This is a genomic window from Xanthomonas theicola (genome assembly GCF_014236795.1).
Lineage (GTDB): Bacteria > Pseudomonadota > Gammaproteobacteria > Xanthomonadales > Xanthomonadaceae > Xanthomonas_A > Xanthomonas_A theicola.
Genome location: NZ_CP049017.1, coordinates 2,993,362 through 3,108,233, shown reverse-complemented (window position 1 = coordinate 3,108,233; position 114,872 = coordinate 2,993,362). Strand labels below are relative to the sequence as shown.

Sequence of the window (114,872 nt, the reverse complement as noted above, 5' to 3'; positions counted from 1 at the left end):
CGGGCTGGACGTGACCCCGGGCATGATCGTCAAGCTGCGTGCGCTCGGCGACGACGCCACCGTCGCGATCCTGGAACTGATCCTGCGCGAGGAGGTGGCGCATGTCGCCGCCGGCTCGCGCTGGTACCGCTGGTATTGCGAACGCGCCGGCATCGAGCCGCGCGCCCGTTTCGCCGAACTGCTGCGCGACTACGCCAGCGGCTATCTGCACGGCCCGTTCAATTTGCAGGCGCGGCTGTTGGCCGGCTTCGACGAGGACGAACTGATGGCATTGCGGCGCCAGGCCGGTTGAGGCGCCGCGCTACGGTGCGCATGCGATCCTGCTGCGCGAGCCGGCATCGGCTAATCCTGTATTTCTGATCCCGGATCCGGCGCCGCTGCTCGATGGAAAGGCGTCCACGCCTTGGTCGCGCATGCGATGTGACCACGGAAACATGGATGAGTATCACAGCACATAATGGAATGGCCATCTCTGAGTTGCAGCGCGGTGGATTTCGTCGCTTGTGCTGAACCCCGACTGAGCGGCTAATCGGAGTTCCATGCGCTGCGCCCGACGCCTTCTGCGTGAGGACGACGCTGCGTCTCTTCTCACCACGCCGGGCGTACGACATGAAGTCGATGTGCTGCCTTAGCGCGATGCTTGCTCTGTGTGTCGCCGGTTCAGCCTCCGCGGCCGGAAAACCCCTGTTCCAGAGCAGTCAGTACATTTCCAAGGTCATACCCGGCGAACCCGCGTTGAGTCGCGTGCTGGCCAATCCGTCCACCGGCGCGGTGCAGAGCGTGCGCGTGGACGCCGCCGCGGTGGATGCCACGCAGGCGCAGCTGGAACTGGACCTGCTGGGCCAGCACGTCACCGCCACGCAGACGAAGACCGAACAGTTGGAAGGCGGCAACAGTATCTGGTACGGCAACCTGGGCAACGCCGCCGCGCCCAAGGCGCGCGCGCTCCGGCCTGGATCCGCTGAACTCGGCGATCCTGGTGCGCAGCGGCGACACCATTACCTGCAGCATCCGCAGCAACGGTACGCTGTTCCACCTGCGCCCGATCGCCGGCGGCGGCCACGTGCTGGTCGAGGTCGACGAGAGCCGCATGCCGGCCGAGCATCCGGCCGACTACGCGCTGCTGCCGACCATCCAGATGCCGCAGGCCGTGGTCGACGACCGCGCCACCACCGCGGCTGCCTCTGCCGCTCCGACCGCGACCATCCGCGTGCTGGTGGTGACCACCAACCAGGCGGTGACCAGCTACGGTGGCAGCATGCAGTCGCTGGTGCAACTGGCGGTGGCCGAGTCCAACCAGGGCTATACCAACAGCAACGTCGGCATCAACATGGTGCTGGCCGGCTACCAGACCACCAACTATCCCGAGTCGGGCGATTTCAGCACCGACCTGGGCCGCTTCCGCGGCACCAGCGACGGCTACATGGACAGCATTCACACCACGCGCAACAACGTGGCCGCCGACGTCGGTGTGTTGATCATCGACAATTCCAGCTATTGCGGCCTGGCCTCGGGCATCGGTTCGACCGCGGCCACCGCGTTCGCCGCAGTGTACTGGAGCTGCGTTACCGGCTACTACACCTTCGCCCCCGAGATCGGCCACCTGCAGAGCGCGCGCCACGACCCGGCCAGCGATCCGAGCACCTGGCCGTACGCATACGGCCATGGCTACCGCTACGGCAACAACTGGCGCACGATCATGGCCTACGATTGCAGCAGCTGCCCGCGGCTGAACTACTGGTCCAATCCCAACATCTCCTACGCCAGGGTGCCGATGGGCATTGCCAGCACCGCCACAACCAGCGCGTGCTGGTCAACACCAAGGCCACGGTCGCTGGGTTCCGCTGAGCGGTGCAGCGCCGTTCGCTGTGGCTATGCTGGACCGCAAAACCGGCGATGCCGGTGACCTGTGGTCCACTTCCGGGAATTGGCGATTTTGAAGAGCATCGGGATGCCGGCCGCGCTGGCGCTGGCAGCGCTGGGCATGGGCTGCAGTCCGGCGGCGGATCCAGCGGCGACGCCGCGCTCGGCGCCTGCGCCCGCTGCGGCACCTACCGCGACCATGCAAGCGCGGGCGGTGCCATTGGACGCCACCCGCGCGCTGGCGATGCTGGAAACACGCCTGCAATCGGACCGGACCTATCCCGATCCGCAATGCCTGAGCTACGAAAACGAGGGCAATGCCTGGACCGACATGGCGGCATCGGCGGCGCCTGCCGCCACGCCCGAGGCGGTCGACGTGGCCGTGCGCGAGATTCACGGCGGCGCCTGTCAGGGCGATCCGCAGACCGCGCCGGTGAGGGACCGCTACCGGGTCGAGCGCTCCGGCACCATCCTGTGCTACGACGTGGTCAACGGCGACTACGTCGGCTATGCGCAACGCACCCGCGATCGCGCCGGTGGCATGCTGTAGCCGATCCAGGGCCGCCGCGTCGCGGCGGCGTTACAACTGCTGCAGCGTGCAGCCCTGCGCGTCCACGTGCAGCACCGAGCCCTGTTCATACCAGTCGCCGAGCACGATGCGGCTGCAGGCGCGCCCATCCACGTCCAGGGTATGCAGCGCCGGCCGATGGGTGTGGCCGTGGACCATCCGGCTCACCCCGTAGCGCGCGAAGGTGGCCTGTACCTCGGCCGGCGCCACGTCGGTGACGGTCTCGAACTGTGCGTTGTCGCCCTGCTTCATTGCCGCCTGGCGCGTCTGGCTGGCCGCGCGCGCCTGTTGCGCAAAGGCGATGCGCGCGGCCAGCGGCTGCGCCAGAAACTGCTGCTGGAACGCCGGGTCGCGGGTCCGCGCGCGGAACGTCTGGTAGGCGGTGTCGTCGGTGCATAGCAGGTCGCCGTGCAGCAGCAGCGCCGGCTCGCCGTAAAGGTCGATCACGCACGGATCGGGCAGCAGGCGCATGCCGGCGCGGCGCGCGTAGTCGGCGCCGAGCAGGAAGTCGCGGTTGCCGTGCATGAACGATACCGGCACGCCGGCATCGCCCAGCGCATGCAGCGCGAGCGCTACCGCGTCGGCCGCCGTGGACGGCGTGTCGTCGCCGATCCACGCCTCGAACAGGTCGCCGAGGATGTACAGCGCCTCGGCGCGGCGCGCTTCGCCGCGCAGGAAACCGAGGAACAGCTCGGTGATCGCCGGCCGGGCCGGATCCAGGTGCAGGTCGGAGATGAACAGCGTGGTCATGGGGCATTGTACGGCCGGGACCCGGGGACTCGGGATTTTCGCGATTGCGCCGCATTTCCGCTTTTCTGTAGGAGGGGCTGCAGCCCCTCCTACAGAAAAGCGGTTGGTGTGAAGTTGCAAAAAAGCCGCTTTCCCCTTCGAACCCGAGTCCCGAGTCCCGGCCTTCACCCAAGCAAGGCCGGCATCGGTAGCAGCCACAGCGACACGCCGGCTAGCAGCGCGCCGATGCCGGTGGCGGCGAGCACGTCGCTGGGGTAGTGCAGGCCCAGCACCACGCGCGACAGCGCCACGCAGGCGACGAACGGGATCAGCAACGGGGCCAGCCACGGGTAATAGGCCAGCGCGACGATGCCGAACGACACCGCATGCAGGGTGTGTCCGGACGGAAAACTGAACTCGTCCAGCGGCGCCACCCAGGCGCGGATGCGCAAGTCCGCCGCATAGGGGCGGGGGCGCCGGGTCCAGCGCTTGAGTGCCTTGTACAGGCTCAGTGCGACCACGCCGGTGGCGGCCATGTGTGCGGACGCGAACACCCCGTCCATGCCATCGCAGACCACCAGCAGGGTCATCAACGCGTACCAGAACATGCCGTCGCCGAGCCGGCTGACCATCGCGAAGAAGCGGCGCACCGAGCGTCGCCGGCACCAGTGGTTCGCGCGCCGGCACCAGCGCGCTTCGTGCCCGCGCAGGATCTCAAGCCGCGTCGACGGTGGCATGCGCCCTCCTGCAGGAAGCCAGCTCGCCGAGCAGCGCGTCGAAATCCGCCACCACCCGTTCCGGGCGCAACTGCTGCATCGCCGCGCAGGCGGCAACGCCCAGGCGCCGGCGCAGGGCATCGTCGCCGGCCAGGCGCAGTGCCGCGGCGAGGAAGCCGGCGTCGTCGGCCACCGCCGCACCGTTGAGGCCGTCGCGCAGGTATTCGCGCGCCGCGCCGTAGTCGAAAGCCACCGTGGCCACGCCGCTGGCCATCGCTTCCAGGGTCACGTTGCCGAAGGTCTCGCTGCGGCTGGGGAACAGGAACAGGTCGCCGCTGGCGAAGTGGCGCGCCAGCGCATCGCCGCGCTGCACGCCGCAGAAGACGAAGTCGGGATTTTCCTGCGCCAGACGCCCGCGCATCGGGCCGTCGCCGACCCAGACGAAGCGCGCGTGCGGCCGCACCTGTTGCAACTGACGGAACGCGCGCACCGCCAGCGGCAGGTTCTTTTCCGAGGCGATGCGGCCGACGTACAGCACGGCGCAGCCGTCCGCATCCAGGCCCCATTCGCGGCGCAGTTGCGCATCGCGGCGCTGCGGTTCGAACTGGCGGCTGTCCACCGCACGCGCCAGCAGGCGCACGCGCTCGAAACCCTGCCCGGCGAGGAAGTCCTGCAGCTCGCGGGTCGGCACCAGGGTCGCGTCGGACCGGTTGTGGAAGCGCCGCATCCAGCGCAGCGCGGTCGACTGCAGCCAGGCCGCACCGTACTGCGGCAGGTACTCGTCGAAGCGGGTATGGAAACCGGACGCGATCGGGATGCCCAGGCGCCGCGCGGTGCGCAGCGCGGACCAGCCGAGCGGGCCTTCGGTGGCGATGTAGACCGCGTCCGGCGGCGTGGCCTGCCACAGGCGCGCCAGACGCCGCGGCGCGGGCAAGCCGAACTTCAGGCCGGGATAGCGCGGCAGCGCCGCACCGCGCACCAGATGCGCATCTTCCACGTGCAGATCGCCGGCCTGGCGCGGGCGCACCACATCGACCCGATGGCCACGCGCGCGCAAGCCCAACTCCAGCCCCTGCACGGTCAGCGCGACGCCGTTGACCTCAGGAGGGTACGTCTCGGTGACGATCGCGTAGCGCATGCCGGGGCTCCAGTTTGCCAAAGCTTCGCGCGAGGCGGTGAAGCGGACATGTCCGGCGCATGTAGAAACGATGACGCCGGCCCAGGGCGTCTAGCCGGGCTGCAGCCGAGCGCTCGCCGCGTCCACGATGGCCGGACTTCTCGCCGTGCCGCCGCCGATCCGAAGCGCTTCGCAACGGCCGCAGGCCGGTCATCCCCCATCCCGATCCCGGCCGTCAGGCCACGAACGGCCGGAAACTGATGCCCAGCCCGGCCATGCCTTCGATCTCGCCGATCAGGTCGGCGCGTTGCAGCGGCCGCGATTCGATCCACGGCTGCGACAGGATCAGGTTCAGGTTGTTGCCATCGGCCTTCAGCTCCAGCGACGGGATCGAATCGGACTCGTGCGCGCGATGCAGCAGCACCGCCAGCCGCAGCAGCGCGGCCTTGCGCTTGGCGCCGAGCAGCAGGCGGTCGGGCAGGGCGTCGAACGCGGTCTTGGGCACGTTGCGGCGATGGGTGCGCACCAGCGCCGCCAGCACCTGCTGCTCCTGCCGCGAGAAGCCGGCGATGTCGGAGTGCTCGAGCACGTAGGCGCCGTGCACGTGGTATTGGCTGTGGGCGATGACCTGGCCGAGCTCGTGCAGGCGCGCGGCCCAGCCGAGCATGCGGCCGTCGTCGGCATCCAGCGCCCAATCGGTGGCGACCTGCTCGAACAGCGCCATCGCCGTGCCTTCCACGCGCGCGGCCTGGGCCTCGTCGATGCCGTAGCGCTGGGTGAGCGCGGCGATCGCGGTCTGGCGCGGATCGTTTTCGCCGCCGCGGCCGAGCATGTCGTACAGGATGCCTTCGCGCATCGCCGCCTTGCTGACCATCAGGCGCTGCAGGCCCAGGGCCTGGAACGCGGCTTCCAGCACCAGCACGCCGCCGGCGATGATCTGCCGGCGGTCGGCGGACAGGCCGGGCAGGTCGATGTCCTCGATGCGCTTGGCCAGCAGCAGGCGTTCGCGCAGCTGCGGCAGCGCTTCGGCGGTGATCGCGCCCTTGGTCAGCTTCATCGCCGCGCAGATCTCGCCGATCGCCTTGTGCGTGCCCGACGAGCCCAGCGCTTCGTGCCAGCCCAGCGCGCGGTACAGCCCGGCGAACTGCTGGAACTCGGCGCCGATCTCGGTCAGCGCGTCCTTCCACTTCTTCTTCGACAGCTTGCCGCCGGGGAAGAAGCGCCGCGTGCTGGCGATGCAGCCGGCCTGCAGGCTTTCGCGTTCCAGGGTCTGGAAGCCGCGGCCGATGATGAATTCGGTGGAACCGCCGCCGATGTCGATCACCAGCCGGCGCTGGTCGGGCTTGGGCGGCTGCGCATGCGCCACGCCCAGGTAGATCAGGCGCGCTTCCTCGCGTCCGCTGACCACTTCGATCGGATGGCCGAGCGCGGTCTCGCCGGGGATCAGGAACGCCTGCGGCGAGCGCAGCTGGCGCACGGTGTTGGTGGCCAGCGCGCGCACCCGCAGCGACGGCACGTCGCGAATGCGCTGGCCGAAGCGCGCCAGGCACTCCAATGCGCGTTGCCGTGCGTCGGCCGACAGCCGGCCCTTGCTGTCCAGGCCGTCGGCCATGCGCACTGTCTCGCGCAGGCGATCCACCACCCGCAACTGTTCGAGTTGATACCGCGCCACCACCATGTGGAAACTGTTGGAACCCAGGTCGACGGCGGCCAGCAGGTCGCCATCGCGCAACGACGTGTACGGGGAGATGGGAGGCATGGGCGGAATGGTAGTCGATCGCGACGGGTGCCGTTCACCGACGCGGCGGCGTGGCTCAGAGCCCGTCGAGCAGCGCCAGCTGCGCCGAATGCGGCGGCTGGTCCTGGCCCGGCGCCAGCTTGCGGTAGTTGCCGCTGGCGTCCAGCTCCCACGCGTTGAGATTGTCGTCCAGGTAGTTCTTCAGCACTTCGCGCTGGATGCGCGCGATCAGTGTCGGATCCAGGATCGGGAAGCAGGTCTCCACCCGTCGCAGCAGGTTGCGCTCCAGCCAGTCGGCGCTGGCGCAGAACAGCTCCGGCGCACCGTCGTTGCCGAACCAGTACACGCGGCTGTGCTCGAGGAAGCGGCCGACGACCGAGCGTACCCGGATGTTGTCCGACACGCCCGGCACGCCCGGACGTAACGTGCACGCGCCGCGCACGATCAGGTCGATCTCGACCCCAGTCTGCGAGGCGGCGTACAGCGCGCGGATCACCTGCGGCTCGTTGAGCGCGTTCATCTTGGCGATGATGCGCCCGGGGCGCCCGGCCAGGGCCAGCTTGGTCTCGCGTTCGATCCGGTGCAGCACGCCCGGATGCAGGGTGAACGGCGATTGCAGCAGGCGCTTGAGGCGGATCTTCGGCGCCAGCCCGGACAGCTGCTGGAACAGCAGGTGCACGTCGTTGCAGATGTCCACGTCGGCGGTGATCAGGCTCAGATCGGTGTAAGCGCGCGCCGTGCCGCTGTGATAGTTGCCGGTGCCCAGGTGCACGTAGCGGCGCAGCTTGCGGCCCTCGCGGCGCACGATCAGCAGCATCTTGGCGTGGGTCTTGTAGCCGACCACGCCGTACACCACCTGCACGCCGGCTTCCTGCAGGCGATCGGCCAGGCCCAGATTGGCTTCCTCGTCGAAGCGCGCGCGCAGTTCGACCACCACGGTCACGTCCTTGCCGTTGCGCGCGGCCAGCACCAGCGCATCGACGATGCCCGAGTCCTTGCCGGTGCGGTACAGGGTCTGCTTGATCGCCAACACCTGCGGATCCACCGCCGCTTGCTTGATCAGGTCCAGCACCGCGGTGAACGCGTCGAACGGATGGTGCAGCAGCACGTCGCCGGCGGCGGCGATGTCGAAGATGCCGTCGTTGTCGCGCAGCGTGCGCGGATTCATCGGCGGGTACTTCAGGTCCGGGCGCTGCACCAGGTCGTAGACCTGGTTGACCCGGCTCAGGTTGACCGGGCCGTTGATGCGGTAGACCGCGTTCTCCGGCAGCGCGAAGTTCTGCAGCAGCGTGCGCACGATCGGCTTCGGGCAGTCCTCGGCGATCTCCAGCCGCACCGCCGGCCGGTAGCCGCGGTCGACCAGTTCGTCGCGCAGCGCCAGCGCTAGGTTCTCCACTTCCTCCTCGTCCACCACCAGCTCGGAATTGCGAGTCACGCGGAACTGGTAGGACCCCATCACCTCCATGCCCGGGAACAGTTCGTCGACGAAGGTGGACAGCACCGAGGACAGGAACACGAAGCTCTGCCCGCCTTCGGCCAGGCTTTCCGGCAGCTGGATGATGCGCGGCAGCGAGCGCGGCGCGCGCACGATCGCCAGGTGACCGACGCGGCCGAACGCGTCGGTGCCCTTCAGCACCACCACGATGTTCAGCGACTTGTTGAGGATCTTCGGGAACGGGTGCGCCGGATCCAGGCCCAGCGGCGACAGCACCGGCATGATCTCGTTGCGGAAGTAGGCGCGCAGCCAGCGCTTCTGCCGCGCGTTCCAGCTGTGGCGGCCGAGCACGCCGATGCCGGCGTCCTTCAGCGCCGGCCGCAGCACGTCGTTCCAGCACCGGTACTGGTGGTCGACCAGCTGCGCGGCGCGGTCGTGGATGGAATTGAGGATCGCGCTCGAACTCAGCCCGTCCGGCGCCGGCGGCAAGCCGAATTCCAGCGCATGGCGCACGGTGGCGGCGCGGATCTCGAAGAACTCGTCGAGGTTGGTGCAGGAAATGCACAGGAAGCGCAGCCGTTCCAGCAGCGGCACGCTCGGATCCTGCGCCTGCGCCAGCACGCGGAAATTGAAGTCCAGCTGCGACAGTTCGCGATTGAGGTACAGCGACGGGTCGCGCAGCGGGTCGCTGGGAACGTCCGGTGGCGGCGTGGGCGGCAGGGCGGCGGCGCGTGGCATGAGGGTACTCGTTAGGCCGAGATCAGGGTGGCACGGTCGTGTCGCGGATGCACGCGGCCCGCGCCGAAGTGGCACGAGAACGTGCTGCCCTTGCCGACTTCGCTTTCGATGTCCAGCCGCGCCTGATGCAGGCCCAGCACATGCTTGACGATCGACAGCCCCAGTCCGGTGCCCCCGCTCTCGCGCGAACGGCTGCTGGAGACGCGGTAGAAGCGTTCGGTGATGCGCGGCAGGTGGTGCGCGGGGATGCCGTAACCGCTGTCGCGCACCGACAGCACCGCACCGTCGCCTTCGCGGGCGAAGACGATGCTGATCGCGCCGCCCGCAGGGGTGTAGCGCACCGCGTTGGTGACCAGGTTGGAGAACGCGCTGTGCAGTTCCTTGTTGGAGCCGACCAGGTCGATATCGGCCTCGTCGTGTACGTCGATGCGGTGCCGGCCCTGGCTGTGCGCCTCGGCCTCGCGGCGCAGCGTGGCCAGCATCGGCGCCATCGAGATGGTCTCCTCGTTGGCGTGTTCCTGCGATTCCAGCCGCGACAGGGTCAGCAGGTCCTCGACCAGCTGGGTCATGCGCTGCGACTGCTTGCGCATCTCGGCGAGCATCGGCCCGGAATCAGGGAAGTCCTCCGGATCGAGCATGTCCAGGTAGCCATGCACCACGGTCAGCGGCGTGCGCAGTTCGTGCGAGACGTTGGCGACGAAGTCGCGGCGCACCTGCTCCAGCTGCAGCAGCTTGCTGACGTCGCGCGCGACCAGCAGCCAGTAGTCGTCGGAGTAGGGGATCAGGCGCAGGTTCAGGCGCAGCCGGTCGTCGATCGGCGAGGGCGTGTCCAGCATCGGTTCGGCGTTGCGGCCGCCGGCCAGCCAGTGCGCCAGCGGCAACGGCTGCAGGCGTTCCACCACCGGCACGTTCAGGTCGCCGGGATGGCGCAGGCCGAGCAGGCTGCCGGCGGCCTCGTTGAACCACTGGATGCGCTGGCTGTTGCGGTCCACCACCACCACTGCATCGGGCAGCGCCGCGGCGGCGGCGCGGTAGGCGCGCAGCATGTCCAGCAGGCGCCGCTTGCGCGTGCGCATTTCCGCCTGACTGCGGTACAGCAGCCGGTCCAACTCGTTCCACACGCCGGTGCCGGCCGGCGGCACCCAGCGCTGACGCGCGGTCAGCCGGCGCAACACGCGGCGCAGGCGCCAGTAGTGCCAGGCCATTACCGCCAGCGACATCAGGGTCAGCGCCATCCACGCATGGCCGCCGAGCCAACCGACCAGCACCGCCAGCAGCAGCAGCGCGGCCAGAGTGCCGAGGGTCTTGAGCCAGGCAAAACGGATGTGGCGGGGCATCGGAAGCGCACTCTGTCGCAATGGATCGTGGTCCTTGTGCCGTTTATAGCAGGCGCCGCAGGCCGCAGTCAGATGGACGACGAGAAGCGATAGCCGGAGCCGCGCACCGTCTGCACCATGTTCTCCACCGCGAACGGCTCCAGGGTCTTGCGCAGCCGGCGGATGTGCACGTCGATGGTCCGCTCCTCGACATAGACACTGCCGCCCCATACGTGGTCGAGCAACTGCGCACGGCTGTAGACGCGCTCCGGGTGGGTCATGAAGAAATGCAGCAGGCGGTACTCGGTGGGGCCGATCGGCACCGGCGCCTCGCCGGCGAACACGCGGTGCGCGGCGCCGTCGATGCGCAGGCTGCCGACCGAGACGCTGCCGTCCTCGTCGTCGTCGCGGGTACGCCGCATCACCGCGCGGATCCGCGCCAGCAGCTCGCGTGCCGAGAACGGCTTGACCACGTAGTCGTCGACCCCGGCTTCCAGGCCGCCGACTCGGTCGTTCTCCTCGCCGCGCGCGGTGAGCATGATGATCGGCACCTCGCGGGTCATCGTGTCCTTGCGCCAGCGCCGGGCCAGCTCCAGGCCGCTGGTGCCGGGCAGCATCCAGTCCAGCAGGATCAGGTCGGGGACGCGGTCGGCGATGGAGGTCTGCGCTTCCCGCGCGTCGCCGGCGTGGACCGGTTCGAAGTCGCCCTTGCGCAGGGCGAATGCCACCATGTCGCGGATGGCGGGTTCGTCGTCGACGATCAGGATGCGTTTCTGCACGACGGCACCGTGGCACTGGGGGAGAGGTCGCCAGTAGACTACGGTTTTGTGACTATTCGATGACTTCCCGGGCGCCGTGTTTCAGCGCTGTAGCACGTCTGGGTCCTGCACGCCCTGGCGGCGCAGCTCCAGCACAGTGGGAGTGATCGCGGCGATGCGCGCGTCGATGCGCGCGCGCGCCACGTAATCCAGGTCGTCGCGCTTCTTCAGGTTGTTCAGCTGGATCAGGGCCTGTTCCGGGCGTCCGTTCAGGTAGGCGGCCTCGGCATAGGCTTCGCCGGCGCGGTTGCCGTCCCCGGCCAGTTCGCAGGCGCGGGCGAAGGTACGCTGGAACACCGGGTCCTCGGCGGCCGCAGCCAGCAGCGGCCGCAGCACCGCCTGCGCGCGCTGGCCCGCCGCGCGTCCGCCCTGCTCGTTCAGCGCCGCGGCATAGCTCAGCGCCACCGCGTTGTTGCTCGGCAGGCGCTTGAGCAGGGCGTCGAAGCGCTGGTTGGCCTGCTGGCTGCGACCGCTGCGGGACTCGGTCTCGGCGACCGCCAGGCCCAGCCACCAGCTGTCCGGGTGCACCTCCAGCAGTTCCTCCAGTGCCTGCGCCGCCGCCTGCTGGCTGCCGCCGCCACGCAGCCTTGCCAGCGCCAGGCCGTAGCGCTGGGCGTCGCTGAGGCCCTGCTTGCGGCCCTGGCGCAGGCCCTCGTACTCGCGCACCGCATCGGCCGGGGTGTTGGCGCTGAGCACGCGCAGGCGCTCGCGGGCCCAGTCGAACTGCCCGCTGGCGCCGCGCGCGTAGTTCCCGAACGGCAGTTGCAGGCCCCCCGGCAGCAGCGGGTTGCTCGGCGCGCCCAGCGGCTGGCTCAGCGACACGTCGTTCGGGTCGACCCGTTCCTGCAAGGTGCCGCCCGGCACGCTGGTGGTCAGCGTCACCATGTGCTTCTTCATCTGCTCGGCGCGCTGCCGCGCCTCGCTGATGCGGGTGGTGGTGACCGGGTGGGTCATCAGGTAGTCGGGGGTGCTGTCGCCGCCCTGGTTGCCGCGCATCGCCAGCGACATGCGCTCGAAGAAGCCGGCCATCGCGTCGACGTCGTAGCCGCTGCGCTGCAGGGTGCGGATGCCCAGGCGATCGGCCTCCGATTCGTTGGAGCGGGTGTAGTCGATCTGGCGCTGCTGCATCAGGCCCATGCCGCTGGCGATCGCCGCCTGGGTGGCGTCGCCGCTGGAGCGGCCGCCGGCCTGCTGCGCGGCGACCACCGCGGCGAGCATGCCGAGCAGGATCGGCACCTGGTCGCGTTGCGCCCGTTCCACGCCGCGCAGCACGTGCTGCTGGGTGATGTGCGCGATCTCGTGCGACAGCACCGCGGCGACCTCGTCCTCGCGCTCGGCGGTCAGCACCAGGCCGGCGTTGACCGCGACGTAGCCGCCCAGGGTGGCGAAGGCGTTGATCTGGCGGTCGCGCAGCATGAAGAAGGTGTACTTCTGCTGCGGCTGGTCGCTGTTGGCGCCGAGCCGGGTGCCCATGGTCTGCAGCCAGTCGTCGATCAGCGGGTCCTCGAGCACGTAGTCGTAGTTGCGCAGTTCGGCCAGCATCATCTTGCCGTACTCGGCCTGGCGCGCCGGGGTCAGCAGCTCGCCCGCCGAGGAGCCGATGTCCGGCAGCTTGTTCTCCTGCGCCGGCGCGACTGCGACGGCGGTAGCCAGGGTGATCGCGAAGGCAAGCGGCAGCGGGCGCAAGGGAAGCTCCAGGGAGAAGGCGGGGCGCCGCGGGCGGCGTCCGGGAACGATGTGGTGAATCCAGGGCAACCCGCAGTGTTGCGGCGGCGGGCTCGAAAATCCAGCCGCCCGCTACCATAGTGGCTTGGACCTCTTTCCTTGCCCGGAGTTTCCCGTGGACACCCAACATGCCGATGACGGCCCGGCCGGCGGGCCGCCGATCACCCTATACTCCACCGCGATCTGCCCGTACTGCGTGGCCGCCAAGAATTTCCTGAAAAGCAAGGGCCGCAGCTGGACCGAGGTGCGCATCGACCTCGACCCGGCCGAGCGCGAGAAGATGGTCGCCCTGGCGCGGCGCACCAGCGTGCCGCAGATCTTCGTCGGCGACATCCATGTCGGCGGCTACGACGACATGATGGCGCTGCACCGCGCCGGCCAGCTGGAGCCGCTGCTCGATGGCAAGGCGCCGGGGTCCCCGGCATGAGCGCGGCGGACGCCGGCGGCGAGGGCCAGGACCGGCTGCGCGAGTTCACCGAGTTCCGCCAGCGCATGAACCAGCGCATCCTGGCCGAGCCGAACCAGGTGATGCGGCGCTTCTTCGCGCTCGACACCCAGACCTACCAGGCCGGCGCGCTCGACGTGAAGACCAAGGAACTGCTCGGCCTGGTCGCCTCGCTGGTGCTGCGCTGCGACGATTGCATCAGCTACCACGTGGCCCAGTGCAAGCAGGCCGGCGTCGGTCGCGACGAATTCTTCGAGACCTTCTCGGTGGGTCTGGTGGTGGGCGGCTCGATCGTGATCCCGCATCTGCGCCGGGCGGTGGATTTCCTCGACCGGCTCGACGCGGGCGCGGCTGACGCGCCGCAGGAACACGCGCACGGCTGAGCAGCCGAGCAAAGCGACCCGGCACGCGCCGCCCGCGGCCGGCGCGCTGCGTTTTGCGCCTGCGGCGGTTTGGGGGCCTTCACCGGCTTGGGGCATAATTACCGTTGAAATCTCCTTGCGCCTGCAGCCCGGGCTTCCGGCTGGCGCCCCCCTCTGTACGGAAACCGCACCCCTATGACGCAGACAATCACGGTCATCCGTGGCGATGGCATCGGCCCCGAGATCATGGACGCCACGCTGTTCGTGCTCGACGCGCTGAACGCCGGCCTCACCTACGAATACGCCGACGCCGGCCTGGTCGCACTGGAGAAGCACGGCGATCTGTTGCCTGCCGCCACCCTGGACTCGATCCGCAAGAACAAGATCGCGCTGAAGAGCCCGCTGACCACGCCGGTGGGCGAGGGCTTCAGCTCGATCAACGTGGCCATGCGCCGCCAGTTCGACCTGTACGCCAACGTGCGCCCGGCCAAGTCGTTCCCCAACACCAAGTCGCGCTTCGGCGCCGGCGTGGACCTGATCACCGTGCGCGAGAATACCGAAGGCGCCTATCTGAGCGAAGGCCAGGAAGTGTCGGCCGACGGCGAGACCGCGGTGTCGATGGCCAAGGTGACCCGCAAGGGGGCTGAGCGCATCGTCCGCTACGCCTTCGATCTGGCGCGGGCGACCGGCCGCAAGAAGGTCACCGCGGTGCACAAGGCCAACATCATCAAGTCCACCTCGGGCCTGTTCCTGAAGGTGGCGCGCGAGGTGGCGGCGAACTACCCGCAGATCGAGTTCCAGGAAATGATCGTCGACAACGCCTGCATGCAGTTGGTGATGCGTCCGGAGCAGTTCGACGTCATCGTCACCACCAACCTGTTCGGCGACATCCTCTCGGACCTGTGCGCCGGCCTGGTCGGCGGCCTGGGCCTGGCCCCTGGCGCCAACATCGGCGTCGATGCGGCGATCTTCGAGGCCGTGCACGGCTCGGCACCGGACATCGCCGGGCAGGGCAAGGCCAACCCGTGCGCGCTACTGCTGGGCGCGGCACAGCTGCTGGACCATGTCGGCCAGCCGCACAACGCCGAGCGCCTGCGCAGCGCCATCGTCGCCACGCTGGAAGCCAAGGACGGGCTGACCCCGGATCTGGGCGGCAGCGGCAACACCATGGGTTTCGCCAAGGCCATCGCCAGCCGTCTCTGAGCGCCAGCGATCATGCAAGAAAAAGGGCGCCCTGGGCGCCCTTTATTCTGTCCTGAAGCTGGCCGGCTCAGCGGAACGGGCTTTGGCCAATCCCGGCTCCCATCAGTTCCGCGACTGCAACTTCGACAGCAAGCGCAAGAACTCGATGTACAGCCACACCAGGGTGACCATCAGCCCGAACGCGCCGTACCACTCCATGTATTTGGGCGCACCCTGCTCCACGCCGCTCTCGATGAAGTCGAAGTCCAGCACCAGGTTCAGCGCCGCCACCACCACTACGAACAGGCTGAACAGGATGCCGATCGTGCCGGAGGCATGGATGTAGGGGATCTGGATGTTGAAGAAGCCGAGCACGATGGTCGCCAGGTACACCAGCGCGATGCCGCCGGTGGCGGCCACCACGCCCAGCTTGAAGTTCTCGGTGGCCTTGATCAGCCCGCTGCGGTAGGCGAACAGCAGTGCGAACAGGGTGCCGAAGGTCAGCAGCACCGCCTGCAGCACGATGCCGTTGAAGCGGTGCTCGTACAGCGCCGAGATCGAGCCCAGGAAGAAGCCTTCCACCAGTGCGTACAGCGGCGCGGTGATCGGCGCCCAGGTTTTCTTGAAGGTGGTGATCATGGCCAGCACGAAGCCGCCGATGGCGCCGCCCAGCACGTAGCCGACGATGCCCGGCGCCACCGCCTCGTTGCCGGCGCCATCGATCGTGATCGACTGGCTCCACGCGAACACGGCCGTCAACACGGTGAGCAGGAGTAGGGCGCCGGTCTTGTTGGCGGTGCCGTTCAGGGTCATCGCCTCGCCGTCGCGCGAGACCACCGCGCCGCTGCCAAGGTCGAGGAAAGTGGATTCCTTCAAGGCGGGGTTGCCGCTGCGGATCATGCTGTTTCTCCCTGTGAAATTGACCATTGGCCATATCGGCCGCAAGTGCCGAGAATAGCGCAGGTCGCGTTGACGACGCATGCCGTTGACACCGGGCCGCGAGGTTCCCACAATAGCCGGCCTTTCCGGCTTCGGCCGCAAGGGTGTTCCGCCGGGGTATAGCGCAGTCTGGTAGCGCGCCTGCTTTGGGAGCAGGATGTCGGGGGTTCGAATCCCTCTACCCCGACCAGTCCGATACTCAGCGGCGGAGAGGAATGCGACAATCCGGTCCGGGCGCCCGTAGCTCAACCGGATAGAGCACCGGCCTTCTAAGCCGGCGGTTACAGGTTCGATTCCTGTCGGGCGCGCCACACCGGCGCAGGCCAGGGCGTTGCAAAGGTTCAATGGTGGCTGTAGCTCAGTTGGTTAGAGTACTGGATTGTGATTCCAGATGTCGGGGGTTCGAGTCCCCTCAGCCACCCCATTGATCGCGTGATCCGATGCTTCGCGGGATGTTGCAACGAGGCAAAAAAGCGCATAAACTGCGCGATCAAGCTTCAAGGGCCGTTAGCTCAGTTGGTAGAGCAGTTGACTCTTAATCAATAGGTCCAAGGTTCGAATCCTTGACGGCCCACCAAATAAAACAGCCACTTGGCGCAAGCCAAGTGGCTGTTTTTCTATCTGCCGGGAAAATTGCCGGGAAAAATAGCGCCGGCGCGCGCGCTATTTGCGACGCGTCGGCGGCGGGACCGGCGGCAGGTCGTGGGCATACCGATTGGTCGTCTCGGGGTTGGCGTGCCCCGCGGCGTCCTGCTTGTCGGCTCGGTTGCCGGCGGTATCGGTAACGCCGCGATGCTTCAGACCATGCTGGTCTACGACCTGTTCCACGTCGTGGCCAAGTATGGCCGGGAGGTCATCCACCGGGTGCGGGTGGATGCGGCCAATCAGTGGCGCCACGACAAGCTGGCGCGCAAGGCGGTCAGCGTGCGCATTGGCTGCTGTTGCGCAACCGGCGCCATCTGGCCGAGCACGAGCAGGTCGAGGTGCTGCAAGCCGATCAGTCGCTGATGACGGCCGAGGTGATGAAGAAACAACTCAAGGCGCTATGGAACGCGCCCACCGCCTGGGCCTGGCGCCGGGCGTGGAATCGGTGGCTGCGCCATGCGCAAGAAAGCCAGATCCCGGCGCTGATGCACTTCGCCAAGTGCTTGCGCCCCTACTGGCGCGGCATCCTCAGCCGGGTGCGCTGGCCCATGCGCACCGGCCTGCTCGAGGGCATCAACAACCGGATCAAGGTCATCAAGTGCATCGCTTCGGCTACCGCGATGACGCCTACTTCTTCCTCAAGATCCGCGCCGCCTTTCCCGGAGTGGGGAGATGAACCTTTTTCTTTGCCGGCAGGCCTGCAACAATGTGCCGGCAGGCGCTTCCGGCGCCGCGACGCGAAAGTGGCGGAATTGGTAGACGCCCTGGTTTTAGGTACCAGTGCCGCAAGGCGTAGGGGTTCGAGTCCCCTCTTTCGCACCACCGAGGCGCCGCTTGCTCCCCGCTGCCGCCGGCGTTTCCATGCGGCGGCGGCCTCGCCCGGGCGCGCTGGCAGGTGCCGCCGGAATAGGCGAAACTATCCGGCTGCGGCGCCGTCCCGTGCCCGCGTCAACCCGTACGTTTTTCTACATCGTACCGAGAGCCACGGGCTCCCGGTGGCAGGAGTCCATATGCAAGCCTCGATCGAAACCACCGGTACCCTGGAACGGCGTCTGACCTTCACTCTGCCGGAGGAGCGCCTGGAGACCCATATCGGCGGCCGCCTGCGCGAAGTCGCGCGCACCGCGCGGATCAAGGGCTTCCGTCCCGGCAAGATTCCGCCGAAAGTGATCGAGCAGCGTTTCGGGCCGCAGATCCGCGCCGAGGCGCTGGACGGCCTGCTGCGCGAGACCTTCGACTCGGCGGTGCGCGAGCACGCGCTGCGCCCGGCCGGCAACCCGCGCATCGACCGCGCCGGCGACAACGAATTGCAGTTCGTCGCGACCTTCGAGGTGGTGCCGGACTTCGGTGACATCGACGTGGCCAAGCTCGAGGTGATCCGCCATGCCGCCGAGGTCACCGACGCGGACATCGAGCAGATGATCGAGAACCTGCGCCTGCAGCGCCGCACCTGGCAGCCTGCCGGGCGGCCCGCGCAGGACGGCGACCTGGTGACGCTGGACACCTGGTCGCAGGCCGACGACGAGCGCCTGCCGGCCGAGGGCGTGGAGAAGGGCAGCAGCGTGATCGGCTCCGGCGTCATGTTCCCGGCGATCGAGCAGGGCCTAGTCGGTCTGTCCAAGGACGAGGAAAAGACGCTGACCGTCGATTTCCCGGCCGACTGGCGCGTGCCGCAGTTCGCCGGCAAGCAGGTGCAGGTGCATGTGAAGGCGGTCGATGTCGCCACGCCGGTGCTGCCGGACGTGGACAAGGAGTTCATCAAGAGCTTCGGCGTGAAGAGCGGCGATGCCGAGCAGTTTCGCAAGGACATCCGCATCAACCTGGAGCGCGAGCTCAAGGGCGCGCTGATGAACCGGCTGCGCCGCGAGGTCGGTGAGCAGCTAATCGCCGCCTACGCGTCGGTGGAGATGCCGCCACGCCTGGTCGAGAACGAGGCGCGCTCGATGCTGGCGCAGCAGGTGGAGCAGATGCGCCGCTCCGGCCGCGATCCGGGCCAGGTGCCGGACGACGCCCACCAGGGCTTCGTGGACGCCGCGCGCAAGCGCGTGCTGGTCGGCCTGTTGGTCGGCGAGGTCGCCCGCCGCAACGAACTGCGCCTGGACGCCAAGCGGGTCTCGGAGACGCTGCGCCTGATCGCCTCGACCTACGAGGAACCGGAACAGGTCATTGAGATGTACCGCAACGACCCCCAACTGATGGGAGGACTGCAGAGCCGTGTGATGGAAGAGCAGGTGATCGACTGGATCGCCGAGCGCGCCCGGCACACCGAGCAGGCGATGACGTTCCAGGAAGCCATTCGGCAGTAGTGCCAGTCCCTCGCAAAAGCCCGCACATTCCTGTGCGGGGATTTAACCAACAGCAGGAGTTCCCGCGTGGACAATGTGACCAAGGCCCTGAATCTGGTTCCGATGGTGGTCGAGCAGACTAGCCGCGGCGAGCGTGCCTACGACATCTATTCGCGCCTGCTCAAGGAGCGGCTGATCTTCCTGGTCGGTCCGATCGACGATCACATGGCCAACGTGATCGTGGCGCAGATGCTGTTCCTGGAAGCGGACAACCCGGAAAAGGACATCAGCATCTACATCAACTCGCCCGGCGGCGTGGTCACCGCCGGCATGGCCATCTACGACACCATGCAGTACATCAAGCCGGACGTGAGCACCATCTGCGTCGGCCAGGCGGCCTCGATGGGCGCACTGCTGCTGGCCTCGGGCGCGGCGGGCAAGCGCTACGCGCTGCCGAACTCGCGGGTGATGATCCACCAGCCGCTGGGCGGCTTCCAGGGCCAGGCCACCGACATCGACATCCACGCACGGGAGATCCTGACCCTGCGCGCGCGGCTGAACGAAATACTGGCCAAGCACACCGGCCAATCGCTCGAAACCATTGCGCGCGATACCGAACGCGACAACTTCAAGAGCGCGCTCGACGCACAGGCCTACGGGCTGGTCGACCAAGTGCTGGAGCGCCGTCCGGAAGAGTCCATCCAGCCGGCATAAGGCTTGCTTGTACTGCAAAATGCAGCGTATTCCGCAGGGCCGGGGTCGGGCTAGCGTCCTCCTGGCCCTGTGCTATTCTCGAAATCGAACCCCCGTTCATCGGGTGGGGTAACTGGGTAAGCGAAGCAATGAGCGAAGACCGGCAAGGCCGTTCCGGCGACAGCAACAAGATTCTCTACTGTTCGTTCTGCGGCAAGAGTCAACACGAGGTCCGTAAGCTGATCGCCGGGCCGAGCGTGTTCATTTGCGACGAATGCGTCGAGCTGTGCAACGACATCATCCGCGAGGAGTTGGAGGAGAAGGCGCAGTCCGCACGCAGCAGCCTGCCCAAGCCCAAGGAGATCCTCGAGGTGCTGGACCAGTACGTGATCGGGCAGCTGCGCGCCAAGCGCACGCTCGCCGTGGCCGTGTACAACCACTACAAGCGCATCGAGAGCCGTCAGAAGAACGACGAAGTCGAACTGGCCAAATCCAACATCCTGCTGGTCGGTCCGACCGGTTCGGGCAAGACGTTGCTGGCCGAGACGCTGGCGCGGCTGCTCAACGTGCCGTTCACGATTGCCGACGCGACCACGTTGACCGAGGCCGGTTATGTCGGCGAGGACGTGGAGAACATCATCCAGAAGCTGCTGCAGAAGTGCGACTACGATGTCGACAAGGCGCAGCAGGGCATCGTCTACATCGACGAGATCGACAAGATCTCGCGCAAGAGCGAAAACCCGTCGATCACTCGCGACGTGTCCGGCGAAGGTGTGCAGCAGGCGCTGCTGAAGCTGATCGAGGGCACGGTCGCCTCGGTGCCGCCGCAGGGCGGGCGCAAGCACCCGCAGCAGGAATTCCTGCAGGTGGACACCAAGAACATCCTGTTCATCTGCGGCGGCGCGTTCGCCGGGTTGGACAAGGTGATTCAGCAGCGCTCAAACGACACCGGCGGCATCGGCTTCGGCGCCAAGGTCAAGAGTTCCGAGCGCAAGCGCGAAGTCGGCAAGATTCTGGCGGACGTGGAGCCGGAGGACCTGATCAAGTTCGGCCTGATCCCCGAGTTCGTCGGTCGCCTGCCTGTGGTCGCCACGCTCGAGGAACTGGACGAACCGGCCTTGATCAAGATCCTGACCGAGCCGAAGAACGCGATCACCAAGCAGTTCAAGAAATTGTTCGAGATGGAAGGCGTGGAGCTGGAATTCCGCCACGACGCGTTGCTGGCCATCGCCAAGAAGGCGCTCAAGCGCAAGACCGGCGCGCGCGGCCTGCGCACCATCGTCGAGTCGGTGCTGCTGGACACGATGTACGAGCTGCCGTCGCAGGAAAACGTCAGCAAGGTGGTGGTGGACGAGTCGGTGATCGAGCACAAGTCCGAGCCGTACCTGATCTACCAGACGCCGCCGCCGGCGCCGAAGGTGGCCTCTGCCGAGTGAGTGCCGGGCGAACCCGCAGCGCCGCGGTCTGCGCGGCCGGCTAAACGGTTGAAGGGAAAGGGGCTTTTCCGCTGCCCTTGCATCATCCGGCCGATGGCCCCATAACGGGGCCATCGGTGTTTTCATGCCCGCAAGTTGCGCATCCCCGCCTCCCAATCGGAACCCTCATGGCCCAGTCCCCCTCCGAAGTCCTCGATCTTCCGGTCCTGCCGTTGCGCGACGTCGTGGTCTTCCCGCACATGGTCATCCCGCTGTTCGTCGGCCGCGACAAGTCGATGCGCGCGCTCGAGCACGCGATGGAGGCCGACAAGCGCATCCTGCTGCTGGCGCAGAAGTCCGCCGAGACCGACGATCCGGTGGCGGCCGACCTGTACAACGTCGGAACCCTGGCGCAGGTGCTGCAGCTGCTGAAGCTGCCCGACGGCACCATCAAGGTGCTGGTCGAGGGGCTGTTGCGGGTCAGCGTCGACAAGGTGGTCGAGCGCGACGGCGCGCTGCAGGGCGAAGGCCGCGAGATCGATGCCGCCGAATCGCGCGAGGAGCGCGAGGTCGAGGCGATCGCCCGCTCGCTGATGTCGCTGTTCGAGCAATATGTCAAGACCAACCGCAAGCTGCCGCCTGAACTGCTGCAGACGCTGGCCGGCATCGACGAGCCAGGCCGCTTGGCCGACACCATCGCCGCGCACATCGGGGTGCGCCTGGCCGACAAGCAGCGCCTGTTGGAAATCCTGGAAGTGGGCGAGCGGCTGGAGATGCTGGTCGGCCTGGTCGATGGCGAGATCGACGTGCAGCAACTGGAGAAGCGCATCCGCGGTCGGGTCAAGTCGCAGATGGAGAAGAGCCAGCGCGAGTACTATCTCAACGAGCAGATGAAGGCGATCCAGAAGGAACTGGGCGACCTCGACGACGCGCCCGGCGAACTGGAGGAACTGGCGCGCAAGATCGCCGAGGCGGGCATGCCCAAGCCGGTGGAGACCAAGGCCAAGGCCGAGCTCAACAAGCTCAAGCAGATGTCGCCGATGTCGGCCGAGGCCGCGGTGGTGCGCAACTATCTGGACTGGCTGCTGGGCGTGCCGTGGAAGAAGCGCAGCAAGGTGCGCAAGGACCTCAAGGTCGCGCAGGAAACCCTGGACGCCGACCACTACGGCCTGGAGAAGGTCAAGGACCGCATCCTCGAATACCTCGCGGTGCAGTCGCGGGTGAAGCAGATGAAGGGCCCGATTCTGTGCCTGGTCGGCCCGCCCGGCGTCGGCAAGACCTCGCTCGGCCAGTCCATCGCCAAGGCGACCAACCGCAAGTTCGTGCGCATGTCGCTGGGCGGCGTGCGCGACGAGGCGGAGATCCGCGGCCATCGGCGCACCTACGTCGGGTCGATGCCGGGCCGCATCGTGCAGAACCTCAACAAGGTCGGCAGCAAGAACCCGCTGTTCGTGCTCGATGAGATCGACAAGATGTCGATGGACTTCCGCGGCGATCCGTCCTCGGCGCTGCTGGAAGTGCTCGACCCGGAGCAGAACAACGCGTTCAACGACCACTACCTGGAAGTGGACCTGGACCTGTCGGAAGTGATGTTCGTGGCGACCTCCAACTCGTTGAACATCCCCGGGCCGCTGCTCGACCGCATGGAGGTGATCCGCATCCCCGGCTACACCGAGGACGAGAAGCTCGCCATCGCCATGCGCTATTTGGTGCCCAAGCAGCTGAAGGCCAACGGCCTGAAGGGCGACGAGCTGGAGATCGCCGCCGACGCGATCCGCGACATCGTGCGCTACTACACGCGCGAGTCCGGCGTGCGCAACCTCGAGCGCGAAGTCGCCAAGATCTGCCGCAAGGTGGTCAAGGAAATCGCGCTGGCCGGGCCGCAGCCAGTGCTCGCCAAGAAGCCGGCGGCCAAGAAGGGCGCGGCGGCGCGCAAGGACAAGGCGTGGGTCAGCGTCGGTTCCAAGAACCTGGACAAGTACCTGGGCGTGCGCCGTTTCGACTTCGGTCGCGCCGAGGAGCAGAACGAGGTCGGCCTGGTCACCGGCCTGGCCTGGACCGAGGTCGGCGGCGACCTGCTGCAGATCGAGTCCACGCTGGTTCCGGGCAAGGGTGCGGTGATCCTCACCGGGCAGCTCGGTGACGTGATGAAGGAATCGGCCTCGGCGGCGCTGTCGGTGGTGCGCTCGCGCGCCGAGCGGCTCGGCATCGAGGTCGACTTCCTGCAGAAGCACGATGTGCATCTGCACGTGCCCGATGGCGCCACGCCGAAGGACGGCCCCAGCGCGGGCATCGCGATGGTGACCTCGCTGGTGTCGATGCTGACCAGGGTGGCGGTCAAGGCCGACGTGGCCATGACCGGCGAGATCACCCTGCGTGGTCGTGTCTCGGCGATCGGTGGGCTCAAGGAGAAGCTGCTGGCGGCGCTGCGCGGCGGCATCCGCACGGTGATCATCCCGGAGGAGAACCGCAAGGATCTGGCCGACATCCCGGACAACGTGACCCGTGACCTGAAGATCGTGCCGGTCAAGTGGATCGACGAAGTGCTGGACCTCGCACTGGAGACGCCGCTGAAGCCGAAGCCCGCCGCCAATGGCGAACGGGCACTGTTGCGGCGCAAGCCGAAAGCATCCTCGAGCGCACGCGTCAAGCACTGAGAGGCGCTGAACCGCAACCGCCCAAGTCGCTCAAACCCGCGCCGTTGCTGGCTTTTCGGCTTGCGCGGGTAGGAGGCCGCTGGTATAAATGCACGACTTGCGAGCACCGCGAACGGGCGTGCTTGGTAGTGAAAAACCCATCGGGGCCCCGCCGCAGGCGGGGCAGGCCAAGCCGACACCCGATCCTCAATTCCGCGGTTTTCTGCCGCACATGGAGTCATCACGAAAATGAATAAAGCCGAACTGAACGACGCTATCGCCGCCGCTGCCGATATCTCCAAGGCCGAAGCCGGTCGCGCCGTCGACGCCTTCGTGTCCGAAGTCACCAAGGCGCTCAAGAAGGGCGACAGCGTGACCCTCGTGGGCTTCGGCACCTTTCAGGTGCGCGACCGTGCCGAGCGCACCGGCCGCAACCCGAAGACTGGCGACTCGATCAAGATCGCCGCGTCGAAGAATCCGACCTTCAAGGCTGGCAAAGCGCTGAAGGATGCCGTAAACTAACCGACTCGCTAGGGTGCTTAGCTCAGCGGTAGAGCGTCTCCTTTACACGGAGAGGGTCGGGGGTTCGAAACCCTCAGCACCCACCAGAGCACCGAGCGGCAGGTTTCAAAAGCGGAGTGGTAGTTCAGTCGGTTAGAATGCTGGCCTGTCACGCCGGAGGTCGCGGGTTCGAGTCCCGTCCACTCCGCCAGTTGCACCGAAGCCCCTGAGAAATCGGGGGTTTCGTTTCTTGAAGCATCCGCCGCGCTACGCAGATGCGCAGAGAATGCGCGGGCCTTCGCGCCTGCCTCCGTTCAAAAGCGGAGTGGTAGTTCAGTCGGTTAGAATGCTGGCCTGTCACGCCGGAGGTCGCGGGTTCGAGTCCCGTCCACTCCGCCAGTTTTGCGCGCGAAACCCCGAGCGATCGGGGGTTTCTTTTTTGCCTAAGGCGCCGCCGGCGGCGCGCCATTCTGTCGCGGGGCATGAAGCGGGTTAAACTGCGCGGCTCGCCAACAGGCCTCGGTTCCCAACCAATGCTGCAGAAACTTCGCGAAAAGACCTCGGGCTGGATCGCCACCGCGATCATCGGCCTATTGATGATTCCGTTCCTGTTCGTCATCGATGGCAGCTACCTCGGTGGCGTCGGCGCCAACAATGTCGCCAAGGTGCAGGCGCCCCCGTCGTGGTGGTCGTCGGCGCCGTCGTGGTGGCCGGCCTCGTTGCTGTGGCGGCACCACGAGGTGAGTACGGAGCAGTTCCGCGCGCGCTTCGAGGAGGCGCGGCAACAGGCGCGCCAGCAGCAGGGCGACGACTTCGATCCGCGCGAATTCGAGAGCGCCGACAACAAGCGCAAGGTGCTCGACCAACTGATCGACGAGCAGGTGGTGAAGCTGGCCGCCGAGCAGGCCGGCGTGGTCATCGGCGATGCCGCGGTGCGCGACTACATCAGCACCATCCCGGCGTTCCAGAACGACGGCAAGTTCGACCCGGAGCGCTACCGCCTGGCCCTGGCCTCGGGCGCGCCGCCGCGCACCCCGGCGATGTTCGACCAGTTGGTCCGCGACGGCCTGCAGCAGTCGCTGATCACGTCCGCGCTGATGGAGTCGGCATTCGCGACCCAGCAGGAAGCCGATCGCCTGCTGAAGATGCTCGGCGAGACCCGCGACGTGGACCTTGCATTGCTGCCGGAGCAGCCAGCCGACAGCACGCCGGTCAGCGACGCGCAGGTGCAGCAGTGGTACGACGCGCACCGGTCCGACTTCAAGCAGCCGCAGCGGGTGTCGATCGAATACGTCGAACTGAACGCGGCCAACCTGCCGCCGGCCAAGCCGGCCGATGAGGCGGCGCTGCGCAAGCGCTATGAGGACGAGAAGGCCCGCTTCGTCGAGCCCGAGCAGCGCCTGGCCTCGCACATCCTGATCAGCGCCGGCAAGGACGCGGCGTCGCAGAAGGTCGCCGAGGCCAAGGCCGCCAAGCTGGCCGCCGAGGCCAAGCGGCCGGGCGCCGATTTCGCCGCGCTGGCCCGCACCAACTCCGAGGATCCGGGTTCCAAGAACGCTGGCGGCGACCTGGGCTGGGTCGAGAAGGGGGTGATGGTCAAGCCGTTCGAGGACGCGCTGTTCGCGATGAAGCCCGGCGAGATCGTCGGCCCGGTGAAGAGCGAGTTCGGCTACCACGTGATCCGTCTGAGCGAGGTCAAGGGCGGCAAGGGCAAGGCGTTCGAGCAGGTGCGCGACCAACTCGCCAGCGAGCAACTGCAGGCCGACAACGAGAAAGCCTTCAGCGAGCTGAGCGGCAGGCTGGTGGACCTGGTCTACAAGAATCCGACCGCGCTGGCGCCGGCGGCCAAGGACGTCGGGCTGCCGGTGCAGACCCTGGGGCCGTTCTCGCGTGCCGATGCAAGCGGCATCGCAGCGCAGCCGGCGGTGCTGCGCGCAGCGTTCTCCGACACGCTGATCCAGGACGGAACGGTCAGCGACCCGATCAACCTGGGGCCGAACCACAGCGTGATGCTGCGCGTCATCCAGCACCTGCCGGAGCAGACCCAGCCGCTGGCCAAGGTCCGCGAGCAGGTGATCGCCGCGGTGCACGCCGACCGCACCGCCAAGGCCGCCGCGGCGAAGGCCGACGCGCTGTTGGAGCGGCTGCGCAAGGGCGAGACGCTGCAGGCGCTGGCAGGCCCGGAGAAGCTGCAGGTCAGCCCGATGCCGGGACTGGCGCGCACCGTGCCGATGCCGAGCCCGGAGGCCAATCGCGCGATCTTCAGCGCGCCGTTGCCGGCCGCGGGCAAGCCGTCGGTGGGCAAGGTGGAGCTGTCGGCGGGCGGTGCCAAACGCTACGCGCTGTTCGTGCTCAACAAGGTGAATCCGGGCGATCTGAGCAAGGTGCTGGCAGAGCAGAAGACGACGCTGAAGCAGCAACTGGGCCAGATCGAGGGCGCTGCCGCGGCGAAGGCCTACGTCGACGCGATGCGCAAGCGCTACAAGATCAGCGTGCAGGAAACGCAACTGTAAGCGCCGTTCGCCCGGCGATGCGATGCGAACAAGCCCGGCCCTGCCGGGCTTGTCCGTTTCTGGAACCGGCGCGCGTTGGACCCACCCGGGCGCGCCAGGCGACTAGCAGAGCATTTTCGATTTATTTATTTACGTATGTGCAGAAGCGAAGTCGTTGGGGCATTCGTGAGATCCAGGCCGTTGCCAATACACTCAACTCCAGGCCTCGAAAAACGCTTGGTTGGAAGACACCGGCCGAAGCACTGGACGCGTATCTGAAATCTGTTCAACAATCTGGTGTTGCGACGACCGGTTGAATCTGCCCTTCCTGAACTTGAAAATGGAGTGGGTCTGGCAGCGCCGCTACGCCAATCACAACGACGCCATTGCCGACATCACCCACGACAGCAGCGCCTTCTACAACACCCACCGGCCGCACTCCACCCTCGGCTATCGATCTCCGGCCGACTACGAGAAAGCCGTCACCTGAAACCCTCTATCTCCGTGTCCACCAAAACTCGACCACGGCACCGAGGCTAGCCTATCGCTTGGATAGATTTAAATCGAAAGCGCTCCGGATTGCGGCGATCCTGCGGAAGGTCAGATTGATCCGCTCGCCGACCGGTCTGACGGTGCGCGGCAGGGCGTGCCGGTATAGGCGCTGGGTATCCCCGCCCATCAGCAGCAATCCGCCGGGCGTCAGTTCCAGCGCCTGGCGCAGCGCCGGCTCGGTGCAATGGCGCAGCACGAAGCGGCGAGTTGCGCCCAGACTCAGCGAGGCGATTAGCGGACGCGGCCCCAGTTCCTTTTCGTCGTCGCTGTGCCAGCCCATCGCGTCGCGCCCGTCGCGGTAGCGGTTGGCCAGCACGCTGTTGAACGCCACCCCGGTTTCCGCCGCCAGCCGCGCGCGCAGCGGCCGCAGCGCCGGCGGCCACGGATGCGGCGCGAAACGGGTGCCGGAATAGCGGTAGCTCGCCTCCGGATCGCCGATCCAGCAGCTCAGCCGCGGCGAATCGACCAGCCGCCCGAACAGGCGGATGCGATGCACCTCCCAGCTCACCGCCTCCAGCAGTTGCGCGAACAGCGCCGCCGCGTCCGCCGGCGCCAGCCAGCCGGGCAGCCAGCGGACGTCGGCGCCGGGCAGGTCGAGTTGCATCGCGCCACGCTAGCATGCCTGCAGGCACCCATACGCCGGCGTGCGGAATTTGCCCCGCCACGCACAAAGCCTGAAAATGCAGGCAGCCGGAACGAGCCAACGGGAGCGGAGCAGATGACGGGATCGGAGGGCGGCGCCAGCGCGCCGGCGTCAGTGGAACGCGACGTCATGGAATACGATGTGGTCGCCGTCGGCGCGGGTCCGGCCGGGCTGGCGTTCGCGATCCGGCTCAAGCAGCGCAATCCCGACATCTCGGTCTGCGTGATCGAGAAGGCCAGCACCGTCGGCGCGCAGATCCTGTCCGGCGCGGTGATCGAACCCGCGCCGCTCGACGCGCTGCTTCCCGGCTGGCGCGACAACCCGCCGCCGATCTGCGTGCCCGCCGGCGAGGACGAGTTCTGGCATCTGAGCAAGGACGGCGGGCGCAAGTTCCCGATCGTACCGCCGGGCATGCGCAACCACGGCAACTTCATCGTCAGCCTCGGCGCGCTGTGCGCGTGGCTGGCGCCGCAGGCCGAGGCGTTGGGCGTGGAAATCTATCCCGGCTTCGCCGCCGCGCAGACCCTGCATGGCGACGACGGCACCGTGCTCGGCGTGCGCATCGGCGACATGGGCGTGGCCAAGGACGGGACGCACAAGCCCGGCTACACCCCCGGCATCGACATCCGCGCCAAGGTCACGGTGTTGGCCGAAGGCGCGCGCGGGCACCTGACCAAGCGCCTGGTCGAGCGCTTCGCGCTGGACGCCGATAGCGACCCGCAGGCCTATTCGATCGGCATCAAGGAACTGTGGCAGCTGCCGGAAGGCCGCGTGGTGCCCGGCAAGATCGTGCACACCCTGGGCTGGCCGGCGGACAACGCGACCTACGCCGGCAGCTTTTTGTACCACCTGGAGAACAACCAGGTGGCGTTGGGCTACGTCAGCGGGCTGGACTACCACGACCCCGAGTACCGGCCGTGGGAGGCATTCCAGCAGTGGAAGAACCACCCGTTGATGAAGCCGCTGCTGGAAGGCGGCACCATTTTGTCGGCCGGCGCCCGCGCCATCGCCAGCGGCGGCTGGCAGTCGCTGCCGAAGGTGGAGATGCCTGGCGCGCTGCTGATCGGCGATAGCGCCGGCCTGCTCAACGTGCCCAAGATCAAGGGCACCCACCAGGCGATCCGCAGCGGCATGCTCGCCGCCGAACACCTGGCCGCCGGCGCGGCGCTGGACCCGGCCGGCTTCGACGCCAAACTGCGCGGCTCGGAGGTGATGGCCGAGCTGCGCCAGGTGCGCAACATCAAGCCCGGATTCAAGAAGGGCCTGTGGTTCGGCCTGCTCAACGGGGCCTGGGAGACCCTGGTCAAGGGCGCCTCGCCGTGGACGCTGACGGTGGGCGCGGACTGGTCCGCGCTGGACCGGCTCGGCGCGCACGAACAGCCCAGGCGCGACTACGTGCCGCGCACGCTGGCGCCGCGCGACCGCCTGCAGGGCGTGTACTTCGCCGCCACCGAACACGACGAGGACCAGCCCGTGCACCTGCAGGTGCTGGACCCGCAGATCTGCGTGACCCGCTGCGCCGAGGAGTACGGCAACCCCTGCACCCGCTTCTGCCCCGCGGCGGTCTACGAGATCGTCGACGACGCGGCCGGCAAGCGCCTGCAGATCAACGCCGCCAACTGCGTGCACTGCAAGACCTGCGACATCAAGGATCCCTACCAGATCATCAACTGGGTCGCCCCGGAAGGCGGCTCCGGGCCGAACTACCAGAACCTGTGAGCGCTTCTGCCCTGCTCGCGCGGACCAGAACGGCGCTCTATCTGTCGCTGCGCGCCGCATTCCGTGCGCTGCCGCTTTCGCAGGGCGACCGCGACCGCTTGCGCACCCGTTTCCTGGCGTGCTACGCGGGCATCGTGCCGCCGCCGCCGCGCGGCCAACTGGCGCAAGGCCAGGTCGAGCGCCGGCCGCGGGTGCGCGCCGACGAACCCGCCATCGGTTACCTCCCTGGCCGCTCGGCGCCGCTGCCGGAACCGATGCCGGCCACCCTGGTGGCGTTCTATCTGCCGCAGTTCCACCCGATTGCGGAAAACGACGCCTGGTGGGGCGCTGGCTTCACCGAATGGCGCAATGTCACCCGCGCGCTGCCGCAGTTCGAAGGCCACGTCCAGCCGCGCCTGCCCGCCGACCTGGGCTTCTACGATCTGCGCAACGCGCAGAGCATGCGGCAACAGGTCGCCCTGGCGAAGCAGTACGGCATCGGCGCGTTCTGCTTCTATTTCTACTGGTTCGGCGGCAAGACCCTGCTGGAGACGCCGCTGCGCCAATGGTTGAGCGACGCCTCGCTGGATCTGTCGTTCTGCCTGTGCTGGGCGAACGAGCAGTGGTCGCGGCGCTGGGACGGCCGCGACGACGACGTGCTGATGGCGCAGGCGCACAGCGCACAGGACGACCTGGCCTTCATCGCCCACCTCGCCGATTACCTGCGCGATCCGCGCTGCCTGCGCATGGACGGCCGGCCGATGCTGCTGGTGTACCGGCCGCATTTGCTGCCGGAACCGACAGCGACCGCGCTGCGTTGGCGCGCCTGGTGCCGGGACCATGGGATCGGCGAGATCCACCTCGCCTATGTGCAGGGCTTCGAGCGCCCGGACCCGCGCAGCATCGGGTTCGACGCGGCGATCGAGTTCCCGCCGAACATGAGCAACCCGACCTCGCTGGCTGCGACGCAACGCCTGCTCGATCCCGAGTACCGCGGTACGGTGCTGGACTGGCGCGAACTGGCGGCCGAGGTCGGCTCGCGTTCGTTGCCCGACTACCTGCTGCACCCGGGGGTCAACCCGGGCTGGGACAACGAACCGCGGCGCCCGGGCGCCGGGCGCGTCTACCTGCATGCGTCGCCGCGCGGCTACGAAGACTGGCTGCGGACCACCATCCACGTGCGGCTGAAGGAGCGCCGCGCCGACCAGCGCCTGGTGTTCATCAATGCCTGGAACGAGTGGGCCGAAGGCGCCGTGCTGGAACCCGACGTGCGCCTGGGCCATGCCTACCTGGATGCCACCCGCAAGGCGCTGTGGCCGGCGCGCGCCCGCGACGCGGCGCAGCCGCCGTGGGCGATCGTGCATGCCTGGTATCCCGAGGTGCTCGGCGAGATTCTGCACAGCCTGGTCGCCACGCGGCTTCCATGGCGTGTGCTGGTCACCACGTCGGCCGAACAGGTGCGCGCCGTGGAGACGCAACTGCGCGCGTGCTCGCTGCCGCATGAGGTGATGGTGCTGGAAAACCGCGGCCGCGACATCCTGCCGTTCCTGCAGGCCGCCGAGCGCTTGCTCGACGAAGGCGTCGAGGTAGCGCTGAAGCTGCATACCAAACGCAGCACGCACCTGGACAATGGTGATGCATGGCGCGGCGAACTGCTGCAACGACTGACCGGTGCCGAGCGCGCCGCACGGATCCTGCAGGCCTTCGCGGCCGATCCCACGCTCGGCATCGTCGCCCCCGAAGGCCACCTGTTGCCGCTCGCCGACTACTGGGGCGGCAACCGCGCGGCGGCCGACTACCTGCTGCGCCGGACGGGCCGCTGCGGCCTGCCGCTCGAGCACGCGCGTTTCGTCTCCGGCAGCATGTTCTGGGTCCGGCTCGACGCGCTGCGACCGCTGCTGGACAGTGGCCTGTCGGCATCGGAATTCGAGACCGAACAGGGCCAGATCGACGGCACCCTGGCGCACGCGGTGGAGCGGCTGGCGGCACCGCTGGCCGTGCAGGCCGGCTATCGCGTGATCGATGCCGCCGCCTTGCTCGCGCTCGCGCCGAGCGCGACGTCCGGCCACTACCCCTACGCGCAGCGCGGCGCCTGACCGGTCGCGTTGCGGCGCGACGCTACGGCAGCGTCGCCATGCGCCGGAACGGCACCCCGGTCTTGGCGACCAGTTCCGCCGCGTCCACGCCGTCGGCCGCCTCGACCAGCACCAATCCATCCGCGCTCACGTCGAACACCGCCAGGTCGGTGATGATGCGGTCGACCACGCCCACCCCGGTCAGCGGCAGGTCGCACTCGGGCAGGAGCTTGTGGCTGCCGTCCTTGGCCACGTGCTCCATCAACACCACCACGCGCTTGACCCCGGCCACCAGGTCCATCGCCCCGCCCATGCCCTTGACCATCTTGCCCGGCACCATCCAGTTGGCCAGGTCGCCGCGCGCGCTGACCTGCATCGCGCCGAGGATCGCCAGGTCGATGTGGCCGCCGCGGATCATCGCGAACGAATCGTGGCTGCCGAAATAGCTGGCGCCGGCGCGCGCGGTGACGGTCTGCTTGCCGGCGTTGATGAGGTCGGCGTCGACCTCGTCCTCGCTCGGGAACGGGCCGATGCCGAGCAGGCCGTTCTCCGACTGCAGCCACACGTCCACGCCTTGGGGAATGTGGTTGGCGACCAGGGTCGGCAGGCCGATGCCCAGATTCACGTAGGCGCCGTCGGTGAGTTCGCGGGCGGCGCGCTGCGCCATGTCGTCGCGGGTCCAGGCCATGTCAGGCGTCCTTCTGGCGCAGGGTGCGCTGTTCGATGCGTTTCTCGGGATGCGGGTTGTGCACGATGCGATCGACGTAGATGCCGGGCAGGTGCACCTGGTCCGGGTCGATGCTGCCGGTGGCAACGATCTGCTCGACCTCGGCGATGCAGACCCTGCCGGCCATCGCGCAGGCCGGGTTGAAGTTGCGCGCGGTCTTGCGGAACACCAGGTTGCCGGCGGGATCGGCCTTCCACGCCTTGACCAGGGCCACATCGGCCTGCAGTGCGGTCTCCAGCACATAGTGCTTGCCGTCGAATTCGCGCGTCTCCTTGCCCTCGGCGACGACCGTGCCATAACCGGTGGCGGTGAAGAACGCGGGAATGCCGGCACCGCCGGCGCGCAGGCGCTCGGCCAGGGTGCCCTGCGGATTGAACTCCAGTTCCAGTTCCCCGGACAGGTACTGGCGCTCGAATTCCTTGTTCTCGCCGACATAGGACGAGATCATCTTGCGGATCTGCCGGGTCGCCAGCAACTGGCCCAGGCCGAAGCCGTCGATCCCGGCATTGTTGGAGATCACCGTCAGGCCGCGCACCCCCGCATCGCGCAGCGCCGCGATCAGCGCCTCGGGGATGCCGCACAGGCCGAACCCGCCGACCGCCAGGGTGTGGCCGTCCGCCACCAGGTCGGCCAGCGCCGTGGCCGCATCGGGGAAAAGCTTGCCGCGTCGCCCGGTCGCCCGGGTGGAGGTGTCGCCCATTGGCCCGCATCCGCATTGAGAAGTAGACCGGTAGTTTAGCCGCTCGCCGGTGGCGGCCCGCTGCGCACTGCGCAATGACCGGTTAAGGGCGGAACGTTACACTCCAGCCTTCCCCATTCAAGGTCCCTCCCTATGCCGCTTCCCGCATTCAAGGCCTACGACATCCGCGGCCGCGTGCCCGACGAGTTGAACGAGGACCTGGCCCGCCGCATCGGCGTGGCGCTGGCGGCACAGCTCCACGGCGGACCGGTGGTGGTGGGCCACGACGTGCGCCTGGCCAGCCAGCCGCTGCAGGACGCGCTGTCGGCCGGCCTGCGCGCCAGCGGCCGCGAGGTCATCGACATCGGCCTGTGCGGCACCGAGGAGGTCTACTTCCAGACCGATCACCTCGGCGCCGCCGGCGGCGTGATGGTCACCGCCAGCCACAATCCGATGGACTACAACGGCATGAAGCTGGTACGCGAGAATGCGCGCCCGATCAGCTCCGATACCGGCCTGTTCGCGATCCGCGACACCGTCGCCGCCGACACCGCGGCCGCCGCCGCGCCGACCGCCGCCGAGCAGCAGCGCCCGGACAAGACCGCCTACATCGAGCACCTGCTCAGCTACGTGGACGTGCCGACGCTCAAACCGCTGACGCTGGTGGTCAACGCCGGCAACGGCGGCGCCGGCGCCATCGTCGACCTGCTGGCCCCGTACCTGCCGTTCGAGTTCGTGCGCGTGTTCCACGAGCCGGACGGCCACTTCCCCAACGGCATCCCCAACCCGCTGCTGCCCGAGAACCGCCAGGCCAGCGCCAACGCGGTCAAGGCGCACGGCGCGGACTTCGGCATCGCCTGGGACGGCGACTTCGACCGCTGCTTCTTCTTCGACCACACAGGCCGCTTCATCGAGGGCTACTACCTAGTCGGCCTGCTCGCGCAGGCGATCCTGGCCAAGCAGCCGGGCGGCAAGGTCGTGCACGACCCGCGCCTGACCTGGAACACCGTGGAGATGGTCGAGGACGCCGGCGGCGTGCCGGTGCTGTGCAAGAGCGGCCATGCCTTCATCAAGGAGAAGATGCGCGGCGAGAACGCCGTCTACGGCGGCGAGATGAGCGCGCACCATTACTTCCGCCAGTTCGCCTACGCCGACTCCGGCATGATCCCGTGGCTGCTGATCGCCGAGCTGGTGTCGCAGTCCGGCCGCTCGCTGGCCGACCTGGTCGAGGCGCGCATGCAGAAGTTCCCGTGCAGCGGCGAGATCAACTTCAAGGTCGCCGACGCCAAGGCCGCGGTGGAGCGGGTGCTGGCGCATTACGCCGATCAGTCGCCGGCGCTGGACCACACCGACGGCGTCAGCGCCGAGTTCGCGCAGTGGCGCTTCAACCTGCGCAGCTCCAACACCGAGCCGCTGCTGCGGCTGAACGTCGAAACGCGCGGCGACGCCGCCCTGCTGGAAGCGCGGACCGAGGAACTGTCGGACCTGATCCGCGCCTGAAGCCCGCCCTCCGACGCACGCTGGAGTTTTCCGCGCCCATGAGCGACGTCCTCCCCATCATCCTCTCCGGTGGTTCCGGCACCCGGCTGTGGCCGCTGTCCCGCGAGTCCTATCCGAAACAGTTCCTGCCTCTGGTCGGCGACAAGAGCATGCTCCAGGCCACCTGGCTGCGTGCGGCGCCGGTGGCCGGCCATGCCCCGATCGTCGTCGCCAACGAGGAACACCGCTTCGTCGCCGCCGAGCAGCTGCAGCAGATCGGCGTCAAGCCGATGTCGGTGCTGCTGGAACCGAAGGGGCGCAACACCGCGCCCGCCATCGCGGTCGCCGCGCTCGAGGCCGCGCGCGACGGCGCCGATCCCCTGCTGCTGGTCCTGCCGTCGGACCACGTGATCCGCGACGAGGCCGCGTTCCAGGCGGCCGTGCGCGCCGCCTCGGCCGTCGCCGAGCAGGGCAAGCTGGCGACCTTCGGCATCAAGCCGACCGCCCCGGAGACCGGCTACGGTTACATCAAGGCCGCGCCCGGGCAGGACGTACGCGCGATCGAGCGCTTCGTCGAGAAGCCCGACCTGGCCACGGCGCAGCGCTACTTCGCGTCGGGCGAGTACTACTGGAACAGCGGCATGTTCCTGTTCCGCGCCTCGCGGTATCTTGAGGAACTGCGCAAGTTCCAGCCCGCGATCGCCGACGCATGCGTGAGCGCCTGGAACGGCGCGAAGCGCGATGCCGATTTCACCCGTCTCGACGCGGATGCATTCGCATCCAGCCCGTCCGATTCGATCGACTATGCCGTGATGGAGAAGACCGCCGACGCGGTGGTGGTGCCACTGGACGCGGGCTGGAACGATGTCGGTTCCTGGTCGGCGCTGCTGGAGGTCTCGCCGCAGGACGCCCAGGGCAATGCCCACCACGGCGACGTCATCCAGATCGATTGCCGCAACACCTACGCCTACGGCTCGCGCCTGATCGCAATGGTCGGCCTGGAGGACGTGGTGGTAGTGGAAACGCCGGACGCCGTGCTGGTCGGCCATCGCGACCGCATCCAGCAGGTCAAGGACGTGGTCGGGCAGATCAAGGCCGATGGCCGCTCCGAGGCGACCTGGCACCGCAAGGTCTATCGTCCTTGGGGCGCCTACGATTCGATCGACAACGGCCATCGCCACCAGGTCAAGCGCATCACCGTCAAGCCGGGCGCCGTGCTCAGCCTGCAGATGCACCACCACCGCGCCGAGCATTGGGTCGTGGTCAGCGGGACCGCCGAGGTCACCCGCGGCGATGAGGTCCTGCTGCTCACCGAGAACCAGAGCACCTACATCCCACTCGGGGTGACCCACCGCCTGCGCAATCCCGGCAAGCTGCCGCTCGAGCTGATCGAAGTGCAGTCCGGCAGCTATCTGGGCGAGGACGACATCGTCCGGTTCGAGGATACCTACGGCCGCACCTGAGGCGCGGACCGCCGAAACGGAAGCGGTAGGCCGCGGCCTGCCGCATTTTTGGGTTCTTCACCCAATTGAGTGGAGAGGCACGCGACCGACCGGTCGGACTTGCTGTTGTCTAGGCGACAAACGGAAGGTCGGTCGTGGCCGAACAGGACTGCATGTCCCAGTCGGGCGGCTGGAAGGGATACCCTGTCGGCAAGTGGCGCCATGAAGTGCGCGGGGGAGCAGCGCTGGCTGGTGATCGAACCGGAATCGGTGCGCGCAGCGGTACTGCATGGGTTGCGGCGGCGTGGTGAATGCCATTCACGACCGCACGATGCGACACATCCGCGGCCTGCCGGCGTTTGAAGACCCGGTGGCGGAGTTGCATGTGCCTGGCCTGCGGCTAGCTTGCCGATTCTGCGGTCCGCGGCTGGAGCGACGGGATTGGCGGGAATCGCATTGCCGAGTGACGCGGCGACTGGCCGACAGCGTGGTCCGGCTGTGCGAGGCGACGTCGGTGCGGCATACCGCTGGCTGGCGCCGGGTCGACTGGAAGACGGCAAGGCGATCGGCACACGGCACCTGCAGCGCACCTTGGGGCCGGTGGACCTGGACGGGGTGCGCCGGCTGGCGATGGACGAGTTTGCGATCCAGAAGGGCCATCGCTACGCACCGTGGTGGTGAACGTGGAGCGCAAGCGGGGGCTGTGGGTGCGCCGGGGCCGCTCCCGGGCCGAGGTCGGATCGTTCTTCGAAATGCCCGGGCCTGGCGCCGAGCCTGGAGACAGTGGCGAAGACATGCCCGGGAGAGCCAAATCCGGGCCCTGATGTGCTTTGCCAAGTGGCCGCGACCTTGCCGGCGCGGCATCCACAGCCGCGTGCGACCGTCCGTCCATCTCGATCTCCGCATCGACCATGGCGAAGCGCTCGGCGAGCGATGGGCGGAGGGCGCCTACGACATTCTGGTCGCGGCCTGGCCGGGGAACGGCGGCGATCCGGAGGAGAAGTGGACGCTCGGCCTTCATTGGGTCTGCGGCATCGACGACGAACTCGACCCGGACGCGCCGCTCGACGTGATCGTCTATGGCGAGCATTGCGCATGGCGGCGTTGGATGTTCGACCGGCTCGCCGATGCCGGACGCGACTTCCGCGTCGCCGTCACCAGCGCCAACCCGACGGCCATCGCCGCGGCGATCGAAAACGGTCTCGGCGCCGGCTCGCCCGCCACCGACAACGTGCGGCCGGACACCATGCGTGTGGTTGCTCTTGGCCCCGGACGCTGCGAGCGCATCGGGGTCGACGATGGCCTGTTCGCCGCAAGACGGCAGAGCGAGGGCACATGGCACATGGGCGGCCATGGCATTGCTCCGCGAAAGCCTGCATGCCATGACCCGGCCATGGAACGACGTCGCGCCCGATACCGCACACGCATGACCGAACCGATGCGCATTGCCGAGCAACGCCCTGTCGTCCATTGCATAGCCGTGGAGGGCAATAGCGGGAAAACGGTGGCGGGAAGGGGGGGATTCGAACCCCCGAGGCGCTATAAACGCCTGCCTGATTTCGAGTCAGGTACATTCAACCGCTCTGCCACCTTCCCGGATGGTCCCCGGCGGACCGGGGCGTGCATCATACGGTTCCTGCCCGGGGCGGACAAGCGCCCGTCGCTGCGCCGCCATGAACCCCGCCTGCCCTGCGGCGGCGGCGGGATTGCCTGTTGTCCGCTTGGCCGCGATGATGCCATTCGAATGACAGGAAGCCGGCCAGCCGCGGGCGCGCAATGATCGAATTCGGACACCTCACCCACGTCGGCCTGCGCCGCGCACTCAACGAGGACACCTACTACGGTGACAACGAGCTCGGCCTGTGGCTGGTCGCCGACGGCATGGGCGGCCACGCCTGCGGCGAGGTCGCCAGCGCCCTGGCGCGCGAGGCCATCGTCCGCGAGGTGCGCAGCGGCACGCCGCTGGCTCAGGCGATTCGCATCGCCGACGAAGAGATCATCCGCGCCGTACGCCGGCGCAACGACACCTTGCCGATGGGCACCACCGTGGTCGCCGCGCGCGTGCAGGGCAACCGCTTCGAGGTGGCCTGGGTCGGCGACAGCCGCGCCTACCTGTGGCGCGACGGCAAGCTGGCCCAGCTCAGCCAGGATCACAGCTACATGCAGGAACTGATCGCGCAGGGCGCGCTGACTGCCGAGCAGGCGCGTGCGCACCCGCACCGCAACGTGGTCACCCAGGCGCTGGGCGTGACCGATCCGCTGCATCTCAACGTGGCCACGATGACCGGCGAGCTGCGCCCGGGCATGCAGCTGCTGCTGTGCAGCGACGGGCTGACCGAGGAAGTGGACGACCCCGGCATCGCCGCCACGCTCGGCCACCACGACTGCAGCGCGCAGGAATGCGTGGACACGCTGGTGGCCGCCGCGCTGGACGGCGGCGGCTCGGACAACATCACCGTGGTCCTGGTGCGCTGCCACTGAGCCCGGGCGCCCGGCGCGCCGGCGCAGGCCGTGCCGCGAATCGGCACACGCGGCGGCGGCGCCTCCGCGCCTTCGCAGCACGCGCGTCGTCGCTGCGCCGCGCCGGGCCACTGCGGCGCGCCAGCGTCGGCGCGTCCCGGCGCCGCGACCGCTCAGCCGGCCACGGCGGCGGCGGCCAGCGCCGGCTCGAGCGCGTCCCACAGCGCGTGCCCGGCTTTCTTGCGCAGCTGTTCCAGCCAGGCCTGGTGCGCTTGCAGCTCCGACGCCGTCGGCAGTACCCGCGGCCGCGGCAGCAGCATCGCCATGTCGAACGCCGCGTGCTGGTCGTCGCCCTGGCCGGCGCGGTCGTCGGCCAGGGCGAAGCCGATTTCCTCCTGGCCCGAGGTCAGCGCGATGTACACCTCGCTGAGGATCTGCGCATCGAGTAGCGCGCCGTGCAACTGCCGATGCGCGTTGTCCACGCCCAGCCGCTTGCACAGCGCGTCCAGCGAATTGCGCTGGCCCGGGAAGCGCTCGCGCGCCAGCGCCAGCGTGTCGATGACCGAGGCGCGGTCGAGGATGCGTCCGTAGGACGCACCCAGCCGCGACAGTTCGTAGTCGAGGAAGCCCAGGTCGAACGAAGCGTTGTGGATGATCAGTTCGGCGCCGTCGATGAAGCCCAGGAACTCGTCCACCACCTCGTGGAACTGCGGCTTGTCGGCGAGGAACTCCAGGGTCAGGCCGGTGACTTCCTGCGCGCCGGGCTCGAAGTCGCAGTCCGGACGCAGGTAATGGTGGAAATTGCGTCCGCTCGGACGGCGCTCGAGCAGTTCCACCGCGCCGATTTCGACGATGCGGTTGCCCTTCTTCCATTCCAGGCCGGTGGTTTCGGTATCGAGGATGATCTGGCGCATGCGGCTCGCTGCAAGGGAAATCGTGGAAAGGATCAGGACGCGACCGCGGCGGCGCCGGCGCGTACCCGCAGCGCCTGGTTGCGCGCCAGCACGTCCACCCGCTCGTTGTCCGGATCGCCGTTGTGGCCCTTGACCCAGCGCCAGTCGATCGTGTGCCGGTGCGCGGCGGCATGCAGGCGCTCCCACAGGTCGCGGTTCTTGACCGGGTCGCCGCCGGCGGTCTTCCACTGCCGCCGCACCCAGCCCGGCATCCATTCGGTGATGCCCTGGCGCACGTACTGCGAATCGGTGTGCAACACGATCTGGCAAGGCTCGTTGAGCGTCTCCAGCGCCATGATCGCGGCCATCAGCTCCATGCGGTTGTTGGTGGTGTGCGCCTCGGCGCCGGCCACTTCGCGCTCCAGGCCCTTGTAGCGCAGCAGCGCGGCCCAGCCGCCGGGGCCGGGATTGCCGAGGCAGGCGCCATCGGTATGGATATCGACAGTCTTCATGTACGTCCAGGAATCAGATGGAGACGGCTGAACCGCGCCAGCGTATCGGCGCGCGCAGCGCAATGGGGCCGATGCCGGCGGCGCTGCGTTTCTCCGCCTGCAGCAGGCACACTGCCCGCAACGGCGCGCCGGAGGGCGCCGCGCCGGCCGCGCCGCGGGTCGGCCAGACCGGCCCGAGATAGCGCAGCGGATCGGTGCATGGCAGCCCGGCCTGCTCCAGCAGGCCGCGCCAGCTGCCTGGCGGCCGCGCCACCAGGCCCTGCCGGCGCCAGCGCAGCCGGTACGGGCTCATCGCATTGAGCGCGAACAGCCAGATGCAGCCGCCCGGCAGCAGCACCCGCTCGCACTCTTCCAGCAACGCCGCGGCGTCGGCGCCCAGCACGTGCTGCAGCACGATCGCGCCGAGGCTCTCCGACGGCAGCGGCAGCGGCAGCGTGCACACCAGGTCGCCGGCATAGCCGCGCACGGTGCGGTGCAGGCGCATGCCGCGCCCTGGAAGTTCGTGCGCCAGCGGCGCGAACGGCAGCGGCGCCAGCCACAGCCAAGGCTGCGCGGGGCGGCCGAGCAAGGCATCCAGGATCAAGGGTTGCTCGGCCTGGAGCAGTTGTTGCGCCACCCCTGTGTCAAACCAGGATGAGACGGCGGCTTGACGAGGGAACGGGGCGGCAGGCATGGTGCCAATTCTATGCGACTGATCGCCCTGCCCGCATTTCAGGATAACTACATCTGGGCGATCGCCGCCGCGGACGGCCGGGCCTTGCTGGTCGACCCGGGCCAGGCCGCGCCGGTGTTCGAGGCGATGGCGCAGGGACTGCAACCGGCTGCGGTGCTGCTGACCCATCATCACCACGACCACATCGGCGGCGTGGCTGCGTTGCGCGAGCGCTGGCCGGAGCTGCCGGTGTACGCCCCGGACGAGCCGCGGATCCCGATCGCCAGCCAGCGCGTCGGTGACGGCGACACCGTCCGGGTACTGGACTGGGAGCTACAGACCCTTGCCGTGCCTGGACACACCCGCTCGCACGTGGCCTATGCCGGCCACGGCCATCTGTTCAGCGGGGATACCCTGTTCAGCCTGGGCTGTGGCCGTATGTTCGAAGGTACGCCGGCCCAGATGCTGGGTTCGCTGCAACGGTTGGCTGCCCTGCCCGGCGCCACCCTGGTGTGCTGCGGACACGAATACACCCTGGCCAATGCGGCATTCGCCGTCACGGTCGATCCCGCCAACGCTGCCTTGCGGCAGCGCCATCAGGAAGCCCAGGCCATGCGTCACGCTGCCCGCCCCACCGTTCCCATCGCCCTCGCCAGCGAAGTGGCGACCAACCCGTTCCTGCGCACCGCCTCGGCGGCGGTGCGGCAGGCGGTCGGCGCCCGGCTCGGCCGCGGCATCCGCGACGACGTGGAAGCATTCGCCGAATTGCGGCGCTGGAAGGACGAATTCCGCGCATGAGGTCGCTGGCGTTGACGGCGGCACTGATGCTGGCGACGGCATCGGCCGCGGCCCCTCCCGCGAGCGCGACCGTACCGATCGGTGCCGCACTGGAGCAGACCGTTGCCGGCTTGAACGTCCTGCCGGTGGGTGTCGCGGCCTTGCCGCCGCCGACCACACGCAACGGCCGCGCCATCCTGGCCAGCTTCCGCGACGGTCTGGCCGACGCGCAGTGCGACGGCGGCGCCAGCGACGCGCGCTGGAAGCAACAGTTCTCGCGCGCACCGGCGCGTCTGGCCAACGAGGACGAAGACGTGCTGCCGCTGTTCGGCTATGTGGTCGACGAACTGCGCGCAGCCGACCTGCCGACCGAGTTCGCGCTGATCCCGTTCGTGGAGAGCGGCTATCGCCCTGCCGCGCGCAACACCGGCGGTCCGGCCGGGCTCTGGCAGTTCATCGCCGGCACCGCGCGCAACCACGACATCCCGGTCGAAGGCGGCTACGACGGGCGCCTGTCCGCGGTCGATTCCACCCGCGCCGCGGTGCGCTACCTGAAGACCTTGCATGGCATGTTCGGCGGCGACTGGCGCTTGGCGATCATGGCCTACAACGCCGGCGAGTACCGCATACTGCAGTCGATGCGCCGTGCCGGCATGAACGCGCAGAACGCGCAGCCGGACAAGCTGCCGGGGCTGTCGCCGATCACCTACGCCTACGTCGAGAAGCTGCACGCGCTGGCTTGCGTGTTGGAACAGGCGCAGACCCGCGACGAATGGATGGTCTCGCTGGACCGCGAGGTGCCGATCCTGCAGGCGCGCACCCTGCCGGCCGGCATGGCGCTGGACGACTGGGCGCGGCAGCAGGCGCTGCAGGGCAACCAAGTCGCGCGCCTGAACCCGGCGCTGGGCAGCGCGCGTAGCAGCAAGCGTACGCTGCCGGTACTGGTACCGGCAGGCGTCGGCGGCAGTGCCGCCACGACCGCCGCCGATGCGCTGGCGGCAACGCAACCGCAGGTCGAGACAGCGACGGACAGGAGCCTCGCCCGCGCCACCGAGCCCGCGCCGCCGCGCCGCCGCGCCCACACTGCGGCCGAACCGCGCCGCACCCACACGGTCCGCAACGGCGATACCGCCTGGAACATCGCCAAGCGTTACGGCATCACCGTGCAAACGCTGCTGACGAAGAACGGCCTTTCCGCACGCAGCGTGCTGCGCCCGGGCATGGTGCTGAGCTACGAAGAATAGGCCGCTTTCGCTGCGGCCGGACCCCCGGGGGTGCAGGGCAAGCGGAGCTGGCCGGGTCGGGCCAGGGCCTTCATGGCCGCATCACCGCAGCGACGCACCGTTAGGGATGGTCTGAACAACTCCCTCTGATCCTGCGACAATCGTACAAAGCCCAACAGGACAACGACGATGCAATTGTCTTTCGGCGACGCGGAGTACAACGGCAAGCGCAAGCAGACGCGGCGCGAAAGGTTGCTGGCCGAGATGGATCAGGTGGTGCCGTGGAAAGACCTGCTGGCGCTGATCGCGCCGCACTATCCGAAGTCGGGCCATCCGGGCCGTCAGCCGTACCCGCTGGAGACAATGCTGCGCATCCACTTTCTGCAGCAGTGGTACGCACTGAGCGACCCGGGCGCGGAAGAAGCCTTGTACGACACGGCGTCGATGCGCCGTTTCGCCAGGATCGGCGGGTTGGATGAGGTGCCGGACGAGACCACGATCCTCAACTTCCGCCGGTTGCTGGAGACGCACGATCTGGCGCGCACGCTGTTCAACCGGGTCAACGCGCACCTATCGCGCAAGGGCCAGAGCCTGCGCGGCGGCACCATCGTGGACGCCACGATCATTGCCGCGCCCAGCTCGACCAAGAACAAGAACGGCGAGCGCGACCCGGAAATGCACCAGACCAAGAAGGGCAATCAGTACTACTTCGGGATGAAAGCGCACATCGGCGTGGACGATGAGTCCGGGCTGGTGCACCACTTGGAATGCACGGCGGCCAACGCCGCAGATATCACCCAGGCGCACAAGCTGCTGCACGGCAAGGAAGACACGGTATGCGGCGACAGCGGCTACACCGGGCTGGCCAAGCGCGAGGAGATGGCGAGCAAGCGCAAGCTGCGCTATCTGATCGCGGAGAAGCCCTCGAAGCTGAAGCAGATCAAGAGCAAGCGCGAATTGAAGTGGGCACAGCGCTGGGAGCACGCCAAGGCCAGCCTGAGGGCGAAGGTGGAGCATCCGTTCCGGGTGATCAAGCGCCAGTTTGGCTACGTCAAGGTGCGCTATCGCGGCCTGGCGAAGAACACGGCGCAAGTGCTGACGCTGTTTGCGCTGTCGAACCTGTGGCTGAAGCGAAAGCAGTTGCTGCCTGTCGTGGGGAGGGTGTGCCTGTAATCCGGGAAATACCCCGGAAATGCGCCGGAAACGGCGAAAAACCGAGGGTCTGAGCGCCGTGGGCGTGGTCGATATGGCTTGCCTCATCCTCCGACCGCGTTGATCAGACTATCCTTAGAGCATTTTCGATTTATCTATTTACGTATTCGCATGAAGCGAAGTCGTTGGAGCATTCGTGAGACGTGGACACATCCAGTCGTGTGCCGATCTCGGTCCGCAAAGCATCCACGGTTCGCTTGGCGGCTTTGCGTAAAAGGGCCTTGCGCTTGGAGAACATCGTCTCGATCGGATGGAGGTCGGGCGGTGCGGTGGCAAGTAGAGCTATTGATTCGAAATAGTTGATCTTGACATCTGGAAATCGCTTCTCCTGTGGGGGACATGGAAAAACGCGACATGAGATCGCTTCCTCGTGAGGCACGGGAAGAGCGGCGTCGGCAGGCGATCGCCCTGCGCAAGCGCGGCTGGACCTACGAAGAGATTGCCGAGCAGACGGACCTGTCCCGTACGGGGGTGTTCGACATCTGCAAGCGATCTGCGCTCGAAGGCGCGACGGCCTTGCGCGACGAACCCGGCGGACGTTCGGTGAATGGAGGTTGCGCGCTGACGCAGCAACAGGGAGTGGGCCTTCGCGTCCTGGTGCGCGAGCGGATGCCGGGCCAGTCGAAGATGTCGTTCGCGTTTTGGAGGCGACATGCCGTGCGGGCGTTGATCCGGCCGCGATGCGGTTTGACGCTGACATGGCAGGGTGTCGGCCTGTATCCGGCGCGCTGGGGCTTCACACCGCAAAAGCCGATGAGGCGGGCCTGCGAGCAGCGACGGAAGCGGTGCAGGCATGGCGGAGCGAGACGTCCCCGGAGATGGCGCGCCGGGCAAAATGAACCGCCCCGGATTTTGAGGAGGCTCGAACTCTTGAGAGAATAGAGCCATGAACAAGAAATCAAGCAAGTTTTCCCCTGAAGTCCGCGAGCGTGCGGTGTGCCTGGTTCGGGAGCAACGCGGCGAGCATTCATCGACGTGGGCTGCGGTCGAATCGATTGCACCAATGATAGGCTGCACGCCTCAGACGCTGCTGGACTGGGTCAAGCGCTCCGAGATAGATAGCGGCGAGCGGGATGGCATCAGCACTGCTGAGCGTGAACGTCTCAAGGCACTGGAGCGTGAGGTCAAGGAATTGCGTCGAGCCAACGAGATTCTCAAGACCGCTAGTGTTTTTTTCGCGCAGGCGGAGCTCGACCGCAAACTGAAGTCGTAAATACTTATATCGATCGCTACCGGGATGGCCACGGGGTCGAGCCGATCTGCAAGGTATTGCAGGTTGCCCCATCGGCGTACCGGCGTTATGCAGCGCGGCAACGTAACCCTCAATTGTGTTGCGCCCGCAGCCAGCGCGACGCGGTACTGCGTATTGAGATCGACCGGGTGTGGCACGCCAACATGCGCGTGTATGGTGCCGATAAGGTCTGGCGGCAGTTGAACCGTGAAGGCATTGCTATCGCACGTTGTACGGTGGAGAGATTGATGCGTCAGCAAGGACTTCAGGGAGCACGGCGCGGCAAACATATTCGCACCACGCGTGCCGATCCGAAGGCGTCATGCCCGCTGGACCGAGTCAATCGTCAGTTCAAGGCGGATCGTCCCAATCAGCTTTGGGTCTCCGACTTTACCTATGTATCGACTTGGCAAGGTTGGCTGTACGTCGCCTTCGTTATCGACGTGTATGCCCGGCGTATCGTTGGCTGGCGCGTGAGCAGCCGCATGACGACGGACTTCGTCCTGGATGCACTGGAACAGGCGCTCTATGCTCGCCAACCGGAGAGCAAGGTTAGCCTGATCCATCATTCCGACAGAGGATCGCAATATGTTGGAATTCGCTACAGCGAACGATTGGCCGAAGCCGGCATTGCGCCATCGGTTGGCAGTCGTGGGGACAGCTACGACAACGCCTTGGCCGAAACCATCAATGGTCTATACAAGGCGGAATTGATTCATCGTCGTGGACCCTGGAAAACCAGGGAATCCGTCGAACTGGCCACGCTCGAATGGGTGGCCTGGTTCAACCATCATCGACTGCTGGAATCCATCGGCTATATCCCTCCGGCAGAAGCTGAGGCAAACTACTACAGCCAATTCATGAGCACTGCCTTGATGCCGGCTTAACTTAAACCAAATAGCCTCCGCGAAAGTCGGGGCGATTCAAAAACCGAAGGCGCGCAAATCCAGTGGGGCGAGGAAACGGGGCTGGGCTTGGACGATGTACGAGGCCGCTCCTACGCACCGATGGGCAAGACGCCCGAGCGGCGCGTGGCGAGCCGACGCGAAGGCCTGTCGGTGACGTCGACGGCGACCAATCGCGGCCAGGTGCGCTGGAAAGTCTTCGAGGATGCGATGAACGCCGATATCCCGCTCGATTTCCTGAAGCGGCCGATCGAAGACATGCGCAGCAAGAAGGTGTTTCTGATTCTCGACAACCTGAAGGTTCATCATGCCAAGCCGGTCGAGGCGTGGCTGGCCGAGCACGTCCAGGAGATCGACGTGTTCTACCTGCCGTCGTACAGCCCGGAGCCGAACCCCGACGAGATGCTCAACGCCGATCCGAAGGCGAACGCGATGAAACAAGTTCCGGCGCGGACCAAGGGACAGTTCAAGAAAGCGGTCATCAGCCATCTGCGTGGTCTCCAGAAATCGCCACAGCGTGTCGCTCGCTATTTCATGCATAAACCGATCCGCTATGCAGCTGGATTCAAGATCATGTATCTCTGATCAATAAGGTGGCGCCGACCGCTTCGATCGCTTCCCTGACACCGGCCACTTTCAGTGGCATGACAGGTCGTCGGCGACCACGATGTCGCCCGGGCGCAGGGTGGGGCACAGGCGCCTTTGGATATAGGCGAGAAAAGCAGCGCCATTCATTGGGTCGTCCAATCCCCATGGGTCGGTGATCGCATCATGGCGTAAGCCGGCAATGAAGGCGGTGGTCTTCCAGTGACCGTAGGGGGCCGAGGCGATACAGCGCTGGCCGCGTGGCGAACGCCCTCGCCGTCGCGTCATGCGGGTCGTCGTCGCTGTGTCGTCCAGAAGCGCCAGGTGCGTTGAATCCCACCGGGGCTGATCGTGCGCCCACTCAATCCGCGCCTGTTGCACGTCGGCGCGAGATCGCTCGCCGGCCTGCAGCGTTTTGTTTAAAACTCAAACCCCGCCTGTCGAGTCGATGCCACAGCGCCGGCACCTCGAGCTCCATCCCTTCCCCGACCCGACGCTCGCTCAACTCCACCAGCGTCAGGTCCGGCGTCGCAGCAATCCACTGCCGAATCTGCGCTTCCTTGTGCGCGATCGACGATCGTCGATGACCGCCCATCGGCAGACTCTGGCGCTGCCCTTCTTTTTTCCCATCGCCTGCGGACTTGATACACCCACACGCGGCTCACTTCGTAGCGCCTGGCGATGGCCGTCGCACCTTCACCGCGTTCCAATGCTCCCAGAACACGGTCGCGCAAGCCTTGTGAATAGGCACGCATCGCCACTTCCTCGGGGAAACCAAGGCTAGCTATCGCTTGGATATAGTTAAATCAAAAGCGCTCTGGGATCAGTGTCGCGGTACCGGTACGATCATCGGCTGCGGCGCCAGCGCCTTCGCGGCATCCGTTTGCCCCTGTTGCAGGGTCCAGCCGACCACGTCGCCGGTCAGCTGCGCCAGCGCCTGGCCGAAGGCGTCGGCGACCTGCGCCTGGGCGGTGCCGGCCGCCGGCTGCGCGGCAAGGAAGGTGCGCGAGGCGACCACGCGCTGGTCGGGCGTGTACAGCAGCTTGGCGTTGAGTTCGATCGTGGCCGAGGGTACCTCGCGGCCGGCGTAGTCGGATTCGAAGCGGCGCAGGTCCAGCACCAGCTTGTAGTCGGCGCGGATGCCGGTGCCGAGCCGGGCCACGCCGGGGATGCGCCCGGAATCCTCGAACGCGCGCAGCAGCGTGTCTTCGAGCATGTCGGTGGCCGGCTGCGCCCAGCTGACGCCGCTGTACACCTGCAGTTCGTCAGGGCTGGGCCGCACTGCGATGCGCGGGCTGTCGACCACGCGTGCGGCGCTGGGCTTGGTGATCGCCAGCTGCCAGGCCACCTGCGGCCAGGACGGGTCCGGCGCCACGCGCACGTCGGGCGCGTAGATCGTCACCGGGTCCTTGCCACTGCCGGTCAGCGCGGAGCAACTGGCGAGCAGCAGGGCCGGGACGGCGATCAGGAGGGCGCGCGTCGGCTTCATTTGGGTTCGAACTCCTTCGGGGCGTCGCGGCCGAGCAGGTAGCGCGCGGGGTTGTTGTCCAGGCGGTCGCTGACCCGGCGCAGGTCGCGGATCAGCCTGCGCAGTTCGGTCAGGGTCGGGCCGAGCTGGCCCAGGCCGTCGTTGGCGAAGCTGTTGATCGAGGCGCGGTTCTCGCCCAGGATCTTGTCGGCGTTGCCGGCGGCCGAATCCAGCTTGCTCAGCGTGGTTTCCAGCTGGTCCAGGATCGGCGGCAACTGCTGCACAAGGTTCCGGTCCAGGCGCTGGATGGTGCCGTTGGTGGTCTTCAAGGTCACGTCGAGATTGCGCGCGGCATCGCGCGCGCTGAGGATCAGCGACTGCATGCCCTGGTCGCGGTCGGCCAGCGAACCGCTGATCGTCTCCAGGTTGTGCAGCGTGGCGGCGATGCTGGCCACGTTGCGATCGCTGAGCACCTCGTCCAGGCGTTCGACGATGCGGTTGGCGGTATCGGTGATGTTCTGCAGCGCCGACGGCGTGGTCTGGATGATCGGCGCGTCGCTGCTGTCGATCGAGGTCAGCGACGGCGCTTCGGGAGTGCCGCCGGAGAGCTGGATGATCGACGGCCCGGTCAGGCTGGTGATGCCCAGCTTGGCGCGGGTGTCGCTCTTGATCGGCGTGGTCGAGTTCAGCCGCACCCGCGCCATCACCTGGCGCGGGTCGTTCGGCGCCAGGGTCAGTTCGGTGATCGAGCCGACCGCGATGCCGTTGTATTGCACCGGGCTGCCCACCGACAGGCCGGTGACCGCCTCGCGGAACACCACCCGGTATTCCTGCCAGGTGCGGTCGGACGAATACTTGGCCGCCCACAGCCCGAACAGCAGCAGGGCGAGCCCGGCCACGATGGTGAAGGCGCCGATCAGGACGTAGTTGGCTTTGGTTTCCATTGCTCAGGCGTTCTCGGTCCAGGCGGTTTTGGCGCCGCGGGCCGCGCGCGCGCGCGGGCCGTGGAAATACTCCTGGATCCATGGATGGTCGACTTGCTCGATTTCGGCCAGCGGGGCGGCGGCGATGACCTTGCGGTCGGCCAGCACCGCTACGCGGTCGCAGATAGCGTACAAGGTGTCCAGATCGTGGGTGATGAGGAACACGGTCAGCCCCAGCGCTTCCTGCAGAGTGCGGATCAGGCGGTCGAAGGCGGCCGCGCCGATCGGGTCCAGCCCCGCGGTGGGTTCGTCCAGGAACAGCAGCGGCGGATCCAGCGCCAGCGCGCGCGCCAGCCCGGCGCGCTTGCGCATGCCGCCGGACAGCTGCGAGGGCAGTTTGTTGATCGCATCGGCCGGCAGTCCGGCCAGCTTCACCTTCAGCAGCGCCAGTTCGTAATGCCAGCTGTCGGGCAGTTCGCCGAAGTGCTCCTTCAGCGGCACCTGCACGTTCTCGCCCACGCTCAGCGAGGAGAACAGCGCGCCGTCCTGGAACAGCACCCCGGTATTGCGCTCCACGTGCAGGCGGTCTTCGCGGCGCTTGGAGTCGGTGTCCACGCCGAGCACGCGGATGCGGCCGGCGTCGGGATCGCGCAGGCCGAGGATGCTGCGCATCAGCACCGACTTGCCGGTGCCCGAGCCGCCGACCACGCCGAGGATCTCGCCGCGGCGCACGTCCAGGTCCAGGTCTTCGTGCACGGTCTGGGTGCCGAAGCGATTGAGCAGGCCGCGCACCGAGATCGCGCGTTCTTCTTCGGGAATCGGGAGCGGGGAATCGGGAATCGTCAAGGCATGCACTCCCGGCCGGATGCACAGACGCAGTCGGCTTTCTCCATTCCCGATGTCCGATTCCCGATTCCCGGCCTCACGTCACCACCCCACGTTCATGAACCACAGCGCGGCGATCGCGTCGATGATGATCACCAGCGAGATCGTCTGCACCACGCTGGAGGTGGTGCGCTCGCCGACCGATTGCGCCGTGCCTTCCACGCGCAGACCTTCCAGGCAGCCGATCAGGCCGATCACGATCGCGAAGATCGGCGCCTTCGACAGCCCCACCAGCATGTGCCGCAACTGGATGGTGTCGTGCATGCGCGCCAGGTACATCTGCGGCGGGATGCCCAGGTCGAAGGCGCCGACGGTGACGCCGCCGGCCAGGCCGGCGATCATCGCCACGAAGGTCAGCAGCGGCAGCATCACCAGCAGCGCCACCAGCCGCGGGATCACCAGCAGGTCCATCGGGTCCAGGCCCAGGGTCTGGATCGCGTCGATCTCCTCCCGCGCCTTCATCGCGCCGATCTGCGCGGTGAACGCGCTGGCGGTGCGCCCGGCCAGCACGATCGCGGTCAGCAGTACCGCGAACTCGCGCAGGAAGGCGATGCTGACCAGTTCCACCACATAGATCTCGGCGCCGAAGTCGCGCAGGATGGTCGAGCCTAGGAACGCGATCACCGCGCCGACCAGATAGGACAGCAGGGCCACCAGCGGCACCGCGTCCAGTCCGACCTGTTCCATGTGGTGCACGGTGGAGGTCAGGCGGAAGCGCCGCGGCGCATGCATCAGGCGCAGCAGCTTGACCAGGGTCTCGCCGAGAAAGCCGACCAGCGCGACGATTTCCTTGCCGTTGCGGTGCACCGCGTAGCCCAGCCGCTCCAGCGCCGCGGCGAACCCATAGTCGCGCTTGCGCTTGGGGCGGTCGTCGGCGACGTCCTCGATGGTGCTGACCAGCGCCTGGTGGTCCTGGCGGAAGTGCAGCGCCTCGGGGGCGATGCCGTTGCGGGTGGCGTGGCGCATCAGCTGTAGTACGCCGGCCGAATCGAGCTGGCCGATGTCGCTGGCGTCGATGCCGCTGGTGCCGGGCGGCAACGCGCGCAGCACTTCCGAGGACGCCAGCGCGGTGGCCAGCGTCCAACTGCCGGACAGCCGTACCTGCGAGGGATCCTGGTCGTCCTGGCGGAGGATAGGCGGTTGGGGTTCGATCATGGGGGGCCGGGGAGTCCGGACGCGAGCATACCTGTTTCGCCGCCGTTGCAATGTCGTCGCGCGCGACAGGGTGGCTGCGCGCGGCGTTCACGCCATACTAGGGCCTGTCGAAGCGATCGAAACAGGCCGCGCCGCGCTTGCGCGCGCGGTCAGGAACAGCGAGGGAACCTATGCCGATAAGCGACGTGGTGACGACACAGCCGCGCGCGCGCGCAAGCGCGACGTGCCGGGCGGCCGTCGGCGCCGCGCGCCGGGAGACGGCGCTTGGCGGCGCCACGCATGGCGATCGGCGCGCCGCCGCCGCGGCCGTTCCCGGCGCCGCCGTCAGGTCCTAGCCGGCATGCCCGCCGCCGCCATCGTCAGCCCGTCCACCAACGCCACTTATGCACAGCGGATCGCCTTCGTCTCCGAGATCGCCGGCCGCCTGCACACCTACGGCACCACTGCGCAACGCCTGGAGGCGGCCGTGGTGGCGTTGTCGCAGCAACTGGACCTGGACTGCGAGCCCTGGTCCAACCCGACCGGGCTGATCCTCAGCTTCAGCGATCCGACCAAGGCGATCGGCTCCAGCGACATCACCCGCGTGGTGCGGTTGGCGCCGGGCGACAACGACCTGCACAAGCTCAGCGTCGCCGACAGTATCGCCGACGACGTCGCCAGCGGGCGCATGAGCGTGGCCCAGGGGCATACCGCGCTGCGCCAGCTGGACCGCCCGCCCGGGCGCCGCTGGAAGGCGATGCAGGTGCTCGGCTTCGGCTTGGCCGCGACCGGCGTGGCCGGGCTGTGGCGGCTGCCTTGGCCGGACATCGCCACCGCCACCGCGATCGGCCTGCTGATCGGCGGGCTGACCCAGCTCACCGACACGCGTCCGGCGGCCAAGGAAGCCAACGAGGCGCTGGCGGCGCTGCTGGCCGGCTTCGTCGCCGCGCTGGTGGCCACCTTCGTGGCGCCGCTGAACCTCAACTCGGTGATCATCGCCTCGCTGGTGGTGCTGCTGCCGGGGATGGCGCTGACCAACGCGGTCAACGAACTCACCAGTCAGCACTGGGTATCGGGAACGGCGCGCTTCGCCGGCGCGGTGACCACCATCCTCAAGCTGACCGTGGGGGCGGTGATCGCGGTGACCCTGGCCAAGCTGCTGGGCCTGCAGCCGATGGTGCACGCGTCGCGGCCGCAGACGCTGTGGGTGGAATGGGGGGCGCTGCTGGTCGCGTCGTATGCGTTCGCGCTGCTGTTCAAGGCCAGCGGCCGTGATTATCCGTGGGTGATGGCGGCCTCGGCGGCCGGCTACGTGATCGCGCGCGTCGCCGGCGAGGCCTGGGGCAGCCCGGTCGGCATCTTCCTGTCGGCGATGTCGCTGACCGCGGCCGGCAACCTGTTCGGCCGGGTGGTGCAGCGGCCGGGCGCGCTGGTCCGGCTGCCCGGCATCATCATGCTGGTGCCGGGCAGCGCCAGCCTGCGCGGGTTGCTGACGCTGGTGCAGCAGCAGGACGTGCTCGGCGGGCAGTCGGCGCTGCTGGCGGTGACCAACATCGTGATGGCGCTGGTGGCCGGCCTGCTGTTCGGCAACCTGCTGGTGCCGGCGCGGAAGAATCTGTAGCGTCGCGGCCATCGCGGCGGGCATGGAAAACGCCGGTTCGCACCGGCGTTTTCCATGCAATCGGTCGATCCCGGATCAGTCTCTGAGAGCGGCGGACCTGGTCGCTTTCTTGGCGACTTTCTTGCTCGCTTTCTTGGCGGTCTTCTTGGCCGGCGTTGTCGGCTTGGTTGTTGTCGCGATCAGGAAATCCTCGACCTTCCTGCCCTTGGACACCTGCTCGGCCAGCCAGCGCGGCTGCTTGCCGCGGCCGGTCCAGGTTTGCGCCGCATTGGCCGGATTGTGGTATTTCGGCGCCACCTTGCCCAGCTTGCGGCCCGGCTTCGGCCCCGGTTTGTTAGCAGCCTTGCGCCCGCGCTTGGCGACCGGAGCGGCGTCGCCGAAGACTTCGTCGATGCTGTAGCCATGCGTCTTGGCTAGGCGCGCCAGGTGGGTGCGGACCTTGGCGATGGGGGTGCGCTTGGCCACGATGGTCTGTTGTTTCTTGGCCGTCTTGATAAGAGCGCCCAACTGCTTGGCCGACAGGCCGCTGAGATCGATGGTCATCTTTACTCCGCAAAATGGATGGTGGGCATGCCGCCATTCCGTGGCTAGGACAGGATCATAATGTCGCTTTATCGGATTGACAAATATTCCGGTTATTCCGACCGCCGGTCGCCGGGAATCGGCGCGCGCATGATATCTATACGCGTCGTATTCGGGTTGTCAAATCAAGCGTCGTACCGGCCCGGTTCGGTGGGGAATACCGGTGCAGGAAATGTCGCGGCGACGGCCGCGAAAAAAAGCCGGGGTATATCCCCGGCCTTTTCGATCAATCCTGCAGGCGCGCCAGCAGGGCGGCGCGGTCCAGGTTTTCGGCGTCGCCGCCGCTGCGCGCCCGATACTCGAAGCTGCCTGCGGCCAGGCCGCGCTCGGAAACCACCACGCGGTGCGGAATCCCGATCAGTTCGATATCCGCGAACATCGCGCCGGCGCGCAGGCCGCGATCGTCGAGCACGGCATCCAGCCCCGCCTGCCGCAGTTCGCCCAGCAGCGCCGCGCCGGCCGCATCGATCGCCGGGTCGCGCTTGGGATTGATCACGCACACCGCCACCGACCACGGCGCCATCGGCTGCGGCCAGCGGATGCCGGCCTCGTCGTGGTTCTGCTCGATCGCCGCGGCGACGATGCGCGAAATGCCGATGCCGTAGCAGCCCATCGCCATCGCCACCGTCTTGCCGGTCTCGTCCAGCACGGTGGCGCCCAGCGCCTGCGCATACTGGCGCCCGAGCTGGAACACGTGGCCGACCTCGATGCCGCGCGCCAGGCGGATCTGCCCACCGTCGTGCGCGGGCTCGCCCTCGACCACGTTGCGCAAGTCGGCCACGGTCTCCGGCTCCGGCAGGTCGCGGCCCCAGTTCACCCCGGCCAGGTGGAAGCCGGCTTCGTTGGCGCCGACCACGAAGTCCGCCATCGCCGCCACGTCGCGGTCGGCGACCACGCGGACCGGCCGGCGCGGGGCCACCGGGCCCAGGAAGCCCGGCTCGCTGCCGAGGTGGGCGCGGATCTCGGCGTCGCTGGCCATGCGGTAGCCGGCCAGGCCGGCGACCTTGCCCAGCTTGATTTCGTTGACCGCGTGGTCGCCGCGCACCAGCGCCAGCACGAACACGTCGCCGGCCATGACCGCGACCGACTTGGCCGTGCGCTGCAGCGCGATGCCCAGCAACTGCGCCACGGCGTCGCAGGTCTTCTGGGTGGGGGTGTCGACCTTGCGCAGTTCCTCTTGCGCGGCCGCGCGCGGCGCCGGATCGGCGGCGACCGCGGCCTCGACGTTGGCCGCGTAGTCCGACCCGGTGGAAAACGCCAGCGAATCCTCGCCGGACTCGGCCAGCACGTGGAATTCCTGCGAGGCGTCGCCGCCGATGTCGCCGGAATCGGCCTGCACCGCGCGGAACGCCAGACCCAGGCGGGTGAAGATCCGGCTGTAGGCGGCCTTCATGTTCTCGTATTCGCGCGCCAGGTCCGCGTCGTTGACGTGGAACGAATAGGCATCCTTCATCAGGAACTCGCGCGCGCGCATCACCCCGAAGCGCGGCCGGATCTCGTCGCGGAACTTGGTCTGGATCTGGTAGAAATTGACCGGCAGCTGCTTGTAGCTGCTCAGCTCCTGGCGCGCGAAGTCGGCCGCGGCTTCCTCGGCGGTGGGGCTGTAGCAGTACTCCTGCTCCTTGCGGTCCTTCATCCGCAGCATCAGGCCGCCGAACTTCTTCCAGCGCCCGGTGGCCTCCCATAGTTCGCGCGGCTGGATGGTCGGGAACAGCACTTCCACGGCGCCGGCATGGTTCATTTCCTCGCGGACCACCGTTTCCACCTTGCGCAGCACGCGCAGCCCCAGCGGCGACCAGGTGTACAGGCCGGAAGCCAGCTTGCGGATCATGCCGGCACGCAGCATCAGCCGGTGGCTGACCAGCTCGGCATCGGCCGGCGTTTCCTTGGTGGTGTGCAGGTGGAACTGGGAAAGGCGCATCGAGGGGCTTCGCTGACGGCGGGAGCCCATTTTGCCAGTCATTGCCGGCACTGCGGGAATGCGCGGCGGCCGCGCGCGCTCACTCGGCCGCGGCCGGCTGCGGGCAGTAGGCCTTGATCGCCGCTTCGGCCAGGGATTTCTGCGCTGCGCGCTGGGCCTCGTCCAGTTCCCCATTCGGCTTGCCGTCGCCGTCGCTGTCGGTCAGCACCTTGCCCGGCTTGCCGAGGATGTCCAGGTTCTTGCGCGCGCTCAGGCAACTGCCGTTCTCGGCCGGCGCGTCGACCTGGGCGGCCTCGGCCGGGGCGCCGCCGTGGCTGCCGACCCGCCGCGCCTGGTACTTGCCGCCCGGCGGCGGGCTCTCCGAATAGTGGGTGACGCCCTGCGCGTCCTTCCATTGGTACAGGGTGGTGGCGCCGGTCACGCCGCTGGCGGCGAGCAGGGACAGGCAGCAAAGCCGGGGCAGGGCGCGCATCGCGTTCTCCAGGGCACGGGGCGAGGCGCCGATTGCAACACCCGCCGACGGGCCTGGCAAGTCGATTAAACTGCCCGGCATGGACCCATCCCGACCGCCTCCCCGTTCGCGCACCATCTACCTGCTGCCGAACCTGTTCACCACCGCCGGCCTGTTCTCCGGCTTCTACGCCATCATCGCCGCCGCCAACGGCCAGTTCGTGCAGGCCAGCGTGGCGGTGTTCGTCGCCGCGGTGATGGACGGGCTGGACGGGCGGGTGGCGCGGCTGACCGGCACCAGCAGCGAATTCGGCGTGCAGTACGACTCGCTGGCGGACCTGGTCAGCTTCGGCATGGCCCCGGCGCTGGTGATGTACCACTGGTCGCTGTCGGCGCTGAAGTTCGACGGCAGCGTGATGGGCCGGGTCGGCTGGTCGGCGGCATTCCTGTATGCGGCCTGCGCCGCGCTGCGTCTGGCGCGTTTCAATACCCAGGTCGGCACCGTCGACAAGCGCTGGTTCGTCGGCCTGGCCAGCCCGGCCGCGGCGGGACTGATGATGGCCTTCGTGTGGGCGTTCGCCGACGGCAACCTCGGCTGGGACGGTGAGCAGCTGCGCTACGTGGCGCTGGGCCTGACCGTGGTCGCGGCGCTGCTGATGGTCAGCCGCATCCGCTTCTGGAGCTTCAAGGGCGGCGCCAAGAACGGCCCGCGCGCCGACCGGGTGCCGTTCCTGATGCTGGTGCTGGCGTCGGTGGTGATCGCGGTACTGGTCATCGACCTGTCGCGCGCGTTGCTGGCGATCGGCGTGCTGTACGCGCTGTCCGGTCCCGGCTACTGGCTGTGGCGGCGCTGGCGCAAGCTGCCGGACGCGGCGTGAGCGAGGCGATGGCCGGTTCCGCGCCATTGTGGTCGCCCGAGCAGCACGGTTGGCTGCAGGCGCTAGGGCATACGCTCTATCTGGGCGCCGACGCGGCCGTCGCGCAGGCAGCGCAGGCCGAGGCGCGCGCCGCCGCCGCTGGCGCGCCGGCGCCCATGGTGCCGGCCGAGCGCGCCGCGCCGACCCATGCGCCGCGCGCGGCGGCGCCATCGCCGACGCCTGCCCAGCCGTCGGCGCGGGGCCTGGCGCCGGCGGCGCCCGCGGACGATCCCGAGCCGCGGCGCACGGCGCCCGCGCCGGCCGCACGCCGTGCCGGCCTGCGCCTGCCCGACCGCCTGCAGATCGCGCTGCTGCGGGCCTCCGGGCGCAATCCGAACGACCCGGCCACGCAGACGCTGATGGCGACCTGGCCGCTGGCCGAACTGCGCGGCAACGCCGCCGCCAAGCGCGCGCTGTGGCCGCAGCTGCGTGCGCTGCGCAAGCAGGCGCCGCGATGAGCGCGCTGGGCTCGGCGTCCTCGCCGGCCGCGGCGACGCTGCGCGCGCTGCGCGAGGCCGATCTGGAGACGGTGATGGAGATCGAACGCCGCGCCTATCCGTTCCCGTGGACGCGCGGCATCTTCCGCGACTGCCTGCAGGCCGGCTATCCGGGCTGGGTGCTGCTGGAGCAGGGCCGGATCGTCGGCTACGGCGTGATCAGCGTGGCCGCCGGCGAGGCGCACATCCTCAACGTCTGCGTCGCGCCGGAACGGCAATCGCGCGGCTACGGCCGCCTGCTGCTGCGCGCGCTGATCAAGTACGGCGCCGACCTGGGCGCGCGCCGCGTGTTCCTGGAAGTGCGCCCGTCCAATCCCAGCGCGATCGCGCTGTACCACAGCGAAGGCTTCAACGAGATCGGCCGCCGCCCGCGCTACTATCCCGCCGCCAACGGCCGCGAGGACGCGCTGGTGATGGCGATCGAACTGTTCTTCGAAGGCATGTCGTAGCGGGCGAGGTGGTCCTGCCGCTGGCACGCCAACGGTGGCCGCGCGCTGTCGCGCCTCTTTCTCCCCGCATCCATACTGCCGGCGAGGCCATGGCCTCGCCGACCGCAGGCATCGGCACTCGCGGCTTTTTATGAGCCTGGATTGGCGCAGTCATCCGACTCAAGGATGAGCCGGTCGATGCCATGTCTGGCTTGTATCCGCTGAAGGCCGTTCGTCGAGCGCCGGCCAATGATGCCGATCGCGGGAGCGAAAAGCGCCGAAGCTCGGGCCCTTTCCGGCAAGGATTCCGATGCGTCGTGGAGACAGGCGAGGCGAGTCATTTGGTCGCCTCCACGAAAAGCGAGTAGTGCCGGCCATGGCCGTCGCACGCGCGCGCGTTGTAGCTGAAGTCGTCGACCAGCAGTTGAGGATGCGCGCTGGCCTGGAAATCCGATTCGACCACCTTGCCGAAACCCGTATCCGACAGCAGCTGGCGCAGCGTGTCGAAGTCGTAGCCGAACTTGTGATTGTAGCTCAGCACCTGCTGGTTGGCGCCGCAGAACAACAGGATGTAATCGAGGCTGGCGATGCCTTCCCTGCCGAAGCCCTCCTTGAGCGGGTAGAATTTCTGCCGCGATTCGAAGAACCCGCGGTCGCGCCCGGCATAGGCGGCCAGCAGTTTCCGGACGTCGGGCACGACCAGGCGCAGGGTGCCGCCTTCGTCCAGCACGCGGTGGATCTCGCGCAGGAACAGCGGCGCCTGGTCGTGGTAGCGCAGGTGTTCGAGCAGGTGCGCAGAGTAGGCGAAGCCGGCGCAGCCGTCAGGCAGTGGCAGGCCCCAGTTGACGTTCAACATCAGATCGCCGCCGCCGGCGTCGATGTTCAGCCAGTTCTGGAGCAGATGGTGCGCCGAGCCGAAATGGATCTTCAGGTCGCGGGTGCCGGCAGCGATGCCGAGCGCGCGGGTCTGTCGCTCTACAAAGGATTCGCGCGCGCCTTTGAGGAGGCCATGGGCATTCCACAGTTCGCGTTCGGCCCGCGCCAGCATGTCGCGTACTTCAGCGAAGTCGAGCTTCTTGCCCGGATCGGCCTGGGCGCCGCGGCTGGTGGTTTCGGAGAACTGCTCGAACACCGAGATGTGATCGAACACGCTGTCGGTCAGGCGCACGATGTTCTGCAGCAGCACGTCGTTGGACGTGGCCTCGCACAGCGCCGGCTCGTCGCGCACGAAGCGCGCGGGGTCGCCGGGGGCGAACATGTTCCAGGGACGTGTGGGCACTTGCTCGGCGGCGGCGTGTTTGGTCATCGGGGGATTCCTCAGGCGGTCGCGCCCGCCGCGTCTCAGCCTAGTTCCTTGCGGAAGTTGAGCCGCACCACTGCATAGCCCAACTGTTCGTTGAGTTTGATCATGTTCGAATTGTCGATGCGGACGTTGCTGTCCATGAATTGGGATCCCATCGCCCGGGCCCATTCTTCGCCGAGTTCTTTCAGCTTCTGGGCCATGCCGCGGCCGCGGTGATCCGGATGCACCCACAGGCACTGAATGTGGCAGGCCGGGCGTTTGTCGATGGTCATACGCTCCAGACTGATCGCTCCGACCATCGCCTCGTCGTCGAACGCGGCCAGGCAGTGGTATCTGTGGTCGACCCGGCTCAGGCTGGCGATCAGCGCGTCGGTCTTTTTCTTGCGTTCGTCTTCCGAGTCGGCCACGTAGGCGTTGGACGAGTCGCGCCACGCATACTCCCGGAACAGATTGAAGGTATAGGCTTCCTGGTAGTTGCCAGGATCGATGACGCGGTAAACGATCGCCATACGGTGTCGTACCTGTAGAGGACGGCGATCGCGTGGACCGCCGGCGTGGGTGCTTGCTCCCGCCTTTGCCGCGGGCCTCAGGTGCCCAGTCGGGCGCCGAACAGTTTGCGCAGTTTCAGCCGTACGTCCAGCGGAATCGGCGACGCGGTCGGCGTGTCGAATTCTTCGTCGTGGCTCAGCTCCTGGAAGTGGTCCTTCGATAGCTTGCTCGCGCCCCTGAGCAGGTCCTGGGCCGCACCTGGATAGGCGTCGACCATCATCTGCGCGAGGTAGTAGAAGTAGGCGCGGCCGTACATCCGACTCGGATATCGGGCTTCATAGTTCTCGCGCGAGTACTTGGGATAGCAGCCGTCGATGATCGCCTTGGGCGTGAGCCAAAGCGGATACAGCATGTCGACCTTGCCCATCGGCCCGCATGGCTTGGGGAAAGGCACCTTGCCGGCGCTGAGGTAATAGAAGACGTCCGACAGGCAGTCCTCCAAGTTGCTGCCGATGACAATCTGCCTGGCGCCGCGTTCCAACGCGACGGATTCGAGAACGCGCCGCACGCCGTAGACACCGAGTACTTCCAGGTCGTCGCCAGGGAATGCCTGCTCGAACGCGGTGACCCAGTCGCGCTTGGGATCGGTGAAGCCGAGGATCCTTGCGGTCTCCTCGTCCTGGACCAAGCGCAGCGACAGACCTTGCTCGGCGCAGATCGCCGAGGCCCGGTCGGCGCCCTTGTCCCAGTCGGGAATGCCGAGCATCATCACCGGCAGGATGTTCCCGCGCGAGACCAGCCCGGACTTGACGATCGCGCCGAGCAGGGCGTTGCTGTCGCCACCGCCGCTGACGCCGATCACCAGGGGTGCGTCGCGCACGCCGGACAGTTCCAATGCCTCCTTGACCTGCGCGGCCACCAGTTCCTGTGCCTGCGCCGGCCCCAGCATTTCGGTGACGAAGCCTTCCGCACCGCCGGGACTGGTTTCGCGCAGCCGGATCCAGGTCGAGGCGTCGGGTCGTTCGCGCACCACCTCGCCGCCGCCCAGCAGCGCGTAGTAGTCGATGTTCCGGTTCGGGAACATCACGACCTCGGCAGCGCCGACGTACTCGCCAAGCGGTTGGTACGGCTTGACGAACAGGGTCAGTTCGCCCTGTGGATCGCATAGATAGGTCGAGACCTGTGTGGTGGGAATGCCGTATTTGCGGCACACGTCCACGATCGAGTCGGTCCCGCCTGCCACCAGATATCGATCGCCGTGCGCGCTGCGAAAGGTTATTTTGATTTGCTTTTGCACGGTCTGACGAGCCTCCCTGGCCGGTGCTTGATGATCGAGGGAAGAACGGAGAAAACGTTGTGGATGTATGCGTTGATGTTCTGCACGCGCCGCGCCATCGCGATCACGTCTTCGGTCTCCTCGGCCTCGATCAGCGAGACCTTGGCCTCCAGATCATCGGGTAGGAGCATGACGTTCAGGACCGGCTGGCCGCGCTTGATGATCAGGTCCGAGGACGGATGCCACCACTCGAACACGAAATTGACCGGGCGGATCCAGTTGCGGATGTTCCAGCGCCCTTGCAGCACCAGGCCCGGCAGCGTCGGTTGGAAGAAGGTGGTGGTCAGCGGCGAAAGGTACTGCACGTCCACGTCGTGGTCGGACAGGAAGTAGTAGTTGAGCATGAGTTGCAGCAATGGCTTGTCGGCCTCGCGCCACTCGCTCTTGGGGTGGACCTTGATCAACGCGGCTAGCTGCTCCGGCCGGATCGAGGATTTTTCACCGACCGACAGCTCGCAGCCTGCTTCTGACAGCTCGCACTTCAGGTGCAGGTCGAACGGGCTGCGGATGACGAACAGGTTGCGCGAGAAGTTCTGATACGCCGGACACTGCAGAAACATGCCGGAGTGTTTTTGTTCTACGGGTTGCCACGAGTAATGCGCTGGATCGAACCAGATCGCACGCGCTTCGAGCGAGCGCGGCAAGAACCAGCCGACGATGGTTTGTTGCATGCCCGACTCCCGAACGGCGCGACGCTCCTGAACTCCTTGCGCACGCGCGGCCGGGACGGCCCGGCCGCGCGCGGCGGATCAGCCGTGGCAGGTCGGGCTGCAGGCGTTGAGATACTGCTCAAGGCGGTATTCGGATACTTTGACGCCGTCGGCACGCAGGCCGGTCAGCGCGGTGGTCTTCAACGCAGCATTGCCGACAACCGACGATCGCACCTCCGAGCGGAACGGACCCGTTTCGGTGTGTTCGGCGGATTTGGGCTGGGCATGATTCAACAGGTTCATATCATTCTCCTTATGCAATCAACCGTTGTGATTTATCAAAGCGACCGCGAGCCGACAGACGAATGAGGCTGGGTGCGTCATCGACCCGCTTGCATCATTAGCATTCTTGGCGGCGGGTTGGCAAGAGGCTTGAACGCAGAATGTATGGAATATTTCATTTCTTGGCGTTGGATGCCGTGGCGGTCGCCGAGACCGACCAAGCCGCCGCCGGCCCGGGCGGATCGGCCGGCCGTTGGACGCTTTGCGCAGCCGGAGTCCCGCAGCCGGCGGTGCCGTCGCCGGCCCGGCGGTGGCGGTCTCGCGTCCTGCGCATGCCGTTGCCGATGAACGGCCACGCCGGACGGTCGTCGCGGCAGGTCCGGCTCAGTCTTCGGCCGCTTCGCATTCGATCGCAGCGAAATTTCCCGAGGTCGCCACGCGATGCATCGCACGCAGGCCCTGGCGGCCGAAATCGACCACGTCCGCGCGGTTGTGCAGCAGGCCGCAGTTCTCCCATAGCACCACGTCCAGCTCGCACCAGTCGTGTCGATAGATGACGGTTTCACGCACCTGGCACGCGTAGACCGTCTTCAGGATGCCCTCGCTTTCCTGACGCGACAGGCCGCGCAGCTGGCGCGTGCCTGGCGCGCAGAACACGAAGCGGCGTCCAGTCACGGGGTGCGCGCGCACTATCGGCTGGGCCAGGCCCCTGCCGGGTGGAACCTCCGAGAACGGAATCGGCGGCAGATACCAGTACAGGTCCTTCAAGAGGTTGCGGAAGCCCGGCGACATGGCCTCGTAGGCCAGGAACTGATTGGCGAACAAGGTCGCGCCGACGCCAGACGGGCAGGCGATGCAGTGCAGCATGGTGATGCCGTGCGGAACCCGCGCGTAGGCCAGCCCATCCGAATGCCAGGCCACGCCGTAATCCACCGTCGGCGAGCCGGGCTTGTTGCTCAGATACAGGACATTGGGATGACCAGAAACCTGATGGCTCTCGGGTCGGCGCGCGATGCCCGGTTCGGGTTCGCCGAAGCAGCGGGCCAATCGCAATTGGTCGGCCGGCGGCAGGCGCTGGCCGCGCACGATCAGGATCTGGTGGTCGACCAAGGCCCGGCGCAATCCGGCCACAGCAGCTTCGTCGAAGGGCCGACTGAGGTCGATGCCGAAAATCTCCGCGCCGAACCTGCCCAGCGGGACGATTTCGAACGGAACGCTGGAAGAATCGGATCGGCTCATACTCGCTCGATGGTAATGAATCGTCGGCACGGCGGATGCGTATTGATCAATCTACTGTGAAGCCGTGGCCAGGACAACCGTGCAGCCATGGCGCCATCGTTGTTCATGGTCGCGCGATGTCGGCCGCCTTGCGCGTCAGCAGCGGCGACAGCAAGGCCAGCATCGCGAAGGGAATCAGCAGAGGCAGTGGCGTGGCGACCGCGGCCAGCCCGGGCACGACCAGACTGATCAGGAACGAACCGGTCCGGTTGAGCGTGTCGCCGGCCACGATCACCGGACCCATGGCCCAGTTCGGGGTGATGGCCGCGCCGATCACGATCCCGCACAGGCGGAAGAAATAAAGGCCCACGCCCAGAAGCAGGCTGCCCAGAAGCAGGCCGCGCGCACCGCCGGCAGCGGCGGCGACGATCACCGAGAGCACGCCCAGTACCGAGGATATCCAGGGAAAGGACCCGATCCATTGCGGCCAGCGCCTGAGCGCGGTGCCGCCGAGCAGGCTGGCCGCGATCATGCTGGCGGTGGTCAGCATCAAGGCCTGTCCGAGCAGGTCGGTCGGCAGCCGGCTGCTCCCGGCCACCGACGCGGCGACCCACAGCGGCAGAGCCACGTTGAAGGTGGTATAGGCTAGATGATTGACGCAGCGGAACAGAGTGAGTCCACGGATCTCGGGGTGGCTGAGGATCAGCCGATAGCCTTGGAGGAATCCGGTCTTGCCGCTCGCGTAAGGCCGCGCATCGCCGCCGCCGCGCATGCCCGTCCACGACGCCGCGGCCAGCAGGTGAGTGGCCGCGGTGATGAGAAAACACCAGCGATAGCCCAGTTGCTGGATCAACAGCACGCCGGCCAGTTGCGCGATCAGCAATCCAATCTGCTGCGCGCTCTGGAAAAAGGAGAAGAAGCTGGTGCGCTGCGCATGCTCGAGGCGCGAGTGCAGGAAGCGCATCAGGTTGGGCTGCGCCAGCGCGGCCACGAACGCCTGCACGAACGCCACGCCGAGACATTCCAAGCCGCTGGGTTGTCCGCGTTCGGACAGATACAGCGACAGTGCCGCCGCGGCGAGCGGTGCGGCGACACCGGCGTTGAATGCGCTGATCTTCTGCAATGCCCAGCCGGCCGACAGGCCGAACACGGCCACACCGAGCAGATTGAAGATCATCACGTTCGAACTCAGGTGCCCGCTCGGATCGAGTTCGAACAGACGCGTGATGATCGCCAGGTGGCCGATCTGCGTGCCGGCCAGCGATAGCGTCGCGCCGGCGCCGAGCAGGGACAGGCGATGCGCCTGCGTGGCAGTGCGTCCGCTGGCGTTCATGTGCCGCGCCCCGTTGCCGCCGCATCGCCGTGGCCGTGCCGGGACGTTTGATCGGAGCGTGGGGCGATCAAGCGCGGTGGATGCCGTTCGCCCTCCATCGCCGTTGCTCCTGCGGGATTGGATCGAGTCGGTGGGTGGGTTCGGCGCGGTGCGGGCCGGCGCGGCAGCAGGATATCGAACTGGCGAATCGCGGCACAAGTTGCCGCGGCCGCCTTCGGGTTATGCTGCGCGTTGCCTTCCTGCGCACCGCACAGGTTTGGGAACCCATGCGTTTTCGTGTCGTGCTGATCACCACACTGGCCCTGTTCATCGTCCCCGCCTGGCCGACGCGTGCGCGGGATGCGCAAAGCCCGGCCACGCCGGAGCGAAGCGAGCTGCGGCTGGCCGGGCTGTCCGAGCCGGTGGAGATTCTGCGCGACCGCTGGGGCATCGCTCACATCTACGCCAAGAACGAGGGCGACCTGTTTTTCGCTCAAGGCTACAACGCCGCGCGCGATCGCCTGTTCCAATTCGAACTGTGGCGGCGCCAGGCCACCGGCACTGTTGCGGAAGTGTTCGGTCGCAAGGAACTCAGGCGCGACATCGGCGCGCGGTTGCACCAGTTCCACGGCGATATGAAGCGCGAGTTGGCGCTTTATCACCCGCGCGGCGAGCGGATCGTTGGCGCTTTCGTACGCGGGATCAACGCTTATATCGGCCAGACGGAGCGCGATCCTTCGCTGTTGCCGCTGGAGTTCCGCCTGCTCGGAATCAAGCCCGGGCGCTGGACCGAAGAAGTGGTGGTCTCGCGCCATCAGGGCTTGCTGGCCAATCTCACCATCGAAGTCGAAATCGCGCGTGCCGTGGCTGCGCTGGGCGCCGACCGGGTGCGCGCGCTGGGCTTCTATCAAGGCGGCGAGCCTTTGCTGCGGCCCGATCCGGCGATCGACCTGGCGGCAATTCCGGACAACGTGCTCGAACTCTACAAGGCTTTCCGCGCTCCGCTGAGCTTCGCGCCCGAGCAGTTGGCCGCCGGTCATCGCGTGGCGCCGTCCGCGCGCGACGCCGCGCGGGCAACCGCCGAGGTGGCCAACCCGCTGGATATCGGCAGCAACAACTGGGTGATCCACGGCTCGCGGACGCAGAGCACGTTCCCGATCATGGCCAACGATCCGCACCGCGCACAGAGCGCGCCGTCGCTGCGCTACTGGGTGCACCTGGTAGCGCCGGGTTGGAACGTGATCGGCGCCGGCGAGCCGGTGCTGCCGGGCGTATCGATCGGCCATAACGAACACGGCGCGTGGGGACTGACGATCTTCGGCAACGACAGCGAGGATCTCTACGTCTACCAGACCCATCCCGAGGATCCCGATCAGTATCGCTATCACGACCGCTGGGAACGCATGCGCATCGTCAAGGACACCATCGCGGTCAAGGGCGATGCGCCGGTGGCGGTGGAATACAAATACACTCGGCATGGCCCGGTGTTGTTCGAAGACCAGGCGCGGCATACCGCTTACGCCTTGCGCGCGGCGTGGATGGAGCCGGGTAGCGCCCCATACCTGGCCAGCCTGCGCATGAATCAGGCGCGCAGTTGGGAGGAGTTCCGCGAGGCGTGTACCTATCATCTCATCCCGGCCGAGAACATGGTGTGGGCCGATCGCAAGGGCAACATCGGTTACCAGGCCGCCGGCGTCCAGCCGCGTCGGCGCAACTGGAGTGGATTGCTGCCGGTCGCGGGCGACGGGCGTTACGAGTGGGATGGCTATCAGCCGATCACCGATCTGCCAAGCGCGCATAACCCGGCGTCGGGTTATCTGGTCACCGCCAATCACTATCTGATGCCCAACGACTATCGGTGGCCGGAGGCGATGCATTTCAACTGGGCCGATCCGTACCGTGCCTCACGCATCACCGAGTTGCTGGGTTCGGGCCGCCTGTACAGCGTGGCCGAGGTCGCGCGGTTGCAGAACGACGACCTGTCGATCCCGGCGCGCAGCCTGGTGCCACTGCTGCGCGATCTGCCGCTGGCCGACCCGCGCGCGGTGCAGGCGCGCGACGTCTTGCTGGCCTGGGACTATGTGCTCGACAAGGATTCTGTGGCCGCCGGCATCTACGCAATGTGGCAGCGGCGGCTGCTGGCCAACGTGCGCGCGGCGATGTTGCCTCCTGGAGTGACCTTGTACATCTCGATGAAGCGCAGCATCGATTGGCTGCTTGCGCCGGGCGGCGAGTTCGGCGCCGACCCGGTTCAAGGCCGTGACGCGTTGTTGGCGCGTAGCCTGTATGAAGCGGTCGCCGAGTTGCGCGCCAAGCTGGGACCGGACATGCAGGGTTGGCGCTACGGCCAGGACAAGTACCACCACGTCGTGATCCACCATCCGCTCGCCAACGCGGTCGACGCAGCGACGCGGGCTCGACTCAACGTAGGCCCGGCGCCGCGTGGCGGCGACAGCTACACGGTCAGCGCGACCGGCGGCCAGGACAATCAACTGGCCGGTGGCTCGTTCAAGATCGTGGCCGACACCGAAGACTGGGACAACTCCATCGGCCAGAACGCGCCCGGCCAGTCCGGCGATCCCGACAGCCGCCACTACCGCGATCTGTTCGCGATGTGGTCGCAGGGAAAGTATTTCCCGGTGGCGTATTCGCGGGCGAAGGTGGAGGGCGTGACCGAGCAGGTGGTATTGCTCAAGCCGGCCGACGCCGTCGCGGCACCGGCGCAATAGGGGCCGCGACCCGGTGCGGCGCGTCCGGCTGCCGCCCTGCTCGCGGTCTTGCCGGTCGATGGCTTCACATCAGAAACGAGAGCCATGAGCGGTGCGCGATCGGCATCGAAGTCGCGTCCATCATGTACGTTCGATCCTGTCTCGCCTTCGTCTTGGCATCGACCCCCCTCCACACTGGGGCATTTCCATCCGGGCGATCGACCTGATCGCGATGCATCACAGCGCAGGCTCCAACGAGATCGGCCGCCGCCCACGTAACGACCCCGCAGCGAACGGCCGCGAGGACGCGCGGGCGATGGCGATCGCGCTGTTCTTCGAAGATATGTCGTCGCGATTTACAGCTTGGCGCGCTGCTCGCGCAGTCCGTCCAGCTGCGTGGTCCAGTCGGCCAGGCGCATGCGCTCCTGCTCGACCACCGCCGCCGGTGCGTTCTGCACGAAGGTGGTGTTGCCGAGCTTGCCGTTGCACTTGCCGATCTCCGCGTCCACGCGCTTGATCTCCTTGTCCAGGCGGGTGCGCTCGGCGTCCAGGTCGACCAGGCCTTGCAGCGGCACCAGCAGCCTCAACTCGCCGACGATCGCCGCCGCGGCCGGCGGCGCGTCCCGGGCGCCGTCCAGCCACTGGATCGCCTCCAGCCGCAGCAGGAACTTCAGCTGCGAGGCGAAACGCTCCACGCGCATGCGGTCGTCGGCCTGGCCGCCCTGCAGCAGCAGCGGCACCAGCCTGGCCGGCGGCACGTTGAGCTCGCTGCGCACCCGGCGCAGTGCCGAGACCATCGCCTTGAGCCACTCGATGTCGGCCTCGGCGCCGGCGTAGGCCGCCACGTCCAGGTCGCCGGCGCGCGGATACGGCTGCAGCGAGATGGTCGGCGCGGCGATGCACAGGCGCGGCGCCACCTGCTGCCACAGTTCCTCGGTGACGAACGGGGTCAGCGGGTGCAGCAGGCGCAGCAGCGTCTCCAGCACCTGCAGCAGGGTGTGGCGGGTGCTGTCGGCGGCCGCGGCATCGTCGCCGTTCAAGGCCGGCTTGGTCAGTTCCAGGAACCAGTCGCAGAACTCGTTCCAGGCGAACTCGTACAGGCACTGCGCCAGCAGGTCGAAACGGTAGGCGGCGTAGTGCGCCTGCGCTTCGGCACTGGCCTTGTCCAGCCGCACCAGGATCCACTTCTCGGCATCGGTGACCGGTCCGTGCTGGCCAGAACCGGCATTCGGAGCGGTGCCCGCGTGGTTCGCCATCTGGGCGCGCGGCGACGCGTTCGTGATCGGCGCCGCCTCCGCGTCTTCCTGACGCGTATTCATCAGCACGAAGCGGCTGGCATTCCACAACTTGTTGCAGAAATTCTTGTAGCCCTCGGCGCGGCCCAGGTCGAACTTGATGTCGCGGCCGTGGCCGGCCAGCGCAGCGATGGTGAAGCGCAGCGCGTCGGCGCCGTGGGCGATGATGCCCTCGGGGAATTCCTTGCGCGTGGCCTTTTCGATCTTCTCGGCCATGCGCGGCTGCATCAGCCCGCTGGTGCGCTTGGCGACCAGGGCCTCGATGCTGATGCCGTCGATGATGTCCAGCGGGTCGAGCACGTTGCCCTTGGACTTGGACATCTTCTGCCCGTCCTTGTCGCGGATCAGGCCGGTGATGTAGACGTCGCGGAACGGCACCTGGCCGGTGAAGCTGTCGGTGGCCATGATCATCCGCGCCACCCAGAAGAAGATGATGTCGAAGCCGGTGACCAGCACGCTGGACGGCAGGTAGCGGTCGAAGCCGCGCTCGGCCATCGCCTGCGGATCGGGCCAGCCCATCGTCGAGAACGGCCACAGCTGCGAGGAGAACCAGGTCTCCAGCACGTCGCTGTCCTGGTGCAGGGCGACGTCGGCGGCGAGGCCGTGCTTCGCGCGCGCCTCGGCCTCGTCGCGGCCGACGTAGCAATGGCCGGCGTCGTCGAACCACGCCGGAATGCGGTGGCCCCACCACAGCTGGCGGCTGATGCACCAGTCCTGGATGTTCTCCATCCAGTGCCGGTAGGTGTTGATCCAGTTCGGCGGCACGAACTGGACCTGGCCCGATTCGACCAGCGCCAGGCCGCGCTTGGCCAGCGCGTCCATCTTCACGAACCACTGGTCGGTGAGGTAGGGCTCGATCACCTGGCCGGTGCGGTCGCCGCGCGGCACCTGCAGTTTGTGCGGCTTGGTTTCGACCAGGATGCCGAGGTCTTCCAGCTCGGCCAGTACCGCCTTGCGTGCGTCGTAGCGGTCCAGGCCGCGGTAGCGCTCCGGCGCGTTGTCGTTGATCGCCGCGTTCGCGGTGAACAGGTTGATCATCGGCAACCCATGCCGCACGCCGACCTGGTAATCGTTGAAATCGTGCGCCGGCGTCACCTTGACCACGCCGGTGCCGAAGGCGCGATCCACGTAGTCGTCGCCGATCACCGGGACCTGGCGGCCGCTCAGCGGCAGCGTCACCGTCCTGCCGATCAGGTGCGCATAGCGTTCGTCCTGCGGATGCACCATCACCGCGGTGTCGCCGAGCAGGGTTTCCGGGCGCGTGGTGGCCACCACCAGGTAATCGCGGGTTTCGCGCAGGGTCTCGTGGCCGTCGGCGTCGCGTTCGACGTGTTCGTAGCTGGCGCCGTCCTCCAGCGCGTAGGCGATGGACCACAGGAAGCCGTCTTCCTCCACGTTCTCCACTTCCAGGTCGGAGATCGCGGTCTTCAGCACCGGGTCCCAGTTGACCAGGCGCTGGCCGCGGTAGATCAGGCCCTGCTCGTGCCAGCGCACGAACGCCTCGACCACCGCCGCCGACGGCTGCGGGTCCATGGTGAAGGCGCTGCGCGACCAGTCGCTGGAAGTGCCCAGGCGGCGCATCTGCCGCTCGATGGTGTCGCCCGACTGCGTCTTCCACTCCCATACCTTGCCGATGAAGCCCTCGCGTCCCAGCGAATCGCGGGTCTCGCCCTTGCCTTCCAGCGCCAGGTTGCGCGACACCACCATCTCGGTGGCGATGCCGGCGTGGTCGCTGCCGACCTGCCACAGCGTGTCGAAGCCGCGCATGCGGTGGTAGCGCACCAGCGCGTCCATCAGCGTCTGCTGGAAGGCGTGGCCCATGTGCAGGGTGCCGGTCACGTTCGGCGGCGGCAGCAGCACCGTGTACGGCTCGCCCTGCCCGGACGGCTTGAAGTAGCCGGCCGCCTCCCACTGGGCGTACAGGCGCGATTCGAAGGAGGTGGGGTCGTAGCTGGAGGCGAGTTGGGTCATAGCGAAACCGGGAAATGAAATGCGAAGAAATAAGTACGGGTGGGAATGGGACGCTGGCTTCTGCGCCGCTAGTCGACTTGCGCCAACTTCCGTATTCCATCCCGGAACTTACGGAAGCTTGGAGATTGATTCAGTTCCACGTCCATCCTTGGACCGATCTGGCTGGCCCATGCATGCTTGACCTCACCGGGCAATGGCCACCCTGCTTTGCGGATTGCGGTCGAGCCGCCAGGGTGGATGGCATCCGCCAACAGCTCCCAGGTACCACAGATGCTGTCTTGCTGGTAGTTGGCAAGAATGTCTTTCCGGGCTTTGGGATAGGCGGCAAGAAGCGCCGGCCTGTCGCCTAGTAGCCAGGCTTCCATTTCCTCAATTGCCAAACGGAACAGCGTGTTGGGTGCTGAAGTGCATCGCGCCAGCAAGTCTTTCAGTTCCCTCAAGAATGCGCTGCAGTCACGCTGGTCGGTATCCACGACTACGACGACCACATCGATTCCGGGTGTCCTGCCGTAGCCATTGAGCACACGTGGCAATTGGTTCAGCAGTGCTCGCTTTGCGGGGTCCGCAGCGGTTGAAAGGCCGCGAGGAATCCGGCCAATGCCCTTGTAGTCGATGATGCGCCAGGTATGGGGATGTCCATATTGGCCAATGACCCGAGGCAGGAGGATTTCGATCAGCTTTGCTCCGGAACTGTCCTCCGCCAAGACTTCGATGTGCATGCTTATTTCGCGTCCAGATAGTCGCTATACCACAGTCCACCCAAAGGCAGTCCCTCATCCACGAGATTGCGCACCAGTTCTATGTCTGAGGCACGACGAATGTTGGAGAAACCGTTGCTGTTCTTTTCGAGGATCCACACTTCCGTTGGGGAAAGCGCGTCCACGAAATAGGGCTGGTGCGTGGTGACGAAAATCTGTGGTGCGTTCTTCTTTCCGGTCGCATGGTTGCGTAGTTCGTGTGCGAGCGAGTCGAGCAGACGGTGGTACAGTCCGTTTTCGGGTTCCTCGATGCAGATGAACGGCGGTGGGTCAGGATCTTCCATTAGTAGCAGATAGGCGAATATTTTCAGGGTGCCATCTGACATTTGTCCTGCATAAAATGGATCCCCAAACGCGCCATCGTTGAACTGCAACAGTACTCGCTTGTCTTCTGTCACTGTGGTGCTGATGCTGTGCACGCCAGGAATCTTGGTTGCAATACGGTCCAAGATCGACTTGAAGCGTTCCTTATGCTCGCGCTCCATGTACTGCACGACATTGCCGAGGTTCTCGCCATGTATGTCGAGATGCCGTTGCGGTCCAGCCGTTGGAATCGAGCGGGCGGCATCCGGATGAAAGTACGACAGGTACCAGCCCTTCAGGAAGTCACGGAAGCGCTTGATACGTGGATGCTCTTTCAGAGTTCCGAGTGTGGCGATGCCCAGTTGCCGAAGATCGGTCAGTTCGACGTCTTCCTGTGCGCGGTCTTCCTCGCCGCTGGCGGTTTCTACCGCCTCTTCGCCAGCCCACACCTTGCCGATGCCATGGTGCAAGCGTAGGAAGGGATAAGGCCGGCCGTGCTTCTGTCCTTTGCGGCGCTGTTTAAGAACCTCAGACTCCACAAATGGCCGGCCGCCGCTATCCAGGTTGATTGCCAATTCGTACGTAATAGGGCGTTCGCCCTTCGCCTCACGATAGTAGATATCAAACCGAATGGGTTCCTCGACTCCTTGCGAGCGCATCCGCTCAAACCCGCCGCGCTGCTTGACGTCGCATGCCGACTCCACATTGGTGGACAAACAATCGGCGACAAAGCCAAAAGCATCGAATAAGGTGCTTTTACCCGCGCCGTTCTTGCCAATGACAACCGTGAAAGGCGTCAACGGATCACCCTGCTGCTCGGTGGAGAGCCTTCCTAGCGTAATGTCACGCAGTGCTCGGTAGTTGCGAACACGGAACCCTTCGATCAAAGCCATTGCATTGCCTCACATGTCGTATTTGCTGAGTTCGAAGCCCTGCGCCTTGTACTGCTTCCAGCGCTCGCGCAGCGGTTCGCGCGCGGCGGGATCGGCCGGCACCACTTCCAGCACGCGATCGCAGGTGCCCAGGTAGGCGTCGTCGCGCAGGTTGATCACCAGCGCGCGCGACGGCGCTTCCACGCCGGGCGGGACGATCAGCACCTGCGCCTCTTCCTCGTCGACATCGGCGCCGGCGATCTGGTGCGGGATGTAGGCATCGGGGTCGAACGCCCACAACAGCTCGTCCAGCTCCTCGGCCTGCGCCTGGTCGCGCGCCAGCACCAGCGTCCACAGGTTGGCGTCGTTGGCCTTGCGCGCCAGCTCGCAGACCAGCCGCAGCGGCTCGGCGAGGAAGCGCGGCTTGGCGATCAGATAGAAATCGGCGCGCATCAGGGGCCGGGACCAGGGACCGGGGACCGGGGACCCGTGAGGCCGGGACTGGGAACTGGGGACTCGGGACTGGGAAAGTGGGTTCGCGAACACCGGCGGATCTTTCCGGAATCCAGGAAGATCCCATTGGCGCCGACGCAGGCTCGGGAGAACGACATGGCGGCGCCTTACCGAGTCCCGAGTCCCGGGTCCCGGGTCCCGACCCGATCCAGCAACCACTGGCTCAGCAGCCCCACCGGCCGCCCGGTCGCCATGCCGCGCTTGCCTTCGTCGCTGGCCACGCCGGCGATGTCCAGGTGCGCCCAGCGCCGGCCTTCGGCGAAGCGCGACAGGAAGCAGCCGGCGGTGATGGCGCCGGCCCAGCGGCCGCCGATGTTGTAGACGTCGGCGAAGCTGGAATCGAGCAGCCCCTGGTACTCGTCCCACAGCGGCAGGCGCCAGGCGCGGTCGAACACATGCTCGCCGGCGGCCAGCAGTTCGTCGGCCAGGTCGTCGTGCTTGCTCATCAGGCCGGCGGTCTGGTGGCCCAGCGCGACCATGCAGGCGCCGGTCAGGGTGGCCACGTCGATCAGCGCCGCCGGGTCGAAGCGCTCGGCGTAGGTCAGCGCGTCGCACAGGATCAGGCGACCCTCGGCGTCGGTGTTGCCGACCTCGATGGTCTTGCCGGACATGCTGGTGATCACGTCGGACGGGCGGTAGGCGTTGCCGTCGATGGCGTTCTCCACCGCGGGCACCACCACCACCAGGTTCAGCGGCAGGCGCGCGTGCGCCGCGGCGACGAAGGTGCCGATGACGTTGGCGCCGCCGCACATGTCGTACTTCATTTCCTCGATGCCGCCCTGGGTCTTCAGGTTGACGCCGCCGGTATCGAAGGTGATGCCCTTGCCGACCAGCACATAGGGCCTGGCGTCGCCGCCGCCGTTCCACTTCAGCACCAGCAGCCGCGGACGGTTGGCCGCCCCGCGCGCCACCGCCAGCAGCGAGCCCATGCCCAGTTCCTGCATCTGCGTCTCGTCGAGGATCTCGGCCGCGGCGCCGTCCACGCCGGCGGCGAACGCGGCCGCGGTCTCGGCCAGGTAGGCCGGGGTGCACAGGTTCGGCGGCAGGTTGCCGAGTTCGCGGGCGAACGCGACGCCGGCGGCGATGGCCTGGCCCTGGGCCAGGGCGGTGGCGTCCTCGCCGGCCACGGCCAGGCTGGCCAGGCCACCGTCGTCGGGCTTCTTCTTGCCCAGCGTGGCGGTGTAGCGGTAGCAGGCATGGTCGCTGGCGATCGCCGTCTGGCGGATGTTCCAGGCGCGGTCGCGGCCCTTCACCTCCAGCTCGGACAGGGTGAACAGCGCCTTGGTCGCCGGCCCGCTCTTCAGCGCGCGCGCCGCATCGCCCACCGCCTTCAGGTATTGCGGCACGCCGAACTTGGCCGCTTCGCCCAGGCCCACCGCCAGTACGCGCGGCGCCGCCACCCCCGGCAGGTCGTGCAGCAGCGTGGTGGCGCCGGTCTTGCCGCTGAGGTCGTCGCGCCCGGCGAGGGCGCTCAGGCGGCCGCCGCTGGCCGCGTCCAGGGCCTGGGCGGCAGGCGACAGGCGCTTGTCGGCGAACACGCCGACGACGATGCAATCGAACGCCGCCGTAGCCGGGGCGTCGTGGTTCAGGGTGAATTCCAGGGCCATTGATCAGATTCCGTTGGCAAATCCGTACAATCGCGGGCTGTTTACCTCCAGCCGGGTTAGGCTGGATCCGCCGCGAACGAATCTGAGAGTCTAAATCAACCCACCTCCATGCCGAAGCTCGATCGATACCTGTTGCGCGATTTCGTCCAGAGCTTCTCTGCCACCCTCATCGTGTTGCTGGTGGTCGGCGTCGGCGGGGTACTGGTCGACGTCCTCGGCAACATCGCCGATGGCCGCATCCCGGCCAAGCTGCTGTTCTCCCAACTGGGCCTGCAGTTCGTGGTGTATCTGCCGCTGATCCTGCCGCTGGCGCTGATGCTGGGGCTGCTGCTGGCGCTGGCGCGGCTGTACCGTGACTCGGAGATGGCGGTGATCACCGCCATCGGCGTCGGCCCGCGGCGCCTGCTGCGGCCGATCCTGCTGCTGGTGGCGCCGGTGGTGGCGCTGGTCGGGCTGTGCTCGCTGTGGCTGGGTCCGTGGGCCGACCGCACCTCCGACCGGCTGATCGACCAGGCCAACCGCAGCCTGCTGATGGCCGGGCTGGAGGCCGGGCGCTTCACCCCGCTGTCCGACGGCGGCATCGCCTACATCAGCACCCTGTCCGGCGACGGCACCCAGCTGGGCAAGGTGTTCATGCAGCGGCAGAAGGACGGCCGCCTGGACGTGGTGACCGCACAGCGCGGCGCGATGTTCTTCGAGGGCCAGACCGACCGCTACCTGCGCCTGGAGGACGGCTACCGCGTCGAAGGCCCGCTGGCCGGCGACGGCCTGGGCTACCGGCTGATGCGCTACGCCAGCAACGACGTGGCCCTGCCCGATCGCAACGCGGCGCGCAAGGACGACGATCCCGAGTTGCTGCCCACCGCGCAGCTGATCGGCGACCCGCGGCCGCAGGCCAATGCGCAGCTGCACGCGCGCATCGCGCCGCCGCTGCTGGCGCTGGCCTTCGCACTGCTGACCCTGCCGCTGTCGCGCAGCGCGCCGCGGCAGCAGCGCTACGGCCGGATCATGCTGGCGTTCCTGGCCTACCTGGTCGGCACCAACCTGATGTTCATCGGCACCCAGTGGCTGAGTACCGACAAGCTGCCGCGCGCGGCCGGGCTGTGGTGGCTGACCCTGCCGCTGCTGGCGCTGGCGGTGTGGACCTACCTGCGCGACGGCCGCCTGGCGCGGCCGCGGAGGCAGTCCGCATGAGGCTGCGCCCGAACCTGCACGACGTGTACGTCGGCCGCGCCGTGCTCGGCACCGTCCTGCTGACCTGGGCGGTGCTGCTCGGCCTCGACGTGATCATGGCCTTGTCCAACGAATTCAAGGACATCGGCAAGGGCAGCTACAGCCTCGGCCACGCCGTGGCCTATGTCGCCTACACCGTGCCGCGGCGTGCCTACACCCTGTTCCCGACCGGCGCGGTGATCGGCGTGCTGATGGGCCTGGGGCAGCTGGCGGCGACGTCCGAGTTGACCGCGCTGCGCGCGCTGGGCCTGTCGCGGCGGCGGCTGAGCGTGGCCGCCTCCGCGGCCATGGCGGTGCTGACCGCGGCGATGGTGTTCAGCGGCGAGACCCTGGCGCCGTGGGCGCAGAACCAGGCCGATGCGATCAAGGCCAATGCCAAGTACAACAGCAATATGAGCATGGCCCGCTACTCCGGGGTGTGGGCGCGCGAGGGCGATACCTTCTTCAACGCGCAGAGCGGCGAGGAGCACTTGGAAGGCAGCAGCGGCAGCTGGCTGCAACTGCGCGACGTGCGCCTGTACATCCTGGACCAGAACGGGCGCCTGGCCTCGCTGACGCATGCCGCGACCGCCGAGCATCGCGACAGCGGCTGGACCCTGAAGCAGGTCTACCGCGACACCTTCGCCGAGCGCTCGGTGCGGCGCGAGACGTTCGACAGCCTGCCGTGGGCCTCGCAGCTGGACGCCGTGGCGCTGGCTTCGGGCCTGGCCAAGCCGCGCAACCTGTCCGCGCATGAGCTGCACACCAGCATCGAGTACCGGCGCCGCAACGGCCTGGACGCGCGCGACTACGAGGACCAGTATTGGAGCCGCTGGTTCTATCCGCTCAACGTGCTGACGCTGTGCTTGGCCGCGATTCCGTTCGCGTTCGGCGCGCTGCGCAGCGGCGGCATGGGCAAGCGCCTGTTCCTGGGCATCCTGTTCGCGCTGGCGTTCTGGCTGCTGCAGCTGTTCTTCGGGCGCATGGCCGGCGCGCTGAAGTTCGACTACCGCATCGCCTACGCGCTGCCGCCGCTGGTGATGCTCATGGTCTCGTGGCTGCTGTTCCGCAAGCGCAGCAGTTGAGCGCGCGCCGCGTGAGCCGGCCGGGACGGCGCCTGCCGTCCGCGGCGCCGGCCGCGCGGTGGGTCCGGCGCCCGGTCAGCGCTGCCGTTGCGGAAGCCGGACCAGCCGCGTCCTGCTGGCGCGGTCATGCCAGGTCAGCCGTTCGCGGTCCAGCAAGGCCCACCAGAAGCCCAGGCCGCCCAGCAGCAGCGACAGCGTGCCGACCAGGTAGCGCCGCCACAGTGCGTTCCATGGCGGCGTGCGGCCATCGGCGCCGTGCAGGCGCAGCCGCCACGGGCGCATGCCCAGGGTCTGGCCGCCGCGGCGCCAGCTCAGCGTCGCGTACAGCCCGGCCACCAGCCAGCAGCACAGCCACAGCAGCCACTGCAGTGCGCTGAACGGGGCGATGTTCTCGCGCACTGCGTGGCCGTCGAGGGTATAGCCCAGGGTGAACAGCGCCGAGATCGCGAACCACAGCGCCAGCACCGGCCAGGCGTCGTAGAACAGCGCCAGCAGCCGCCACGGCAGCAGCGCGTGTGGACGGGCGGCGGCGGCGGACGAGGCGGGCATCGGCACAGCTTAGCGCAGCACCTCATGCGCGACAGACTCTTGCGATCAGCGTCGGCCATCTTGTGCCGCAGCGCTCAGGCGCTAGCCTTTTCCCGAGTCCCGAGTCCCGAGTCCCGAGTCCCGAGTCCCGAGTCCCGAGTCCCGAGTCCCGAGTCCCGAGTCCCGAGTAAGCTCCCCCCATGCCCGACCTCCACACTCCCGCCGAACGCCGCCAACAGGCGCAACGGCTCGCCCTGCTGCGCGCTGCCGATGCCGCCGCGATCCAGCAGTTCCTGGACGCGGCCTGGGCCGAGCAGGGCCTGGCGCGGCAGAGCCTGGACAGCTACCGGCGTGACCTGGAGGGTTTCGCGCGCTGGCGCGACGGCGCCGGCGGCGGCCTGCCCGGCGCCGACCGCCAGGCCCTGTTCGACTACCTGGCCTGGCGCACCCGACTGGGCTATTCGCAGCGCAGCAATGCGCGCTGGCTGTCGTCGTTGCGCGCGTTCTTCGCGCTGCGCCTGCGCCGCGGCGAGCGCCGCGACGACCCGACCGCGCTGCTGGACCCGCCCAAGCTGCCGCGCTCGCTGCCCAAGGCCCTGGCCGAGAGCCAGATCGACGCGCTGCTGGCGACGCCGGACGACACCGCCCCGGCCGGCCTGCGCGACCGCGCCATGCTCGAGCTGATGTACGCGGCCGGGCTGCGCGTCAGCGAGCTGGTCGACCTGCCGGCGAACGCGGTGAACCTGCGCCAGGGCGTGCTGCGCGTCACCGGCAAGGGCAGCAGGGAGCGGCTGGTGCCGCTGGGCGAGGAATCGCAGCACTGGCTGCAGCGCTACCTGGACACGGCGCGGCCGGCGCTGGCGGCGGGGCAGGCGGTGCCGGCCAGCGACGGCATCGTGCCGATGTTCATCGATGCGGCGCGGCGCCCGCTGCGCCGGCAGCGGTTCTGGGGCCTGGTCAAGCGCTATGCGGCGCTGGCCGGCATCGACCCGGCGCTGGTCAGTCCACACGGCCTGCGCCACAGCTTCGCCACCCACCTGCTCAACCGCGGCGCCGACCTGCGCGCGCTGCAGATGCTGCTCGGCCACAGCTCACTGTCCACCACCCAGATCTACACCCTGGTGGCGCGCGAGCATCTGCAGAAGCTGCACGGCAAGCACCATCCGCGCGGCTGAGCCGCCGCCGCGTGGGGCGGGCGCCGCCGCCCGCTGGGCCTGCGTACATGGCGCCAAGTGGGGGGTATGCGACAATCCAGCCCGATCCGCAGCCCTCATGGATAGCCAATGCTCCGTCTTGCTCTTTGCGCGCTGTTGGGCGCCGCTTCCCTTTCCGCCTGCGCGCAGCCGGCCGCGCCCACCACCGCGGCCCCGGCCAAGCCGGCCGCCGCTCCTGCCGGCGCCCCGGGCGAGCCGCGCGTGCGCGCGGCGCTGCTGCAACTGGACCCCAACTTCAAGCCCGACTACATCGGCACCGCGCCGTTCCCCGGCTTCCGCGAAGTGGTGGTGGGCGGGCAGGTGCTGTACGTGTCCGACGACGGCCGCTACCTGTTCCAGACGCAGCCGTTCGACATCCAGGAGAAGCAGTTCGCTTCCAGCGAGGGCCTGCTGAGCTATCGCCGCAAGCTGCTGGAATCGGCGCCGCGCACCGAGCGCATCGTGTTCGCGCCGGCCAATCCGAAGTACACGATCAGCGTGTTCACCGACATCGAATGCGGCTACTGCCGCAAGCTGCACAGCGAGATCGCCGAGCTCAACAAGCAGGGCATCGCAGTGGAATACCTGGCGTTCCCGCGCATGGGCCTGGGCAGCCAAGACTACAAGGACATGGTCGCGGTGTGGTGCGCGGCCGACAAGAAGAAGGCGCTGACCGACGCCAAGGCCAGCGGCAAGGTGCCGGGCGCGGGCAACTGCAAGAACCCGGTGACCATGCAGTACAACCTGGGCCAGCGCCTGGGCGTCAACGGCACCCCGGCGATCTTCGCCCCGGACGGCACCCAGCTCGGCGGCTATCTGCCGCCGGCGCAGCTGCGCCAGGCGCTGGACAAGCGCGCGGCCGAGGCGGGTCGGGCTGGGGGCAGTCGCTGAGCGGTCGGGACTCGGGACCGGGGACTCGGGACTCGGAAAAGCGGGTTCCGGGTGGCTGATCCGTTGTCGGCGCACGATGCGTTCCGCGCGGACTAAGTCCTGATTTTCCTGGGTTTTTTCCGGTCGCCGGAAACTGCTTTTGCGAGTCCCGAGTCCCGAGTCCCGAGTCCCGGCTACACTACGCAGCCCGTTTCCTCACACGGTTCCCCGGACATGATCGTCCTCGAGGGCGCTTCCGCCCTTTCGTCGTTCCGCCGCGCTCGGCTCGAAACCCGCCTGCACTCGCTGGTCCCAGGTCTGCGCATCGCCGGCGCCTGGCACGTCTACTTCATCGACAGCGACGCCGACGCCGACGGCGCGTTGGATATCGCCGCCGCGCAGCGCATCCTGCAGGCGCAGGACGCGCCGGCCGTCGCCGAACCGGGGACCCGTTCGCGCTACGTGGTGCCGCGCCTGGGCACGCGCTCGCCGTGGTCGAGCAAGGCCACCGAACTGGTGCGCGGCGCGGGCCTGGCGATCCGGCGCGTGGAGCGCGGCACCCGCCTGGACCTGGCCGGGTGGCCCGAGGATGCCGGCGCGCAGGCGGCGCTGGCCAGGCTGCTGCACGACCCGATGACCCAGTCGCTGCTGGACGGCGCGGCGCAGGCGCAGGCGCTGTTCCAGGCGCCGGCGCGCGGCGCGGTGGAGCGCATCGCGCTGGACCAGCTGGAGGCGGCCAACGCGCGGCTGGGCCTGGCCCTGGCCCAGGACGAGATCGACTACCTGCGCCAGCGCTTCGGCGAACTCGGCCGCGATCCGGCCGACGTCGAGCTGATGATGTTCGCGCAGGCCAATTCCGAGCACTGCCGGCACAAGATCTTCAACGCCAGCTGGAGCATCGACGGCAAGGCGCAGGAACGCTCGCTGTTCCGCATGATCAAGCACACCCACCAGCAGACCCCGCAGCACACGCTCAGCGCATACAGCGACAACGCGGCGGTGGTGGAAGGGCATCCGGCCGCGCGCTACCGCCCGGACCCGGCCAGTGGCGAGTACCGCAGCGAGGCGCTGACGCCGTCGGCGTTCTGCATCAAGGTCGAGACCCACAACCACCCGACCGCGATCGCGCCGTTCCCGGGCGCCTCCACCGGCGCCGGCGGCGAGATCCGCGACGAGGGCGCCACCGGCCGCGGCGGCAAGCCCAAGGCCGGCCTGACCGGCTTCAGCGTCTCGCACCTGCGCATCCCGACGTTGCCGCAGCCGTGGGAAGGCGAGCGCCCGCTGAACCCGCGCATGGCGCCGGCGCTGGAGATCATGCTCGAGGCCCCGCTCGGCGGCGCCGCGTTCAACAACGAATTCGGCCGGCCCAACCTGCTCGGCTATTTCCGCAGTTTCGAACTGCCCGAGGCGCCGGGCCTGACCCGCGCCTACGACAAGCCGATCATGCTCGCCGGCGGTCTCGGCGCGATCGACCGTATCCAGGTCGAGAAGCTGCCGCTGCAGCCCGGCGACGCGGTGATCGTGCTCGGCGGCCCGGCGATGCTGATCGGCCTGGGTGGCGGCGCGGCCAGTTCGGTGGCCTCCGGCGACAGCGCCGAGGACCTGGATTTGGCCAGCGTGCAGCGCGACAACCCGGAGATGGAGCGGCGCGTGCAGGAGGTCATCGACCGCTGCGTGGCGCTGGGCGCGGACAACCCGATCCGCTGGTTCCACGACGTCGGCGCCGGCGGCCTGTCCAACGCCATTCCCGAACTGCTGCATGACTCGGGCGTAGGCGGCATCATCGACCTGGACCGCGTGCCCAGCGACGACCCGTCGCTGTCGCCGATGCAGCTGTGGTGCAACGAATCGCAGGAGCGCTACGTGCTCGGCGTGCCGCAGGCGCGTCTGGCCGAGTTCGCCGCGCTCTGCGAACGCGAGCGCTGCCCCTTCGCTGCGGTCGGCGTGGCGACGGCCGAGGAGCGGTTGGTGGCGGGGTATGGGACGCTGGGGACTCCGGACTCCGGACTCGGGACTCGGAAGGAGCAAATGCACGCGGCAAGCCCGCTGCATTCGCCAGCCGTCGATCCCGCGATTCCCGCTGAACCGGCCTCTCCCGCGTCCCGCGTCCCGCATTCCGAGTCCGGCGACTTACCGATCGACCTGCCGATGGACGTTCTCTTCGGCAAACCCCCGAAGATGCACCGCGATGCGCGGCAGCCGCCGGCGCCGCGCTGGCCGGAACTGGACACCGCCGCGCTGGACCTGCGCCAGGCCGGGCTGCGCGTGCTGGCGCACCCGGCGGTGGCGGCGAAAAGTTTCCTGGTCACCATCGGCGACCGCAGCGTCGGCGGACTGACCGCGCGCGAGCAGATGATCGGTCCGTGGCAGTTGCCGCTGGCCGATTGCGCGATCACCCTGGCCGGGTTCGATACCCATGCCGGCGAAGCGATGGCGATCGGCGAGCGCACCCCGCTGGCGCTGCTCGATGCGGCCGCCGCGGCGCGCATGGCGGTCGGCGAGGCGATCACCAACCTGTGCGCGGCCCCGGTCGCGGCGCTGGCGCAGGTCAAGCTGTCGGCGAACTGGATGGCCGCGGCCAACCACGACGGCGAGGACGCGCGGCTGTACGCCGCGGTCAAGGCGGTGGGCATGGAACTGTGCCCGCAGCTGGACCTGAGCATTCCGGTCGGCAAGGATTCGTTGTCGATGCAGGCGCAGTGGGGTGTGGGCGGGACTCGGGACTCGGGACTCGGGACTCGGCAAGAGCAGGAGCCTGGTTCCATCTCTTCTGGCAATCCTGCCGTTGCCGACACCGCTGCTGTTGCGAGTCACGCGTCTCGGGTCCCGAGTCCCGGCTCCGCTACCCACAAATCCGTCTCCCCGGTCTCCCTCATCGTCTCCGCGTTCGCGCCGGTGGCCGATGCGCGCACGCAGCTGACGCCGTTGCTGGCGCGCACCGCCGACAGCGAGCTGTGGCTGATCGGGCTGGGCGGCGGCAAGCAGCGCCTGGGCGGCTCGGTGCTGGCGCAAGTGCATGCCGAGGGCGGGTTGCCGGCGTTCGGCGGGCCGGTGCCGGACCTGGACGATGCGCAGCGGCTGCGCGCGTTCTTCGAGCTGATCCGCGACGCGCGTCAGGCCGGGCTGCTGCTGGCCTACCACGACCGCAGCGACGGCGGCGCCTTCGCCACCCTGTGCGAGATGGCGTTCGCGTCGCGCCAGGGCCTGGAGATCAGCCTCGACGCCTGGGGCGACGATCCGTTCCGCAGCCTGTTCAACGAAGAACTGGGCGCGGTGGTGCAGATCGCCGGGCAGGATCGCGCCGCGTTCGCCGACCTGGTCGAGCGGCACGCGTTGACCGAATGCGCGCAGCGCATCGCCCGGCCCAGCACCGCGGCGGTGATGCGCGTGGGTCTGGCCGGCAAGACCCTGGTCGAATGGCGCTGGGAGGAGCTGTTCGATGCGTGGTGGTCGGTGAGCCATGCCATGCAGAAACTGCGCGACAACCCCGACAGCGCCGACGAGGAGCGCGCGGTGGCGCGCGATTTCGCCGCACCGGGGCTGAAGCCGAAGCTGGCCTTCGATCCGGCCGAGGACATCGCCGCGCCGTACATGGACGTACAAGTGCCGCGCGCGCAGGACGCGCAGAAGCGGCCGCCGTTCGTCGCCCGCCGCCAGTGGCCGAAGGTGGCGATCCTGCGCGAGCAGGGCGTCAACGGCCAGATCGAGATGGCCAACGCGTTCGAGCGCGCCGGCTTCCGGGCGTTCGACGTGCACATGAGCGACCTGATCGCCGGCCGCGTGGACCTGGCCGGGTTCGCCGGCCTGGCCGCCTGCGGCGGCTTCAGCTACGGCGACGTGCTCGGCGCCGGCCGCGGCTGGGCCACCTCGATCCTGGAGCGGCCCGCGCTGCGCGATGCGTTCGCGGCGTTCTTCGCGCGCAGCGACACGTTCGCGCTGGGCGTGTGCAACGGCTGCCAGATGTTCAGCCAGCTCAAGGACATCATTCCCGGCGCCGAGCACTGGCCGCGCTTCCTGCGCAACCGCAGCGAGCAGTTCGAAGCGCGCACCAGCCTGCTGGAAGTGGTGGAATCGCCGTCGATCTTCCTGTGCGGCATGGCCGGTTCGCGGATCCCGGTGGCGGTGGCGCACGGCGAAGGCCGCGCCGAATTCGACAGCGCCGTCGACCAGGCCGCCGCGCGCGTGGCATTGCGCTTCGTCGACGGCAACGGCGAGGTCGCGCAGCGCTATCCGCTGAACCCGAATGGCTCGCCCGAGGGCATCACCGGCGTGACCAGCGACGATGGCCGGGTGACGATCCTGATGCCGCATCCCGAGCGCACCCCGCGTTCGCTCAACCTCAGCTGGCACCCCGAGGGCTGGCCGGACGCATCGCCGTGGCTGCGCATGTTCCGCAACGCGCGGGTGTGGGCGGGCTGCTGAGCGCGCGCCGGCCGCGTCTGCCGCCGACGCGCGTGCACGCACGGCCGCCGCCCCGTGGTACCTGAATCCGCGCCGTCGCGGCTGACGGCCCGGTGCCGGCGCCGCCCCGCCGCCTCGCCCTGCCGCGGCGCTCGCCGCGAACGCGCTGATCTGGCAGCAACCGTGCCGCGGCCAACGCGGTCGCGCTGGCCGCGCATTCGTCGCCGCTGCCGCCCGCGCGCCGATGCAGGCAAACGCACGTGGCCGCACGCGGCGTCGCCGCGCCGGCGACACGGCGACACGGCGACACGGCGACACGGCGACATGCTGCGCGCCGCGCATGTCGTGCCGATGACGGCAGCGCGCGCCGCCGCGGCCGCCGTAGACAGTCGCGGCGGCCGATGCCGTGCGATCCGGCGGCAGGTCGCGCCGAACTGCTAAAGTCGCCGCACACCTCGGAGGGATTGTGTGAACGCGCTCGTGAAGGACATCGCCGTCATCGATACGCCCGAAGCGCGCATCGTCGCTGCATTGCTGGCCAAGGGCCGGCTCAAGGATGGCGATCTGCTGCGGGCGCGGCAGTTGCAGCGCGAATCCGGCGACGGCCTGCTGTCGCTGTTGGCGCGGTTGGGCCTGGTCTCCGAGCGCGACCACGCCGAGGTCAGCGCCGAAGTGCTGGAGCTGCCCCTGCTCGATGCCAAGCAACTGCCGGCCACCGCGCCGGAGACCCTGCCCGAGGCGCAGCCGTTGTCGCTGCGCTTCCTCAAGCAGTTCCACGTGTGCCCGCTGGGCGAGCGCGACGGCGCGCTGGAACTGTGGATGGCCGATCCGCATGAGCCCTACGCGGCCGATGCGGCGCGCCTGGCCACTGGCTTGCGGGTGCTGCCGCGGGTCGGCCTGCGCTCGGAGATCGACGACCTGATCGAACGCTGGTTCGGCCAGGGCCGCAGCGCAATGGGCGCGATCGTGGAAACCGCCGACGGCGACAGCGCCGCCGCCGACGACATCGAGCACCTGCGCGACCTGGCCTCCGAAGCGCCGGTGATCCGGCTGGTGAACCTGGTGATCCAGCGCGCGGTGGAGCTGCGCGCCTCTGACATCCACATCGAGCCGTTCGAGAGCCGGCTGAAGGTGCGCTACCGCGTCGACGGCGTGCTGATCGACGGCGAGAGCCCACCGGCCAAGCTGACCGCGGCGGTGATCAGCCGGGTCAAGATCATGGCCAAGCTCAACATCGCCGAACGGCGCCTGCCGCAGGACGGGCGCATCATGCTGCGCGTGCAGGGCAAGGAACTGGACCTGCGCGTGAGCACGGTGCCCACCGCGCACGGCGAGAGCGTGGTGATGCGCCTGCTCGACCGCGAGACGGTGGTGTTCGACTTCCACCGGCTCGGCTTCACCGACGCGTTCCTGCCACAGTTCCGCAAGGTGCTGGAGCAGCCGCACGGCATCCTGCTGGTCACCGGTCCCACCGGCTCGGGCAAGACCACCACGCTGTACACCGCGCTGAGCCAGCTCAACACCGCCGACGTCAAGATCATCACCGTCGAGGACCCGGTCGAGTACCAGATCGAGGGCATCAACCAGATCCAGGCCAAGCCGCAGATCGGGCTGGATTTCGCCCATGCGCTGCGCAGCATCGTGCGCCAGGATCCGGACATCATCATGATCGGCGAAATGCGCGACCTGGAAACCGCGCGCATCGCGATCCAGTCGGCGCTGACCGGCCACCTGGTGCTGTCCACGCTGCACACCAACAACGCCGCCGGCGGCATCACCCGCCTGCTCGACATGGGCGTGGAGGACTACCTGCTGACCTCCACCATCAACGGCATCCTCGCCCAGCGCCTGGTGCGGCGGCTGGAGCCCACCCATGCCGAGCGTTATCCGGCCTCGCCGGAGGAGATCGAGAAATTCGACCTGCGCCGGCTGCAGCCCGAGGGCGACATCTTCCTGTTCCGCCCGCGGCCCTCGGTGATCGCGCCGACCGGCTACCTGGGCCGTACCACCATCATGGAATTTTTGGTGATGAACGACGCGCTGCGTCGCGCGGTGATGCGCCATGCTGGCATGGGCGAGATCGAACAGCTGGCGCGCGAGGCCGGCATGCGCACGATGTACGAGGACGGCCTGGGCAAGGCGCTCAGCGGCCAGACCACGATCGAGGAAGTGCTGCGCGTGACGGAGGAAACCTGATGCGCGCGGCACCCAGCGCAGGCGCGGCGGCATGCAGCGGCGCGGTGGCGCTGCGGCGGTCGCGTCGGCATGCGCGGCGCGTGCTCTGCGGGTCCCGGGTCCCCAGTCCCGAGTCCCGCCCCTGATGCCGCTGTACCGCTACAAGGCGCTCAATCCGCACGGCGAGATCCTGGAAGGCCAGATGGAGGCCGCCAGCGACGCCGAGGTGGCGCTGCGCCTGCAGGAGCAGGGGCACATGCCGATGGAGGCCAGACTCGCAGCCGAAGGCGGCGGTACCTCGTTGCGCGGCCTGTTCCGGCCCAAGCCGTTCGACGGCGCGGCGCTGGTGCAGTTCACCCAGCAACTGGCGACCCTGCTCGGCGCCGGCCAGCCGCTGGACCGCGCGCTGTCGATCCTGCTCGAACTGCCCGAGGACGAGCGCTCCAAGCGCACCGTCGGCGACATCCGCGACGCCGTGCGCGGCGGCGCGCCCCTGTCGGCCGCGCTGGAGCGCCAGCACGGGCTGTTCTCGCGCCTGTACATCAACATGGTCCGCGCCGGCGAGGCCGGCGGCAGCCTGCACGACACGCTGCAGCGCCTGGCCGAATACCTGGAGCGCAGCCGCGAACTGAAGGGGCGGGTGATCAACGCGCTGATCTATCCGGCGATCCTGGTCAGCGTGGTCGGCTGCGCGCTGCTGTTCCTGCTCGGCTACGTGGTGCCGCAGTTCGCGCAGATGTACGAGAGCCTGGACGTGCAGCTGCCGTGGTTCACCCAGGCGGTGCTCAGCGTCGGTCTGTTCGTGCGCGACTGGTGGATCGTGCTGCTGGTGGCGCCCGGGCTGGCGCTGCTGGCGGTGGACCGCAAGCGCCGCGACCCGGCGTTCCGCGCCAGCTTCGACGCCTGGCTGCTCAGGCAGCGCTTCATCGGCGTGCTGATCGCGCGGCTGGAAACCGCGCGCCTGACCCGCACCCTCGGCACCCTGCTGCGCAACGGCGTGCCGCTGCTGGCCGCGCTGGGCATCTCGCGCAACGTGCTGTCGAATCTGGCGCTGACCGCCGACGTCGGCGCCGCGGCCGACGAGGTCAAGAACGGCCACGGCCTGTCGGCCTCGCTGTCCAGGGGCAAGCGCTTCCCACGCCTGGCGCTGCAGATGATCCAGGTCGGCGAGGAATCCGGCGCGCTGGACACGATGCTGCTGAAGACCGCCGACACCTTCGAGCACGAGACCGCGCAGGCCATCGACCGCCTGCTCGCCGCGCTGGTGCCGGCGATCACCCTGGTCCTGGCCTCGGTGGTCGGGCTGGTGATCATTTCCGTCCTCGTCCCCTTGTACGACCTCACCAATGCGATTGGGTGAGGCGCCACGCTCATGCGCCATGGCGCATGTGGCGCCGAACGCCCGGCCACGGATGGCCGGGCCGGCGGTTCCGGCGCACGTGGTGCTGCGCCAGGGATGGCGGTGTGGGCCTGTGGCGCAGCGGAGCATCGAATCGATCGAAGGAGGCCATGCGTTTGCGAACCACTGGTTCGCGCATGGCCGAACGCCCGGCCATGGATGGCCGGGTCGGTCTGTCTGGGTGCAGCCCTGTCGCGCCAGGGACGGCAATGACCATGCAGGCAGCATGTGCGCGGCGCGCCATGGCGCATGTGGCGCCGAACGCCCGGATGGCCGGGCCGGCGGTTCCGGCGCACGTGGTGCCGCGCCACGGAGGGCGGCGTGAACCGATGGCGCAGCGGACTGTCGAATCGATGGACGCCATGCGTTCCATGGATGGCCGGGCCGGTGTATCGGGCCGCCGTCGTGTCGCGCCATGGATTGCCACTGGCGCGCCGACAGCCATCCCGCGCCGCACCATGGCGCGCGCTACGTACGGATTTGCGCGCATGAAGCGCAGCTGCACGCCCCGCGCGCGACGGCGACCATCTTCATCATGTTCGGCTACACAAGGTTTTTCACCGCAAGGATCCGATGCAATGCGAAATATCCGCTCCCTGACCCGTTCCCCCTCCGCCGCGCGCCAGTCGGGCATGAGCCTGCTGGAAATCATCATCGTCATCGTGCTGATCGGTGCGGTGCTGACCCTGGTCGGCAGCCGCGTGCTCGGTGGCGCCGATCGCGGCAAGGCCAACCTGGCCAAGTCGCAGATCCAGACCATGGCCGGCAAGATCGACAACTACCAGCTCGATACCGGCAAGCTGCCGTCCAAGCTCGACGATCTGGTCGCCGCGCCGGGCGGCGTCAGCGGCTGGCTCGGCCCCTATGCCAAGGCCAGCGAATTGAACGATCCATGGGGCCATCCGATCGAGTACCGGGTGCCCGGCGAAGGAAGGCCGTTCGATCTGATCAGCCTGGGCAAGGATGGCCAGCCCGGCGGGACCAGTTACGACGCCGACATCAAGTACGAGTGATCCGGCGCCGTGATCCAGGCCCCTGCCGGCGGTCTCCAGCGCGGTGCGCACGCGTGCGCGCCGCGGACGCGCGTGCGCATGCGCGGCGTGTCGCTGCTGGAGATGCTGCTGGTGGTGGGACTGATCGCCATCGCCGCGGTGCTGGCCGCGTCGGTGCTGAGCGGCGGCATCGACGGCATGCGCCTGCGCTCCTCGGCCAAGGAGATCGCCGCGCAACTGCGCTACACGCGGGCGCAGGCGATCGCCAGCGGCCAGCCGCAGCGCTTCTTGATCGATCCGCAGGCGCACCGCTGGCAGGCGCCGAACGGCCGCCATGGCGAGATCCCGCCGTCGCTGGCGGTGCGTTTCAGCGGCGCGCGCCAGTCGCAGCGGCGGCAGGACGAAGGTGCGATCCAGTTCTTCGAGGACGGCGCCGCCACTGGCGGGCGCATCGAACTGCAGGCGCGCAAGGCGAGCTGGCGGATCGACGTGGCCTGGCTGACCGGCGAGGTCCGGGTCGGGCGGCCGCCGCAGCAGGCCGGACCATGAAAACGCAACGCGGCTACACCCTGATCGAGGTGATCGTGGCGTTCGCGTTGCTGGCGCTGGCGCTGACCCTGCTGCTCGGCTCGCTGTCCGGCGCCGCGCGCCAGGTCAAGCGCGCCGACCAGCTCAGCCGCGCCACGCTGTACGCGCAATCGCTGCTGGCCGCGCAGGGCGTGGAACAGCGACTGCAGCCCGGCCGCGAACAGGGCAGCTTCGAGCAGGGCCGCTACCGCTGGACCCTGGAGGTGGCGCCGTACGTCGATGCGCGGCGGCCGCCGGACGCCGCCGCCGTGCCCGGCGCGCCGACGCTGCTGCAGTTGAGCCTGCAGGTGCGCTGGGGCGATGATCCGGCGCAGGCGTTGCAGTGGAAGACCTTGCGCCTGGCGAGCGCACAAAACCCCGGAGCGTCGTTTTGAACCGCGCGCCGGGCCGTGCCGCCACGCGCGGCTTCACCCTGATCGAAGTGCTGCTGGCCACGGTGCTGCTGGTCGGCGGCCTGACCCTGGCCTTCGCCACGCTGCGCTCGGCCACTGCGATCAGCGGCCGCGGCGAGGCGATCGCCGGGCGCAGCGAGCGCATGCGCGCGGTCGAGGGTTTCCTGCGCCGGCGCCTGAGCGGCGCGCAACCGATGGCGCTGGAGATCGACAGCCGCACCCTGCAGCCGGTGCGCTTCGTCGGCGAACCGCAGCGCATGCAGTTCGTCGCCGATCTGCCCGACTACCTGGGCCGTGGCGGTCCCTACGTGCACGACCTCGGCGTGAGCGGCGCCGGCGGCCAGCAGCGCCTGGCGATCGCACTGGTGCAGGTGCAGGCCGGCAAGCAGATCGCCGACGCCAAGCCGCGCCCGCCCGAGCCGCTGGCCGAGGGTCTGCGCCAGGTGCGTTTCCGTTACCGCGGCATCGATCCGGAACGCGGCAGCATCGGCCCCTGGCAGGAGCGCTGGGAGCGCACCGACCAGTTGCCGTTGCTGGTGTCGATCGAACTGAGCAGCGACGACGGCATGGTGTGGCCGCCGCTGGTGGTGGCGCTGCACCAGACCGGCAGCGCGGAGGCGCAGCAATGAGCGCGGCGCCGGGGCAGGCGCGCGGCGCCGCGCTGGTGCTGGTGCTGTGGCTGATCGCGCTGCTGACCGCGTTGATCGGCGCGTTCGCGTTGACCGCGCGTACCGAGGGCCTGCAGGGCAAGGTGCTGGGCGACGGCGCGGCGGCGCAGGAGCGCGCCCGGGCCGGATTGGAGTACGCGCTGACCCGGCTCGCCGGCACGCCGATGCAGCCGGGCTGGCGCGCGGACGGGCGCCGCTACCGTTGGCAGTACGAAGACGCCACGATCGACCTGCGGATCACCGACGAGAGCGGCAAGGTCGACCTGAACCTGGCCGACGCGCCGCTGCTGGCCGCGCTGGTGCGCGCGGTCGGTGGCGATCCGCAGCGTGCCGACCGGATCGCCGCGGCGATCGTGGACTGGCGCGATCCGGACCACCTGAGCCAGCCCAACGGCGGCGCCGAGGACCCGGACTACGCCGCCGAAGGGCGTCCGTACGGCGCCAAGGACGCGCCGTTCGAGAGCCTGGACGAACTGCAACTGGTGCTGGGCATGGACCCGGAGCTGTACGCCAAGCTGCTGCCGAACCTGACCCTGTACAGCAGCATCTCGCGCCCGGCGCCGGATTTCGCGCCGGCGCCGGTGCTGACCGCGCTCGGCCTGGATGCGCGGCAGGTGCTGGCGCAGCGCGAGCGCAACGATCCGGTGCAGGCCGCCGCGCTCGGCGGGGGCGGCGGCACCTACGGCATCGAAAGCCGCGCCAGCTTGGCGGCCGGACGCGAGGCGGTGCTGCGCGCGGTGGTGCGACCGGGCTCGTCGGCGCTGCCGGGCTCCGCCTACACTGTGCTGCGTTGGGAAGAAGGATCGACGGTGCGATGACTGCGTGGCGCGACATGATGGGGAAGTTCGGCGTACGCATGGCGCCCGGTGCCGGCGGTCTGCTGGCCTGGTGGCAGCGTTCGCTGATGGCCTGGCTGCCGCCGCGCTGGCAGCTGCAGTTGGGCTGGTCGCAGGCGCGGCTGCTGCTGTGGCGCGAGGGCGAGCAGTTGCTGCTCGCGCGGCAGGTCGATGCCGAGCTGGGCACGCCGCTGGCGCTGCCGTGGCCGCTGCCGCCGAAGGACCTGGACGCCGTGCTCGGCCCGCGCCTGGCCGCGCTGCCGCGGGTCTGGCTGCTGCCGGCACAGGCCGCGCTGCAGCGCACGCTGCGCCTGCCGGCCGCGGCCGCCGAGCACCTGCGCGACGTGGTCCGGTTCGAGATCGACCGGCAGACTCCGTTCCAGGCGGACCAGGTGGTCTACGACGTGCGCCCCGGGCCGCGCCGCGACGGTGCGCAGATCGATGCCGACCTGGTGGCGGCGCCGCGCCGCGTGCTGGAGGAATTGCACGCCAGCGCAGGCGCGCTGCGCCCGACCCTGGCCGGGGTCGACGTCGCCGGCGCCGACGGCGCGCCGTTGGGCGTGAACCTGCTGCCGCCGGAGCAGCGCCATCGCCGGGCCGATCCGATGCGGCGCTGGAACGGCATCCTCGCCGCGGCCGCGCTGCTGGTGCTGTTCGCCGCCGGCTGGCAGTTGCTGGACAATCGCCGCGCCGCACTCGAGGGGCTGCGCGCGGACGTGGACAGCGACGCGCAGCGCGCACACGGCGTGGCCGCGCAGCGCCAGCAACTGCTCGACCTGGTCGAAGGCGCGGCGTTCTTCGACCAGCTGCGCGCCGAGCGGCCGACTTCGCTGGAAATCTGGAACGAACTGAGCAAGCGCCTGCCCGAGGGCACCTACCTGGAGAAGTTCTCGGTGGAGGGCGATCAGTTGCAGCTGATCGGGCTCAGCAGCGAAGCGTCCTCGCTGGTCGGGCGGCTGGAGGGCTCGCCGCTGTGGCGCACCCCGTCGCTGACCGGCGTGCTGCAGGCCGACCCGGGCAGCCACCGCGACCGCTTCACCTTGAACGCCGAACTGGCCGGGACCAAGCGCAAGGAGGCCGCCAATGCCGGTGCAGGTCGATAAGCGCGACCGCTGGCTGGCGCTGGGGCTGCTGCTGGCGGTGCTGGCGCTGGCCTACCTGGTGCTGGTGCATCCGTGGTGGACGCTGCCGATGCGCGAGGTCGCGGCGCAGACCCAGGAACTGCGCCAGCGCGAACTGCGCGTGCGCATGCAGTTGCAGCAGGCGCCGCAGGTGGCGCAGCGGCTGCAGCAGGCGCAACGCGATCTCGCCATGCGCCCGGGCTTCCTGCGCGAGACCTCGGCCGAGCTGGCCTCGGCCGGGCTGGTGCAGCGCCTGGAAAGCGCGGTGGTCACCGCCAGCCCCGGCAACCGCAGCTGCGCCATCAGCAACCGTTCGCCGCTGGCTGCCGACAACCGCCGCGACCGCTTCACCCGCGTCGCGGTGCAGGTGCGGCTGCGCTGCGGCACGCCGGAACTGGCGGCGGTGCTGCATGCCCTGGAAAGCGGCACGCCGGCGCTGTTCGTGGACAACCTCAACGTGATGGCGCAGCGCTACCAGTTGTCGCCGGGCGAGAGCGGCAACGGCCTGGATGTGGCCTTCGAACTGGCCGGCTATCTGCGCCCCAACGCGATGCCGCCACCACCCATGGCGCCGGGCATGCCGCCGCCGCCGGGCGCGCCGGTGATGGAGGCGGGCGCCTCCGCCGGACCCGGGCCGAGCGAACCGGCACCCGCGCCTGCGGCGCCGGCCACGCCGGACGCCGCCGCGCCGGCGCCGCAAGTGGAGGAGGGCGCACATGCGAATTGAAGCGATCGGCCTGCGCACCGTGTGGCTGGCGACGGTGGCGCTGTGGGGCCTGCTGATCTGGGCGCTGGGCCTGGCCGGACTCGGCCAGCGCATCGTGCCGTTGCCCAACGATCCGGCCATGACCCAGCGCCTGCCGGCATTGCCGGCGCCTCTCGGCGACCGCCTCGGCGACTATTCGCGCTATGCCGAGATCGCCGCGCGCCCGGTGTTCGCCGAAGACCGGCGGCCGCATCCGTTCTTCCTCAGCGCCGACAACGGCCAGTCCGCCACGCCGAGCGTGCGCCTGACCGGGGTGCTGCTCACCGACAGCTTCAAGATGGCCACGCTGACCACCGAGCAGGGCGATTCGCTGCGCCTGCAGCAAGGCCACGATCCGGTGCAGGGCTGGCGGCTGCTGTCGCTGCAACCGCGTCGCGCGGTGGTCAGCGGCGCCGGTGGCACGCAGACCCTGGAACTGCAGGTGTTCGACGGCAAGGGCGGGCAGCCGCCGACCGCGCTCGGCCAGGGTGCGCGTGCGCCGGGCGCGCCGCCGTTGCCGCCGCCGCCCGCCGCGTCGGCGGTCAACGCGCCGGCCACCACCACCGCCGCGCCGTACTCGCCGGCGCCAGCGGGCGCGCCCGGGCCAGCGGCCGCGTCGACTCCGACCCCGACCGGACCGGCGGCCGCACCGGCACCGTCGTCGGAGCAACTGCAGGCCATCCGCGAACGTATCGAAGCCCGCCGCCGGCAGTTGCAGCAACAGCGCCAGAACGGCACCACCCCCGGCCAGAACCCTTAGAGTGATCGCATGACGCCGCGCTTGTTTCCCCTGTTCCTCGCGATCGGCCTGGTGGCCGGCTGCGCCACCACGCCCTCGCCGGACATCCGCCGCGGTGCCGCGATCGATTCCCACGTGGGCGCCGCCGGCAGCATCCAGGCGGGCGGCCAGTCCGGCGCGCCCGACCCCGACGCAGTGCCCGACCGCACCGCGCCGGTGATTCGCCGCGGCAGCGGCACCATGATCAATTCCAGCGCCGCTGCCCCGGCACCGTCGCTGGCCAACGCCGGCAGCGGCAGCGCCACCTTCAACTTCGAAGGCGAATCGGTGCACGCGGTGGTCAAGGCGATCCTCGGCGACATGCTCGGGCAGAACTACGTGATCGCGCCGGGCGTGCAGGGCACGGTGACCCTGGCCACGCCCAAGCCGGTGTCGCCGGCGCAGGCGCTGAACCTGCTGGAGATGGTGCTGGGCTGGAACAACGCGCGCATGGTCTACAGCGGCGGCCGCTACAACATCGTGCCCGCCGACCAGGCGCTGGCCGGCACGGTGGCGCCGAGCACCGCCTCGCCGGCCAGCGCGCGCGGCTTCGAGGTGCGGGTGGTGCCGCTGAAGTTCATCTCCGCCAGCGAGATGAAGAAGGTGCTGGAGCCGTACGCGCGGCCGAACGCGATCGTCGGCATCGACGGCTCGCGCAACGTCATCACCCTCGGCGGCACCCGCGCGGAACTGGAGAACTACCTGCGCACCGTGCAGATCTTCGACGTGGACTGGCTGTCGGGCATGTCGGTGGGCGTGTTCCCGATCCAGTCGGGCAAGGCCGAGCAGGTCGCCGCGGACCTGGAGAAGGTGTTCGGCGAGAACAGCAAGACGCCCAGCGCCGGCATGTTCCGCTTCATGCCGCTGGAGAACGCCAACGCGGTGCTGGTGATCACCCCGCAGGCGCGCTACCTGGACCAGATCCAGCAGTGGCTGGACCGGATCGACAGCGCCGGCGGCGGCAGCCGCCTGTTCTCCTACGAACTGAAGTACATCAAGGCCAAGGATCTGGCCGACCGCCTGGCCGAAGTGTTCGGCGCCGGCGGCGGCCGCGGCGACTCCAATCCCTCGCTGATGCCGGGAGCGCAGATGAATCAGCTCAACGGCGGCAGCCTGAATGGCAATGCTGACGGCGGCCTGGGCGGTAACTTCGGTGGCGGCGACGGCTTCTCATCGGGCGGCGCTGGTTCCTCCTCCGGCAGCACCGGCGGCCTGGGCAGCGGCAGCCTGCAGCTGTCGCCGCGCACCACCGGCAACGGCAGCGTGACCCTGGACGTGCAGGGCGACAAGGTCGGCGTCTCGGCGGTGGAAGAGACCAACACCTTGCTGGTGCGCGCCACGCCGCAGTCGTGGCGTTCGATCCGCGACGTGGTCGAAAAGCTCGACGTGATGCCGATGCAGGTGCACATCGAGGCGCAGGTGGCCGAGGTCAGCCTGACCGGCGATCTGCAGTACGGCGTGAACTGGTTCTTCGAGAATTCGGTCAACGCCTCCGCCGATTCCAATGTGTCCAATTCCACCGGCCTCGGTCCGGGAGCGGGCTTGCCCAGCGCCTTGGGTCGAAAGATCTGGGGTGATATCGCTGGCAAGGTCGGTAGCGACGGCCTGGGCTGGACCTTCCTCGGCAAGAACGCCGCGGCGGTGATCACTGCGCTGGACAAGGTCACCAACCTCAAGCTGCTGCAGACCCCCTCGGTGTTCGTGCGCAACAACGCCGAGGCGACGCTCAACGTCGGCACGCGCATCCCGATCAATTCGACCTCAATCAACACCGGCATCGGAACCGACGCCAGCTACTCGTCGGTGCAGTACATCGACACCGGCGTAATCCTGAAAGTGCGCCCGCGGGTGACCAAGGACGGCATGGTGTTCCTGGATATCGTGCAGGAGGTCAGCACGCCGGGTTCTCGTCCGGCCGCATGCACCGATGGCAATACCAGCGTGGTCAACAGCTCGGCCTGCAACGTGGACATCAACACACGCCGGGTCAAGACCGAGGCGGCGGTGCAGAGTGGCGACACCATCATGCTCGCCGGCCTGATCAACGACAGAACCAGCGATGGCAGCGCTGGCGTTCCGTTCCTGAGCAAGTTGCCGGTGGTCGGCGCGCTGTTCGGGTCGAAATCGCAGCAAAGCAACCGCAACGAAGTGATCGTGCTGCTGACCCCGACCATCGTGCGCAACCCGCAGGAAGCGCGCAATCTCACCGATGAGTACGGGCAGAAGTTCAAGGCCATGCAGCCGCTGCCGGCGGCGCGCGGCAAGTAGTAGGCGGGTGAGCCTGCCCATCGTGCTGCTGGCGGTCGGCGTCGACGAGGCCGCGCTGGACGCGTGCCTGGGCGCACTGGAAGCGCACACGCCGGCCGGGACCCGGGTATGGCTGGCCGACGACGCGCAGGCCGGGCCGCGTGGGCAGCGCGTGGTCGAAGCCTGGCTGGCGCAGACCCGCCTGCAGGCCGACTACACCCGGCGTCCGCGCATGCTCGGCGAGGTCGGACACCTGGACGAAATGTTGCGCGCCTGCGCCGCGGCCGACGTGGTGGTGCTGGCCGCGGATGCGCAGCCGTTGCCCGGCTGGCTCCAGCAACTGGGCGCGTGCCTGGCGCGCGATGCGGCCATCGCCAGCGCCACGCCGTGGAGCAACGCCGGCGAAGCCTGCGCCTGGCCGCGGCTGGGCGAGATCAATCCGCTGCCCGACGATGGCGAACGCCTGGCGCGCGCCTGCGCGGCGCTGCCGCCGGAGCATCCGGAACTGCCGTCGGCGGTGTGCCACGCGGTGGCCCTGCGCGGCGCGGCGCGGCAGCGCGCCGGCGGCCTGGACGCGAGCAGCTACGGCTCCTGGTACGCGGCGCTGATCGACCTGTCGCTGCGCATGGCAGGGCTCGGCTGGCGCAACGTGCTGTGCGAGACCGCCTACGTGGCGCGCAACGGCGAGGGCCGCGCCGCCGACGGCGACATGGACGCCCTGGCCACGCGCTGGCCGGCCTGGCATACGCGCCTGGCTGGCTTCCTGATGCACGATCCGCTGCGCGCGCGCCGCGAGGAGTTGCAACGCCTGTACGCCGAGCTGCCGCCGCCGGACCCGCAGCGCGCGCTGTTCGAGGCCTAGCGCGCGTTCGACAGGCGGCGGAGTCTTGTCAGGTCGGTGGAGTGTTGTAGGAGCGACTTCAGTCGCTCCTGCAGGGGCTTGCGGGGAGTCTGCTGGGTGCACTGTGGGAGGGGCTGTAGTCCCGACTGGTTCCGAAGCCGCTCGGTGATCGATGTCGTCTCGCGGCCAACGGTCCGAAGCCAGTCGGGGACGCTTCCACAGGGCAGGCGTGCGATTGCCGGCCGGGGTGCCCGCGCAACGCCAGCCTCAGCGCCGCGCCGCCAGGCGCAGGCCGCGCGGGGTCAGCCAGCGCTCCAGTCCCTCGAACAGCGCCTGCACCAGCAACGCCAGCGCCGCAGCCGGGACCGCACCTTCCAGGATCAGGCCGATGTCGTCCAGGCGGATGCCGGTCAGGATCGGCTGGCCGTAGCCGCCGGCGCCGATCAATGCACCCAGCGTGGCGCTGCCGACGTTGATCACCGCCGCGGTCTTGATTCCAGCCAGGATGGTGTGCAAGGCCAGCGGCAGTTCGATCCGCCACAGCCGCGTGCCCGGCGGCAGGCCGATCGCCGCGGCGGTTTCGCGCAGATCGCGGGCGATGCCGGTCAGGCCGGCATGGGTGTTGCGCACGATCGGCAGTAGGCTGTACAGGAACAGCGCGGCGATCGCCGGCTTGGCGCCGATGCCGAACAGCGGGATCATGAACACGAACACCGCCAGCGACGGCAGCGTCTGCAGCACGCCGGTCAGCGACAGCACCACCTGGCCGAGCCGCGGCCGGTAGGCGGCGACGATGCCCAGCGGCAGCGCCACCAGCAGGGCCAGGCCCAGCGACAGGCCGACCAGCGCGAGGTGTTCGCGGCTGCGTTGAAGCAGGCGCGCCAGCCGGCTGTCCTGCGTCGGTTCCACGACGCCCAGCCACCGCGCGGCGATCGCGCTTTCGGCGCGTTTGTACAGTTTCGCCTCGGCGTTGAGCCGTTGCATCGTCGCCGCGTCGATGCGCCCACCCAGGCCCTCCAGCGCCTGCACGAACCGCGGCGCGCGCTGCGCCAGGTCGCTGCGATACAGGAACACCGCGGCGTAGCGCGGGAAATAGCGGCCGTCGTCCTGCAGCACCAGCAGGTCGTGCGCCGGGATCTCGGCGTCGGTGCTGTACAGGTCGGTGACGTCGATCGCGCCGCCGTCCAGCGCGCGATAGGCCAGGTCGTGGTCCAGCCCGGTCGGGGTCTGCGGCAGCCGGTAGGCAGCGCGCACCCCGGGCCAGCCGTCGGCGCGCGACACGAACTCGTTGCTGAGCCCGAGCTTCAGCGACGGATGCGCGGCCAGGTCGGAGAGGCGGGCGATGCCCAGCACCTGCGCGCGCTGCCGGCGCATGCCGAGCGCATAGGTGTTGTCGAAGCCCAACGGCGCGCTCATCGCCAGGCCGTGCTCGGCCAATGCGCGGCGCAGCGCGGCATCGTCGGCATCGGGCAGCTGCAGCAGTTCCGCGGCCAGAGTGCCGGTGTACTCGGCATAGGCATCGATCGACCCCTGCTGCAGCGCGCGCCACAGGATGCGGGTGCCGCCGAGCTGGCGCCGGTGTTCGACCTGCACGCCGGCCTGACGCCCGGCGCCGGCGGCGATCTCGCCGAGCACCACCGCTTCGGTGAAGTTCTTCGAGCCGACCACCACCTGCGCCGGCGCCGCCATCGCCTTGCCGCAGAGCAGGACGAACAATGCCGCGAGCACGATCGGCGCCCGTGCGCGGCGGCGCGTGGCGGCCATCAGCGCGCGTCCTGCAGCGTGCGCTGCGCGTGCAGGAACTGGCCGACGAACGGCTCGGCCGGCGCATCCAGCAGGTCGCGCGCGCTGCCTTGCTGCACGATGCGGCCGCTGCGCATCAGCACCAGGGTGTCGCCCAGGTAGGCGGCCTCGGCGACGTCGTGGGTCACCAGTACCACGGTCTTGCCGAGCAGTGCGAACAGTTCGCGCATCTGCGTCTGCAGTTCGTGGCGCACGATCGGGTCGAGCGCGCCCAACGGCTCGTCCAGCAGCAGCACCGGCGGGTCCAGCAGCAGCGCGCGGATCAGGCCGACGCGTTGGCGCTGGCCGCCGGACAGTTCGGCCGGATAGCGCGCCAGCAGCGCGTCGGGCAGGCGGCACAGCGCGGCCAGTTCTTGCAGCCGCGCGTCGATCCGCGGCTGCGCCCAGCCCACGGTCTGCGCCAGCAAGGTGGCGTTGTCGCCTGCGCTCAGGTGCGGGAACAGCCCGCCTTCCTGGATCACGTAGCCGATGCGGCGGCGCTGCGCCAGCAGGGTGGCGCGACGCAGTGGTTCGCCCTGGAAGCGGACCTCGCCGGCATCGGGCCATTCCAGCCCGAGCAGCATGCGCAGCACGCTGGATTTGCCGGCGCCGCTGGGGCCGATCAGCGCGGTGCTGCGGCCAGGGGCGATGCGCAGATCGACCCGGTCCAGCGCGAGCGCGTCGCCGTAGCGGCAGGTGACCTGATGCAGTTCGAACATGCGGCCAGCATAGCCGGGCGCACCGTGCGGCGCGCGAAGGCGCGGCGCGGTCGCCGCCCTCAGTCGGCGAAACCGGTCAGCAGCTCCAGCGTCGGCTTCGGCCGCGACAGCTCGTACATCAGGCCGAAGTGGCCTTCCACACCCCGCAGGTTGGTCTGGTCGAGCAGTTCCTAGAGGTTGATCTCGGCGACCACGTCGGCGTAGTCGGTCTGCAGCGTGCGCACGATCTGCGCCACGCTGTCGTAGCAGGCGCCGTCGCCGGCCTGGCCGCCGTCGGTGTTGCCGGCGTACACCTCGGCGCAATCGACCTCGTTGAAGAGCACCTTGCCGCGGTACTTCTGCACCGCGCCGCGCATCTGCCCCAGGTACAGGTCCATCGCCGCGGCAGCGCGCGTTCGCCGAATGGTCGTCGCTGTTGCAGGCGGTGATGATGATGTTGAATTCCAGGCCGGCGCCGAGTTCGTCCGAGGCCTGCTGCATGCCGCGGTACATTGCGGTCATCGCATCGATGCGCGCTTGCGCGCCATCGTGGCTGTCGCCCTGCTCGTTGCCGATTTCCCACAGTTTGATGTCGGCGGCGTAGCGCCGTGCCAGCTGGTAGCCGGTCTCGCGCGACATCGGGTACAGCATCGGCCGCAGCGCGATGCGGTACTGGCGCGACAGCGCCACCAGCCGGTCGAGCACGGCGACGTTGCGCGGGTCCACGTCGAAGCGGTGGCTGCGCAGGTTGCGCTGGTCGAGCAGCCTGAACACGGCCTCGGCCTGGCTCTGCGGATAGCCGGGACGGTCGTCGTGGCCGTTGACGCCGAACACGATGGCCGGCGCCGCGGCGCTGCGCTCGGCGGCACACCGGCGGGTACGGCGCTGGCGGCGAGGGCGCAGGCGAGAAGCCGGAGCAGCGAGAGCAGGGGCAGGTGCGGCACGGCACGTCTCCTGGCTGGCCGGCACGCGTGGAGCGCGGAGCCTAGCAAGCGGCCGCTGCGGTAGGCGCATACCGGCCGAGCGCCGCACTACAGATCGCGGAACTGGCCGATGCCGTCGGCTGCGGGGCCGCCCACTGTAAGCGGAGCGCACGCATGGCAGCGGGCGCGGCGTCGCTTGCAGGCCGACCGGGCTGGCCGCGCGCGCGGCGGCGGTCCAGCCTGGCGAACCCGCGTGCGGACGTGGTCGCCGCCAAACGAAACAGGGGCCTTGCGGCCCCTGTCTGGTTGCATCCGGCAGGGTGGCTCAGCGCGCCATCTGCGAGTTGGACTGCCCGGTGGAAGCGGACTTCTCGCCGGCGAACGGGTTGAGCTTGCGGATCATCCACGGGTACCTCGGCCAGTGGCCGCTCAGCCACGGGTGCTCGGGATCGTTGAGCTGCAGCACCCGGCGCGCGTCGTCGGCCAGCGGCTTGTTGTGCAGATGGCCATAGGCCTCGGCCAGCACCGCCACCGCGTCGTACTGGTAGGCGCTCTGCGGGTAGGTTTCCAGCAGGTAGGTGGCGCGGCCGGCGGCCGACACCCAGGCACTGCGGCGCAGGTAGTACAGCGCGTTGTCCAGTTCGTGCTGGGCGAACACGTTGCGCAGCACGATCATGCGCTGGCGCGCATCGGCGGCGTAGCGGCTGTTCGGGTAGCGATCGGCGACGGTATTGAAGTCGGCATAGGCCTGCTGCGGCGTGGACAGGTCGCGGCGGCTCGGGTCCAGCGACCAGACCCGGCGCAGGAACACCGTGTCGCGGTTGGCATTGGACAGCCCGCGCAGGTAGTACAGGTAGGCGATGTTGGGATGGGTGGGGTAGGTGCGGATGAAGCGGTCGATGCTGGACACCGCGTCGTCGTGCTTGCCCGCCTTGTACTGCGCGTAGGCGGTCTCGATCATCGCCTGCTCGGTGTACTGGCCGTAGGGATACTGCGCGACCAGGCGCTTGAAGCTGCCTTCGGCGCCGGCCCAGTTGCCGCTCTGCATCTGCGAGTGCGCCTTCTGGTACAGCTGCTCCACCGGCATCCCTTCCTCGGGATTCTTGTTCTTCTGGCGGTGGCAACCCGTCGCCGCGACGACCACGACCAGCATCAGGGCGATGAAACGGACGTGCGCGGAGAGCGGGACGGAGCGTCGGATCATGGGTTCGGGCGGGACACGTCGGGAATACGAAGCAGCGATGATAGCCTAGTGGCCTGTCCGGCGACTGACTGCGGCCGCCGCGCCCCTCCCCCTTTCCGACATGGCGTTGCCGCCCTTTCCATGCCCAATCACCTCCCGGACTCTGCCGAGGACGCCGCCGCCCACGGCCCGCGTCAGGCGCGCGTGCCCGACCATGCCGCCGGCCGCCGTTTCGACGCGGTGCTGGCCGAGCTGTTTCCCGAATTTTCGCGTTCGCGCCTGGCCGAGTGGATCAAGTCCGGCGACGCGCTGCTGGACGGCGCCCCGGCGCGGCCGCGCGACGCCCTGCGCGGCGGCGAGATCGCCAGCCTGCATGCGGTGCTGGAGACCCAGACCCACGCGCTGCCGGAGGACGTCCCGCTGGAGGTGTTGTACGAGGACGACCAGGTCATCGTGCTGAACAAGCCGGCCGGGCTGGTGGTGCATCCCGGCGCCGGCAATCCCAGCGGCACCCTGGTCAACGCCCTGCTGTACCGCGATCCGGCGCTGGCCGCGCTGCCGCGCGCCGGCATCGTGCACCGCCTGGACAAGGACACCAGCGGCGCGATGGTGGTGGCGCGCACCCTGCAGGCGCATACCTCGCTGGTGGCGCAGCTGGCGGCGCGCGACGTGCACCGCCAATACCTGGCGGTGGTGTCCGCGCCGCTGGTCTCCGGCGGCACCGCCGCCGCGCCGATCGACCGCCATCCGCGCGACCGCCTGCGCATGGCAGTGCGCGAGGACGGCCGCGACGCAGTCACCCACTACCGGCTGCGCGAGCGCTTCCGCGCGCACACCGCGCTGGAATGCCGCCTGGAGACCGGGCGCACCCACCAGATCCGCGTGCACATGGCGCACCTGAAGCACCCGATCGTCGGCGACCCGCTGTATGGCGGTCCGCTCAAGCTGCCCAAGGGCGCCACCGAGGCGCTGGTCGCCCAATTGCGCGGCTTCAAGCGCCAGGCCCTGCATGCCGAGACGCTGGAGTTCAGGCATCCCGTGCACGGCGAACCAGTGCGTGCCAGTGCCGCGGTGCCGGCCGACCTGCAGCGCCTGCTGGCCTCGCTGCGCGAGGATTCGCGCGTGGCCGCGGCGCAGGCGCGGCGCTGAGCATGGCGGGCGCGGGCCGGCCATCGGCACTGGCACGCGCCGGCGCTTCCGCGCCGGCCCGGCGCGCAGCGCGCCTGCGTGCATGCCGCGCTGGCCGCGGCGGGTCCGTCGCGGCGGCCGCGTCCATGGCGGCGACGGCAGCGCGGCGCGCCGGCGCCGCGGCCGCCTGGGCTTCCGCAGACGCACGCACGTGACCGACTTCGTTCTCGCCGCCGACTGGCCGCCAGTGCCGCGGGTACGTGCGCTGACCACGCTGCGTTACGGCGCCGGCGCCTCGTTGCCGCCGTTCGACCGGTTCAACCTGGGCAACCGCAGTGCCGCGGACGGCGACGACCCGGCCACGGTGCAGCGCAACCGCGACGAGCTCGCCGCGCGGCTGGCGCTGCCGTCGCCGCCGCACTGGCTGCGGCAGGTGCATGGCGTGCAGGTGCTGCGCGCCGAGCGGCCGCCGGCCGCGGTCGGCATCGACGCCGAGCCGACCGCCGATGCCGCGGTCACCGCCACGCCCGGCGTGGCGCTGGCGATCCTGAGCGCCGATTGCCTGCCGGTGGTGTTCGCCGCCCGCGACGGCAGCGAGATCGGTGCCGCGCATGCCGGTTGGCAGGGCCTGGCCGGCGGCGTGCTGGAAGCCACCGTCGCCGCCCTGCGCACGCCGCCGGCGCAGCTGCAGGCCTGGCTGGGGCCGGCCGCAGGCCCGCAGGCGTACGAGATCGGCGCAAACGTACGCGAGGCCTTCCTCGGCCACGATCCGGCGGCCGTCAGCGCCTTCGCCGCCACCCGTCCCGGCCACTGGCGGATGGACCTGTACGCGCTGGCGCGGCAGCGCCTGGCCGGAGCGGGAATTGCCCCGATCCAGGTGCACGGCGGCGGCCTGTGCACCATCTCCGACGCGCAGCGCTTCCATTCCTATCGCCGTGACCGCCGCAGCGGGCGCATGGCGACGCTGGCGTGGATCCAGGACTGAGCGCGCCGCTGTTCGCGCAGTTGCCGGGGTCGGCGTTCGCGCGGCTGCCGCCGGCTGCGCCGCCACGCCGGTCGGGGTGACGTTCAGCGCTGCCGCGGCTCGTGGCCGAACGCAACCGGCCGCCTTGCGGCGGTCGGTCGGGTGCAACGGGTTGGGTGGCGAACGCCTACTTCGCCGCCGCGGCGTCCGGCAGGATCCAGGCGATCACGCTGTCGCCGGCCTTGGTCCGTATGCGGTCGTGGCCGCCGATCGCGGCGACGATGTACTGCTTGCCATCGACCGTGTAGCTCAGCGGCGCGGCCTGCTGGCCGGCCGGTACCCGCACTTCCCACAGCAGCTTGCCGGTCTGGGTGTCGTAGCCCGCAGGAATGTCGTCCAGCGCCGATGAAGGTGACGTTGCCGGCAATGGCCAGCGAGCCGCTGTTGTTCGGCGTGCCCAGCTCGAACTTCATCTTCGGCGGGATGCCCAGCGGGCCCTGGTCGTAGCCGGTGCCCAGCGGAGTAGTCCAGTGCGAACAGATCACCTGCCGGGTGCGCAGGTCCACGCCGGAGATGTAGCCCCACGGCGGGGCGATGCACGGCGTGTTCAGCGGCGACATCCACGGCTCCTTGCGTGCGCATAGGCCAACCCTTCCTCGGCCATGTAGCCGGGCGTCCTGCTCTTGCCGTTGAACACCGAGACCACGCCCAGCGCGTTCGTCTCCTGCCGCGGGTAGACGTGCGCGGTGTAGGGCAGGCGATGGCTGTTCATCACCATGATGCCGCGCTGCAGGTCCACCGACACGCCGCCCCAGTTGATGCCGCCGTGGTTCCCGTTGAACCACAGTAATCCCTGCAGGCTGGACGGGGTGAACATGCCCTGGTGGCGCAGTCGCTTGAACTGGATGCGGCAGGCCAACTGGTCGAACGGGGTGATGCCCAGGCGTCGGACTCGACGAGGGTCCCGTAGTCCTTAGCTCGGCGCACCGACGGTGTTGGGCATGCCCGGCGACACCGATTGGGTCCTGGCGGTCCAGTCGCCGTGGTCGGCGCCCTTCGGCACCGGCAGCTGCGGCACCGGCATGATCGGCGTGCCGGTCGCGCGGTCGAGCACGAACACCTGGCCGGACTGGGTGGCCTGGATCACCGCCGGACGGGCGCCGCCGCCGGGAACCGGGAAATCGACCAGATTCGGCTGCGGGCCGATGTCGTCGTCCCACAGGTCGTGGTTGACGGTGCGCAGGTGCCAGCGTTGCTTGCCGGTGGCCGCATCCACCGCGATCAGCGAGGTGCGGGGTGCGGCCGTTGCCGAAGAAGTCGCCGGAGGCGTTGCCGGTCGGCAGGTAGACCAGGCCGAGTTCGTCGTCGGCGGCCATCAGCGACCACATGTTCGGGGTGGAACGGGGATAGGTCCGGGCGGCCGGCGGTGCGGCGTCGATCGCCGGATCGCCCAGGTCCCAGGCCCAGCGCAGCTGGCCGCTGACCGCGTCGAAGGCGTGCACCACGCCCGACGGCGCATCGCGTTCCTGGCCATCGCGGACCTGGCCGGTGGGTTGGATCACCACTCCGCGCATCACCACCGGCGGCGAGGTCGGGTCGACGAAACCGGGCTTGGTGTTGCCGGTGTCCTTGTTCAGATCGACGTAGCCATGGTCACCGAAGCGCTCGTAAGCTTGCCGGTAGCGGCGTCGAGCGCGCCCAGACGACCGTCCACCATCGGCCAGAAGATGCGCTTGGCGCATTCGGCGACCGGGGTGCTGGCCTCGAAGTAGGACACGCCGTGGCAGGTGGTGGCGGTGACGCCGGCCATTGCCTTGGGGTCGGTTCTGGGGTCGAAGCGCCAGCGCGCTCCTTGCCGGTGCTGGCTTCGATCGCGATCACCTTCTGCGTGGGGGTGCAGATGTAGGCCAGGTCGCCGACCTTCAGCGGCGTGTTCTGGAACGCATAGCCGAGCTTGGAGCCGGTGGGCTTGAGGTCGCCGGTATGGAATTTCCAGGCGATCTTCAGGTGCTTGACGTTGTCCGGGGTGAGCGGCGCGCCGGGGCTGTAGTGGTTGGACAGGTGGGAGCCGGCATAGGCGGTCCAGTTGCCGGTGTCGTGGTTGGCGGCGACGTTGCCGTCGGGGCTGACCACCATGGCGCGGCTGAACGCGGCCTGCGGCCGCTGCGTGGCCAGTGCAGGGTCGGCCAGTTCGATCGTGCGCGGGAGGAACAGCGGCACGAACACCAGCAGCGCACCGAGCATCGGCAGCACGCCGGCGACCACGGCGCAGGCCAGGCCGGACACCGGCGCCAGGCGCCGCCGCGGCACCTTCCAGAACGGCAACAGCAGCAGGCCCAGCACCGAGATCATTGCCAGGCGCGGGATCAGTGCCCAGCCGTCCAGGCCGGTTTCGCCCAGCGCCCAGGCGATGGTGGCCGCCAGCGTCACGCCGAGCAGCCACAGCCCGGCACGCTGGCCGAGCGCCAGCAGCAGATCGGACACGGCCAAGGCCAGGCCGGCCAATAGGCAGTGCCAGGAGCCGCCGCCGGCGACGAGCTGCCCGCCCATTGCGGCCAGGGCGGCGCCGATCACGGCGATGACGACGGCATAGGCGACGAACAGCCAGCGGGCGAATCCGTGTTTCGGAGAATGATCGATCATGGAGATGGCAAGCGTCTGGCAGGGATCGCACGCGCCGCCAAGCTTGCGGCGTCGAGAGGATCGTGGAGGAGAGCAGGCAGGGCAGGGCCTTATCGGCGGAGGCCGTACGTGAAACGGCGTTGCCGCGCCACCGCGTGCAGGGTACTGAACGGGCGCGATGTATTTGGCGTAAGTCTGAGGGGCCCAGGGTGTCGGGTTTTGACGGCGAACGTAGCGTCCGAACGCTGGAGCATTTCCGATTTGAGCGCACGTTAAAGTGCAGCTGGCCTCAGGCCCTGCTGAGGAAGCCAGGCATGCGCGCCTGTTCGCAAAATCTGCGTGATCATGTTCTGGGTGCACTGGAACGCGGGGACGGCGCGCGACAGCGATCACCCGGCGCTCACTGGTGGAGTTGAGTGAGCGCCCGGGCGACGAAACTCAATAGATCATGGTGCCGGCGCTATGGCATCAACTCAACGAGCGGGTTTGAGTTTCAGAAAAACCTGGGATGCCAGCGAGCAGTCGCGCGTGGACAGGCAACCCGCACGGAGTGAATGGAAACAGGATCAACCGAGACGGGATTCAAGTTGTCCGGCCTTTCTTGATGAAACAGCGACAGCAACCCACATGCCGCGACTACGCCGCACGAATGCGCTGACTATTCCACTTCGTGCAGATTCACTCCGGACAGAAATCCGGGTAGATACATCGAAAATAGTCCAGCGGCGGCGATCAAAATACCGCGTCGTCGCCAGGTGGGCTTGGCCGGTGCTGGAAATCCGCAGGTAACCACTCGTACATTGCGGTTCCTGCGCATCGGTCACGCCCATCTGACAACGACTCGCTACGCTTTGTTGGTCGCGTTACGTGCTGATATAAATTACGGAATCTCTTTGCTCCTGGCTCAATGATGATGCATCGATTTCCATTAATTTGATGGTGCCGTCATTTTTTTCGAGAACTTTGAAAAAAGTATTGTCTTCGATCAGGACTTCATTTTCGCGGGGCTTGTTCGTGTATCGACTTATGGGGTGCCCTGACTTTACCACGGTTATCTCATATAGTACTGGAACATGGGTATTCCTGCCGTCCGCTCTATGCAGCTTCGCTACATCAAAGCTCGTCGATGTTGACATGAAACCTCGATCCGAGACGATATCTCCTTTTTCCAGTTTTTGATATAGATCTTTTTTCAGCTCTGCGCCTCTGTATACTTTTCCGGCATAAGGAGGTATTTTTCTCAGTGCGGATTGCATGTTTTTTTCGGCATTAATCAAGGGCTCCGTTAAGTGCGGAGATCCGGAATAATAGCTTTCCGGTTTTCCTGCCCGCATGTATTCGTTTATGTCAGAGTGGTATTGACGCCCGTACGCATGGAGGGTCTGCCTTTCGTCAACGGTAAGGGCAGGGTCGATATCTACATTCGTTTTCTGATTTTTATAATGGCGCGCCGCGGTTCTTGAGCCTGTCCCGCCCAATCCTGTCGTCATGATTCTTTTCAATAGCTCGGCGGTTGTTTCAATGTGAAACTGGCCATTCCTGTAGCGCAGGATGAGCCTGGGACCGGTTTTTGAAGCAAGCGAAAACATGCCGTTAGGGTTTTTCTTGATTTCAGCATAATCTCTTTTGATTTTAATGAAGCCATTGCCGTTGGCGTCAAATCTCAATCCCCTGCTGTCGGGTGCGGAAAGTGTTCTTGCATCCACATTTTTATCAAGCATGCTATCCGTCACGCGTTTTCTGAGATCCCTGGACACATGGACCGAAGTAGATCTTTCGAACCTCCATCGCGTGCCATCCCATTCAATGGGATAGCCCTTTTTGTCCGGATTCTTAATGCTGTATACTTCATAAAGCGCTCCACTTCCCTGGTGCTGTGTGTTCCTTACTGGCGCGAACGCACCAGCTATCTCGATAAAATTGCCAGCAAGCGCTTCGGGGGTTGCATCATTGCGCTGTGATATAAGTATTTTCCCGTGGCCATAATATTTAGCGTTGTTGTTGTCGACGATATAGCATATGTTTATTTGATCCTCGGGGATGGCAATTTTTTCAATAATTTTCAACTGAGGTTCGCTGAAAACAGGGTGATTGTTGTGCACGTTTAGGTGCCAAGTCTTTGAGCGTGGCTCCATATAGACGGGTATGTATTCCTTGATTCCTGACTTCTTCCGTACGACAATCTCGAACTTCCCGGCGGCATTCTTGTTTAGATTATAATAGTTGCCATTCAGGTTTATTTGCCGCTTCCCTTCGTTGACCTGAACGTTGAGATTGGCTATATCAAACTCATCTGCATATCGCCATACATGTTTGGTCTCATCAATAATGACCTTTTTCTCCAGGAGTTCTGGTTTTAGGGCATCCGGATGATGCGTGATGAACTCATTCGGCCTTTCTGTCGGCTTGAGGTAAATCTTGCGCTTGCCGTCATTTATTTCGGAAATTCCAGGTTTCAACTCCAGTAGAATTTCTTTGCGTATGCCTGTCGACGGATCTCGGGTAAAAAATGCCGCTCTTTCCCGTGCAGGTACAGCATCGAGCAGTTCAGCGGATTTCACCAGCCTGGGCGTTGCGTGTCGCGTAAATGCCAGTCCGTCGACATCAATCGATGTTGCCAGCTCCGCAATGAACAGCCGCTTGAATCTTTCTGCGCAAATTCTATCTCCCTGGTTTTTATAATATTCTCTGCGTTTTGCATTGGCAATCAATTTTCCGATCAATGGCTTGATTCCCAATGTAAGGAAGTCGGTCACGATATTCAGCCCGTCGGTAATACCTCTGGTTAAAGGAGAAGGGCCTCCTTCTGTGGTGTCGTTATAAATCATGCGGAATGGATTTTCAGCGCGCTGGGCCTGAAATATAAGCAGCTTCCCTTCATTCTCTCCTCGTGCGTTCAGCACTTCTTCTTCAAACGCGCAGTGTCGTTTTATATGTTCCGATGTTCGCGGGTCGTTCTCTGCCGCCAGTGCCCGTCTTGTGCGGTTGATACCATCACTATCGCGCAGGCGGGAGATCACCAGCGGTTTTCCGGCAGCTTCAGACCGCAGCCAAGCTTCAACGTCCTTGCTATCATCGGCGATCAGCTGTCCGCTGGACAGCAGATGCCGTACGACGGCGGAGATCAGTTCATTTTTTTTCTGTGTTTCTGTAACAACATAAATATCGCCATTGTTCCCTTGGGTGACGCTTGCGTTTCCACGAGGTGCCTGGTTGGCATAAGCTTCAGGCGGCAGGGATGAATAACCATATTCGACCGAGGAGAGATTGCTTCTATTCAACGCCGCCGCGGCGGACGCGCCAATCGTGGCCAGATAATCCGAATTGGGGAGGGGATGATTGTTGCCAGTATCGCTTAAAAACGTTTCCGTAGCCGAAAAAGGCGCAGTGCCTGCCGCCCGAATCTGGTTGAATAGAAGTACTGACAGGACGGCTGTGGAAAATGCACCCCGTCGCGAGCCGGCGCGCTGATTCGACGATCTGTTCAATATTTCATCGGAGTTTGCGACCCGGGTGATCTGGGATGTGAAATGGCGGCTTCCATCGGCGCTGGCCTGGTCGATTGAACCTGTACCCGGGGCAGGCCGGATGATGGTTGCCCTTGCTTTTTCATCACTGTGATTATAGTTTCCGATTGAAGTCCTGTGCTGTGACGGCGACACTGGCATGATTTCATTCCTGTCAGTCAAAAAAACAAAATATACAATTGACGTTCGCCTGGCTATCAATAAATGATCATTCCGGTGCTGTGTTTTCCTTGTGCCAGGCATGCGTCGTGCTAGAGCCCAGTCAATCCGTCTTCATTGAATGCAAGTCAAGGAATCGACAAGTTGAATCCTCCCGGCCGCAGATGGGTACGCACACACGACTGGCAATGAATGATGAGCACTCGAGCGGCGGGGTTGCTGGCTTGAGGAAACGTGCGCAAGAGGATGCGTCGCAGTAGGTCGTGTACAGGTTCTCAGGTTGCCGCCCAGGCAGTGCTGCGGTGGCCGTCGCTCTTGTGGTGCTCGGCCTGCGCCGCGTGTGGCTCGGTGCGGGCTGGGCACGGCCCAGGCTTTCAGCGCCGAGACCGGAATGCCGCTGTTGTGCCGTCGTGATAGGTATCCGGCGGATCGGCCTTGCCTACCGCGGTATTGCCGTAGGTGATTGGTTGCTGTGGCGCGTCCAGGTCCATGCGTTTGGAGCAGGTTTCATTCGGCGACATACAGACAGCACATTGGCCGCGGTCCCCGCCGAGGACGCCAACCATGCGCGCCTGTTGGCAGCGATGCGAGTCGCCCTGTGCTGGTTGCCAGGGCATCCTCCCGACCTCCATGCTATCCAGAAGACCGTCTCCAAACGCAAGCTCCCGTTGCGCCAGGCGGCCAAGCAAACCGCGGACGCTCTGCGCACTGAGATCGGCAGGTCACCGGGTGCGCTTGCGCTGCACGCATGCGCCAACTGCTTCGCTTCATGCGCACATGCCACCACCTGAGTCGAGAATGTTCTAGCCCTCCAGCGCCTGCAGATAGCGCTGTCGCCAGGCGCCGATGTCGTTCTTGCGCAGGTGCTCCATCATCGTCTGCCAGCGTTCGATGCGCTTGGCCTTGGGCAGCGAGGCGGCGGTGGCGATCGCATCGGCGACGCCATCCAGGTCGTGCGGGTTGACCAGCAGCGCTTCCTTCAGTTCGTCGGCCGCGCCGGCCAGCAGCGACAGTACCAGTACGCCAGGATTTTTCGGATCCTGCGCAGCCACGTATTCCTTGGCCACCAGGTTCATACCATCGCGCAGCGGCGTCACCAGGCCGACCTGGGCGGCGCGGTAGAAGCCGGTCAGGGTGGCGTGGGTGAAGTTGCGGTTGACGTAGCGCAGCGGGGTCCAGTCCGGCTCGGCGTGGCCGCCGTTGATGTGCCCGGCGATCTGTTCGAGCTGGTTGCGCAGTTGCTTGTATTCGGTGACATCGCCGCGCGAGACCGGTGCGATCTGCAGATAGGTCAGGCTGCCGCACTGGTCCTGATGCCGTTCCAGGTAGCGCTCGAAGCCGAGGAAGCGCTCGGGCAGGCCCTTGGAGTAGTCCAGCCGGTCCACGCCGATCGCCAGCTGGCGGTCGCGCAGGCTGCTGCGCAGGTCGCGCACCGCCGGCTTGCCCACCGCCGCGCGCGCCTGCTGCGCGATCAGTTCGGTGTCGATGCCGATCGGGAACTTCTCGGCGCGGAAGTGGCGCCCGCCGGGCGCTTCCAGCACGCCGTCCTTGATCACCTTGCCGCCGCCGAACAGGCGCACGTAGGCCTGGAAGCGGTCCACGTCGCGCTGGGTCTGGAAGCCGACCAGGTCGTAGGCGTAGAAGCCGGAGAACAGCCGCGCGTGGTCGGGCAGGGCCTGGATCAGGTCGGCCGAGGGGAACGGCACGTGCAGGAAGAAGCCGATGCGGCAGCCGATGCCGCGCTCGCGCAACAGCGCGGCCAGCGGGATCAGGTGGTAGTCGTGGATCCACACCGTGTCGTCTTCGCGCAGCAGCGGCGCCAGCTTCTCGGCGAACATCGCGTTGACCCGGCGGTAGCCTTCGCGGGTGGCGCGGTCGTAGTCGACCAGGTCCAGGCGGAAGTGCAGCAGCGGCCACAGCGTGCGGTTGGCGAAGCCGTTGTAGTACGCGTCCAGGTCGGCGCGGTTGAGGTCCATGGTGACGAAGCGGATGTCGCCCTGGGTCTGCTCGTGCATCGCGCCGCTGTCGCCGCGCACGGTCTTGCCGCTCCAGCCGAACCAGACCCCGCCGCGTTCTTTCAACGCGGCGAGCAAGCCCACCGCCAGGCCGCCGGCGCGGTTCTCGCCGGGCAAGGCCACGCGGTTGGATACCACCACCAATCTGCTCATGACGCCTCCTGCCAGCTGCGCGACAATCGCATCGCGGCGATGATCAGGCCGACGTGCGAATAGGTTTGCGGGAAATTACCCCAGGCTTCGCCGCCGTCGAAGGCCAGATCCTCCGACAGCAGGCCCAGGTGGTTGCGGCGCGCGAGGATGCGCTCGAACAGCTCGCGCGCCTCGTCCTTGCGCCCGATCGCGGCCAGCGCGTCGATGTACCAGAAGGTGCAGATGGTGAAGCTGGTCTCCGGCTCGCCGAAGTCGTCCGGGGCCACGTAGCGGTACAGTGCGTCGCCGTGCTTGAGGTCGCGGCCGATCGCCTCGACCGTGGCCACGAAGCGCGGATCCTCCGGGCCGATGAAGCCGATGTCGGCCAGCAGCAGCAACGAGGCGTCCAGGCGGTGGCCGTTGAAGGCGTCGGTGAAGTGGCCCAGCTGCGGGTTCCACGCATCGGCCAGCACCCGCGCATGGATGCGCTCGGCGCGCTCGCGCCAGTGCGCCACGCGCGCGTCTAGGCCCAGCCGCGCGGCGATCTTGGCCAGGCGGTCGCAGGCGGCCCAGCACATCGCGCTGGTGTAGGTGTGCACCTCGGCGCGGCCACGGAACTCCCACAGCCCGGCGTCGGGCACGTCGTGCAGCGCGAATGCGCGCTCGCCCAGCGGTTCCAGGCGCAGGAAGGTGTCGGCATCGCCGGGATCCTTCAGGCGCAGGTCGAAGAACAGCTGGGTGGAGGCCAGCACCACGCTGCCGTACACGTCGTGCTGCTGCTGGATCCAGGCCAGGTTGCCGCGCCGCACCGGGCCCATGCCGCGGTAGCCGGCCAGCGATTCGACCTCGTGCTCCTCCAGCGCCGCCTCAAAGCCGATGCCGTACAGCGGCTGCAGGCTGCCGTCGGTGGTGGCGATGTTGAAGATGTAGCCGAGGAACTGCTCCATCGTGCGGGTGGCGCCGAGCCGGTTCAGCGCGCGCACCACGAAGGCGGCGTCGCGCAGCCAGCAATAGCGGTAGTCCCAGTTGCGCGGGGTGTCCGGCGCTTCGGGGATGGAGGTGGTCATCGCCGCGATGATCGCGCCGCTGTCCTCGTACTGGCACAGTTTCAGGGTGATCGCGCTGCGGATCACCGCGTCCTGCCAGTCCAGCGGCACCGACAGGTAGCGCACCCATTCGCGCCAGTATTCCTCAGTGCGTTCCTGCGCCTCCTGGATGTAGCCGGTCAGCGAACGGGTCAGCGATTCGTCCACGCCGAGCATCAGGTTGACCGGATGGTTGAGCACGAACGGCAACTCGTCGCGGATGAAGCGCACCGGCACGTCGGTGGTCAGGCGCAGGGTGAAATCCGGCAGCAGCCAGCGCACGTGGTTGCTGCCCCAGGTGCATTCCGGTTGGCGCGCGCCCCAGTCGGCCAGCGGTCGCGCCAGCACACGGATGCGCGGGTTGCCGGCCAGCGGCCGCACCTGGCGGATGATGCTGACCGGCCGGTAGAAGCGGCCGTGGTTGCGCCAGCGCGGCGCGAAGTCGATCACTTCCACCGCGCCGCCGTGGGCGTCGCGCAGCACCGTGCGCAGGATCGCGGTATTGGCTAGGTAGTGTTGCTCGCTGTCGGCGAAATCCTCCAGTTCGATGCTGAAATCGCCGCCGGCATGGTCGCGCGGCGACAGCAGCGCGCAGAACGCCGGATCGCCGTCGAAGGCCGGCAGGCAGCTCCACACCACGCGCGCCTGCTTGTCGACCAGTGCGCCGAAACTGCCGTTGCCGATCACGCCGAGGTCGAGGTTGGGGGAACTCATGGAGGGGCATGTCCTTGTGCGGCGTCGGGGAAAGGGCGCGGGGCGATGGCGCGGCGCGTGCTGTCGGAACCGCCGCGCTCACGCGGCGTTGTCGCGCAACCATGCGTGTACGCCGTGTGTATCGGGCAGCGCGAACGTCGCCGCGCTGTCGGCACGGGCGCCGACCAGCACGCTCCAGCCGCCGTGGCGGTTGGCCGCGGCGAAGCCGAACTCGTCGGTGAGGTCGTCGCCGACGAACACTGGACGCCGGCCCTGGAACGGCGGGTGCTGCAGCAGCGCGGTCACCGCCAGGCCCTTGTCGCTGCCTTCGGGCACGAACTCGACCACGTGGTCGCCGAGTTGCAGGCGGTAGCCGGGCAGCGCGCCGATCTGCGCCTGGGCGAAGGCCAGGATCTGCGCGCCGGCGTCGGGCGCGGCGCGCCAGTGCAGCGCCAGGCTCGCGCCCTTGTCCTCGACCAGCACGCCGGGCCAGGTCTGGTGCAGGTGCGCGGCGCGCTGGTGCAGCGCATGCAGCCACTGCGAGGTATCGGCCGGCATGGCCGCGCGCGCGTTGCGGTCGCTGCGCAGTTCGTGGCCGTGCAGTCCGGCGGCCGGCAAGCGCAACGGCGCGAACAGCGCATCCAGTTGCGCCAGCGGACGGCCGCTGACCAGCGCCAGCGCGCCGTGCAGGCGGTCGCTGATGCGGCCGATCGCCGCGCGCACCTCGGGCAGCAGGTGCACAGCGTCGGGACGGTCGGCGAAAGCGACGAGGGTGCCGTCCACGTCCAGGAATAATGCGCAGGCATCGTCCAGGCGCGGCGGCGGCGGTCGGAGGGGGAGCGCGTCTGCCATCCGCATACGATCACCCAGCCCGCGTTAGCGCGGGGTGGATTGGCGCAAGGCGATCACGCGATATCGACCTTGATGGCCATAGCGCGGCCCCTTCTTCTCGAAGTTGCCGCAAAGCCTGTCTTCGCCGCAGGCCACCAGGTCGGCACGCGCGACGCGATCCAGATAGGCGATTTCCGCCCGGCGCTGCGCGGCCTGGGCCAGGGTGTCCCTGGCGCTGTGGAGCGCGTACGCCACGGCGCACAGCCCCATGCAGCTCGCCACCAGCAGTGCGATGGAGGCCATCCACAGGCGCCGCGTGGCCGTGGCCTGCATGCAGTGCTGCGCCTGCGCATAGTCCTGCGTGGCGCGGTGCAGGGTCTGCTCGGCGCTGGACAATTGGCGACCGAACCGCTCCGCCGCCGGTTCCAGCGCCACCGACAGCGCCTGTTCCGTCAAGTGCGTCAGCCGCGGCAGTGCGTTCTCCACGACCCGATCGACCTTCTGGCCGGCGTCGTCGACCGCGCCATGCAGTCCCTGTAGCCGCTGCGCGATGAGGTCTTGCAGGCGTTATCTTGCAGGTCGCGTTCGATCTGGATGCGCAGCGCCCGCATCGTGTGCAGTATTTCCTCCCAGGATTCGGCGCTGCCCGGCTCGGGGGCGGTGTGGGGGGGCATGCGCCTGCTCCGGGGAGGCCGGGGCAGCTCGGCGCGCAGGCTGCGCCTGGTCGGCCGTGCCGGTGGCGCGGTCGGCGGCGTGCGCCCCCGGGGATGGCACGGGCGCTTGCGCAAGGTGGGCGGGCGATGGCGCCGGCAGGGCTGGCTCATGGTGGACCATTGGCGCATCCGGCGCAGGCGTCTGCGTCTGCGGTGCGGGCGGAGCGTCGTTGCGCTCTGCGGCCAGCGGTGGTGCGTGGGATGCGTGCGGTGCCGCGTGCGGCGACTGGAGCCGGGGCGCCTGCACCGGTTCTTCGCGCGGTTGAAGCGGCGTGTCGTCGCGCGTGGCCGGCGCCTGCACGAGCGGCGGCGCTTGCGTGGGATGCGCCCGTGCATCGGGTTGCCGGGCTGCCGGCGATGCCGCCGCGATCGGCGCCGTTTGCAACGACGCTGGCGGCGCATCGTGTGTGCGGCGTTCCTGCATTGGCTGGCGTTGCGTTTCCTGCGGGTCGGACGCCTCGGCCTGCTGCGGTTGCCGGCGCTGTGCCGGTGGCTCCCGCGTGTCCTGGGCCAGGCGTTGCTGCACATCACGCTGCTGCTGTTCGCGTTGCTGGACTTCCCGGGGCTGGCGCTGCTGCTGTTCGTGCTGCTGGGCTTCCTGGGCTAGGCGCTGCTGCTGTTCGTGTTGCTGGACTTCCTGGGACTGGCGCTGCTGCTGTTCGCGTTGCTGGGCCTCCTGGGCCAGGCGCTGCTGCTGTTCGTGCTGCTGGGCCTGCTGGGCCAGGCGCTGCTCCTGTTCGCGCTGCTGCAACGCTTGGCTTCGATGTTCGAGTGCCGCAGGCGCCTGCAGCGCCTGTGCA

General features: G+C 68.0%; 93 protein-coding genes, 9 tRNA genes, 1 other RNA gene, 9 pseudogenes and 1 other annotated feature (2 of these 113 only partly in view). Of the genes and pseudogenes, 61 read left to right on the top strand and 51 right to left on the bottom strand.

Annotated elements, in window-relative coordinates; translation table 11 throughout:
- The 3 genes and pseudogenes from G4Q83_RS14515 to G4Q83_RS14505 form a co-directional block, all read left to right on the top strand.
- Positions 1-292: the end of a ferritin-like domain-containing protein gene (locus G4Q83_RS14515; protein ID WP_128419580.1), read on the top strand. Its footprint begins 530 nt before the window's first position; the window shows 292 of its 822 coding nt (coding positions 531-822); the start codon falls outside the window, past its left edge; it ends in the stop codon at positions 290-292.
- Between the two features lie 317 nt (positions 293-609).
- A pseudogene (locus G4Q83_RS14510) lies at positions 610-1,848 on the top strand (zinc-dependent metalloprotease).
- A 103-nt stretch (positions 1,849-1,951) separates the two neighbouring features.
- Positions 1,952-2,413, top strand: a complete 462-nt coding sequence (locus G4Q83_RS14505) for a hypothetical protein (RefSeq protein ID WP_128419612.1) — start codon at positions 1,952-1,954, stop codon at positions 2,411-2,413.
- Positions 2,414-2,443: 30 nt separating this feature from the next.
- Here the strand turns inward: G4Q83_RS14505 and lpxH are convergent, their stop codons facing one another.
- The 8 genes from lpxH to G4Q83_RS14465 form a co-directional block, all read right to left on the bottom strand.
- On the bottom strand, positions 2,444-3,181 hold the full coding sequence (lpxH, locus tag G4Q83_RS14500; protein ID WP_128419581.1) for a UDP-2,3-diacylglucosamine diphosphatase: 738 nt from the start codon (positions 3,179-3,181) through the stop codon (positions 2,444-2,446).
- Positions 3,182-3,345: 164 nt separating this feature from the next.
- Positions 3,346-3,897 (bottom strand): phosphatase PAP2 family protein, encoded by a 552-nt coding sequence (locus G4Q83_RS14495; protein WP_128419582.1) that lies wholly within the window; start codon positions 3,895-3,897, stop codon positions 3,346-3,348.
- Complete coding sequence (locus G4Q83_RS14490; protein ID WP_128419583.1) at positions 3,875-5,014, bottom strand: glycosyltransferase family 4 protein; 1,140 nt, start codon at positions 5,012-5,014, stop codon at positions 3,875-3,877. Before G4Q83_RS14490 ends, G4Q83_RS14495 begins: the two co-directional genes overlap by 23 nt.
- Positions 5,015-5,228: 214 nt before the next feature.
- Positions 5,229-6,752, bottom strand: a complete 1,524-nt coding sequence (gene ppx / locus G4Q83_RS14485; protein ID WP_128419584.1) for an exopolyphosphatase — start codon at positions 6,750-6,752, stop codon at positions 5,229-5,231.
- Between the two features lie 55 nt (positions 6,753-6,807).
- Positions 6,808-8,904, bottom strand: a complete 2,097-nt coding sequence (gene ppk1 / locus G4Q83_RS14480) for a polyphosphate kinase 1 (RefSeq protein ID WP_128419585.1) — start codon at positions 8,902-8,904, stop codon at positions 6,808-6,810.
- A gap of 11 nt (positions 8,905-8,915) precedes the next feature.
- On the bottom strand, positions 8,916-10,241 hold the full coding sequence (gene phoR / locus G4Q83_RS14475; protein ID WP_128419586.1) for a phosphate regulon sensor histidine kinase PhoR: 1,326 nt from the start codon (positions 10,239-10,241) through the stop codon (positions 8,916-8,918).
- A gap of 68 nt (positions 10,242-10,309) precedes the next feature.
- Positions 10,310-10,999 carry a phosphate regulon transcriptional regulator PhoB gene (gene phoB, locus G4Q83_RS14470; protein ID WP_128419587.1) on the bottom strand — a complete coding sequence of 230 codons (690 nt, stop codon included), beginning with the start codon at positions 10,997-10,999 and terminating at the stop codon, positions 10,310-10,312.
- Positions 11,000-11,080: 81 nt separating this feature from the next.
- Complete coding sequence (locus G4Q83_RS14465; RefSeq protein ID WP_128419588.1) at positions 11,081-12,724, bottom strand: M48 family metalloprotease; 1,644 nt, start codon at positions 12,722-12,724, stop codon at positions 11,081-11,083.
- 154 nt (positions 12,725-12,878) lie between these two features.
- Here G4Q83_RS14465 and grxC point away from each other — a divergent pair, with 154 nt between their 5' ends.
- The 3 genes from grxC to G4Q83_RS14450 all read left to right on the top strand — a co-directional run bounded on the left by grxC (position 12,879) and on the right by G4Q83_RS14450 (position 14,773).
- On the top strand, positions 12,879-13,190 hold the full coding sequence (gene grxC / locus G4Q83_RS14460; protein WP_128419589.1) for a glutaredoxin 3: 312 nt from the start codon (positions 12,879-12,881) through the stop codon (positions 13,188-13,190).
- The gene (locus G4Q83_RS14455; protein WP_128419590.1) at positions 13,187-13,591 is read left to right on the top strand and encodes a carboxymuconolactone decarboxylase family protein; all 405 of its coding nucleotides are present in this window, start codon (positions 13,187-13,189) and stop codon (positions 13,589-13,591) included. The genes grxC and G4Q83_RS14455 overlap by 4 nt, the downstream gene beginning before the upstream one ends.
- 174 nt (positions 13,592-13,765) lie before the next feature.
- On the top strand, positions 13,766-14,773 hold the full coding sequence (locus tag G4Q83_RS14450) for an isocitrate dehydrogenase (protein WP_128419591.1): 1,008 nt from the start codon (positions 13,766-13,768) through the stop codon (positions 14,771-14,773).
- Between the two features lie 102 nt (positions 14,774-14,875).
- Here the strand turns inward: G4Q83_RS14450 and G4Q83_RS14445 are convergent, their stop codons facing one another.
- Positions 14,876-15,652 carry a Bax inhibitor-1/YccA family protein gene (locus G4Q83_RS14445; RefSeq protein WP_158254988.1) on the bottom strand — a complete coding sequence of 259 codons (777 nt, stop codon included), beginning with the start codon at positions 15,650-15,652 and terminating at the stop codon, positions 14,876-14,878.
- Positions 15,653-15,804: 152 nt separating this feature from the next.
- On the opposite strand from G4Q83_RS14445, the gene G4Q83_RS14440 reads away from it, so the two are divergent.
- The 4 genes from G4Q83_RS14440 to G4Q83_RS14425 all read left to right on the top strand — a co-directional run bounded on the left by G4Q83_RS14440 (position 15,805) and on the right by G4Q83_RS14425 (position 16,268).
- Positions 15,805-15,881: transfer RNA gene (locus G4Q83_RS14440), tRNA-Pro, on the top strand.
- Between the two features lie 44 nt (positions 15,882-15,925).
- Positions 15,926-16,002 (top strand) — tRNA-Arg (locus G4Q83_RS14435).
- A gap of 36 nt (positions 16,003-16,038) precedes the next feature.
- A tRNA-His gene (locus tag G4Q83_RS14430) sits at positions 16,039-16,115 on the top strand.
- Between the two features lie 77 nt (positions 16,116-16,192).
- Positions 16,193-16,268, top strand: a tRNA-Lys gene (locus G4Q83_RS14425).
- Positions 16,269-16,354: 86 nt separating this feature from the next.
- Here G4Q83_RS14425 and G4Q83_RS23460 read toward each other — a convergent pair.
- Positions 16,355-16,501, bottom strand: a pseudogene (locus G4Q83_RS23460) (integrase); the annotation flags it as partial.
- Here G4Q83_RS23460 and G4Q83_RS24680 point away from each other — a divergent pair.
- The 14 genes and pseudogenes from G4Q83_RS24680 to G4Q83_RS14360 form a co-directional block, all read left to right on the top strand.
- Positions 16,490-16,644, top strand: a pseudogene (locus G4Q83_RS24680) (ISL3 family transposase); the annotation flags it as partial. The pseudogenes G4Q83_RS23460 and G4Q83_RS24680 overlap by 12 nt on opposite strands.
- A pseudogene (locus G4Q83_RS24675) lies at positions 16,633-16,884 on the top strand (DesA/ISL3 alpha bundle tail domain-containing protein); the annotation flags it as partial. The pseudogenes G4Q83_RS24680 and G4Q83_RS24675, both read left to right, overlap by 12 nt.
- A gap of 189 nt (positions 16,885-17,073) precedes the next feature.
- Positions 17,074-17,158, top strand: a tRNA-Leu gene (locus tag G4Q83_RS14415).
- 188 nt (positions 17,159-17,346) lie between these two features.
- Entirely contained in the window at positions 17,347-18,642 is a 1,296-nt protein-coding gene (gene tig, locus G4Q83_RS14410; RefSeq protein ID WP_128419614.1) for a trigger factor, read from the top strand.
- A 66-nt stretch (positions 18,643-18,708) separates the two neighbouring features.
- Positions 18,709-19,335, top strand: coding sequence for an ATP-dependent Clp endopeptidase proteolytic subunit ClpP (clpP, locus tag G4Q83_RS14405; protein WP_128419593.1), 627 nt, complete (start codon positions 18,709-18,711; stop codon positions 19,333-19,335).
- A 128-nt stretch (positions 19,336-19,463) separates the two neighbouring features.
- On the top strand, positions 19,464-20,750 hold the full coding sequence (gene clpX, locus G4Q83_RS14400; protein WP_128419594.1) for an ATP-dependent Clp protease ATP-binding subunit ClpX: 1,287 nt from the start codon (positions 19,464-19,466) through the stop codon (positions 20,748-20,750).
- A 167-nt stretch (positions 20,751-20,917) separates the two neighbouring features.
- On the top strand, positions 20,918-23,386 hold the full coding sequence (gene lon / locus G4Q83_RS14395; protein ID WP_128419595.1) for an endopeptidase La: 2,469 nt from the start codon (positions 20,918-20,920) through the stop codon (positions 23,384-23,386).
- A 228-nt stretch (positions 23,387-23,614) separates the two neighbouring features.
- Positions 23,615-23,887, top strand: a complete 273-nt coding sequence (locus tag G4Q83_RS14390) for an HU family DNA-binding protein (RefSeq protein WP_009607753.1) — start codon at positions 23,615-23,617, stop codon at positions 23,885-23,887.
- A gap of 11 nt (positions 23,888-23,898) precedes the next feature.
- Positions 23,899-23,973, top strand: a tRNA-Val gene (locus G4Q83_RS14385).
- A 27-nt stretch (positions 23,974-24,000) separates the two neighbouring features.
- Positions 24,001-24,077, top strand: a tRNA-Asp gene (locus G4Q83_RS14380).
- A 111-nt stretch (positions 24,078-24,188) separates the two neighbouring features.
- A tRNA-Asp gene (locus tag G4Q83_RS14375) sits at positions 24,189-24,265 on the top strand.
- A 134-nt stretch (positions 24,266-24,399) separates the two neighbouring features.
- A complete protein-coding gene (locus G4Q83_RS14370) occupies positions 24,400-26,379 on the top strand; it encodes a peptidylprolyl isomerase (protein ID WP_128419596.1) in 1,980 nt (659 codons plus the stop codon).
- Positions 26,380-26,528: 149 nt separating this feature from the next.
- A pseudogene (locus tag G4Q83_RS14365) lies at positions 26,529-26,675 on the top strand (IS30 family transposase); the annotation flags it as partial.
- Between the two features lie 23 nt (positions 26,676-26,698).
- Entirely contained in the window at positions 26,699-26,848 is a 150-nt protein-coding gene (locus tag G4Q83_RS14360) for an integrase core domain-containing protein (RefSeq protein WP_128419597.1), read from the top strand.
- 51 nt (positions 26,849-26,899) lie between these two features.
- On the opposite strand, the gene G4Q83_RS14355 is transcribed toward G4Q83_RS14360, so the two are convergent.
- Positions 26,900-27,514 carry an alpha-ketoglutarate-dependent dioxygenase AlkB family protein gene (locus G4Q83_RS14355; RefSeq protein WP_128419598.1) on the bottom strand — a complete coding sequence of 205 codons (615 nt, stop codon included), beginning with the start codon at positions 27,512-27,514 and terminating at the stop codon, positions 26,900-26,902.
- Positions 27,515-27,628: 114 nt separating this feature from the next.
- Between G4Q83_RS14355 and G4Q83_RS14350 the strand changes: the two genes are divergently transcribed.
- Positions 27,629-29,272: an electron transfer flavoprotein-ubiquinone oxidoreductase gene (locus tag G4Q83_RS14350; RefSeq protein WP_128419599.1), complete on the top strand. Its 1,644-nt coding sequence runs from the start codon at positions 27,629-27,631 to the stop codon at positions 29,270-29,272.
- On the top strand, positions 29,269-31,347 hold the full coding sequence (locus G4Q83_RS14345; protein WP_128419600.1) for a glycoside hydrolase family 99-like domain-containing protein: 2,079 nt from the start codon (positions 29,269-29,271) through the stop codon (positions 31,345-31,347). Before G4Q83_RS14350 ends, G4Q83_RS14345 begins: the two co-directional genes overlap by 4 nt.
- Before the next feature lie 22 nt (positions 31,348-31,369).
- Here the strand turns inward: G4Q83_RS14345 and G4Q83_RS14340 are convergent, their stop codons facing one another.
- On the bottom strand, positions 31,370-32,014 hold the full coding sequence (locus tag G4Q83_RS14340) for a CoA transferase subunit B (protein WP_128419601.1): 645 nt from the start codon (positions 32,012-32,014) through the stop codon (positions 31,370-31,372).
- Position 32,015: 1 nt separating this feature from the next.
- Complete coding sequence (locus G4Q83_RS14335) at positions 32,016-32,753, bottom strand: CoA transferase subunit A (RefSeq protein WP_128419602.1); 738 nt, start codon at positions 32,751-32,753, stop codon at positions 32,016-32,018.
- Between the two features lie 132 nt (positions 32,754-32,885).
- Here G4Q83_RS14335 and G4Q83_RS14330 point away from each other — a divergent pair, with 132 nt between their 5' ends.
- From G4Q83_RS14330 to G4Q83_RS14320, 3 genes are all read left to right on the top strand, one after another.
- A complete protein-coding gene (locus G4Q83_RS14330; RefSeq protein WP_128419603.1) occupies positions 32,886-34,232 on the top strand; it encodes a phosphohexomutase domain-containing protein in 1,347 nt (448 codons plus the stop codon).
- A 38-nt stretch (positions 34,233-34,270) separates the two neighbouring features.
- On the top strand, positions 34,271-35,674 hold the full coding sequence (locus tag G4Q83_RS14325; protein ID WP_128419604.1) for a mannose-1-phosphate guanylyltransferase/mannose-6-phosphate isomerase: 1,404 nt from the start codon (positions 34,271-34,273) through the stop codon (positions 35,672-35,674).
- 477 nt (positions 35,675-36,151) lie between these two features.
- Positions 36,152-36,334 carry a hypothetical protein gene (locus G4Q83_RS14320; protein WP_128419605.1) on the top strand — a complete coding sequence of 61 codons (183 nt, stop codon included), beginning with the start codon at positions 36,152-36,154 and terminating at the stop codon, positions 36,332-36,334.
- Positions 36,335-37,158: 824 nt separating this feature from the next.
- Here G4Q83_RS14320 and G4Q83_RS14310 read toward each other — a convergent pair.
- A tRNA-Ser gene (locus tag G4Q83_RS14310) sits at positions 37,159-37,249 on the bottom strand.
- A 180-nt stretch (positions 37,250-37,429) separates the two neighbouring features.
- Between G4Q83_RS14310 and G4Q83_RS14305 the strand changes: the two genes are divergently transcribed.
- Positions 37,430-38,134, top strand: a complete 705-nt coding sequence (locus G4Q83_RS14305; protein WP_128419606.1) for a PP2C family protein-serine/threonine phosphatase — start codon at positions 37,430-37,432, stop codon at positions 38,132-38,134.
- 152 nt (positions 38,135-38,286) lie between these two features.
- Here the strand turns inward: G4Q83_RS14305 and dnaQ are convergent, their stop codons facing one another.
- Genes dnaQ through G4Q83_RS14290 form a run of 3 tightly spaced genes read right to left on the bottom strand, consistent with a single transcriptional unit; the run spans position 38,287 to position 40,191 of the window.
- Entirely contained in the window at positions 38,287-39,027 is a 741-nt protein-coding gene (gene dnaQ, locus G4Q83_RS14300; protein ID WP_128419607.1) for a DNA polymerase III subunit epsilon, read from the bottom strand.
- Positions 39,028-39,059: 32 nt separating this feature from the next.
- The gene (gene rnhA / locus G4Q83_RS14295) at positions 39,060-39,518 is read right to left on the bottom strand and encodes a ribonuclease HI (RefSeq protein WP_128419608.1); all 459 of its coding nucleotides are present in this window, start codon (positions 39,516-39,518) and stop codon (positions 39,060-39,062) included.
- A gap of 13 nt (positions 39,519-39,531) precedes the next feature.
- A complete protein-coding gene (locus tag G4Q83_RS14290; RefSeq protein WP_185817225.1) occupies positions 39,532-40,191 on the bottom strand; it encodes a class I SAM-dependent methyltransferase in 660 nt (219 codons plus the stop codon).
- A 12-nt stretch (positions 40,192-40,203) separates the two neighbouring features.
- Here G4Q83_RS14290 and gloB point away from each other — a divergent pair, with 12 nt between their 5' ends.
- The 6 genes and pseudogenes from gloB to G4Q83_RS14260 form a co-directional block, all read left to right on the top strand.
- The gene (gene gloB, locus G4Q83_RS14285) at positions 40,204-40,968 is read left to right on the top strand and encodes a hydroxyacylglutathione hydrolase (protein WP_128419609.1); all 765 of its coding nucleotides are present in this window, start codon (positions 40,204-40,206) and stop codon (positions 40,966-40,968) included.
- Complete coding sequence (locus tag G4Q83_RS14280; protein ID WP_128419610.1) at positions 40,965-42,191, top strand: lytic transglycosylase domain-containing protein; 1,227 nt, start codon at positions 40,965-40,967, stop codon at positions 42,189-42,191. The genes gloB and G4Q83_RS14280 overlap by 4 nt, the downstream gene beginning before the upstream one ends.
- A 168-nt stretch (positions 42,192-42,359) precedes the next feature.
- The gene (locus tag G4Q83_RS14275) at positions 42,360-43,343 is read left to right on the top strand and encodes an IS5 family transposase (RefSeq protein WP_185817191.1); all 984 of its coding nucleotides are present in this window, start codon (positions 42,360-42,362) and stop codon (positions 43,341-43,343) included.
- 378 nt (positions 43,344-43,721) lie between these two features.
- Positions 43,722-44,264, top strand: coding sequence for a winged helix-turn-helix domain-containing protein (locus tag G4Q83_RS14270; RefSeq protein WP_128422003.1), 543 nt, complete (start codon positions 43,722-43,724; stop codon positions 44,262-44,264).
- Positions 44,265-44,268: 4 nt separating this feature from the next.
- Positions 44,269-45,500, top strand: a protein-coding gene (locus G4Q83_RS14265; RefSeq protein ID WP_185817224.1) for an IS3 family transposase whose coding sequence is annotated in 2 segments (ribosomal slippage) — positions 44,269-44,551 and positions 44,551-45,500 — 1,233 coding nt in all. Because the reading frame shifts where the segments join, the coding sequence is not laid out codon by codon here.
- Positions 44,550-44,666, top strand: a sequence feature (AL1L pseudoknot). It overlaps the preceding gene by 117 nt.
- A 36-nt stretch (positions 45,501-45,536) precedes the next feature.
- Positions 45,537-46,103: pseudogene (locus tag G4Q83_RS14260) on the top strand (IS630 family transposase); the annotation flags it as partial.
- 51 nt (positions 46,104-46,154) lie between these two features.
- Here the strand turns inward: G4Q83_RS14260 and G4Q83_RS24670 are convergent.
- The 5 genes from G4Q83_RS24670 to G4Q83_RS14235 all read right to left on the bottom strand — a co-directional run bounded on the left by G4Q83_RS24670 (position 46,155) and on the right by G4Q83_RS14235 (position 50,534).
- Positions 46,155-46,391, bottom strand: a complete 237-nt coding sequence (locus G4Q83_RS24670) for a transposase (protein WP_128418970.1) — start codon at positions 46,389-46,391, stop codon at positions 46,155-46,157.
- A 535-nt stretch (positions 46,392-46,926) separates the two neighbouring features.
- The gene (locus tag G4Q83_RS14250) at positions 46,927-47,592 is read right to left on the bottom strand and encodes an ABC-type transport auxiliary lipoprotein family protein (protein WP_128418969.1); all 666 of its coding nucleotides are present in this window, start codon (positions 47,590-47,592) and stop codon (positions 46,927-46,929) included.
- Positions 47,589-48,515, bottom strand: coding sequence for an MlaD family protein (locus G4Q83_RS14245; RefSeq protein ID WP_128418968.1), 927 nt, complete (start codon positions 48,513-48,515; stop codon positions 47,589-47,591). Before G4Q83_RS14245 ends, G4Q83_RS14250 begins: the two co-directional genes overlap by 4 nt.
- 3 nt (positions 48,516-48,518) lie before the next feature.
- Entirely contained in the window at positions 48,519-49,340 is an 822-nt protein-coding gene (locus G4Q83_RS14240) for an ABC transporter ATP-binding protein (protein ID WP_128418967.1), read from the bottom strand.
- Positions 49,341-49,421: 81 nt separating this feature from the next.
- On the bottom strand, positions 49,422-50,534 hold the full coding sequence (locus G4Q83_RS14235) for an ABC transporter permease (protein WP_128418966.1): 1,113 nt from the start codon (positions 50,532-50,534) through the stop codon (positions 49,422-49,424).
- Positions 50,535-50,874: 340 nt separating this feature from the next.
- Between G4Q83_RS14235 and G4Q83_RS14230 the strand changes: the two genes are divergently transcribed.
- Positions 50,875-52,134 (top strand): threonine/serine exporter family protein, encoded by a 1,260-nt coding sequence (locus G4Q83_RS14230; protein WP_128418965.1) that lies wholly within the window; start codon positions 50,875-50,877, stop codon positions 52,132-52,134.
- Positions 52,135-52,209: 75 nt separating this feature from the next.
- Here the strand turns inward: G4Q83_RS14230 and G4Q83_RS14225 are convergent, their stop codons facing one another.
- From G4Q83_RS14225 to G4Q83_RS14215, 3 genes are all read right to left on the bottom strand, one after another.
- Positions 52,210-52,677 (bottom strand): H-NS histone family protein, encoded by a 468-nt coding sequence (locus G4Q83_RS14225; RefSeq protein ID WP_128418964.1) that lies wholly within the window; start codon positions 52,675-52,677, stop codon positions 52,210-52,212.
- Positions 52,678-52,942: 265 nt separating this feature from the next.
- Positions 52,943-54,637, bottom strand: a complete 1,695-nt coding sequence (locus G4Q83_RS14220; protein ID WP_128418963.1) for a proline--tRNA ligase — start codon at positions 54,635-54,637, stop codon at positions 52,943-52,945.
- A 79-nt stretch (positions 54,638-54,716) separates the two neighbouring features.
- Complete coding sequence (locus G4Q83_RS14215; RefSeq protein WP_128418962.1) at positions 54,717-55,109, bottom strand: DUF4124 domain-containing protein; 393 nt, start codon at positions 55,107-55,109, stop codon at positions 54,717-54,719.
- 79 nt (positions 55,110-55,188) lie between these two features.
- Between G4Q83_RS14215 and pssA the strand changes: the two genes are divergently transcribed.
- The 3 genes from pssA to rimI are packed head-to-tail and all read left to right on the top strand — an operon-like array spanning position 55,189 to position 56,950.
- Positions 55,189-55,965, top strand: coding sequence for a CDP-diacylglycerol--serine O-phosphatidyltransferase (gene pssA / locus G4Q83_RS14210; RefSeq protein ID WP_128418961.1), 777 nt, complete (start codon positions 55,189-55,191; stop codon positions 55,963-55,965).
- 8 nt (positions 55,966-55,973) lie between these two features.
- Positions 55,974-56,462, top strand: coding sequence for an alanine acetyltransferase (locus G4Q83_RS14205; RefSeq protein ID WP_128418974.1), 489 nt, complete (start codon positions 55,974-55,976; stop codon positions 56,460-56,462).
- Entirely contained in the window at positions 56,459-56,950 is a 492-nt protein-coding gene (rimI, locus tag G4Q83_RS14200; protein ID WP_128418960.1) for a ribosomal protein S18-alanine N-acetyltransferase, read from the top strand. Before G4Q83_RS14205 ends, rimI begins: the two co-directional genes overlap by 4 nt.
- 316 nt (positions 56,951-57,266) lie before the next feature.
- Here the strand turns inward: rimI and G4Q83_RS14195 are convergent, their stop codons facing one another.
- From G4Q83_RS14195 to G4Q83_RS14165, 7 genes are all read right to left on the bottom strand, one after another.
- Positions 57,267-58,235 (bottom strand): class I SAM-dependent methyltransferase, encoded by a 969-nt coding sequence (locus tag G4Q83_RS14195; protein ID WP_158254958.1) that lies wholly within the window; start codon positions 58,233-58,235, stop codon positions 57,267-57,269.
- Positions 58,236-58,270: 35 nt separating this feature from the next.
- Positions 58,271-58,741, bottom strand: coding sequence for a GNAT family N-acetyltransferase (locus G4Q83_RS14190; RefSeq protein WP_128418958.1), 471 nt, complete (start codon positions 58,739-58,741; stop codon positions 58,271-58,273).
- Between the two features lie 77 nt (positions 58,742-58,818).
- The gene (locus tag G4Q83_RS14185) at positions 58,819-59,964 is read right to left on the bottom strand and encodes a hypothetical protein (RefSeq protein ID WP_128418957.1); all 1,146 of its coding nucleotides are present in this window, start codon (positions 59,962-59,964) and stop codon (positions 58,819-58,821) included.
- A 32-nt stretch (positions 59,965-59,996) separates the two neighbouring features.
- Positions 59,997-60,728: a hypothetical protein gene (locus G4Q83_RS14180; RefSeq protein ID WP_128418956.1), complete on the bottom strand. Its 732-nt coding sequence runs from the start codon at positions 60,726-60,728 to the stop codon at positions 59,997-59,999.
- 78 nt (positions 60,729-60,806) lie between these two features.
- A complete protein-coding gene (locus G4Q83_RS14175; RefSeq protein ID WP_128418955.1) occupies positions 60,807-61,010 on the bottom strand; it encodes a hypothetical protein in 204 nt (67 codons plus the stop codon).
- 363 nt (positions 61,011-61,373) lie between these two features.
- Entirely contained in the window at positions 61,374-62,258 is an 885-nt protein-coding gene (locus G4Q83_RS14170; RefSeq protein ID WP_128418954.1) for a TauD/TfdA dioxygenase family protein, read from the bottom strand.
- A gap of 73 nt (positions 62,259-62,331) precedes the next feature.
- Positions 62,332-63,540: an MFS transporter gene (locus G4Q83_RS14165; protein ID WP_128418953.1), complete on the bottom strand. Its 1,209-nt coding sequence runs from the start codon at positions 63,538-63,540 to the stop codon at positions 62,332-62,334.
- Positions 63,541-63,806: 266 nt separating this feature from the next.
- Between G4Q83_RS14165 and G4Q83_RS14160 the strand changes: the two genes are divergently transcribed.
- Positions 63,807-66,248 (top strand): penicillin acylase family protein, encoded by a 2,442-nt coding sequence (locus G4Q83_RS14160; protein ID WP_128418952.1) that lies wholly within the window; start codon positions 63,807-63,809, stop codon positions 66,246-66,248.
- Between the two features lie 335 nt (positions 66,249-66,583).
- Here G4Q83_RS14160 and G4Q83_RS14155 read toward each other — a convergent pair whose 3' ends face one another.
- The 5 genes from G4Q83_RS14155 to G4Q83_RS14135 all read right to left on the bottom strand — a co-directional run bounded on the left by G4Q83_RS14155 (position 66,584) and on the right by G4Q83_RS14135 (position 73,546).
- Entirely contained in the window at positions 66,584-69,493 is a 2,910-nt protein-coding gene (locus G4Q83_RS14155) for a valine--tRNA ligase (RefSeq protein ID WP_128418951.1), read from the bottom strand.
- A 68-nt stretch (positions 69,494-69,561) separates the two neighbouring features.
- On the bottom strand, positions 69,562-70,212 hold the full coding sequence (locus G4Q83_RS14150; RefSeq protein ID WP_128418950.1) for a DUF4276 family protein: 651 nt from the start codon (positions 70,210-70,212) through the stop codon (positions 69,562-69,564).
- A 2-nt stretch (positions 70,213-70,214) separates the two neighbouring features.
- A complete protein-coding gene (locus tag G4Q83_RS14145) occupies positions 70,215-71,447 on the bottom strand; it encodes an AAA family ATPase (protein ID WP_128418949.1) in 1,233 nt (410 codons plus the stop codon).
- Positions 71,448-71,456: 9 nt separating this feature from the next.
- Positions 71,457-71,882 carry a DNA polymerase III subunit chi gene (locus tag G4Q83_RS14140; protein ID WP_128418973.1) on the bottom strand — a complete coding sequence of 142 codons (426 nt, stop codon included), beginning with the start codon at positions 71,880-71,882 and terminating at the stop codon, positions 71,457-71,459.
- 164 nt (positions 71,883-72,046) lie between these two features.
- Complete coding sequence (locus G4Q83_RS14135; RefSeq protein WP_128418948.1) at positions 72,047-73,546, bottom strand: leucyl aminopeptidase; 1,500 nt, start codon at positions 73,544-73,546, stop codon at positions 72,047-72,049.
- A 108-nt stretch (positions 73,547-73,654) separates the two neighbouring features.
- Here G4Q83_RS14135 and lptF point away from each other — a divergent pair, with 108 nt between their 5' ends.
- A complete protein-coding gene (gene lptF / locus G4Q83_RS14130) occupies positions 73,655-74,740 on the top strand; it encodes an LPS export ABC transporter permease LptF (protein WP_128418947.1) in 1,086 nt (361 codons plus the stop codon).
- Positions 74,737-75,843: an LPS export ABC transporter permease LptG gene (lptG, locus tag G4Q83_RS14125; RefSeq protein ID WP_128418946.1), complete on the top strand. Its 1,107-nt coding sequence runs from the start codon at positions 74,737-74,739 to the stop codon at positions 75,841-75,843. Before lptF ends, lptG begins: the two co-directional genes overlap by 4 nt.
- A 75-nt stretch (positions 75,844-75,918) precedes the next feature.
- Here the strand turns inward: lptG and G4Q83_RS14120 are convergent, their stop codons facing one another.
- Positions 75,919-76,392 (bottom strand): RDD family protein, encoded by a 474-nt coding sequence (locus G4Q83_RS14120; RefSeq protein ID WP_128418945.1) that lies wholly within the window; start codon positions 76,390-76,392, stop codon positions 75,919-75,921.
- 179 nt (positions 76,393-76,571) lie between these two features.
- Between G4Q83_RS14120 and xerD the strand changes: the two genes are divergently transcribed.
- From xerD to G4Q83_RS14045, 15 genes are all read left to right on the top strand, one after another.
- Entirely contained in the window at positions 76,572-77,546 is a 975-nt protein-coding gene (gene xerD / locus G4Q83_RS14115) for a site-specific tyrosine recombinase XerD (RefSeq protein WP_128418944.1), read from the top strand.
- Between the two features lie 108 nt (positions 77,547-77,654).
- Complete coding sequence (locus tag G4Q83_RS14110) at positions 77,655-78,455, top strand: DsbC family protein (protein ID WP_128418943.1); 801 nt, start codon at positions 77,655-77,657, stop codon at positions 78,453-78,455.
- A gap of 213 nt (positions 78,456-78,668) precedes the next feature.
- Positions 78,669-82,856 (top strand): phosphoribosylformylglycinamidine synthase, encoded by a 4,188-nt coding sequence (gene purL / locus G4Q83_RS14105; protein ID WP_128418942.1) that lies wholly within the window; start codon positions 78,669-78,671, stop codon positions 82,854-82,856.
- Positions 82,857-83,303: 447 nt separating this feature from the next.
- Positions 83,304-85,031, top strand: coding sequence for a type II secretion system ATPase GspE (gene gspE / locus G4Q83_RS14100; RefSeq protein WP_128418941.1), 1,728 nt, complete (start codon positions 83,304-83,306; stop codon positions 85,029-85,031).
- 124 nt (positions 85,032-85,155) lie between these two features.
- Positions 85,156-86,370, top strand: a complete 1,215-nt coding sequence (gene xpsF / locus G4Q83_RS14095; protein WP_128418940.1) for a type II secretion system protein XpsF — start codon at positions 85,156-85,158, stop codon at positions 86,368-86,370.
- A 617-nt stretch (positions 86,371-86,987) separates the two neighbouring features.
- Positions 86,988-87,422, top strand: a complete 435-nt coding sequence (gene gspG / locus G4Q83_RS14090) for a type II secretion system major pseudopilin GspG (RefSeq protein ID WP_128418939.1) — start codon at positions 86,988-86,990, stop codon at positions 87,420-87,422.
- A gap of 78 nt (positions 87,423-87,500) precedes the next feature.
- A complete protein-coding gene (xpsH, locus tag G4Q83_RS14085) occupies positions 87,501-87,950 on the top strand; it encodes a type II secretion system protein XpsH (RefSeq protein ID WP_128418938.1) in 450 nt (149 codons plus the stop codon).
- Positions 87,947-88,363, top strand: a complete 417-nt coding sequence (xpsI, locus tag G4Q83_RS14080; RefSeq protein ID WP_128418937.1) for a type II secretion system protein XpsI — start codon at positions 87,947-87,949, stop codon at positions 88,361-88,363. The genes xpsH and xpsI overlap by 4 nt, the downstream gene beginning before the upstream one ends.
- On the top strand, positions 88,360-89,010 hold the full coding sequence (locus G4Q83_RS14075) for a type II secretion system protein J (protein WP_128418936.1): 651 nt from the start codon (positions 88,360-88,362) through the stop codon (positions 89,008-89,010). The genes xpsI and G4Q83_RS14075 overlap by 4 nt, the downstream gene beginning before the upstream one ends.
- Entirely contained in the window at positions 89,007-89,867 is an 861-nt protein-coding gene (locus G4Q83_RS14070) for a type II secretion system minor pseudopilin (RefSeq protein ID WP_128418935.1), read from the top strand. Before G4Q83_RS14075 ends, G4Q83_RS14070 begins: the two co-directional genes overlap by 4 nt.
- Complete coding sequence (locus tag G4Q83_RS14065; protein ID WP_128418934.1) at positions 89,864-90,988, top strand: PilN domain-containing protein; 1,125 nt, start codon at positions 89,864-89,866, stop codon at positions 90,986-90,988. The genes G4Q83_RS14070 and G4Q83_RS14065 overlap by 4 nt, the downstream gene beginning before the upstream one ends.
- Entirely contained in the window at positions 90,969-91,733 is a 765-nt protein-coding gene (gspM, locus tag G4Q83_RS14060) for a type II secretion system protein GspM (protein WP_128418933.1), read from the top strand. The genes G4Q83_RS14065 and gspM overlap by 20 nt, the downstream gene beginning before the upstream one ends.
- Complete coding sequence (gene xpsN / locus G4Q83_RS14055) at positions 91,723-92,511, top strand: type II secretion system protein XpsN (RefSeq protein WP_128418932.1); 789 nt, start codon at positions 91,723-91,725, stop codon at positions 92,509-92,511. Before gspM ends, xpsN begins: the two co-directional genes overlap by 11 nt.
- 9 nt (positions 92,512-92,520) lie before the next feature.
- Entirely contained in the window at positions 92,521-94,797 is a 2,277-nt protein-coding gene (gspD, locus tag G4Q83_RS14050) for a type II secretion system secretin GspD (protein ID WP_128418931.1), read from the top strand.
- Positions 94,798-94,804: 7 nt separating this feature from the next.
- Positions 94,805-95,638 (top strand): glycosyltransferase, encoded by an 834-nt coding sequence (locus G4Q83_RS14045; RefSeq protein ID WP_128418930.1) that lies wholly within the window; start codon positions 94,805-94,807, stop codon positions 95,636-95,638.
- A gap of 246 nt (positions 95,639-95,884) precedes the next feature.
- On the opposite strand, the gene G4Q83_RS14040 is transcribed toward G4Q83_RS14045, so the two are convergent.
- The 4 genes and pseudogenes from G4Q83_RS14040 to G4Q83_RS14025 all read right to left on the bottom strand — a co-directional run bounded on the left by G4Q83_RS14040 (position 95,885) and on the right by G4Q83_RS14025 (position 100,224).
- Positions 95,885-97,306, bottom strand: coding sequence for an ABC transporter permease/substrate-binding protein (locus G4Q83_RS14040; protein WP_386273619.1), 1,422 nt, complete (start codon positions 97,304-97,306; stop codon positions 95,885-95,887).
- A gap of 74 nt (positions 97,307-97,380) precedes the next feature.
- Positions 97,381-98,118, bottom strand: coding sequence for an ATP-binding cassette domain-containing protein (locus tag G4Q83_RS14035; protein WP_128418928.1), 738 nt, complete (start codon positions 98,116-98,118; stop codon positions 97,381-97,383).
- Between the two features lie 59 nt (positions 98,119-98,177).
- A pseudogene (locus G4Q83_RS14030) lies at positions 98,178-99,000 on the bottom strand (hypothetical protein).
- Between the two features lie 345 nt (positions 99,001-99,345).
- Complete coding sequence (locus G4Q83_RS14025) at positions 99,346-100,224, bottom strand: outer membrane protein assembly factor BamD (RefSeq protein ID WP_128418927.1); 879 nt, start codon at positions 100,222-100,224, stop codon at positions 99,346-99,348.
- A gap of 120 nt (positions 100,225-100,344) precedes the next feature.
- On the opposite strand from G4Q83_RS14025, the gene rluD reads away from it, so the two are divergent.
- Together rluD and pgeF are read left to right on the top strand one after the other, a co-directional pair.
- On the top strand, positions 100,345-101,352 hold the full coding sequence (gene rluD / locus G4Q83_RS14020; protein WP_128418926.1) for a 23S rRNA pseudouridine(1911/1915/1917) synthase RluD: 1,008 nt from the start codon (positions 100,345-100,347) through the stop codon (positions 101,350-101,352).
- Between the two features lie 190 nt (positions 101,353-101,542).
- Positions 101,543-102,316 (top strand): peptidoglycan editing factor PgeF, encoded by a 774-nt coding sequence (gene pgeF, locus G4Q83_RS14015; RefSeq protein WP_128418925.1) that lies wholly within the window; start codon positions 101,543-101,545, stop codon positions 102,314-102,316.
- A gap of 166 nt (positions 102,317-102,482) precedes the next feature.
- Here pgeF and G4Q83_RS24980 read toward each other — a convergent pair whose 3' ends face one another.
- The 3 genes and pseudogenes from G4Q83_RS24980 to G4Q83_RS24970 all read right to left on the bottom strand — a co-directional run.
- On the bottom strand, positions 102,483-102,722 hold the full coding sequence (locus tag G4Q83_RS24980; RefSeq protein ID WP_465270786.1) for a hypothetical protein: 240 nt from the start codon (positions 102,720-102,722) through the stop codon (positions 102,483-102,485).
- A gap of 25 nt (positions 102,723-102,747) precedes the next feature.
- Positions 102,748-104,105 (bottom strand): annotated as a pseudogene (locus G4Q83_RS24975) (PQQ-binding-like beta-propeller repeat protein); the annotation flags it as partial.
- A 98-nt stretch (positions 104,106-104,203) separates the two neighbouring features.
- Positions 104,204-104,431, bottom strand: a pseudogene (locus tag G4Q83_RS24970) (membrane-bound PQQ-dependent dehydrogenase, glucose/quinate/shikimate family); the annotation flags it as partial.
- Positions 104,432-105,700: 1,269 nt separating this feature from the next.
- On the opposite strand from G4Q83_RS24970, the gene G4Q83_RS14005 reads away from it, so the two are divergent.
- Positions 105,701-105,777, top strand: a non-coding RNA gene (locus tag G4Q83_RS14005) — sX9 sRNA.
- A 3-nt stretch (positions 105,778-105,780) separates the two neighbouring features.
- On the opposite strand, the gene G4Q83_RS14000 is transcribed toward G4Q83_RS14005, so the two are convergent.
- The 6 genes from G4Q83_RS14000 to G4Q83_RS23445 all read right to left on the bottom strand — a co-directional run.
- Positions 105,781-108,585, bottom strand: a complete 2,805-nt coding sequence (locus G4Q83_RS14000) for an ADP-ribosyltransferase (RefSeq protein ID WP_158254957.1) — start codon at positions 108,583-108,585, stop codon at positions 105,781-105,783.
- A gap of 821 nt (positions 108,586-109,406) precedes the next feature.
- Positions 109,407-110,771 (bottom strand): alpha,alpha-trehalose-phosphate synthase (UDP-forming), encoded by a 1,365-nt coding sequence (gene otsA, locus G4Q83_RS13995; RefSeq protein ID WP_128418923.1) that lies wholly within the window; start codon positions 110,769-110,771, stop codon positions 109,407-109,409.
- The gene (locus G4Q83_RS13990) at positions 110,768-112,549 is read right to left on the bottom strand and encodes a glycoside hydrolase family 15 protein (protein WP_128418922.1); all 1,782 of its coding nucleotides are present in this window, start codon (positions 112,547-112,549) and stop codon (positions 110,768-110,770) included. Before G4Q83_RS13990 ends, otsA begins: the two co-directional genes overlap by 4 nt.
- 78 nt (positions 112,550-112,627) lie before the next feature.
- Entirely contained in the window at positions 112,628-113,380 is a 753-nt protein-coding gene (otsB, locus tag G4Q83_RS13985; RefSeq protein ID WP_128418921.1) for a trehalose-phosphatase, read from the bottom strand.
- A 24-nt stretch (positions 113,381-113,404) separates the two neighbouring features.
- Positions 113,405-113,845 (bottom strand): hypothetical protein, encoded by a 441-nt coding sequence (locus G4Q83_RS13980; RefSeq protein WP_246432104.1) that lies wholly within the window; start codon positions 113,843-113,845, stop codon positions 113,405-113,407.
- Between the two features lie 81 nt (positions 113,846-113,926).
- Positions 113,927-114,872, bottom strand: the final stretch of a protein-coding gene (locus tag G4Q83_RS23445; RefSeq protein WP_246432103.1) for a hypothetical protein. 1,682 nt of this gene lie beyond the right edge of the window; only the last 946 of its 2,628 coding nucleotides appear in the window; its start codon lies beyond the right edge, outside the window; its stop codon occupies positions 113,927-113,929.

Coding starts and splice junctions, on each gene's coding strand:
- G4Q83_RS14505 (WP_128419612.1), top strand. CDS start 1,952: ATGCCGGCCGCGCTGGCGCTGGCAGCGCTGGGCATGGGCTGCAGTCCG.
- lpxH (WP_128419581.1), bottom strand. CDS start 3,181: ATGACCACGCTGTTCATCTCCGACCTGCACCTGGATCCGGCCCGGCCG.
- G4Q83_RS14495 (WP_128419582.1), bottom strand. CDS start 3,897: ATGCCACCGTCGACGCGGCTTGAGATCCTGCGCGGGCACGAAGCGCGC.
- G4Q83_RS14490 (WP_128419583.1), bottom strand. CDS start 5,014: ATGCGCTACGCGATCGTCACCGAGACGTACCCTCCTGAGGTCAACGGC.
- ppx (WP_128419584.1), bottom strand. CDS start 6,752: ATGCCTCCCATCTCCCCGTACACGTCGTTGCGCGATGGCGACCTGCTG.
- ppk1 (WP_128419585.1), bottom strand. CDS start 8,904: ATGCCACGCGCCGCCGCCCTGCCGCCCACGCCGCCACCGGACGTTCCC.
- phoR (WP_128419586.1), bottom strand. CDS start 10,241: ATGCCCCGCCACATCCGTTTTGCCTGGCTCAAGACCCTCGGCACTCTG.
- G4Q83_RS14455 (WP_128419590.1), top strand. CDS start 13,187: ATGAGCGCGGCGGACGCCGGCGGCGAGGGCCAGGACCGGCTGCGCGAG.
- G4Q83_RS14450 (WP_128419591.1), top strand. CDS start 13,766: ATGACGCAGACAATCACGGTCATCCGTGGCGATGGCATCGGCCCCGAG.
- G4Q83_RS14445 (WP_158254988.1), bottom strand. CDS start 15,652: ATGATCCGCAGCGGCAACCCCGCCTTGAAGGAATCCACTTTCCTCGAC.
- tig (WP_128419614.1), top strand. CDS start 17,347: ATGCAAGCCTCGATCGAAACCACCGGTACCCTGGAACGGCGTCTGACC.
- clpX (WP_128419594.1), top strand. CDS start 19,464: ATGAGCGAAGACCGGCAAGGCCGTTCCGGCGACAGCAACAAGATTCTC.
- lon (WP_128419595.1), top strand. CDS start 20,918: ATGGCCCAGTCCCCCTCCGAAGTCCTCGATCTTCCGGTCCTGCCGTTG.
- G4Q83_RS14390 (WP_009607753.1), top strand. CDS start 23,615: ATGAATAAAGCCGAACTGAACGACGCTATCGCCGCCGCTGCCGATATC.
- G4Q83_RS14370 (WP_128419596.1), top strand. CDS start 24,400: ATGCTGCAGAAACTTCGCGAAAAGACCTCGGGCTGGATCGCCACCGCG.
- G4Q83_RS14360 (WP_128419597.1), top strand. CDS start 26,699: ATGGAGTGGGTCTGGCAGCGCCGCTACGCCAATCACAACGACGCCATT.
- G4Q83_RS14355 (WP_128419598.1), bottom strand. CDS start 27,514: ATGCAACTCGACCTGCCCGGCGCCGACGTCCGCTGGCTGCCCGGCTGG.
- G4Q83_RS14350 (WP_128419599.1), top strand. CDS start 27,629: ATGACGGGATCGGAGGGCGGCGCCAGCGCGCCGGCGTCAGTGGAACGC.
- G4Q83_RS14340 (WP_128419601.1), bottom strand. CDS start 32,014: ATGGCCTGGACCCGCGACGACATGGCGCAGCGCGCCGCCCGCGAACTC.
- G4Q83_RS14335 (WP_128419602.1), bottom strand. CDS start 32,753: ATGGGCGACACCTCCACCCGGGCGACCGGGCGACGCGGCAAGCTTTTC.
- G4Q83_RS14330 (WP_128419603.1), top strand. CDS start 32,886: ATGCCGCTTCCCGCATTCAAGGCCTACGACATCCGCGGCCGCGTGCCC.
- G4Q83_RS14325 (WP_128419604.1), top strand. CDS start 34,271: ATGAGCGACGTCCTCCCCATCATCCTCTCCGGTGGTTCCGGCACCCGG.
- G4Q83_RS14305 (WP_128419606.1), top strand. CDS start 37,430: ATGATCGAATTCGGACACCTCACCCACGTCGGCCTGCGCCGCGCACTC.
- dnaQ (WP_128419607.1), bottom strand. CDS start 39,027: ATGCGCCAGATCATCCTCGATACCGAAACCACCGGCCTGGAATGGAAG.
- rnhA (WP_128419608.1), bottom strand. CDS start 39,518: ATGAAGACTGTCGATATCCATACCGATGGCGCCTGCCTCGGCAATCCC.
- G4Q83_RS14290 (WP_185817225.1), bottom strand. CDS start 40,191: ATGCCTGCCGCCCCGTTCCCTCGTCAAGCCGCCGTCTCATCCTGGTTT.
- gloB (WP_128419609.1), top strand. CDS start 40,204: ATGCGACTGATCGCCCTGCCCGCATTTCAGGATAACTACATCTGGGCG.
- G4Q83_RS14280 (WP_128419610.1), top strand. CDS start 40,965: ATGAGGTCGCTGGCGTTGACGGCGGCACTGATGCTGGCGACGGCATCG.
- G4Q83_RS14275 (WP_185817191.1), top strand. CDS start 42,360: ATGCAATTGTCTTTCGGCGACGCGGAGTACAACGGCAAGCGCAAGCAG.
- G4Q83_RS14270 (WP_128422003.1), top strand. CDS start 43,722: ATGGAAAAACGCGACATGAGATCGCTTCCTCGTGAGGCACGGGAAGAG.
- G4Q83_RS24670 (WP_128418970.1), bottom strand. CDS start 46,391: ATGACGCGACGGCGAGGGCGTTCGCCACGCGGCCAGCGCTGTATCGCC.
- G4Q83_RS14250 (WP_128418969.1), bottom strand. CDS start 47,592: ATGAAGCCGACGCGCGCCCTCCTGATCGCCGTCCCGGCCCTGCTGCTC.
- G4Q83_RS14245 (WP_128418968.1), bottom strand. CDS start 48,515: ATGGAAACCAAAGCCAACTACGTCCTGATCGGCGCCTTCACCATCGTG.
- G4Q83_RS14235 (WP_128418966.1), bottom strand. CDS start 50,534: ATGATCGAACCCCAACCGCCTATCCTCCGCCAGGACGACCAGGATCCC.
- G4Q83_RS14230 (WP_128418965.1), top strand. CDS start 50,875: ATGCCCGCCGCCGCCATCGTCAGCCCGTCCACCAACGCCACTTATGCA.
- G4Q83_RS14225 (WP_128418964.1), bottom strand. CDS start 52,677: ATGACCATCGATCTCAGCGGCCTGTCGGCCAAGCAGTTGGGCGCTCTT.
- G4Q83_RS14220 (WP_128418963.1), bottom strand. CDS start 54,637: ATGCGCCTTTCCCAGTTCCACCTGCACACCACCAAGGAAACGCCGGCC.
- G4Q83_RS14215 (WP_128418962.1), bottom strand. CDS start 55,109: ATGCGCGCCCTGCCCCGGCTTTGCTGCCTGTCCCTGCTCGCCGCCAGC.
- pssA (WP_128418961.1), top strand. CDS start 55,189: ATGGACCCATCCCGACCGCCTCCCCGTTCGCGCACCATCTACCTGCTG.
- G4Q83_RS14205 (WP_128418974.1), top strand. CDS start 55,974: ATGGCCGGTTCCGCGCCATTGTGGTCGCCCGAGCAGCACGGTTGGCTG.
- rimI (WP_128418960.1), top strand. CDS start 56,459: ATGAGCGCGCTGGGCTCGGCGTCCTCGCCGGCCGCGGCGACGCTGCGC.
- G4Q83_RS14195 (WP_158254958.1), bottom strand. CDS start 58,235: ATGACCAAACACGCCGCCGCCGAGCAAGTGCCCACACGTCCCTGGAAC.
- G4Q83_RS14190 (WP_128418958.1), bottom strand. CDS start 58,741: ATGGCGATCGTTTACCGCGTCATCGATCCTGGCAACTACCAGGAAGCC.
- G4Q83_RS14180 (WP_128418956.1), bottom strand. CDS start 60,728: ATGCAACAAACCATCGTCGGCTGGTTCTTGCCGCGCTCGCTCGAAGCG.
- G4Q83_RS14175 (WP_128418955.1), bottom strand. CDS start 61,010: ATGAACCTGTTGAATCATGCCCAGCCCAAATCCGCCGAACACACCGAA.
- G4Q83_RS14165 (WP_128418953.1), bottom strand. CDS start 63,540: ATGAACGCCAGCGGACGCACTGCCACGCAGGCGCATCGCCTGTCCCTG.
- G4Q83_RS14160 (WP_128418952.1), top strand. CDS start 63,807: ATGCGTTTTCGTGTCGTGCTGATCACCACACTGGCCCTGTTCATCGTC.
- G4Q83_RS14155 (WP_128418951.1), bottom strand. CDS start 69,493: ATGACCCAACTCGCCTCCAGCTACGACCCCACCTCCTTCGAATCGCGC.
- G4Q83_RS14150 (WP_128418950.1), bottom strand. CDS start 70,212: ATGCACATCGAAGTCTTGGCGGAGGACAGTTCCGGAGCAAAGCTGATC.
- G4Q83_RS14145 (WP_128418949.1), bottom strand. CDS start 71,447: ATGGCTTTGATCGAAGGGTTCCGTGTTCGCAACTACCGAGCACTGCGT.
- G4Q83_RS14135 (WP_128418948.1), bottom strand. CDS start 73,546: ATGGCCCTGGAATTCACCCTGAACCACGACGCCCCGGCTACGGCGGCG.
- lptF (WP_128418947.1), top strand. CDS start 73,655: ATGCCGAAGCTCGATCGATACCTGTTGCGCGATTTCGTCCAGAGCTTC.
- lptG (WP_128418946.1), top strand. CDS start 74,737: ATGAGGCTGCGCCCGAACCTGCACGACGTGTACGTCGGCCGCGCCGTG.
- G4Q83_RS14120 (WP_128418945.1), bottom strand. CDS start 76,392: ATGCCCGCCTCGTCCGCCGCCGCCGCCCGTCCACACGCGCTGCTGCCG.
- xerD (WP_128418944.1), top strand. CDS start 76,572: ATGCCCGACCTCCACACTCCCGCCGAACGCCGCCAACAGGCGCAACGG.
- G4Q83_RS14110 (WP_128418943.1), top strand. CDS start 77,655: ATGCTCCGTCTTGCTCTTTGCGCGCTGTTGGGCGCCGCTTCCCTTTCC.
- purL (WP_128418942.1), top strand. CDS start 78,669: ATGATCGTCCTCGAGGGCGCTTCCGCCCTTTCGTCGTTCCGCCGCGCT.
- xpsF (WP_128418940.1), top strand. CDS start 85,156: ATGCCGCTGTACCGCTACAAGGCGCTCAATCCGCACGGCGAGATCCTG.
- gspG (WP_128418939.1), top strand. CDS start 86,988: ATGCGAAATATCCGCTCCCTGACCCGTTCCCCCTCCGCCGCGCGCCAG.
- xpsH (WP_128418938.1), top strand. CDS start 87,501: ATGCGCGGCGTGTCGCTGCTGGAGATGCTGCTGGTGGTGGGACTGATC.
- xpsI (WP_128418937.1), top strand. CDS start 87,947: ATGAAAACGCAACGCGGCTACACCCTGATCGAGGTGATCGTGGCGTTC.
- G4Q83_RS14070 (WP_128418935.1), top strand. CDS start 89,007: ATGAGCGCGGCGCCGGGGCAGGCGCGCGGCGCCGCGCTGGTGCTGGTG.
- G4Q83_RS14065 (WP_128418934.1), top strand. CDS start 89,864: ATGACTGCGTGGCGCGACATGATGGGGAAGTTCGGCGTACGCATGGCG.
- gspM (WP_128418933.1), top strand. CDS start 90,969: ATGCCGGTGCAGGTCGATAAGCGCGACCGCTGGCTGGCGCTGGGGCTG.
- xpsN (WP_128418932.1), top strand. CDS start 91,723: ATGCGAATTGAAGCGATCGGCCTGCGCACCGTGTGGCTGGCGACGGTG.
- gspD (WP_128418931.1), top strand. CDS start 92,521: ATGACGCCGCGCTTGTTTCCCCTGTTCCTCGCGATCGGCCTGGTGGCC.
- G4Q83_RS14040 (WP_386273619.1), bottom strand. CDS start 97,306: ATGGCGGCGCCGGCGCAGGTGGTGGTCGGCTCGAAGAACTTCACCGAA.
- G4Q83_RS14035 (WP_128418928.1), bottom strand. CDS start 98,118: ATGTTCGAACTGCATCAGGTCACCTGCCGCTACGGCGACGCGCTCGCG.
- G4Q83_RS14025 (WP_128418927.1), bottom strand. CDS start 100,224: ATGATCCGACGCTCCGTCCCGCTCTCCGCGCACGTCCGTTTCATCGCC.
- rluD (WP_128418926.1), top strand. CDS start 100,345: ATGCCCAATCACCTCCCGGACTCTGCCGAGGACGCCGCCGCCCACGGC.
- G4Q83_RS14000 (WP_158254957.1), bottom strand. CDS start 108,585: ATGCCAGTGTCGCCGTCACAGCACAGGACTTCAATCGGAAACTATAAT.
- otsA (WP_128418923.1), bottom strand. CDS start 110,771: ATGAGCAGATTGGTGGTGGTATCCAACCGCGTGGCCTTGCCCGGCGAG.
- G4Q83_RS13990 (WP_128418922.1), bottom strand. CDS start 112,549: ATGAGTTCCCCCAACCTCGACCTCGGCGTGATCGGCAACGGCAGTTTC.
- otsB (WP_128418921.1), bottom strand. CDS start 113,380: ATGGCAGACGCGCTCCCCCTCCGACCGCCGCCGCCGCGCCTGGACGAT.